The sequence below is a fragment of the Undibacterium sp. TJN25 genome (assembly GCF_049339885.1).
Taxonomy (GTDB): domain Bacteria; phylum Pseudomonadota; class Gammaproteobacteria; order Burkholderiales; family Burkholderiaceae_D; genus Undibacterium.
On the sequence record NZ_JBMPPM010000004.1, the window covers coordinates 287,298 to 402,640 of the forward strand.

Here is a 115,343-nt window from a genome sequence, read left to right on the forward strand (position 1 = left end):
CTAAAGCTGCGTGCCATTCTATCAAGCTTTGCAGCCGGACGAAAAACGCGTGTGTATATGCCTGCATGCTGCAAGCCGGTTCAAACGCTTAACGGCTTCCCGGCCCCTTTCCCCAGATCGTCTACTTCGCCGGCTTATTTTTCAAGGCAGCCAGTTGCTCCTGCATTTCCCCAGCAGCTTGCAGCATTTTTTGCTGCATAGGCGCCATCTGTTTCGGCATCTGGCTAAGGATGGATTGTGCGATCTGCGGCATCTTGGTGACAAATACCTGGCCGGTGGGGCTTTCATAGAAAGCGATCAGGCCGTCCACGTCTTCCTGCGTCAGGCTGGCGCTGTATATCTCCAGGTACATGGGCTTCATCTTTTCCATGCTCAGTTCTTCATTGATGATGGCAACGGCTTTTGCCCTGAAGTCGTCCAGGATCTTCTGCTCTGCAGGTGTTATGTCCGTTCCCTGCATGGCCTGGGCCATTACCTGCTTGGTCATTGCCTGCACTTGCGGGCGCATGGCATCCAGCACCTGTTCGGCGTGGGCGACGGTCATCAGTTTTTCTATCGACTCCTTGGTGGGTGCAGCTGCGTGGGCATTGAAGGAAAGCAGCGCCGCGGCGCAGAAAGAAGAGATCAGTGAGAAGCGGTATTTCATGGTAGTTCCTTATCAGGTGAAGAATGCCCCGGCAGCGTTGCCGATAATCGGATTAACGGGCAGCAGTATGCCTAGAATAGACAAATATTGGGCATTTAATTGGTAGTTATTTAACAACTAGCTAAAAATAAAGCGTATTGCATTAAAGAAATCTATCCGCTTGTTGCTAGGGAGTACAAACTGCGCTAGTGTTTAGGACTTCGCTATATACCGCAATCTGCCTCTTCCCGGCTGAGAATACTTCAGGAGCTGTCTTATATGTCCACCCACACCCCGCTTGAACCCGCAGAGACGGAAGAAGCCAGTAACCAGGAATTGCTGGATGCATTCCTGCGCGGGGCCGGCCTGGGGAACAATACGATAGGCCTGGGGGCAGGCTCCAAACTGACGCCGGAACTGATGGAAATGCTGGGCAAGCTGCTGGCGGCATCCGTGCACGGCGCCCACGGCTTGCTGGCGCGGCGCACGCAGGTCAAACGCGAAGTGAACGCCGACATGACGATGGTCGTACGCCGCAATAACAACCCGCTCAAGTTTTTACAGGACTCCGACACCATCATGCTGCAGATGCTGCGCAAGAAAATGCCGGGCTTCATGGACCCGGTATCGGCGATGCAGGAAGCCTTTCTGGACATGCACGCTCACCAGAGCGCGCTGGTTGCGGGCATGCAGGCCGCCTTGCTGGACATGATGGAGCGCTACAACCCCGAACACGTGATCCAGCAGACGCCGCCCGAAGGCACACTGGAGAACATGTTCCCGGCCAAGCGCAAGGCCAGGATGTGGGACAAACAAGTGGAAAGGTTCCAGATCGTGCGGCGCGAGGTGCTGCAGGAGTCGCAAGCGCCTTTCGGCAATGCGTTTTTGAGTGGCTATGAGGCAGAGATCACCCGTTGTGAAGACGAGGCTGATGGAGACAAGTGAAACAGCCGTTATCGGACTGCAGTTGCGGTCCGCGCAGATCTGCGACGCAGGCGGCAGAACAAGCAACCAGGACGCGCTGCTCAGCGCGCGGCAGGGCGATCTTGCCTGCTATGTGGTGGCCGACGGCGCCGGCGGCCATGCCGGCGGCGAGGTAGCCTGCAAGCTGGCGACCGAAGGCCTGATCGCCGCCTTTGCGGCGGAGCCGGAATTCAGTGGCCAGGCGCTGCGTTATTATGCCGACCGCGCCAATATCGAGATAGGCAATGCCCAGCTGGAGCAACCGGCCCGGCATGAAATGAGCAGCACCGTGGCGGCACTGCTGATAGACACGCGGCGCGGGGCAGCGCTGTGGGCGCACCTGGGCGACACGCGAATCTACCTGTTCCGCCAGAAAAAAATCGTCTTTGCGAGCAAGGACCATAGCCTGGTGCAGCAGTTCGTGGACGCGGGATATAGCACCGGCGAACAGATCCGCACCCATCCGCAACGCAATATCCTGTATGCCGCGCTGGGCGCGGCGGACGATACGCCGGTGGAAGTGACCGAATACGGCATGCCGCTGCAGGCTGGAGATGTTTTTTTGCTATGTACGGACGGCTTGTGGGAATGGGTGCTGGAGAACGAGATGGAAGCGGAACTGGCCAGGGCCACATCGCCGGAGGACTGGCTGGAAGGCATGCAGACGCTTGCTGGCCGCAGATTTGCCCAATCCGGTGCGATTCGCGACAATACAACAGCTTTTGCGGTCTGGATCAGCGCTTCTACGGTGTAATGCCACGGAAATTTCATAGACACGCTGTATGATAGCAACAATATTACGCCAAACAGATCAATGAATACACCCGCCCCCGAACAAGACGATGACCTGACGCGCCTTGATACCCGGCAGATCAACCCCGCCACCGCTGTTCATGCGGGCTCGGAGAATTGTCTGCCCATAGGGTCGCGCCTGGGGGATTTTGAGATCACCGGCATCGTCGGCGAAGGTGGTTTCGGCATTGTCTACCTGGCGTTTGACCATAGCCTGCGCCGTACCGTGGCCATCAAGGAATACATGCCGGTGGCACTGGCCGGGCGCGGTGTAGACGACAGCGTGCTGATACGCTCCGTCAAGCATACGGACGCCTTCGGCGCCGGTCTGGAAAGCTATATCAACGAGGCTCGCCTGCTGGCCCAGTTCGACCACCCTTCTCTGGTCAAGGTGTACCGTTTCTGGAAGCAGAACAAGACTGCGTACATGGCGATGCAGTATTACGAAGGCCACACACTGAAGCACATTGCGGAATTCAATCCCGAGATCATCAATGAAGCCTGGCTGACCAATATGCTGCGCGCCATCATCGGCGCGCTGGAAACCCTGTACAGCGCGCAGATCCTGCACCGCGATATTTCTCCTGAAAACATCATGATCCAGCATAACGGCGTGCCCGTGCTGCTGGATTTCGGCGCTGCGCGCCAGGTCATCGGCGGTACTCCGCAAGACCTGACGGTGATCCTGAAGCCCAGCTTTGCGCCGGTGGAGCAGTACGCAGACGATTCCAACCTGATCCAGGGCCAGTGGACCGACATCTATGCGCTGTGTGCCGTAGCCTACAGCGTCATCGCCAGAAAAACGCCGCCGGGCTCGGTCACGCGCATGATCAAGGACCCGATGCAGCGCCTGCAAGACCTGGCGCCGCCGGGCTACAGCCATGCATTCCTGGCTGCCATCGACCAGGGCCTGAGCGTGCTGCCGGAGTTTCGCCCGCAATCCACCGCGGAATTCCGCGCACTGCTGAGCCTGGAAGCCGCACCCAAGCTGGCGCCGCAAGTCCATGCAAAGGTGCCGCCGCAGTTTACCGCTCGCGTGACACCCGCCAGCCCGCTGCCCCCTGGGGCAATACCAAATGCCCACACATCGCCTGTTTCCGGAGAAGCCGGCGAACCGGACGATGACGACAAAACCATGTTGGCGGTGCCTGTTGCGGACAAACCCGCAGCAGCCTCAGCATCCAAGCCAGCGGGAAAAACCGCCAAAGATGCTGCGCCAGGTGCGACAACGGCAATGGCAGCGAAAACCCAAGGCTGGCACTGGCGCTGGGACCATACGCTGTCTGCTGCAGTGCTGGTTATTGCGGCAGCCGGCATCTGGCTATGGACCAGCGGCGGCAAGCCAGCCACTCCGGCTACGGCCGATACCGCCGGCAGCCCTGCCAGCAGCGTCGCGGCCACGCCGGCGCCTGCCAGCAATGCCGCTGCGACCACGGCATCGGCCGCCGACAGCGTCGCACACCTGAATCCCGTTTTCGATGCCGCACCTACTGTTGCCAGCACTCCGGCAGCGGCTGCCGCCAGTACCGCATCTCAACTGGCCGTTACGCTGGACAAGAATGAAACCATAGTGACGGATGTTGCCGCCGCCGATGCCAGCAAAGCAGCCGAAGTGCTCCCCACGGGCACTGTATCGCTGAACATCAAGCCTTGGGGTACGCTGTATATCAACGGTACGAATAAGGGCGTCAGCCCGCCGCTGAAAAAACTACAGTTACCTCCCGGCAAGTATCAGGTTAAAATTGTCAATCCGAATTTCCCGGACTACCAGACGGATGTGCAGCTGGCAAACAAAAAAACCGTCGCCGTGGCGCACGATTTCACCGCGCAGGGCAGCACTCCCTGAACACTTCTCGCTCAGCCAAGAGGATGCGGGTGAAGTCTTGCTGCCGCCTGCCGCCATTCGCTGCCGGATCCGGACCTAACCAAGGGCTATCGCAATGAAACCAATTTTTTTACGCTTTTCCACGCTGAGTGCTGCTGTTAGCGTTGTCATCGGCGCCGCCATTCTGGCGGGCTGTGCCATCCCTGAACAAGGCAAACCGGCTTCGCCGGCGACACCCAAACCAACTGCCAGCAGCCCGGCGCCAAGCGCACCGGCGCCGGCACCTGTCGTGGTTCCGCCCTCTGCCGCGCAGCAAGCGCTGACGGACGGGATGGACCTGTACGACAAAGGGGACTTTAATGGCGCAATCAAGAAATTGTCCGGCTCGCCCGACATCTGGACCGCTGACAAGAGCGTGCAGCTGTCCGCCCTGAAAACCATGGCCTTCTCGTATTGCGTCAGCTCGCGCCAGACACTGTGCCGCCAGCAGTTTGAAAAAGCGCTGAGGCTGGACCCGGCATTCGACCTGGAACCAGGCGAAAAGCAGCACCCGCTGTGGGCGCCGGTATTCGAGCAAGCCAAGAAAAGGGTCGCTGCGGCGGAACGCAAGGCAGCGGCGCCTGCGCGCAAACCTGCCGCCAAGCCGGCTGCCACGCCGCAATAAATTACCGCATCATAGGCTCAGCCCCTGCCCTTCGGCATCGGCCGCATCAAGGAAATCGCGCATCAGCGTCAAACGTTGCTGGGCGATTTTTTTGGATGTCTCCAGTGCCAGCTTTCCCGGCAATTCCTCCAGGTTTTTTCTCAGCACACGCAAGGCATCCTGATGCTGGATAAAGCGTGTGTCGCGCCCGGTCTTGCTGACGGTGCGCAAGATGCCGACCGCCCCCAACTGCTCCAGGATATCGGCGTCGCGCAGTAGCTTCCCCTCCATGCTGTGCGGGCTCCCTGACGGCAGGTGTTCACGGATTGCCTGCACAACGAGAGGGATTTTATTTGCGGGAAAATCCCATCGCTGAAGTAGCACGGGAACCTGTTCCACCGCGTATTTGACGTTGTCCCAAACGGCCAGCGCGGCCGGCTCCGTGGGCCTGTGTCCGATAAAAACACCCATGTCATGCAGCCAGGCGGCCGCATGCAGCACATCGTCGTCGTAGTCTTGCGCCGGCGCCAGGCTGCAGGCCAGCGTATAGAGCCGGGGCTGGTGGCTGAATTTGTCGGGAGGCAGGGCTGCCTCCCGGATAAAGTTTTCTATCTCGGTACGGTAAGTCATCGTGCTGTGTTTTCACGCTATCTACTGTGGAAACACCATCTTACCGCATGGAGACGGGCCTTTTAAGCTGTCAGCGCTTCTTCGACAAAATCCAGCCTGTCCTGGCCCCAGAAAAACTCTTCGCCGACGAAAAAACTGGGCGCACCGAAAATCTTGCGCTGCACGGCCTGTTCGGTGTTTTTCTTTAGCAGGTCTTTGACTTCAGGGTTGCTGATCATCGCCATGAAGTCCGCCGCATCGAAGCCGGCGGCCGCTAGCACTGCGGCAAGCTGGGCGGGATCATTAAGGTTTTTCGGCTCTTCAAACATTGCGTGAAAAACAGCCGCATTATAGGTGTCGAATTCTTTTTTTCCGCGCAGCTGCATGCCGGTGGCGCCGCGCATCAGCGTCAGCGTGTTGATCGGAAAATACGGATTCATCGTGAAATTGACGCCATACCTTTTGGCCCAGCGTTCCAGATCCACCTGCGAATGCTCGGCTTTCAGTGGAATTTCGGCAGGGCTATGGTTGCCGGTGGCCTGGAAGATGCCGCCCAGCAGTACGGGTTTCCAGATGATCTCTGCGCCTTGCCTGGCGGCGATCACCGGCAGGTGGTGGTAGGCGAGATAGGTATAGGGGCTGCCGAAATCGTAGTAGAACTCTACCTGTTTGCTCATATTGCCTCCATTGATTTTGTCATTGAACGGACGGTGGTGGATGGCGGCCTGCCTGGCCGCTCTGCTCTTTGCCTCTTTTTTACCAGCGTTCCATCCACGGACGCAAGTCCAGCTCATGCGTCCACGCATCTTTGGGCTGGCTGTGCAGGTACCAGTAGTTTTCAGCAATGTGTTCCGGTTTCAGGATGCCGTCCTGCTCTTTCAGCGCATAGCGTTCGGGGAAATTGCTGCGGATGAATTCGGTGTCAATGGCGCCATCGACCACCACGTGGGCGACATGAATATTGCGCGGCCCCAGCTCTCGCGCCATGCTTTGCGCCAGCGCCCGCAAGGCGTGCTTGGCGCCAGCAAATGCGGCAAAATTGGCGGAGCCGCGCAAGCCGGCGGTGGCGCCGGTGAACAGGATAGTGCCCCTGCCGCGCGTGACCATGCGTTTTGCCACCTCGCGCCCAGCCAGGAAACCGCCCAGGCAAGCCATTTCCCATATCTTGAAATACTTGCGCGCAGTCTCATCCAGGATGCTGCACGGCACGTTGGCGCCGATGTTGAAGACCATCACTTCTATCGGTCCGATGTCACGTTCTATCTGCTCCACCAGCGCGATTACTTCTTCTTCCTTGCGCGCATCGGATGCAAAGCCGCGCGCCTGGCCGCCTTCGGCGATAATTTCATCGATCAGCGGCTGCAGCTTGTCGCTGTTGCGCCGGGTAGCGCAGGCGACCAGGCCTTCTTTCGCAAAACGTTTGGCGATGGCGCCGCCGGTTGCATCGCCGGCGCCAATGATCAGCGCCGCCCCTGTTCTTATTGCCGTTGCCTGATATGTCATGCTGTCTCCTCCGTTTTTTTGAACAAAAATCCTTTTAGATAACGAACGTTATGTTATGATTTGCGACATGTCAAGCACATTCTGTCCATTAAAACCATGCGATACAGCCCCGAACATAAAACCGCAATGAGGAAGCACCTGCTGGCAACAGCGGGCGCCGAAACCAAGAAAAAAGGCTTCGCCGCAGTCGGTGTAGATGGCCTGATGCATGCCGCCGGTGTCACCAGCGGCGCGTTCTATAGCCATTTTTCATCAAAAAATGAATTATTCAAGGCCGTCATCGAAACGGAGCTGCAAGACAGCATCAAGATGCTGGTCGGCAATCCGCATCAGGATCTGACAGCCTGGCTGGATCACGAATCCAGCCGCTACCTGACGATGAGCCATGTGCGTCACCCGGAAGCGGGTTGCGTGCTGCCTGCGCTGGGTGCAGAAATCGCCCGGGCAGACGATAGCGTCAAGGAATTGCACGAGCAGCAGATGCTGGAAGCGCGGAACATGCTGGCCGCGCGGCTGGGAGACGATACCGCTGCGTGGGGCTTCATTGCGCAATGCGTAGGCTCCCTGCTGCTGGCGCGGGCCATGGCCAGTGAAGATGTTCAGCGCGAAGTGATCAATGCCAGCAGGGAGTTTCTGCAACGCGCGATCACAAAGGAGACAGGTAATGAACGTGAGCAGGGCCCGGCGCCTGAATAATGTGTCCAGGCATCAACTTCTTCCTGTTGCTGCATTGTGCGGGGGTTTGCTAAGCTTATAATTGACTCAATTTCTCCACTCTGTTCCAGTCACAGGCTCAGCCTGCCTGTATTTATACTGTGGCAGACAATAAGCCCGAGATCCCGCCCAAAATTCTGCCCGGAAACATGCACATGCAACTTCGCCCCCTCCGCACCAAGCTCTCCACACTCCGTACCGGAACCGCCCTGTCTGCCGCTTGCCTGCTGCTATTGACAGCCTGCGGCGGCGGTGGCGGCGGCGATGCTGCCACTACGCCAACCACCCCCACGACCCCAACCACGCCAAGCATCACTACGCTGACCGTGACCGGCGTGGCTGCGACCAGCGCGCCGCTAGTCGGCGCCAATATCCGGGTAGTGGATGCCAAGGGCAGCGCTGTCAACATGGTGGACGCCAACGGTGTCAGCATTCCTTATGGCACCACCAATACGGCGGACGGCTCCTATCGCCTGAACCTGAGCGGCACCGGCATCACCATGCCTCTGCTTATCCAGGTCGTAGGACGCGACGTGACCGGCAACTCTGTCGTACTGCACAGCATGCTGCAAACAACGACCGCGCCGACCGTTGCCAATATCACGCCGCTGTCCAATGCCGTCGTGGCAGAAATACTGGGGGCCAATCCCAAAAGTATTTTCAGCAGCGCAGCCAGCAATGCCGCCAGCATAGCGCTGCTGGGCAATGCGACGATGCTCGCGGCCGCGACCACGCATATCAAGACCATCGTCGCCAATAACCTGACTGACGCCAAGATCACCAATACCAAGACGCTGGACTTCTTCCAGGACTCGACTTTTATCGCCAACAAGACCCTGCTGGATTCTGCACTGGAAGGGCTGAACATCCGCGTTGCCAAGGACACGTCCGGCAATGACCAGCTGCAGTTCAGCAACAAGTTTGCGCCGCCCGGCCTGCCGGATGTCACCGTGGATCTGGCCACGGCCAAGACCGAGCTTGCGAAGACGACGGGCACAACGCTCGCCAATGCCGTCAAGAGCACTGCCAAGGCCACCGTTGTCACCACGCCGCTGGCGATTGCATCCACAATGGATAACCTGACAGTCGGCCTGAACAAGGCGATTGCACAAGGTACGGCGGCGAGCGGCTTCAGCGCCTTCATCTCCACGACGCCAATGCCGGCGCCCGGCACCACTGCAGGCACGACAACCGCGTACACCTACAACGGCCGCAGCGCCACTGATTTGGCAAACCGTTTCGCCGGGTATGCCGCCAATAACTACCAGCTCAGCAAGCTGCAGATCATCGGCTGCACGGACGCCCCTACCACACCGCTGAAACCCTGCGCCTATTATCTCGCCGCAGCGACAGTATCGGATAACAGCGGCAAGCCGGTGGACATTTTTTATGATACGGTCAGCTACGTCAAAGCCAGCACCAGCTGGACGTTTGCAGGGAATGGCCGCAATACCAGCATCGACGTGTATCCGCTGGCCTATGCAAGCTACGGCATGGATGGTTCGCTTGCTTCCACGACGCCCAACCCCAGCGTGGGTGTGGAAATTGCCATCGTCAGCGAGAGCAGCCCCGGCGTAAAAACCATGGATAGCGCCATCGTGCAGCTGGTGAGCGGCTACAGCGTGCCCTTCGTCTATTGCGCCGGCACCTTCCTGTGCGCTTCCAGCTCGCCAAGCGTTCCTGCCGTCAGCACCGGCATGCTGGACGATCTGCTGCTGCAACAGCCTGCACTCGGCTGGATAGGCAGCCGCGACGGACAGATCGGCGCCAAATATGTCATTTCAACGACTGCCGCCGGCGCAGGCGCGACGCAAAATATTACCGCCTTCCTGCCGGCCTCGGTGCCCAGCAGCACGACAGCATCGCAGTTCCCTACGCTGGACGCCGTAGCGCCGTCCAACCCGATTGCGCCGGCAGCGATTATCGCCGGCACTTCGCTCAACTGGGCCAACTGGGGCGCGGCCAATCCGGATTCACATGTATTCATGCTGCGCTTTATCATTTCCAGCACCACGGCAGCTCCGGTGGTGAAGGACTTCAGCGTGCCGAATGACCTCGGCACCAGCTCTACCGTACCGGCAATTACCTTGCCGGACGGCTATGTGCCTTCCAATTACCAGTTGCTGATCGGTGCACAAGACAATATGGGCAGGCGTTTCTTCACGACCTACAAAAGCACCCCCTGAGATACCGGGACTGAAAAAATGAGGGGCATCGTGCTACGCGCATGATGCCCCTTTTAATTTGAAGAAGCCTGAAGGCAAGGCAAGATCGGCCCAAGCGCAGAATCGGCCGGCAGGCAAAAATCTACTCGCGTTTTTCGGGGACGTTCAGCGGCAGCTCGACGACAAAAGTACTGCCGGCGCCAAGCTCGCTATGCACAGTGATATCGCCCGCCATTATCGACGTGACGATGTTGTAGCAGATGTTCAGGCCTAGCCCGCTGCCGCCCTGCCCCAGCTTGGTGGTGAAGAAGGGATCAAAAATACGTTTCAGGTTTTCTTGCGGAATGCCGACACCATTGTCCCTGAATTCTATCCGTACGCGCTCATTGTCGGCCAATGCCGCCGTTACCTGCATGTGTCCCGGCTTGCTGCCGTCAAACGCATGCAGCAGCGCATTGTCGATCAGGTTGGTGATGACCTGGCCCAGCGAGCCGGGATAACTGTCCATGGCAATATGCGGCGGAATATCCAGCGATATGCTCTGGCCGGAATGGCCGATGCGCAGGTTCAGCGTGGCGACGATTTCCTGCATGACCTGGCGTAGGTCGAACACGCGCCGCTGCTCTGACGTACGGTCTACCGCCACCTGCTTGAAGCTGCTGACCAGCGTTGCGGCACTGGTCAGGCCACGCATCAGAATCGTCGATGAGGTCTGGGCATTGGCGCAATACGCATTCAGGTCCGAGCGCTTGAGCCCCTCTCCTTGCAGCTTGGACGTCAGCTGACGCGTGTTTTCCGCCAGCGTGCTGGCGACCAGCAGGCAGTTGCCGATTGGGGTATTCAGCTCATGCGCAACGCCGGCCACCAGTGAGCCCAGCGCCGCCAGTTTTTCCTGCGCCACCAGCTGCGCCTGCGTCTCTTTCAGCAACCGGTAGGCGTTGGCGTTGTCCACCGCAATTGCGCCATAAGCACACAGCGTGCGGAAGATCAGGCGCTCGCGCTCGCCATAAGCAAACTGCTCGGAAGACTGTATCGTCATCACGCCCAGCACGCGATCTGCAATTGTCAGCGGCGCAAACAGCAGGCTCAGCGTGGCCTCGGTGCCCGGCACCAGGTTGGGATTGGTCTGCCCGGGATCGATGTCGATCATGATCTCCTTCTGCTGACGCAAACAGCGGACGGAGTTGGATTCATCGTTGGACAACGATACGCTGTTCGGCGGCAGCCGGACACCATTCTCCACGCTGAATGCGGAGGTGATGGTCTGCCTGTCGGTATCCATCAGATAAATGACGAATGAGGTTACGTGCAACAGGCCGTGCACATGCCGGTTCAGCGCCTGGAACACTGCCGCCAGATCCAGGTTGGCGGTGATTTCCTGCCCTATCGCACCCAGCCTTTCCAGGCTGGCGCTGGTTTGCTGCAAGACTTCGGCGCGCTCCGCCTCGGCAATCGCCAGTTGGCGGTGATATTCGCCTTCCGCACGCATGCGCTCGGTCTGGTGGCTGACCTGCATCGCCGTGGCGCGGTTGCTGGCTTCCTGGTTGTGGGTTTTATCGCGCGCGGCGATTGCCAGCCTGCCGACAACGAAGGCTTCCTTGAAGTCGCCCAGCGCGGCATGCGCATCGGCAATGGCATCCAGCAGCGTGCCCGGTATCGTGTAGCCCTTGATGACAGCGGCGACGTCCAGCGCCTGTTGCAGGTAGTGCAGCGGTGCGCTGGCTTCGCTCATCTGCGCAGGCGCCGGCAACTGGTGGCGCGCGTGGATGGCGGCCAGTACCTTCAGCACATCGATCTGACGGAAATTATCCTTGCTGCGCTGTGCCAGCGTCAGCGCTTCCTGCGCGGTCTTCAGCGCTTCTTCGGCATGGTCCATTTCGGACAGCGCATGCGCGAGGCCGCGCCGCGAGCCGATCTGAAAATCCATCTGCGACGAAGCATCGGCGCGATGCTTCAATTGCTGGAAGCTGTTCAGCGCCAGCTCAAAATCGCCGCAGTCCAGCGCCAGGTCTCCCTGGTAGCGCAGCGCCATCAGGTAGTTGCGCGAACCTTTCAGAGGCGTTAGCAACAGCAGCGCCTCTTCCAGCAACTCCTGCGCAGGGGCAAGCCGCCCAAGCCGGCGCAGCGTTTCCGCCATCTGGGTCAGCGACAAACCTATGCTGGCGGGCCAGCCAGTGGGTCGCGCGAGGTCGTGGCTGCGCTGCATCCATACCAGGGCTTCCTGATGGTCGTTCAGGCTATTGAATGCGTCGCCGACATTGGCGGCTGTATGGATGGCACGGCGTATCTGGCCGGTCGCAAGCGCAGCCTCGTAGGCCTGCATGCCGTGCGTCAGCGCCTTGGCGAAGTCGCCGGACAGGCCTGCGATCTGGGAAAGGAATTCATGTACGCTGACTTGCAGCGCAAGATTCAGGCCCGGCCGGTCTGCATAGAAGCGGTTGCCCCAGCGCGCGGCCGCATCATGCACATCCTTGACGGCAGCGTTAAAGGCCAGCCCGCCTTCGGCGAGCTCCTCCCGCACGATATCGCCCGCCTGGCGGGCACAGGCTGCTGCGGCCTCCATCTCGCTGACGACGCGCGGCGGGTTGCCGCGGCTGAGGAGTATGGAGCCCAGTAAAAAATGGGCATCGGCACTGCCGACGACATCGCCGAGCACCTCAAATTCATGGACAGCCTGTTCGGCCAGGTTTTGCGCGTCTTCCAGTTCAGCAAACAGCCAGCGCGCTTCGCCATGTACCAGCGACAGCCGGGCGCTCATGCTGTGCCGCAAGTGCTCCGGCAAGCGGGACCGCGCCAGCAGTGCATCGCCCTCGGCTGCCAGCGCCAGCGCCTTGCGGGTATCGCGCTGGCGCAAGTGCCAGGCTAGCGTGACCAGCACAGGCAGGCGCTCTACCTCAGGTGAAGCGGCCAATGTCCCTTCCAACTGGATGACATCCTCATTGGTAATGAACATTTCCATTTATCGGAACACCTCAGCGGCTGTCGGTTCAGGGATCAATTGAAACACCGGTCTCTATCCAATAAGAGCGTGGAATTCATCTCACCAGAGGAACATTAACAGAGTGAGATGCATTATAGGCAAAATTGCATAGTACAACCAGTGCGACTGGCGGTCTATGGGTCGTTGCGCACGGGGTCTGCGCCGGTGCTTGCAGCGCAGAGGCTAAATAGCCAGCTCTACGCGATTGCGGCCTTTATCCTTGGCAATATAGAGTGCGGCGTCGGCAAGGTGGATCAGCGCATTGAAGCTGACTTGCTGACCCTGGGCGATGACCGCAACTCCCATGCTCAGCGAGGCCGGCACATCCCCAACGTCGGTAGCGACCGGTTTGCTGCAGACAACCAGCCTGACTCGCTCGGCGATTTCTATCGCCTCGTTGGCATCGCAACCCGGCAGCACGATCAGCACTTCTTCGCCGCCGTAGCGACCAAGGGAATCGTAAGGACGCAGTACTGAAGAAATCCTGCCTGCCGCTTCGCGCAGCACGGCATCGCCCGCCAGATGGCCAAATTCGTCATTGATGCGTTTGAAATGATCAAGATCACCGAAGATGATCGCAAATGAATGCTTGTTCCTTTGATGCCGCGTCAGTTCCTTTTGCAAAATCTCGATGATGGTGCCGCGATTGTAGAGGCCGGTTAGCGCATCGTGGCTGGCCTTCATGCGCAGCTTTTGCTCCAGCTCTGCAATACGGCGCCCCGCCCTGACGCGCACCTGCATCTCATCGATATTGAAAGGCTTGCTGATAAAGTCGTCGGCGCCGGCATTCATCGCTTCCACGATGAATTCGGTTTCACTTTTCCCGGTCAGCATGATCATATACACGTAGCGGTCCCTGACGCTTTCGCGCACGACGCGGCAAACGTCGATGCCGTCCATGCCCGGCATCATCCAGTCGATAATGGCCAGCATGGGCGCATCCGCCCCCAGCAGTATTTCGCATGCTTCGTTGCCGTTGGCTGCGGTGATGACTTCATAGCCCCATTCTTCCAGCGCGGCCTGCAAATACAGCAGCGAAAGAGGTTCGTCATCGGCGACAAGCACCTTCACGGCCGGTCTCCTGCAATCAGCGCCTGCAGCACGCCTTGCCATTGTAGCTGCAGGCATTCCCGCCAGGATTCAAGTTTCATCATCGATTCTGCCGTGCACAATCTTGCCTCCTGTGTAGTATGCAAACTGCAGCCCGGTGCCGTCATGCTGACCAGGTAGGGGCTTTTGCGCAAGCAGACCCTACTGGAATGCGGCGGCTGTATTCTTTACAGTAGCAGCAAATCCGGCAAACCGGGAGGAGTTTCCTCTATGGAACAAGATATTGCCCCAATACCATGCTACTTGCCAGCATTTTGCTCGACAAAATTGTTGCAAAATATTAGCGCCATCGCCTGACAGTACGTCATACATCTGCAGCCAAAGCAAAAAAATGGGGTAGCCATCGCTGGCTACCCCATTTTTATTTGTTTAAACCGTTTCAGGCAAAAGCCTGACGCAGCTTAGAACAGGTGACGCAGACCAAAGTTGAACAGTTTGTCTGTCGCGCCTTTTGCGCCGGCATTGTATGTTGCATTGCCGTCGTTCGCTGTACGCGAGTAGGAAGCGTACAGGTTAGTGCGCTTGGACAAAGCGTACAGGTAGCCCAGAGCGATCTGGTTAGCATCTGCATTGCCGACGTTTTCATCTTTCAGACGTGTGTAATCGATCAGGAAAGAGCTTGCGCCGAACGGTACAGTTGCACCGATCATCCAAACGCGCTGTTCGGATTCTGTCAGGTTAGTCAGGCTTGTTTCGCCTTTGATTGTTTCGTATGCTGCGTGTGCTTTTGCTACGCCGAAGTCATATACGCCGCCAACGAAAATCTTTTTACCAGTAACAGCAGTGTTGCCGCTTGGGTCGTTGACTTTTTCGTATGCTACAGCTGCATAGATAGGACCAGCAGCGTACACACCGGAAGCGCCGACTGTACGGTTAGCATTGTTGTCGCCAGCGACTTCGCCGAAAGCGTATTGAACGCTACCAGTGAAACCGTTCAGGTTAGGTGTGAAGTAGGTTGCAGCGTTATCGCGGCGTGTGCCTGTTTTGAACAGACGATCGATGTTACCGGCCAGACCCAGGCTGAATGGATCAACTGCTTCGCCGATGGAGTAAGTGATCGATTTTTGATGACCCAGGTTCACAGCACCGAAGTCGCCGGACAAGCCAACGTAGGCTTGACGACCAAACGGTGTACCGTTTTGATCGTAAGTACCTGTATCCAGTTTCAGGCCGCTTTCCAATACGAAGTTGGCTTTCAAACCGCCGCCCAGATCTTCAGTACCTTTGAAACCCAGACGGGAACCGTTTTGCAGACCGCTGTCCAGGCCTGTTTTTGCACCGGCTGGCGCGCCGTTGTCATCGCGGGAGATACCAGCATCCAGCAAGCCGTAGATAGTTACGGAAGATTGCGCAAAAGCCGCACCTGAGAAAGCGCCCAACAAGGCAACTGCGAGTAGTGATTTTTTCATTTATAGATTCCAAAAAAAATTGAAATTTGGTTCATGCCGAAAATAGTATTGCATAATCGACATCAGTAAGTTTGCAGGTCTCAAAAGCCTTGAATCCGGGATACAGACCCAACGACGACTTTCACTATACCTGCCGAAAGTGACAACTTGATGAATTGTCCAAGGCTTGCTTCGGTACTCTGACAGATGTCGTTAAAAAAACACACTAACGAAATCTCATTAACATATTACAAATTTGTCAGAGACTTTATTCAAACGGCTTCGCATTATAGTCAAAAATCAAAAATGGTGCAGAGCATTAAGAAAATGCAGCCGAGCAATTAAATTTCAAGTAGTTAAATTGAAATTTATTTCACCTTTGCCAATGACAGTGACTGGTTTGAGGATAAAAAGTTCCCCGTCACAAGAAAGTTTGCAACGCAACAATAAAGTGCATTGTCAAAAACAATGCGCTTTATTTTGGTGCAATTGGGAAATTATTGGTTTTACGAAAACGCATCCCGTGCGAAATGATAAACCCATTCCAGTTTGCGTGCAGGGAGCCTACTCGATGCTTTCCCAGGCGTTTTTACGGCCCGACAGCATGCGCGCATACGCGCGCGACATGTACCAGGTCGTCATGCCGGCAACGGCAAAAAACAGCTGGCCGAGCGCCAGCAGCAGCACCGAACGGTCGAGTATTGGTGCGACGACGCCGGCCACTACCGCACCCAGCACCGTCACCGAGAAAGACTGGCAGGAGGCGACGATGCCGCGTATCGTCGGAAAAAGATCCAGCACCAGCAAGGTGGCGCCAGGTGCCACGAGGGACATGCCGAAAGTATAAAAGAACAGCGTAATGACCGACCAGGGCAGCATCGCAGGCCAGAACACGTGGTAGATGAAATTGAACAGCGAGGCGCCGATCAGGAAGTAAAAACCGATATTCACCTGCCGCCATACGGTGATTTTCCCGGCCAGCCGGTTGGCTGTCAGCGCGCCGAAAAAAATGCCTCCGACGGAAGGCACGAACTGCCAGCCGAACTGGTCCGGCCCGAGTTTAAGATGCTGGGTGATGAAGACCGGTGCTGCGGCAACATACAGGAAAAGGCCGGCAAAATTGAATGCAATAGTCCCCGCTTTCAGGTGGAACAGCGGCGACTTGAACACCATTTTATAGCTTTGCCACAGGAACTCCGCGCTGAACGGCTGGCGCTTTTCTACCGGGAGCGATTCCGGCAGGCGCTTGTAGCATACCCATAGCAGTATGACGGTGTAGCCGAACAACAGCAGAAAGATGGTCCGCCAGCCCGAGAACGTGACTACCCAGCCGCCCAGTATCGGCGCGATGGCCGGCGCAATTGAAAATATCATTGTTACCAGGGAGAGCAAGCGCTCCGCGGGTGCCCCGGAATACATATCGCGGATGATTGCGCGGCCCACCACCACGCCCGCCCCTGCAGATACCCCCTGCAGGATGCGGAAGCCCCACAGGTAATGGATGCTGTGCGCCGATGCGCAGCCGAATGACGCGACCGCGAATACCGCCAGCGACACCAGGATAATGTTGCGGCGGCCAAAGGCGTCCGACAATGCGCCGTGCCACAGGATCATGACTGCAAACGCCAGCATGTAGGCTGTCAGCGTCTGCTGGACTTCGATGGGGCTGGCGCTGAGCGTGGACTGTATCGTGGGAAATGCCGGCAGATAGGTATCTATCGAAAACGGCCCCAGCATTGCCAGGGCTGCCAGCAAGGTGGCCAGCGCGTTCTTGCCGCTCAGCCGGAACTTGGAGGATGAAGCCGGTTCAGGATTGGAAGACATAAGTAGAATGAAAAATGTGTTCAACGGTGCACCGCGCCCGTCGATTTTTTATATATGCGTCCAAACCTGCCGTTACGCTAAATACCGGTATGCCGGCCAAGTACAGCACGACACAGCACACCGCTACCGCATAGGATACACCAGAGCTCCCTGACTCAATACCAGCGATAGTCGGCTGATTAACAGCTGACTATCAGCTGATGCCGCCCATGCACAGGTATTTGATTTCCAGATATTCGTCGATGCCGTATTTCGACCCTTCTCGCCCCAGGCCGGACTGCTTGACGCCGCCGAAAGGCGCGACCTCGTTCGAGATCAGCCCGGTGTTGATGCCAACCATGCCGTATTCCAGTTTTTCCGCCACGCGCCACACGCGGCCGATATCGCGCGAATAGAAATACGAGGCAAGGCCGAAATCGGTATTGTTGGCGGCAGCAACCGCTTCTTCCTCTGTACGGAACTTGACTACTGCAGCGACCGGGCCAAAGGTTTCCTCAACCATGATCTGCATGCCGTCATGCACGTTGGACAGTACGGTAGGTTCATAAAACAAAGAGCCCAGTGGATTCTTTTTGCCTCCGGCCAATACGCTGGCACCCTTGGCAATCGCATCCGCAACGTGCTCCTCCACTTTGGCGACGGCCTGCTCGTCAATCAGCGGCCCCTGGCTGACACCCTGGTCGAAACCATCGCCTACCTTGATGTTCTTGGCGCCTGCGGCCAGCTTTTCAACGAAGGCATCGTAGATCGATTCATGTGCATAGAAACGGTTGGTGCAGACGCAGGTCTGGCCTGCATTACGGAACTTGGATTGCAGGGCCCCTTCCACGGCTGCGTCCAGGTCGGCATCCTCGAACACGATGAAAGGCGCGTGGCCGCCCAGCTCCAGCGCCAGCTTCTTGATGGTCGGTGCACACTGCCGCATCAGGATGCGGCCCACCGGTGTTGAACCGGTAAAGGACAGGTGACGCACCACCGGGCTGTCGCACAATACCTTGCCTGCTTCTATCGATTTATCTGAATCGGCGGTGATGATGTTCATCACGCCGGCTGGCAATCCGGCCCTGTGCGCAAGTTCTGCAATCGCCAGCGCGCTCAATGGCGTTTGCTCTGCCGGCTTGATGACGATGGAGCAGCCCGCAGCGATTGCCGGCGCCACCTTGCGGGTGATCATCGCTATCGGGAAATTCCATGGCGTGATGGAAGCGCATACGCCGATGGGCTGCTTCAGCACCACCATGCGCTTGTCACTCCATGTGGAGGCCATGACATCGCCGGAAACGCGCTTGGCTTCCTCTGCAAACCATTCGATGAAACTGGCGCCATACATGACCTCGCCCTTGGCTTCCGCCAGCGGCTTGCCCTGCTCGGCTGTCATCAGCGCGGCCAGGTCATCGGCGTTAGCGATCATCAGGTCGAACCATTTGCGCATGACGGCGGCCCTCTCCTTGCCGGTCTTGGCCGCCCAGCCAGGGAAGGCAGCCTGTGCCGCATCAATGGCAGATTGAGTCTCTTTGCCGCCCATATTGGGCACGGTGCCTACCAGTTTATGGGTGGAAGGATTAGTGACGTCGAAACTGCCGGCAGCATCCACCCATAATCCATTGATATAGGCTTGGTTGCGCAACAGCGAAGGGTCTTTGAGTGTGAATGCGTGGGACATCGATATCTCCGGCTGAACAGGTATGAACAAGTGAGCTGACCAGCATAGCGCAAAGTGCATCCCAGCGCTGAAGAAGCGGAATGAATCTTTTTCACGCCAGAAAAAGTCTTTGCGGTACAGCTGCACCGCCGCGCTAAGGCAGGCGGCGCAAACCTCGACTTGACAGGCTCCAAGCTCAGCTGGCCGTTTTTGGCTTGGCTTCTTCGCGGCGGTTGAAACCGGCCACCATGTCGAAACGGAACAGCCTGCATTCGAGCGCACCGTTGAAGAAAGGCGTCTTGCGCGATTCTTTCAGGCGCAGCATTTTCGGCAAACCCAAGTCTGCAGTGAACAGGAACACGCTCCAGCCGGCAAATCGCTGTTTCAGCGTGGTGCTGAACGCGCTGAAGAAATCCTTGGCCATGTCGTCTGCTTCCACGGTGCTGTCGCCACGCACGCCTATCCGTTCGCCGTACGGCGGATTGGTCAACAGGACGCCAGGCGTGTCGGTCGGTGCCTTGATCTCTTGCGCCTCGATCTGCTTCAGCGGTACGTCGAACCTGATGCCAGCTTTATTCAGGTTATTGCGCGTCATGGTGATCATGTCGCCGGAAATATCGCTACCAAAAATGCTGGGCTCCGCAGGCAGCGGATTGGCCCTGACAGCATTCTTGATCGCCAGCCATTCGGCCTCATTAAAGCTACCGAATTTCTCAAAAGCAAACTCGCGGCGTATGCCGGGCGGGATGCCCGCCACCATTTGCGCCGCTTCGATCAGGATGGTGCCGGAGCCGCACATGGGGTCGAACAAGGGCACGCCGGGCTTCCAGCCGGATGTGCGCAGCAGGCCCGCCGCCAGGTTTTCGCGCAACGGCGCGTCACCGGTTTCCATGCGCCAGCCGCGCTTGAACAGGGCCTCGCCGGAAGTATCCAGGTACACCGTGAAATTATGCGCATCAAGGAAACCGACGATACGCATATCGGGGCTCTTGGTATCGACTGAAGGCCTTTGCGTGAACTGGTCACGGAAGCGGTCGCAAATGGCGTCCTTAATCTTCAGCGTGATGAATTCCAGGCTCTTGACCGGAGATTTCACGGCGGTAACGTCCACCCGTATCGTATGGTGGTAGCCGAACCAGTCTTCCCATGCCTGCTCCAGAGTCAGATCGTAGATATCATTTTCATTGACGTAGCCGGCATGGGCCATGCGCAACAGCACGCGCGACGCAATGCGCGAATGCAGGTTGATACGGTAAGCGTCCTGTAAAACGCCGGAACAGTGCACACCGCCGGGCACCTGCGTATGCACTTTCAGGGTTTTGTCGGCTTGCGCGATTTCGTCCAGCTCTTCCGCCAGGGCAGCTTCCAGGCCGCGGGGGCATGGGCAAAAATAGGAATAACGTGTCATGGGGGTACCTTTTATCCGTTGTGATTCAAGTGTGGCAGGAAGGGCACCATTGCCCTGCCTGGGCATTACACCCTGGTTTTATAAATCAGGGTTTGCTCCTGTGTTGCGTTTTTGCTTCTGTTTCTAAGCTTAACTCTTACTCTATTTCAAACTCTGCTTTTAACTCTGTCACTCACTTACTTCTGGAACGCGCGCTCCAGGAAATCCAGCCTGTCCTGCCCCCAGTAGCTTTCGCCCTGGTAAACGAACCAAGGCGCACCGAACACATTGCCGGCAGTCGCTTCATTGGTGAACCTGTCGTATTCCGCCTGTACGCTGGCAGTCTCCGAGGATTTCAGCAGTGCTTTCCCATCCAGCTCGCATTCCAGCGCCAGTGCGACCAGCGTATCCGGATCGGCGATATTTTTCTGGTTTTCCCACACGGCGGACATGATCGCCTGGGTCAGGCTCATCGCCGCATCGGTGCCATTAGTTAGCTGGGCGGCGATAATCAGCAGCGCCGCGGGATCGGCCGCCACCGGAAAAAACGTCGGCTGCAGGTTCATCGGCAAACCCAGGTACTCGCTCCAGCGCTGCATTTCCACCAGCCTGTAAGCCTGGCGCTGCGGCGCCCGCTTGGCCAGCGGCAAGCCGCCGGATACGCCGAAAATTTTTCCGAGGTCAAACGGCCGGGCATCTATCTTGACGTCGTACTTCTTGGCCAGTTCGACAAAGCGCTTGTGCCCGAGGTAGGACCACGGCGACTGGGGCGCAAAATAGTATTCGCAAATCTTGGACATACATTACTCCTGAATTACACAAGGCAACACAATAGGGAAAGCAGACAGATTTAAAACGGTTTGACCACGACCATGATCACAATGCCCAGCAGCAAAAGCACCGGCACTTCGTTGAACCAGCGGAACCAGGTATGGCTGCGCTTGTTGCGGCCCTGCTCGAATTTCTTCAGCAGCGAACCGCAGGCATGGTGATAGCCCAGCACCAGCACAACCAGGCCCAGCTTGGCGTGCATCCAGCCATTGCCCGGTCCCTTGCCTATGCCATAGCCCAGGTACATCCACAGGCCGAAAATAATCGCAGGCACCGCCAGCATGGTCGTAAAACGGTACAGCTTGCGCGCCATCAGCAGCAGGCGCTCGGTCGTCACCGTTTCATTTTCCATAGCCAGGTTCACGAAAATACGCGGCAGGTAAAACAGGCCTGCAAACCAGGAGATGACGAAGACAACGTGCAAAGCTTTGATCCACAGCATATTTATCCTTTATTAAACCTTCATTGCAACCGTTCTGTATGCGGCGCAGAATCTTATTGCCTGACTTCGCCGTGACCGAATACCACATATTTGAGCGACGTCAATCCTTCCAGCCCGACCGGGCCGCGCGCATGCAACTTGTCGTTGGAAATACCTATTTCCGCCCCCAGTCCGTATTCAAAACCGTCGGCAAAGCGGGTGGACGCATTGACTAGCACCGAGGCAGAATCCACTTCGCGCAGGAAACGCATGGCACGGCTGTAGTCTTCGGTAACGATGGCGTCGGTATGCTGGGATGAGTAGGTATTGATATGCTCGATTGCCTCATCCATGCCGTCGACGACCTTGATTGCCAGGACGGGAGCCAGGTATTCCGTGCTCCAGTCTTCTTCGGTCGCCGCAGCCAGGTGCGGGTAGCCTGCCAGTATCTGTGCCGCTTCGGTATCGCATCGCAGTTCGACCTCCTTGCCTGCATAGAGTTCCGCCAACCCAGGCAGCACTTGTGCAGCGACAGCACGCGCGACCAGCAGCGTTTCCATGGTATTGCAGGTGCCATAGCGGTGGCACTTGGCGTTGAAGCCAATGGCAAGCGCCTTGGCGACATCGGCGCCGCCATCGATATACACATGGCAGATGCCGTCCAGGTGCTTGATCATCGGCACCTTGGATTCTCGCATCAGCCGCTCTATCAACCCCTTGCCGCCGCGCGGCACGATGACGTCCACATACTGCGGCATCGTGATCAGTTCGCCGACAGCAGCCCGGTCAGTGGTTTCCACGATCTGCACGGCATCCGCCGGCAGGCCTGCGCCTGCCAGGCCTTCCTTGACCAGCGCTGCGAGTGCCTGGTTACAGTGGATTGCTTCCGAGCCGCCGCGCAGTATCGTGGCATTGCCGCTCTTGATGCACAGGCCGGCAGCATCCACGGTCACGTTGGGGCGGGCTTCATAAATGATGCCGATAACGCCCAGCGGCACACGCATCTGCCCTACCTGTATGCCGGTGGGGCGGTACTTCATGTTGGAAATTTCGCCAATAGGATCGGCCAGCGCAGCGATCTGCTCCAGGCCTTCGGCCATCGTCGCAATGGTCTTGTCGGACAGCGCCAACCGGTCCAGCAGTGCCGGCACCATGCCACTCGCGCGGGCGGCATCCATATCTTTTTCATTGGCGGCGCGCAGCGCAGGCGCCTCGCGACGAATTGCGGCGGCAATCAGCGACAGCGCGCGGTTCTTGGCGGCGGTATCGGCCTTGGCCATCGCCCGGGACGCCCTGCGTGCCCGCATGCCGACGTCGGTCATGTATTGCTTGATATCCATCTGCTTGCTTTGAAATAAATGTCTGTAAGAGCCAATCTTATTGGCGAACCTGATACTGTGTGCTTGCCGTCTACCGCTGCGCTGGATAAGAACGCGTAGCCGGCGCACCATGCCGTCCGGTTGCACGGCACAGCGCCTCGTGGGCACTCCCGCACAGTGAACCAATCATTCAAAATGTGTCGACCGGTATTCCTTGCCTGCACAACTCGCCGGCTTCTGCCACCGTATCAGCCTCTGGCGATACGCAGACCCAGCTGCAGCAATGCATCCCAGGCATCGCCGGCGAAATCCTTGGCACGCAAACCCTTGACCATCTTATCGACTTGCGCCGCATCCTGCAGCGCGGCTTCCAGTGTTGTCTGGCTGACACGATTAAGCGCGGGCGCCATCAGTTTTTCGCGCGGGCCCCAGATGCGGTATTCTTTCAGCAGCATGCCGAGAGGACGACCCTGGTTCATGCCGGATTTCAGTTTCAGCAGGCTGCGGATTTCTTCCGCCACTGCCCACAGCACCAGCGGCAGTGCCTCGCCCTCGCCTTTCAGGCCTTCCAGCATGCGCACCAGCCGCGGCACGTCGCCGGCCAGCATTGCCTCGTTGAGCTTGAACACATCGTAGCGGGCAACGTTCAGCACCGCATCGTGGATCTGTTCAAAACTCAATTTACCCTGCGGATGCAGCAAGGCCAGCTTCTGTATTTCCTGATGCGCGGCCAGCAGGTTGCCCTCTACGCGGTCGGCAATAAAATCCAGGCTTTGCCGGTCGGCACTCTGGCCCTGCAGCGACAAACGCATTGAGATCCACGACGGCAATTGCGCCCGCTCCACCAGCGGGATATCGATGTACACCGCTGCCTGCTGCAGGCTGCCTACCCAGGCCGCCTTTTGCGTCGCCCAGTCCAGCTTGGGTAGCGTGACCAGCGTCAGGTTGTCCGGCGACAGGTGGGCGACGTAATCCTGCAGGGCCTGCCCGCCATCCTTGCCGGGCTTGCCGGTGGGTATGCGCAAATCGATCAGCTTCTTGTCGCCGAACAGCGACTGTGACTGGTTGGCCGCCAACAGAGCGCCCCATTTGAAACTGCGCTCCACCGTCAGGATATCGCGTTCCAGGAAACCCTGGCTGCGCGCAGCGCGGCGTATCTTGTCTGCCGTTTCCAGCGCCAGCAGGTGCTCATCGCTGGTGATGACATACAGCGGCGCCAGCGACTTTGCCAGATGGGCGTCTACCGCATCAAAACGCAATTGCATCGGTCATTCCTGTTTGCTCATGTTCAGCACGGCCAGCCTGCGCATGATCTGCTGCACCAGGTCGGTCTGCATATCGCGGTACAACACAACCTCTTCCGCCTCTTTCGCCAGCACCTGGGTTTCATTGAAGGTGATATTGCGCTTCAGGCTGATTTCGGTCGGCTCCAGGAATTCCCTGCCGGCTTTGTCCCGAACGCGAAAACGCAGCGTATACAGCAGGTTATATTCGCGCACACGGCCCTGGCTGTTCAGCGACAGGATGACCTTCTCGCGGGATTCAGACAACACGTCCAGTATCACTTCCGCGTCGTCCTGTTTGGAGACGATAGCTGTCTCGCCATTGGCGCGGATATTGCGCTTCAGCTCGCCGCCCAGCGGCGACGAATCAGAAAAGCCCAGGTAGATGCTCTTGAACGGAAAAGAAACCGCGCCGCGCATGGCAAAGCCGCAGGCGGATAACATCAGCACCAGCACAAACAGGCTGGCGAACTGGATGGACTTGGACAGGTTGACACGCATGCTCGGTTTCCTTGTGATAGACATCAGGCGACGATATTGACCAGCTTGCCGGGAACGACGATGATCTTCTTCGGCGTACCTTCCACGTAGCGCTGGACGTTTTCGTTCGCCAGCGCGGCGGCTTCTATGCTGGCCTTGTCGGCATCCTTGGCGACCGTGATGCTGCCGCGCAATTTACCGTTCACCTGTATCATCATTTCGATTTCGGTCTGCACCAGTGCAGCCTCATCCACCTGCGGCCACGCCGCATCCAGCAAATCGCCAAACTCCGCCGCGTAACCCAGTTCCTGCCACAGGCCATGGGTAAGGTGCGGACATACCGGATACAGGCTACGCAACAGGATGCCGAACGCCTCGCGCGCCGCCGCCGCATTGCCTTCGCCTTCCAGCTTGAAGGACTCTATGGTATTCAGCAGTTTCATTCCGCCGGACACCACTGTGTTGTACTGCATGCGTTCATAGTCGTAGCTGATCTGGCGCAATACCGTGTGCACTTCGCGGCGCAGCGTCTTGCCTTCTGCGCTCAATGCCGCCGGCACAGCACTGGCCTTGGCCAGTACCTGCTCATTTTTGGCGCCGTAAGCCCATACGCGGCGCAGGAAGCGGTGCGCGCCTTCCACGCCGGAGTCATTCCACTCCAATGTCTGTTCCGGCGGAGATGCAAACATGACGAACAGCCGTGCCGTATCCGCGCCGTACTGGTTGATCAGCTCTTGCGGATCGACGCCGTTGCTCTTGGACTTGGACATCGTCGTCATCTCGTATTCCAGCGGCGAGCCGTCGGATTTGAGACGGCCGCCAACCACCACGCCCTGCTCGTTGTGGATGACGTCGACTTCGTGTTCCCAATAATAGTTCTTGCCTGCGCCTTCCAGCTTCTGGAAGAACGCGCCTTTCAATACCATGCCCTGCGTCAGCAGGCGGGAGAAAGGCTCGCTGGCATCGATCAGCTTCAGGTCGCGCATGACCTTGGTCCAGAAGCGCGCGTACAGCAAATGCAGGATCGCATGCTCGATGCCGCCTATGTACTGATCCATCGGCATCCAGTATTTGGTGCCTTCGCCTACCATTGCCTGGTCATTGCCTGCGTCGCAGTAGCGCATGAAATACCATGAGCTGTCGACGAAGGTATCCATCGTATCGGTTTCGCGTTTGGCCGGCTTGCCGCAGCTGGGGCAGGCAACATGCAGGAAATCTGCGCGCTTGTTCAGCGGATTTCCGGAGCCGTCCGGGATACAGTCTTCCGGCAGCACTACCGGCAAATCTTTTTCCGGCACCGGCACGGAACCGCAATCATCGCAGTGAATGATAGGGATAGGCGTGCCCCAGTAGCGCTGGCGGCTGACGCCCCAGTCGCGCAGGCGCCACGTGGTTTTTTTCTCGCCCAGTCCTTTGGCGCCAACCAGATCGGCAACCTTGCCCACCGCCTGCTTGTACGTCAGGCCATCCAGCGCGCCGCTGTTGATGGTCACGCCGCGCTGCTTGTCGCCATACCACTCGGCCCAGGCGTCGGTGGAATAGGTTTCACCTTCCACACCCACCACCTGCTTGACCGGCAGTTTGTATTTTTTGGCGAAGATGAAATCGCGTTCATCATGCGCCGGCACACCCATCACGGCGCCATCGCCGTAAGACATCAGCACATAGTTACCGACCCAGACTTCCACCTTGTCGCCGGTCAGCGGATGCGTGACGAACAGACCGGTAGGCCTGCCCTCTTTTTCACGTAGCGCCAGTTCGGCCTCGGTCGTGCCGCCTTTTTTGCATTCTTCAATAAAGGCCGCCAGCGCCGGATTGGATTCGGCAGCATAGCTCGCCAGCGGATGCTCAGGCGCCACTGCGCAGAAGGTCACACCCATGACGGTGTCGGCACGCGTGGTGAACACGTACATCTTGCCATCCTGGATCAACTGGCCGGCACTGTCGCGAATGTCGTGCGTGAACGCAAAACGCACACCTTCGGATTTGCCTATCCAGTTTTCCTGCATCAGGCGCACGCGTTCCGGCCAGCCGCTCAGGTAATTCGGATCTTCCGGATTGGCGACGGCGGACAACAACTCATCCGCATATTTGGTGATGTTCAGGTAGTAGCCGGGAATTTCGCGTTTTTCGATGACGGCGCCGGAGCGCCAGCCGCGGCCGTCTATCACCTGTTCATTGGCGAGCACGGTCTGGTCGATCGGGTCCCAGTTGACAACCTGTGTGCGGCGCTCGCAGATGCCGGCTTCCAGCATTTTCAGGAACAGCCACTGGTTCCATTTATAGTATTCGGGCGAGCAGGTCGCCACTTCGCGCGACCAGTCGATGGCCAGGCCCATCGCCTGCATCTGGGTCTTCATGTAGGCGATGTTATCGTAGGTCCATTTGGCCGGCGGCACCTTGTTCTTGATCGCCGCGTTCTCCGCCGGCAGGCCGAAAGCATCCCAGCCCATCGGCATCAGTACGTTGTAGCCGTTCATGCGCAACTGGCGTGCGAGCATGTCGTTGATCGTGTAGTTGCGCACGTGGCCCATGTGCAGTTTGCCGGACGGATAAGGCAGCATCGAGCAGGCGTAGTACTTGCCTTTCGGGAAGCGCGGATCGTTTTCCACTGCTTTATAAGCGTCGATTTTTTCCCAGTGGCTTTGCGCCGATTGTTCGACTTCGGATGGGCTGTATTTTTCTTGCATGACGGCTCGGTTGGATAAATTCGGTTTATTGCGGGGAACAACTCTGAACCTTTGATTATAACTTGTTCAGGCTGATTTTCAGAGAAACGCCCCAGAGGGGAGCTTTTCTATTTTTTGGCGGGAATGTTTGCCGGCGGTTCGGTGACAAAGCCGATTTTTGCCAGGCCTTGGTTTTGTGCAGAAGACATCACTTGTGCAATGATTTCATAGCGCGTGGACTTGTCGGCACGCAGTTGCAGCTCAGGCTGAGGACGGCTTTGGGCCGCCTGCTGCAGCTTGCCGTCCAGGGTTGCAATGTCGATTTTGTCTTGATTCCAATACAACTGCCCCTGCGCATCAAAGGACACGGTGACGGTCTGCGGTTTTTCCGGCGCGGCGCCGGCTTGTGCTTTTGGCAAATCCAGTTTGATTGTGTGCGTCAGCAAAGGGGCAGTGATGATAAAAATCACCAGCAGCACCAGCATCACGTCCACCATCGGCGTCACATTGATATCGGCCATGGGCAGCAGGTGCTTGCCGCCCTTGCCGTTGCCATCGCTGCTGAACTGGCCGAATCCCATCGCGCCGGCCTATTTCCTGGCGCCGGCATCACTACCGTGCGCCTTGCTCAGATGAGCATGCAGGTCGTAAGCAAACGCATCCAGTTCCGCCATCGTGACGCGGTTCACGCGGTTTAGCGCGTTATAGGACAATACCGCAGGAATCGCGACCATCAACCCCAGCGCGGTCATGATCAGCGCCTCGCCGACCGGCCCCGCCACCTTGTCGATCTGCACAATGCCGGAAGCCGACACCTCGGTCAGCGCATGATAGATGCCCCATACAGTGCCCAGCAGGCCGACGAAAGGCGCAGTCGATCCTATCGACGCCAGCAAGGTGAGGCCAGTCTCCAGTTTTACGGTAATGCGGTTCATTTCTTGCCGCAGGCTGCGCGTGATCAGGTCCGTGGCCGCAGTGCCTGCACTCAGCGATCCCGCCTGGCTGGACGGATCGGCAGCGTGCAAAGCCTTGCTGGCCAGAGGCGCGTAGATATTGTCGCCGTCGGCCGCATTGGCCATCGCAATGGCATCGCCCATGGTGGGCGCTTTCCAGAAAGTATCCAGCAAGCCGGCACTGCGGCGCACGCGCCATGCCGCCCAGGCTTTGGACAGGATGGTAAACCAGCTTGCCAGCGACATCGCCAGCAGCAGGTAGGCAACCATGTGGCTGATTGCATCGCCCTGTGCCCAGTACGACGAGATGGAGAAATTCATCTTGTGGCCGATATGTCCCGTCGTGCAGGTTTAACGCAGGTTCAGTACGTCGAACATGTCATACAGGCCGGTCTGCTTGCCGGCCAGGAAGCGCGCCGCGCGCAGGCTGCCATGCGCATAGGTGACGCGGCTGGAGGATTTGTGCGTGATTTCCACTCGCTCACCGATGCCGGCAAACAGCACCGTATGGTCGCCGACGATGTCGCCGCCGCGGATGGTTGCAAAACCGATGGAGGACGGATCGCGCTCGCCGGTCACGCCTTCGCGCGCATAGACGGCGACGTCATTGAGGTCACGCCCCACTGCGTCTGCGATCACTTCGCCCATCTTCAGCGCAGTGCCGGAAGGCGCGTCCACTTTGTGCCGGTGATGTGCTTCGATGATTTCTATATCGTAGCCGTGGGAAAAACTCTTGGCAGCCATTTCCAGCAGCTTTAGCGTCACGTTGACGCCGACGCTCATGTTGGGCGCAAACATGATGGCGGTCTTTTGCGCAGCTGCCGCAATGGCCGCCTTGCCTTCATCGTCAAAGCCGGTAGTACCGATGATCATCTTGATGCCGTGCTCCGCGCAATAAGCGAGGTGCTGCAGCGTGCCTTCGGGGCGGGTGAAGTCGATCAGAAAATCCGCATCCGCCAGGCCTTGCGCCAAGTCTGAGACGATGGGCACGCCGGCAGGCGTCCCCAGGAAAGCCGCCGCATCACTGCCCAGATGGGGGGAACCGGCAATATCCAGCGCTCCGGCCAGGACGGTGTCGTCGGCATTGGCGATCGCTTCCACCAGCATTTTTCCCATGCGGCCGGACGCCCCTGCCACGGCTATTTTCAACGCTGCCATGCCTTACTCCCCGCTGCTCTCTTTTTTCTTCTCGACCGTCGGCGCCAACTCGGTCCGCTCACCGATCTTGGCGTTGGTGATATGCGCCAGATAGTCTTTTTCGGTAGGCAGGTTGCCGCCGTCGAAACGGCTTACCGCGTTATTCTTGAAGAACACGCTGACCTGGCTGGTGATGACTTCGCCATTCGGCTTCTGGATGCGGAACGGATAATCCCAGCGGTCTTCGTGGAACATATCGGTCAGCAACGCGGTGCCCAGCAAAAAGCGGACTTGCTCGCGCGTCATTCCCTCTTTCAGTTGGGCGATCATTTCCTGCGAAACGAAGTTACCCTGCTGAATCGTAATACGGTACGGCGACACGTAATTCAGGACCTTGTAGATGCCGGTAGGCGCAGTCACCTGGGCGCCGCTGGCGATGCCCTTCTCGGAAGCCGCCGTCAGCGGCTGCATCGAAGTGATAGAATCGGGTTTGGCAGCATTGCCCTGGGTTGCAGAAGCACCGTTCAGCGGCGTGGTCTCTATCTCTACCGGCTTTTTGGATGCACACGCAGCCAGGGACAGCAGTACAGGAGCGAGAGCAATAAGCAGCCCTGCTCGCAACGCCTTGCTTCGGGATGTTTCTGAGAACAACAATCGCATGGATAACCTCAATTTATTGAGCAATAGTGCTAAAACCCTATATCATAAAGCAGATAGTACTTTTTTGACCGAAAACATGACGAATAGCACTCCAAACCTGAAAGCCAGCGGACTCAAGGCAACCCTGCCACGTCTGAAAATCCTGGAAATTTTTCAAAACAGCGCGGTACGCCACCTGACAGCCGAGGATGTCTATAAGATATTGCTCAGTGAAAACATGGATGTCGGTTTAGCAACAGTCTACCGTGTGCTGACGCAATTTGAACAGGCAGGCTTGCTCAGCCGCAACCATTTTGAATCCGGCAAAGCCATCTTCGAACTGAACGAAGGCTCACACCATGACCATCTGGTGTGCCTGGAATGCGGCCGCGTGGAAGAGTTCTATGACGAAGAAATAGAAAAAAGACAACAGGCAATTGCGAAGGAACGCGGATTCACGATCTCCGAACATGCGCTCGCGCTGTACGGATACTGTTCCAAGCCGGGATGCGGCGACAAGATACGCAAATAATCAAATACTCAATACTCCCCAGCAGCTTCCAGCCGCTGCAAGGAAATAAAAAAAATGGCCTGCAATTTTTGCAGGCCATTTTTATTGCAGGCTGAAATCAGCGGCGGGCGATCTTGCCGTCATCTTCAGACAACACGATTTCCACGCGGCGGTTCAACTGGCGGTTGCCGGCAGTATCGTTACTGGCAACCGGATACTTCATGCCGTAGCCTTGAGTGCCAACCCTGTCGCGGCTGATGCCCATGCCCATCAATGCCACCATGACGGAATTGGCGCGCCTTTCGGACAGATACTGGTTATGCGCTGCGGTACCTGTGCTGTCGGTATGGCCTTCTACGAGCACAACCCTTTGCGGATTCTGCTGCAGGATCAGAGCCAGCTTTTGCACGGTCATCATGCCGTCCGGCGTCAGCTCAGCCTTGTCCACCGCGAACAGCACGTCGCCCAGCGTAATGATCAGGCCGCGTTCAGTCTTCTTGGCGGACAGGTCATCCAGTTCAGCCTGCAACTGGCGGGCACGTTCTTCCGCATTCATCTGCTGGCGCTGCGCATTGGCGGCATCGCTTTGTGCGAGGGCTGCCTGACTCTTCGCAGCATCTGCCTCTGCCTTAGCCTTGTCGGCTTCCATCGTCCTTTGCTGCAAGCGAATCCGGTCTTGCTGCAATTTGGAGTCGGTTATGGATTCTTCAGCCGACTTCTGTTTTGCTACTTCACGCGCATTGGCGGTCTTCTGTTTGGCAACGTAGGCGAGGTTATCTACCTTTTGCAGGCTTTCCTTTTGCGCCCATGCCGTATTGGCCTGGTCCAGCGCATCGCTGGCCATTTTCAATTCTGCAGAAGCGAGACGGGCTACCGTCGGATTGCTTTGCGTCGTCGCAAAATCCCGGCGCGCGTCTTCCAGTGCGCTATTAGTCTGAGGAACGGAACTGCAGGCGGATACCAGTGCGCCGGCGGCCAGCATAAGAGCGGGTAAAAATTTGAAACTTCGCATGATGATTCCCTTTCGATTTTAAGGATGAAAACGCGAGGGCGCCAGCATCCATTTTTTAGTAACGCCGGCTGTATGCCGGCATTCAATTACTTATTGCTGGCGCTGCGGTCAAGTTCTTCGCGCATGACACGAATATTGTCCTGCAGGGCATTTGCTGCAGCCTGGGCTTTGGCGGAACTGGCTTTGCTTTGTGCCAGTTGCGCATCGGCCTGCGCCTGGTTGGCGAGTTCACGCGCAGTAGCGTAATCCTTGGCGGCCAGCGCGCTGTTGGCGCGGTTCAGTTTGTCCTGCGCCGAAGCAACCTCTACCGGGGCATACTCGGCAGCGCCGGACACAGTCGCATCACTGACTGCTGCCTTGCTGACTGCCACGTCGGAAGTGGCTGGCACTTTTTCCTTGCTGGCGCAGCCGACCAGGCTCATCGCCACCAGGCCGGCACAGCATGCCGTTTTCAGCCAGGTGCTGTTGGCCGTCTTCATTTCCATCATTTCTGTTTTAAGCGTTTTCATCATCAAACTCCGTGGATTAAGTTGTTTTTGTATTGCATCGATAATCACCACAATCACCGTACTTTTTTTAAATCCGTAGCGATGTCACTTTATAAAGCGAAAGGCAGCAAGCCTCAGTACGCCAACGCACATAAAAATCACTTGTCCTGCTGTATTCTTTCTTCCATGTTGCAGCATCCTGCCCCTTGCGCCTTGCCCTGGCAGCGCAACTCACTCTATTAAAAATCACGCTATTAAATTTCCACCTGAAGGGAGTTTCCACATGAATTTCAACGTCTTGCTCACACCAATGGTTTCACTGATAGCCGGCATATTGATTCTGGTTGTGCCGCGCCTGTTAAACTTCATTGTGGCGATCTACCTGATCATCATTGGCCTGATAGGCCTGTTCGGCACCGGACACCTGCTTCACTAACGAAAAGAAACGACGGGTTCAATCCCATGACAAGAACAACGAAAATAATAAGCGGGACTGTGCTCGCCCTGGTGGCACTGGTCGCCATCGCCATCATCCTGTTTCTGAACTACGACTGGAACCGTGCCAGGCCTTGGCTGAACACGCGTGTATCGGATGCCATCGGCCGGCCGTTCAGCATCAACGGCAATCTGGCGCTGACCTGGGAAAAACCGCCCACCCGCCTGCCCGGCTGGCGCAACTACATTCCCTGGCCTCATCTGTCGGGGGAAGATATCCGCATCGCCAATCCGGACTGGGCAAAATCTGCACCTTACATGACGCAGATACAGCGCGTGCATTTCTCGCTGAACCCGCTTCCACTGCTGGACAAAAAAATATCCATTCCCGCACTGGAGCTGGAAGCTCCCAGCGTCGCGCTGGAGCGCCTGTCGGCAACCCAAAACAACTGGACCTTCAAGACCAGCGACACGCCGTCGGAATGGAAGCTCGCACTGGATGAAATCGTCTTCGCCAAAGGCGTTGTCAAACTGAAGGACGCCGTCAAGCATGCGGACATTACCGCCAACATCGATACGCTGGACGACAAGCAGGCTGCGGCATCCGGCAATCTCTACGGCATAGGCTGGACGCTGAGCGGCAGCCTCAACCAGGAAAAAGTCGGCGGCAACGGCAAGGCCGGCGGCGTACTGTCGCTACAAAAATTGAACTCGCCGTTTCCGCTCGAAGCGGACATGCAAATCGGCAAATCCGTCAAGGTGCAGATCAAAGGCACACTGACCAATCCCAGCGACCTGGCTGCGGTTGACATGCGGCTGCACCTGGCGGGTAGCAGCATGGCCAAGCTCTACGCCCTGACCGGCGTCGTGCTGCCGGAAACTCCGCCGTTTTCTACCGAAGGCCATCTGACCGGCCGCCCAAACCGCAGCGGCGGCAACTGGGTCTACGATAAATTTACCGGCAAGGTGGGTTCCAGCGACCTGGCGGGAACACTGGAATATACATCGCAGCAAAACGGTGCTCCGTTGGCGAGACCCCTGCTGAGCGGTGCGCTAGTATCCAGGCTGTTGCAGTTCGATGACTTGGGACCGCTGATCGGCGCGGACTCCAACGCCAGCAAGCAGAATCGGGGCGCGGCGCCGGTGCAGCCCTCTGACAAGGTGTTGCCGGTGGAGCAGTTCAATACCGAGCGCTGGGGCAGCATGGATGCCGACATCAAGTTCACCGGCAACAAGATCATTCGCAGCAAGGATCTGCCGATCGATAACCTGGTCACCAATGTCCACCTGAAAGACAGCGTCATCAGTCTGACGCCGCTGAATTTCGGCGCCGCAGGCGGCAATTTCAGCTCCAATATCAAGCTGGACGGACGCAACCAGCTGATCAAGGCGGAAATGAAGGTCAGCGCCCGTCATCTGAAACTGAAAAATCTGTTCCCGTCATTTGAAGCGATGAAGGCCAGCCTGGGTGAAATCAACGGCGATGCATCGCTGTCAGCGACCGGCAGTTCCATTGCGAGCCTGCTGGGTAATTCCAACGGTGAAGTCAAGGCGCTGATCAATCAGGGCTCCATCAGCAAGCTGCTGCTGGAGGAGATGGGGCTGAACATCGGCAATATCGTGCTGACCCAGCTGTCCGGCGACAAGCAGATCGAGATCAATTGCCTGGCCAGCGATTTTGCGGTCACCAACGGTGTAATGCAGACGCGCACCTTCGTTGTCGATACGCAGGAATCCATCACGAATGTTGACGGCCAAGTCAATCTGTCCAAGGAACAATTGGACCTGAAGATCAACCCGCATAGCAAAGGCTTGCGGTTGATCTCGCTACGCACGCCGCTATATGTGACAGGCAGTTTCAAGAATCCCAAACTGAGCCTGGACAAGGGTGTGCTGGCAATGAAGGCCGGTGGCGCGGTCGCGCTGGCAGTGCTGGCGCCGATTGCCGCGCTGGTGCCGCTGGTGACAGTAGGCCCGGGCCGCGACAGCCCCTGCGCCAGCCTGTTGGCGGAAGCCGGCAGCAAACCGGTAGCGCCACCGCCCGGTAAAACCAGGACCGACAAGCCTACCAGGAAATGAAGGGCTTTTACTGTTGTTCGGGCGCCAGTTCGTGGATGACCACCGCGGTTTCTTCCGATACATTGGCAAGCCAGCCGGCCTGCTTGATGGCACGGGTGCCGTCGCGGTAGCCTTGCTCCCAGCGCCATTCTATCGAACCGCGGGAGAAGTTGATATCCTTGGCCGCCATGTGCCAGTCCTGCCCGGCATACGGGATCCTGACGATATGCAGTGTAGTGTCACAGCCTAGCGCCGATAACAGCTGCTTGTCGGAGGCATTTTTTTGCTTGGCGGGCAGCCGCTTATACAGGTCGCGCAACGCCCGCTGCAGCTTGTGGGTTTCCAGGTAGGCATCGATATGCCGCATCGAACGCGACGCGAACATCACATCTTTTTGCCGCGTCTGCACTTCATCCAGCGTGCGCGGCTCCTCACCTTGCGCACTCCACAGGTCTACCATGAAGCACAGCGCATTTGCATGCGGCTGGCCGTTCAGCACGGTTTCCAACGGTGTATTCGAATACAGGCCGCCATCCCAGTACAACTCGCCGTCTATGCGCACCGGAGGGAACCCCGGCGGTAAGGCACCGCTGGCCAGGATATGCTCGGCGCCAAGGTCGCGCTCGCGGTTGTCGAAGCTGGCAAGTTCGCCGCACGTGACCTTCAGCGCGTTGACAGTAAGACGCATGCCGCCCTCCGCGTTCAGGTAGTCAAAATCCACCAGCTCCTTGAGTGTGCCGGCAAGTTCCTGGGTTTCGTAAAAACTGGCGGCATCCGGTTCCACCGGAAAACCGGCGGCAAACGGGCTGAACAAACGCGGAGAAAAGAAGCCCGGCACGCCGCGCATCATCGTTCCCAGTGTTGCCACCGAAATATTCGCCTTCCTGGCCTGGTCCGGGATGCTGCTGAGATCGATGCCGTCGCCATGGGATACGCGTTGCCAGAATTCTTTCAGGCGCTGCAGCCTGGTTTCCTGCGGGTTACCGGCGATCAGCGCAGCATTGATGGCGCCGATCGATGTGCCCACGACCCAGTCCGGCACCAGGTCGTTTTCATGCAGCGCCTCAAATACGCCTGCCTGATAGGCTCCCAGCGCACCGCCGCCCTGCAGCACCAGCACGATGGGATTATTGTCGGGGTTCAGCCGGTTGGCGGCGGAGGCTTTGCTTGCAAGGGATGGTTTCATCGATATCCACAATGAGAATGAGAACAGCAGCGTTCAGCCAGGGCCATGCCAAGGACCTACGCCTACTTGCCGGCCTTGGCGATCGCCAGTTGCAAGGCGTCCATGACAGTGCCGGCATTGAAAGGCTTGATGATATAGCCGCTGACGCCGTTTTGCAGCGCCGCCGTAAAAGTATCCCTGTCCTTGTTGGACGTCACCATCAGGATGATGGTCTTGGGCAGGGCTTCCTTGATTTTTTTCAGCACGTCCAGGCCGCTCACCGTGGGCATGACCACATCCAGCAGGATGATATTGGGCTGCAGCCGCAAGGCCATTTCCACGCCGCTGTCACCGTCGGTCGCTTCGCCGACGACGATATAGCCTTCGTGCCTCAGGATCACACGCAACACCTCGCGCGTCATGTCATTGTCATCCACAATCAGGACCGACATCGTTTTCTGACCTGCCATCGTAGAACCTCTCAATGTAAGGAAACCTGGTCGCGCCAACAGCGATTGAAAACATGTGCTTGCGCCGTAATACACTATGCGCACTGAATCTGCCGAGTCTGCTGAGCGAGTTAGTGGCTCAACGCATTGGACAGCAGCTTCGCCGTAATGTCGACGATAGGGATGACCCTTTCATAGGCCATCCGCGTCGGGCCTATGACGCCCAGCGTGCCAACGATCTTGCCGTTGACGCCGTAGGGCGCCGTGACGATGCTCATTTCGTCCATCGGCACCAGTTGCGATTCGCCGCCGATAAAAATCTGCACGCCAGTCGCCTTGCTGGACACGTCCAGCAACTGCATCAGGCTGGTTTTTTGCTCGAACATGTCGAACAGCTTGCGCAGCGATGTCATGTTGGACGACAGGTCGGCCACGTTAAGCAGGTTGCGCTCTCCGGAAATCACCATGTCGTCGCTATGGTCGGCCATGGCGTCGCTGCCTGCTTCCACCGCCGCCTGCATCAGCCGCGTCATGTCGTTTTGCAACTGGCGAAGTTCACCGTTGATGCGCGTGCGTGCATCCTCAAAGCTGAGACCGCCGAAATTCTGGTTCAGGTAATTGGCTGCCTGTATCAGTTGCGGAGGCGTGTAATCGGCGTCGGTCAGCAGCAGGCGGTTTTGCACTTCGCCGTTGGGCGCGACAATGACCAGCAGGATGCGCTTTTCGGACAGGCGCAGAAATTCTATCTGCCTGAATGTCGATTCATTGCGCGGCGTCATGACCACCCCGGCAAATTGCGACAGCGAAGATAATATTTGCGCCGCATTGGCGATGATCTTTTGCGGCGGATTGGACAGCAGTTTGGGCTGCAGCCGCGATTCCAGCGCGGCTTCATCGATTTCCTGCACGGTCAGCAAGGTGTCTACAAATACCCGGTAGCCGCGCGGCGTCGGCACCCGGCCGGCGGACGTGTGCGGACTGGCAACGAAGCCCATTTCTTCCAGATCGGCCATGACATTGCGTATCGTCGCCGGCGACAGTTCCAACCCGGAGATTTTTGACAAGGCGCGCGAGCCCACCGGCTGACCATCGGCTATATACCGTTCAACCAGGGCTTTTAGTAGTGTTTGGGCGCGAATATCGAGTTGCATGCAAGTATTCTATGCGAGATAAGCACATTCCCCGTAATTATAATAAATCCATCCAGCAATACCGGCACTTGCCTGCTACCAATGGATAATATACGGGCAACTATTACATGGTTAAAACGAGGTTAAAACAAAAATATCTATTATAGCCATTCAAGCAAGGCGTTTAATTCATTGATCACCGCATGCGGCCTTACGTGCGAATGAGGCACTTCATGCGGCTGTAAATGCTTGCGGTCCACCCAGACCGCCTGCATCCCCGCTCTTTGGGCTCCTTCTACGTCCAGCAACAGGTCGTCACCCACAAACACGATCTCCTCGGGCGGCAACTGCAGTGCTTCGCAGGCGGCGGCAAAGATACGCGGGTCCGGCTTGGCGCAGCCGAAGGTGTGCGCAGCAATGGACACCTTGAAATATGGCGCCAGGCCTATCGCTTTCAAGTCGGCAAAGCCGTTGGACACCGATCCCAGCACCACGCGGTCGCGCAAGCTGTCCAGCGCTGGCAGCACATCCGGGAATAGCTCCACCTTGTTGCGCGCATCGGCAAACACCGCCATTGCAAGGTCGGCCTTGGCAACATCTTCGCCATGCTCTTCGAACAGCTTCGTCAGCATCGCATGCCGTAGCGCCCACAGGTCATACTGGAAGCGCGGATTGGTGGAGATCATCGCCTTGCGATGACCGCGCATCCGCTCTATTGAATAATTACGCGCCACTTCCGGCGTATTGACACTCATCCATTGGAACAGCGTGGATTCTGCATGCTGCAGCACCGGCCCGACCGGCCATAAAGTCTCATCCAGGTCGAACAGCACGGCCTTGGCCCCCTTAATACTCATACCGACTCACTTTTCGTGACTAAATTAGCTCTAATTATGTTCTAATCTGCATCATCCATGCCATCAGTACTCGTTAATTTATGACTTCGTCGCCAAAAACCATTGCGCTGGTCGGCAAATACAATGCCGCCGGGGTCACTCATTCAATTACAGAATTGGCCAGTTTCCTGGACGAAGTCGGGCATACCGTGGTGTTTGAGGCGGAAACCGCGCAAAACATGCAACTCGAGGACGGCTTTACCATCATGTCGGCGGCAGAAATCGGCAAAAATGCCGATGCGGCCATCGTATTGGGCGGAGACGGCACCATGCTGGGCATTGCCCGCCAGCTTGCGCCCTACAATGTACCGCTGATAGGGATCAACCAGGGCCGCCTGGGCTTCATTACCGATATTCCACTGGACCGCACAATTCCCGTCATTACTGAAATGCTGGAAGGCAAATATGTGTCGGAAAAACGCAGTCTGCTGCAAGGCATCGTGATTCGCGACGGCGACCAGATTTTCAGCGGCATGGCGTTCAACGATATCGTAGTGTCGCGCGGCGCCGGCACCGGCATGGTGGAATTGCGCGTGGACGTGGATAACCACTTCATGTACAACCAGCGCTCGGACGGGCTGATCGTGTCCACGCCGACCGGCTCCACCGCCTATGCCCTGTCAGCCGGAGGCCCCCTGCTGCACCCGAGCCTGGCGGGCATCGTACTGGTGCCGATTGCGCCGCATGCGTTGTCCAACCGCCCCATCGTGCTACCAGACACCAGCGAAATTGTCATCGAGATTGCCGCCGGCCGCGATATCACCGTCAATTTCGACATGCAGTCCTTCGCCAGCCTGATGTACAAGGACAGGATCATCATCCAGCGCTCCGAGCACACGATCACTTTCCTGCATCCGCAAGGCTGGAATTATTACGATACCCTGCGCCAAAAACTGCACTGGAACGAGTATCCCTCCGTTGTCGGTCAGTAGGCTAAAATACAGGCCGCTTTCCCTTATTCCTTGTCTGACATCTTATGCTGCGCACGCTCGCCATCCGTGACTTTGTTATTGTTGACGCCATAGAGCTGGAATTCTCAGCCGGCTTTACCGTTTTCACCGGTGAAACCGGTGCAGGCAAATCCATCCTGATCGATGCACTGGCATTGGCGCTGGGCGGCCGCGGCGACGCCAGCATGGTGCGTGAAGGTGCAGGCAAGGCCGACATTTCAGCTGAGTTCTCCCAGGATGAGAACACAGCCGCCTGGCTGGCCGGCAACGATTTTGCCAGTGAAGACAATCAGCTTCTGCTGCGCCGTGTGATCGACAATGCCGGACGCTCCAAGGCCTACATCAACGGCATCACCGCCACTGCCGCGCAACTGCGCGAACTGGGCGACCTGCTGGTGGACATCCACGGCCAGCACGCGCACCAGTCGCTGCTCAAAACGGAAGCCCAGCGCGCGCTGCTGGATATGCAGGGCGGTTTCCAGGCAGATGTGCAGAAACTGGGTGCATTGCACAAGAACTGGCGCAACCTGGCGAAGCAGCGTGAGGAATTTGAGACCAATGCCAAAAACGTGCTGCTGGAAAGGGAGCGCCTGGAATGGCAAGTGCAGGAACTGGACAAGCTGCAGATACAGCCCGGCGAATGGGAAAGCATCAGCCATGAACACAGCAGGCTGGCACACGCCGCCAGCCTGCTGGAAGGCGCGCAGGAAGCGGCCGAACTGATTTCCGAGTCGGATCACCCGATGCTGTCGCAACTGTCTTCGCTGCATCAGAAACTGCTGAAACTGGTGGAGTACGATGCTGCGCTGAAACCGGTGACGGATGCACTGGATTCGGCCCGCATCAACCTGCAGGAAACCACCTATGCGCTGAATGATTACCTGGGCCGCGTGGACCTGGATCCGGCGCGCCTGCGCAGCGTGGAAAACCGGGTAGAAGCGATACACTCGACCGCACGCCGTTTCCATGTGGCGCCGGACGCGCTGCACCAGGAATTTGCCAGCCTGTCTGAACAGTTGCAGCAACTGTCGAATGCATCCGACATGGATGCATTAAAAGCGCAGGAAGAAAGTGCGCGGCAACTTTATCTGAAAGCAGCACAAAAACTCAGCAAGGCGCGCGGCACGGTCGCAAAAGACCTGGGCAAGGCGGTTACCGTCGCGATGCAGGACCTGAGCATGTCCGGCGGCAGCTTTTCCATCGCGCTGCATCCGTGCGAACCGGCCGCATCCGGCCTGGAGCAGGTAGAGTTCCTGGTCGCCGGACATGCCGGCGTGCAGGCAAGGCCGCTGGGCAAGGTCGCGTCCGGCGGTGAACTGGCCAGGATATCGCTGGCGATTTCCGTCATTACGTCCTGCGCGACAGCGACGCCTACGCTGATCTTCGATGAAGTGGACAGCGGCATAGGCGGCGGCGTTGCCGAAGTCGTCGGCCGCCTGTTGAAGCGGCTGGGACAGGACAGGCAGGTCTTGTGCGTGACCCATCTGCCGCAAGTGGCCAGCAAGGCCAACCAGCATTTCCAGGTCAGCAAGGCCAGCAGCGCCGGCAAGACCGTATCGCAGATAGATGGACTGGACAACAAGCAGCGTGTGGAAGAAATTGCCCGCATGCTGGGCGGCATAGAAATCACCGCCACCACCCGCAAGCACGCGCGGGAATTGCTGGCGTCCTAAGGCCTGTTAATAGTCCCTGGCGCCGGCAGTCCCCTGTAACACCAGCGCAGCCGGACTTCTTTGGCTGTCTGCAAACAATTGACAATAAAGAATTGCATCCATGTCCTTTCTGAAAGAACCCGAATATTCGCATGGCAGGATCGCCAAAACGGCGGTGGTGCTGATCAATCTCGGCACGCCCGATGCGCCGACCACGGCCGCTGTCAGGCGCTACCTGAAAGAGTTTCTATGGGATCCGCGCGTGGTGGAAATACCGCGCGCGCTATGGTGGCTGATCCTGAATTGCATCATCCTTCCTTTCCGTTCCAGCAAATCGGCTGCCAAATATGCATCGATATGGGCGCGTGAAGGTTCGCCGCTGAAAATCCATACCGAAAAGCAGGCGCTGCTGCTGAAAGGCTATCTGGGAGAACGCGGCCATGAAGTGCATGTCGCCTATGCGATGCGGTACGGCTCCCCTTCCATCCCGTCGGTGCTTGCAAAGCTGAAGGCAGACGGCTATGAACGCATCATGGTCTTGCCGGCCTACCCGCAATATTCCGGCTCTACGACTGCGTCCAATTTCGACACCGTTTTCCGTTACTACCAGCAGGTCAGGAACGTCCCGGAGCTGCGCCTGGTCAGGGGCTACCACGACCACGAGGCCTATATCGATGCGCTGAAAACCTCGATACTGGACTACTGGCAATCCAACGGCAGGCCGGAAAAACTGGTTATGAGCTTCCACGGCCTGCCCAAGGCTTTCCTGATGCGCGGCGATCCCTATCATTGCGAATGCTATAAAACCGCGCGCCTGCTGGCGGAACAACTGGGCCTGAACAAAGACCAGTACATCGTCAGCTTCCAGTCCCGCCTGGGTCGCGCGGAATGGCTGCAGCCCTATACTGCGCCTACCGTGAAGGCGCTGGCCAAACAGGGCGTGAAACGCGTGGACGTGGTCTGCCCCGGCTTCATCGCCGACTGCCTGGAAACACTGGAAGAAATCGCAATGGAAGTACGCCAGGACTTCCTGGTCGCGGGCGGCAAGGAATTCCACTACATTCCCTGCCTGAATGAAAACCCGGCATGGATGCGCGGCATGGCGGAAATCGCCGAACAGCACCTGATAGGCTGGCCGACCATGATGACCGGCAGCCTGCGCGAAAAACAAAAGCAGGACGCGCTGATCAGCCGTTCGGAATCCAAACGCATTGGGGCCGAGCAGTGACAACGGCACAGAAGACCTTCGTGGTCGGCGACATCCAGGGCTGCTGCGACCAGCTGGACCAGCTGCACCGGGAGATCACGTCTAGGCATCCCGATGCCAGGCTGCTGTTTGCCGGGGACCTCGTCAACCGAGGTCCCCGTTCGCTGGCCACGCTGCGTTTCGTACACCGGCTGGCGCAGCACCAACAAGCCGATACCGTACTCGGCAACCACGACCTGCACCTACTGGCAATCGCCAACGGCTTGCGCAAGATACACCGCAGCGACACGCTCAACGACATCCTGCAGGCGCCGGACAAGGACACCCTGCTGGATTGGCTACGGCACCGCCCGCTGGCATTGCATACGGAAGGACATTTGCTGGTGCACGCCGGTGTGTTTCCGCAATGGACGCTGGCACAGGCACTCGATCTGGCGCAGGAAGTGCAAGACATATTGCGAGGTCCCAACTGGCTGGATCTGCTGCAGCAGATGTACGGCAACACGCCCGCCCAATGGAGCAACAGCCTGCGCGGCCCCGACCGCTGGCGCTGCATCATCAATGCGTTTACCCGCATGCGCTTTTGCAATGCGGATGGCGTCATGGATTTCGACAGCAAGGACGGCATCGCCGACATCCCGAAAGGTTTCCTGCCGTGGTTCGATGTACCGGGCCGGCAGACCGCCACAACGCCGATCGCGTTTGGCCACTGGTCTACCTTAGGCCTGATCATGCGGCCCAATCTGCTGAGCCTGGATACAGGCTGCATCTGGGGAGGCCAACTGACTGCGGTTGCACTGGATGACAGGGAACTCGTACAGGTAGAGTGTCCGCAACAGATGCGGCCGGGGGAATGAGCTTATCCTCGCAGCGTCTACCAAGCTTTTGACTGCTTCAGCTTCTGCACAATAAACATCATATTTCAAGATTGTTGGCCGAGCGAGTAGCTTGACGGCTTTTATCGGTTTTGCTCCATCTCCAACATTTGAAGAAATACATCCCTTAAAGCAAAACCAGCCTGATGTGGCTGTCGAGCTTGTTTTTGAAGTTAAATCCGCTGGGGATACTGCATTTTGTTGTGCACAAAATGTGATGACGCCAGGCTAGCGTCATCACCCGTAGAGCAAGTCTGCGGTCGCCTTTCTTTGCTTACCTTCTTTGGCGAAGCAAAGAAAGCTAAGTAGCTACCAGGCTACCCCCGGCCAGCAATCTGGAAGTCAAGCCGCCCGTCATCGGGGCCGCAAAGCGAAGTACTGATGCGAAGATCAGTCAATCGCCATCCCCAAACCTCGTGCCACAGCAGCCCGCGCCACCAAGGCTACATCCCGGCGGTGTGCGCCATCCGTGGCAATCTGCGGCATCCGCACCAGCTCCGCGTGCATGCCGCCTGCCCTCAATATTACCGCCATGCTTTCCACGAAAGTCATGTCTCCAATGAAGTCGGCTGCCGGATGCAGTGCGCCACTGCCATCTACATAGCGTACTGCAAACGGCTGTATCGGCACCTGTGCCTGTATTGCGGCTTCAAACAGGTTCGCATGGAAAGGCAGCAGGCTGCCTTGCGGCGCGGTCGTGCCTTCCGGGAAAAATGCCACGCGCTCGCCGGCCTTGATCTGGTGTACCAGACCTTCATAGATCTTGCGGACTTCACGCTGCTTGCCGCGCGCGATAAAGATCGTGCCGGATTTTTCGCACAGCCAGCCTATCAGCGGCCATTGGCGGATGTCGGATTTAGCAACGAAATGGCAAGGCTGGATGGAGTTCATCACAAAGATGTCCAGCCACGACACATGGTTGGCTACGATCAGCGCGCGGCCGGCAACGGCGCCCTCGGTCTGGTCGCGGAAGCTTGCATCGACTTTGACGATCTGCAGCAGCTTGCGCGACCAGCGGCGTATCAGGCGCTCATGGAAGGCCGCGCCGGTCCATGGGAATACCAGTGCGCAGGTCAGCAGTCCTGCAAACAAATGCACGGTTACGCGTGCGAAGCGCCAAGCTATCATGCCTACCTTTTTTGATTATTCTTATTGACGGAAGCTTGTTCAATGCATCGCATCGAACGCCAGATGACCGGCAACGATGGTTGCCTTTACCACGCCCGGCAATTCATAGCCGAGGAAAGGCGTATGCTTGCCCTGGCTGATCAGCTTCTTCGCTTCCACGGTCCAGCGCTCAGCGGGGTCAAACAGGCAGACGTCGGCTACCCGGCCGACACCGAGCTGGCCGCAAGGCAGACCGGTAACCCTCGCCGCATCCGCAGTAATGCGGGATACAGCCTGGCCCAGCGAGACCTCGCCGCGGCTTTCTTCCGCCCATTTCAGTGCCAGCGACAGCAGCAGTTCCAGCCCGGTGGCGCCAGGCGAGGCTTCAGCGAACGGCAGCAGCTTCTCGTCGTCGTCAACCGGCGTATGGTCGGAGCAGATTGCATCGATCGTGCCGTCCTGCAAGGCAATCCGGATGGCATCGCGGTCGCGTTGCGAGCGTAAAGGCGGGGTCAGGCGGGCGTTGGAATCGAAGAAGCCGATATCGGCGTCCGTGAGGTGCACGTGATGGGCGCCGACATCGCAAGTCAGGGATAAACCCTGCTTCTTGGCCTGGCGCACCAATTCCAGCCCGGCGGCGGACGAGATGCGGCACAAATGGACCTTGGCGTCTGTCGCGCGCATCAGTTCGAATAGCGTATGCAGGGCAATGGTTTCGGCCATTACCGGCACGCCGGACAAGCCCAGGCGCGACGCCAGCGGGCCGCTATGGGCGACACCGCCCTTGCCAATGAAGGCGTCCTGCGCACGCAGCCAAACGGTGTACCCAAAGGTACCCGCATATTGCAGCGCACGCTGCAGCACATTGGTATCCTGGATCACGGTTTCCGCCTGCGAGAAGCCGATGCAGCCGGCTTCGGTCAGTGCGGCCATCTCGGTCAGCGCTTCGCCCTTCAGGCCCACCGTCAGTGCGCCCAGCGGATAAACGTGCGCCTTGTTCTGGGTCCTGGCGCGTTGTTTCAGCATTTCCACCAGGCCGGACTCATCCAGAACCGGATCGGTGTCCGGCGGGCATACCAGGCTGGTGACGCCGCCGCGCATGGCGGCCTGCAGTTCGGACTCCAGCGTGGCCTTGTATTCGAAACCGGGCTCGCGCAGCCTGGCGCTCAGATCCACCAGGCCGGGCGCTACGACAAGGCCGGTGGCGTCTATGGTTTTATTTGCGATAAAGTCGGCGGGCGCCTGGCCCAGCGCAACAATTTTTCCGGCAGCGATGAACATATCCTGCACAGCGTCCATGCCGTTGGCAGGGTCTACGATGCGGCCGTTCTTGATATGGATTTTCATATTGTTTTGTTTCCTGCTTAGTTTCCGGCGACGATGCTCATCACCGCCATGCGCACCGCGATACCGAAGGTAACCTGAGGCAAGATGACTGCCTGCGGACCATCTGCCACTGCAGAATCGATTTCCACGCCGCGGTTCATCGGCCCCGGGTGCATGACGATTGCATCCGGCCTGGCCAACGCCAGGCGCTCCGGCGTCAGTCCATAATTCTTGAAATATTCCTGCGCCGACGGCAACAGCGCGCCACTCATGCGTTCATTCTGCAGGCGCAGCATGATGATCACGTCCACGCCTTTAAGACCTTCGTTCATGTCGCTGAAGACCCGCACACCCATCTGCTCCAGGCCGGACGGCATCAGTGTGCGCGGCCCTATCACCCTCACCTCCGGCACGCCCAGCGTGGTCAGCGCATGGATGTCCGAACGTGCCACGCGGCTGTGCAGCACGTCGCCGACAATCGCTACCGTCAGCTTGCTGAAGTCTTTCTTGTAGTGCCGTATGGTGTACATGTCCAGCAAGCCCTGCGTGGGATGCGCATGACGGCCGTCGCCGGCATTGACCACATGCACATGCTGCTGGTTGGTATCGTTGAGATGCTTGGCGATCAGGTAGGGTGCGCCTGAAGAAGAATGGCGCACGACGAACATGTCGGCATGCATCGCCGCCAGGTTGTCTATCGTATCCAGCAGCGATTCGCCCTTGCTGGTGCTGGAGGCGGCGATGTTCAGGTTGATGACGTCGGCCGACAGGCGCTTGGACGCGATCTCGAACGTGGTGCGGGTGCGCGTGGAATTTTCAAAGAACAGGTTGAACACGCTTTTGCCGCGCATCAGCGGCACTTTTTTCACTTCGCGGTCACTGACGCTGACAAAGGACGAGGCCGTGTCCAAAATATGGGTGACGATCGACTTGGGCAAGCCTTCTATGGTCAGCAGGTGCTGCAGTTCGCCGTGCTTGTTGAGTTGGGGATTATGCATGGTCTATGCTCAGGCTGAATGTGCCGTCATCTGCGCGCTGCAGGTTGATGGAACAGATTGTGTCGTAAGCGGCTGCGTCGGCGGTATGCGCGACAAAATCAGCGGCAATGGGCAACTCCCTGCCGCCGCGGTCCACCAGCGTGGCCAGCATGATCTTGGCAGGCCGGCCGTAGTCGAACAGCTCATTGATTGCCGCACGGGTCGTGCGGCCGGTGTACAGTACGTCATCCACCAGGATGATGCTGGCGCCATTGACATCGAAAGGAATTTGCGTGGGCTTGACCTCAGCATGCAGGCCTTTTTGCGCATAGTCGTCGCGGTAAAAAGAGACGTCGATGAATCCCGGCTTGCTGTGCAGCGCGAGGTCGCGAACGAGGCGCTCCGCCAGCCAGGCTCCGCCGGAATAGATACCGACGATCGCCAGTTTTTGCGTATCCGGCGAAGCGGAACCAGCCGTCAGGGGAGACTTCAGATACGACTGAATCTGGGCCAGCAGATCCCGGTACAGGGCTTCTGCATCAAGGCTGGAGGTGGACGTGGTCATGGGAGTGGGGTCTGGTCAAAATATTGTTGCAGGATAAGGGCTGCCGCTTGCGCATCGATGCGCTCGCCGCGTTTTGCAGAAATCACCGCGGACGAATACCGCTCGTCCACCAGTTCCACCGCCACGCCATAACGGCCGTGCAGCTGGTTGGCGAAACGCCGGCAGCGCTGGGTCATTTCATTGGCTTCGCCATCCTGGTGCATCGGCAGGCCGACGACACACAGTGCGGGTTGCCAGGTGTTGATGACTGCGGTAATTTCAGCGAACTTGCCGTCGTTGGTGGCGGCGCTGATGATGCATAGCGGCTGTGCCTGGCGCAATACGGTATTTCCTACCGCAACGCCGGTGCGCTTGAGGCCGAAATCGAAGGCCAGTACGGTGCCATTTACAGCGGACCCGACGGATTCAGCGGTTCCAAGGCGGGAAGCTGCAGTTTCCACTGCAGCCATCAGGCGTGCCCGGCTTCGGAGGCCAGCATCATCGGATCTATGCCCAGCAGCTTGATGGCGGCCAGGAAACGCTCTTCTATCGGCAAATCAAACATGATGCTGGCATCGGCGGCAACTGTCAGCCAGCCGTTTGCCAAGATCTCCTGCTCCAGTTGCCCGGCACTCCAGCCGGCATAGCCGACGCTGATCAGCACCTTGTCCGGTCCATCGCCTGCGGCCACCGCCTCCAGTACGTCGCGCGACGTCGTGAAGGCAATGTCATCGGTCACCTGCAGCGAAGAAGAAAATTTGCCGACCGGCGCATGCAGCACAAATCCGCGATCATCCTGCACCGGGCCGCCAAACATGACCGGCTGCTGGCGCATGGGGTGGGAATTGGGAATGATTTCCAGTTTCAGATCGATGCGGTCGAACAGGCCGGAAATCGTCATGTCGGTCGGCTTGTTAATGACCAGGCCCATCGCTCCGCGCTGATTATGCTCGCACAGGTAAATGACAGAGCCGCCGAACATAGGATCCATCATCGAAGGCATTGCGATCAGGAAATGATTGGATAGATTCAGCCCGTTGTTGTCTGCAGCATCCGCAGAATCGGATAAAACAGAAGGCTGGGACGGAGTGTTGGGCTCCGACTTTGAACTTTCTCCAAATAGGCTGGAGAGATGAGGTTTGATTTGCTTCGCCATGGACGACATTTTAGCATTTTTGCTGCTTTATAGTCCGATATAGGCCGATTCCCGGCAAAACCGCCGCTACCGTCGCAAGCCATGAAGCCACAAGAGGCAGAAACAAAAATAAGATGCCCATGAAATTGCTTTTTAAACAAATTTCATCGAAGCAATCCCATGTTTCAGTCCTGGCTGCTGTTTGAGTGCTGTTATCGTTACAATAGACACTTGTCAGTTTCTCGGTACTTCCATGCCTTCTACACTCCCCTGCTCGCTGGTCTGGTTTCGGCGAGACTTGCGCTGCTTTGACCATGCGGCCCTTTACCATGCGCTGAAACACAGCAAGCAGGTGTATTGCGTTTTCATATTCGACAAGGCCATCCTGCAAGACCTGCCGTCAGCAGACAGGCGGATCGCCTTCATCCACGACAGCATTACGGAGCTGGCGCGGGAACTGGAAAAATACGGCGGTTCGCTGATTGTGCGGCATGGCCTTACGGAACAGGAAATCCCCAGGCTGGCGGCGGAACTGGGGGCGAAGGCCGTATTTGCCAATCATGACTATGAGCCGCAAGCAGTGCAGAGGGATGATGCGGTGCGAAAAAACCTGGCGGCTTTCGACTGTACGCTGAATACGTACAAAGACCAGGTCATTTTTGAGAAGGATGAAGTGCTGTCACTGGCCGGCACGCCCTTTTCCGTTTTTACGCCATACAAGAATGCGTGGCTGAAAAAGATGTACGCGGAAGGCGGTGATTTCTATTGCACATCCTACCCCGTTGAACGATATACGGCGCGGCTGGCAGCGCATGGCGACCGTACCGTCCCTTCGCTGCAGCAGCTGGGCTTTGGCGACAGCGAAGGCACTCGCATGGTGACGCCGCCCGGAATGTCGGGCGGCGCCAGCCTGCTGGAGGATTTCCTGTTCCGCATCCACCAGTATGACGTGACACGCGATTTTCCCGCCGTCAAGGGACCATCCTACCTGTCGGTGCATCTGCGCTTCGGCACCGTATCGATACGCCACCTGGTGCGGGAAGCGCTGAACTGCATACGCACGGAGACCGTCAATCCAGGCGCCCAGGTATGGCTGTCGGAATTGATATGGCGCGATTTTTATTTCATGATCCTGCACCACCATCCGCACGTAGCAGAACGTGCATTCAAGCTCGACTATGACGCCATCCGATGGGAATCCGGCACCCATGCGGAAAGACTGTTTGACACATGGTGCCAGGGCAAGACCGGCTATCCGCTGGTGGATGCCGCGATGTGCCAGCTGAACCAGACCGGCTACATGCACAACCGGTTGCGGATGGTGACTGCCTGCTTCCTGATCAAGGACCTAGGCATAGACTGGCGCTGGGGCGAACGCTATTTTGCATTGCAGCTCAATGACTTCGACCTGTCCGCCAACAACGGTGGCTGGCAGTGGGCGGCCTCTTCCGGCTGCGATGCACAGCCCTACTTCCGGATTTTTAACCCTGTCACACAATCGGAGAAATTCGATGCCGATGGCAAATTCATCCGCCGCTACCTGCCGCAACTCGGCAAGCTGGACGCGCGCCAGATCCATGCGCCGTGGAAACTGACGCCGCAGGCGCTGAAAGCCGCAGGCATCACCCTGGGCGCAGAGTATCCGCCGCCTATCGTGGAACATGATGCGGCCCGCAAGGAAACGCTGGCCCGCTATGCGGTAGTGAAGAAGGTTCAGGAATCCCAATAAAAAACGCCCGGAACAGGTCCGGGCGTTTCCGATGCTCAATGTGGCAAGGCGTTTAGTTCACTGCTTTCTCGCCGACGAAACGGATAATCGCCTCCAGCAAATCATCCTCGCGGTAAGGCTTGCCGAAGTACTCGTTGACACCCAGTTCATACGCATAGTTCTTGTGCTTATCGGCAGTACGCGACGTGATCATGATGATTGGAATACCGGCAGTACGCGCATCGCTACGCACATTGCGTGTCAAGTCAAACCCGTCCATGCGCGGCATTTCAATATCGACCAGCATCACGTCCGGCGTAACCGACTGCAACTGCTCCAGTGCGTCAATTCCGTCTTTTGCCAGCACGACCTGATAGCCTTCGCGCGACAGCAGGCGCTGCGTCACACGGCGCACCGTCAGCGAATCATCGACCACCATGACGATATGCTGCGTGCGCAGACCCTGCACCGGTTTTACCTGCGTTCGGTTCAATTCAGGATTATGCGCAATATCGGCGACGGCACCCATTTCCGGCAGGCCGGATTCGGTTTGCGCCAGCGGATGGCGTACCTGTTCATGCTCCATTTTCGCGGCAAGCGGCACCGGATTCAGGATCAGTACGATTTCGCCGGAACCGAGCACCGTGGCGCCTGCAATACCTATCATGCGGGACAACTGCGGGCCGATGTTCTTCACAACGACCTCGCGATTGCCGATCACGTCGTCGACGTGCACGGCAACACGCTCGCTACCGCTCTTCATGATCAGCACAGGCGAATATTGCTGCGATACCGGAGCGGTATCATGCTCGCCCAGCATCGCCGACAGGTAGTGCAGTGCAACGCGGCTGCCCTGCCACATGATGGCGCCGTCGTTATACGCGGCCGCCAGTACCGGCGCCTTCAGCTGCTGCACCTGCTCCACCAGCACGGATGGCAAGGCGTAAGTCCTGCCGCCGGAAGTCAGGATGACCACCTGGGTTACCGCCAGCGTCAATGGCAGATGGATCGTGAAATGCGCGCCCTGGCCGTCTACCGATGTCACAGATACCCTGCCGCCCAGCGATGCCGCCTCCGAGCGCACCACGTCCATGCCCACACCACGTCCAGCCAGCTCGGTAATTTCACTGGCAGTGGAGAAGCCCGGTTCAAAGATCATGTTGACTGCTTCGGCATCCGTGGCCTCGTCGTCATAGCCCAGCAGGCCGACCGACTTGGCTTTTTCGCGGATGCGGCCCAGATTCAGGCCCTGGCCGTCATCGGTGAAATGGATCACCACTTCATTACCTTCCTGGCGCACTTCCACCAGCAATTCGCCGACTTCGTTCTTGCCTGCCGCACTGCGGCGGTCGCGGGTTTCTATGCCGTGCACGATCGCATTACGCAGCAGATGCTCAAATGGCCCGGCCATTTTTTCCAGCACGCTGCGGTCCATCTCAACCGACGCGCCGCGTATATCCAGGTTGACGCGCTTGTCCAGTTCCTTGGACGCCTGCCGCGTAACGCGGTACAGCCGCTCTGAAATACTGGCGAAAGGCACCATGCGCACGCGCATCAGGTCCTGTTGCAATTCGCGGGTAAGGCGGGCCTGTGCATGCAAGCCGTCCGAAGCGCCATCGATGGTGCGGGTCAGATTGGTCTGCACTGTTGCGACGTCGCTGACGCTTTCGGCCATCATCCGCGTCAACTCTTGCAGGCGGGTAAACCGGTCGAATTCCAGCGGGTCGAATTCACGGTCGCCGGACAGCGACATGCGGGAACTGATCTGCGTTTCGGCCTGGATTTCCACTTCGCGCAACTGGTCGCGCAGGCGGTTGACGTTTTCAGTCAATTCCACCATTGAAGACCTGAGCGTGCCGACTTCATTTTCCAGCTTGGAACGCGAGATTGATACCTCACCGGCCTGGTTGACCAGGCGATCCAGGATATCGGCGCGCACCCGCACCAGCGGAGACGCAGCGGCAACCGCCCTCGGCGCCGCCGTTGCCGCATGCGCAGGCTGGGGCCTGGCTGCGGACGCGGTACCCTGTACTACAGGCAGTTTTGCCCCAGTATCCTGCTCAACCCCGGTTGCAGCTTCTTCCGACTGGCCGCGATCAAACTCGCCGACGGCCTGCATAGGCTCGTCGTCTGCACCTGCCGCTGCTCCGGAGGACGGCACGGGAATTTCGGCAGCAGCCGGATTTTGCAGACGCTCAAACAGGTGCATCGAATGATCATGCCGCATCAGCAAGTCGTCCAGCAAAGGCTGGCGCACCGCTCCACCGGCATGCATCAGGTTTTCTATGCGGGCTTCCATATCATGCGTATGCTGGCCCAATTGCATGGCGCCGGCCATCCGCGCACTACCCTTGATAGTGTGCATCAGACGCAGAATGGATTGCGGTATGGCGCCGTCGTCGGGATGCTGCTGCCATGAGCGCAGCAACTGGCCCACCATTGGCAGCAAATCGTTGCCCTCTTCAATAAAGACCGGCAGCAAATCGGCATCCAGGTCGTCCTTGATCCGCAGTTCGGGATCCAGTGCTGCTGTTGCTGCTTCAAACGCCGGCACCACCGCGACGCTGGCAGGCGTTTCCACGAGCGGCTCGACCAACTCGACAGGCACGTCGGTGATGTCGATCACTTCGGCAGCAGCGGTAAATTGCGCCGGATCGGCGTCCGAATCGGCGCGCGCACTTAGCGCCTGCAACAGTATCTCTAGGTTATGCACTTCATCCGGCGCGCGGTCAGCCATTTCGGACAATGCAAATTTTTGCAGCATGCGCTTCACGCATTCCACGCAATTATCCAGAACATCGAATTCGGCGGAATCCAGTACAACCGGATGTTTTTCTATTCTTTGCAATACCAGTTCCAAGGCATGCGCGAGCTCCTGTGCGGCCTTCAGGCCTACCGTGGCAGAGCTTCCCGCCAGCGAATGCGCAGCGTGCACTGCGTGCAATGACACCGGCCGGTGCGATTCATGCCGCCACTCGGCAAAATCCTGCGCCAGGTAGCGGACAATTTCATCGGTCTCGGCCATGTAGATCGTATGCAGCGGCAGGCTGATTTCTATATCGCCGATACGCTTGATGTTGTCGTCCTGCACGGGCATGGCCTGGGACATATCCGGAAAGTCCAGCACTTGCGCCATCACGCTGTCATGGGTATCCGCACTGCTGACCAGATGCAGGTTTTCCGGATGGGCGTGCGCGGGCTCCAACTGGAAGACATTGTCATGGTGAACGGCTTGATGATCGGGATGGTGGTGCTCATCTCCATGCTCTTCCGGTTGCACCGCTTCAGGCAATTCCACCGGTTCCGCCGGTGCTTCCGTAATCAAATGCAGCGGTTCGATCGACGCAACAGGTTCGGCCTCCCTGACGATTTCCTGCGGCGCCTCTACCGGCATCTCCGGCGAAACCTCGGGAAAAACGTCAGGAATGGAATGCTCAGCAGCTGGCTCGGTAAACTCCGCCATAGTGCCGCCGTGTTCGGCCGGCATGGCAAATTCGGTCGCAATTGCTGCTTCAGGCAGCAAATCCAGTTCCGGGATTCCTGGACTGGCAGCAGGTTCTTCTGCAGGATGAACAGGGACAACAGCCTCTACCTCAGCAGGCAGGTCTTCCACGTGCAAGGCTTCCAGCAAAATTTCGGGTTCCGATGCAAGGCCGGCTGCCCAGTCGGGAATCGCCTCGGCTGCCGGCGCTGCGGACAGCTCGGAAATCTCGAATGCAGGGATGTCGGCTGGCGTATCCGGAACATGGGAAAGTTCCGGCAATAAAGGCGTGCCGAAATCCAGAGGCGCAATATCCAGCGATTCGATATCATCTGCTTGCGGCAGAGTCGCATCGATGGAAGGCAGTTCATGCGGTGCAAACGCATCAACAACAACATGCTCGATTGCCGGTTCCGCTTCGACGGCCAGCGGTGGCAACAGAGGCGCAGCCTGCTCCAGCTCAGGCACCGGCGCACTCAAAGGTTCGGCAGCTACGGCGTCAACCACAGCCGCTGCGGCAGCGGGAGTAACGATAACGGGAGTAACGACAACAGGCTCTTCATACGCGAAACTTTGCCCCGCCTTGACTCTTTCCGCCGCAGCGATGATCGCAGCGCCGGTACGCGGAGAATGGCCGCGTTGCTTCAGGTCTTCCACCCACAGGAATAATTCCTGTGCAGCCTTGTCCAGCAGCGAATACAGGTTTTCGTTACCAATACGCGAATCGGACAGCCACAGGTTCATCACCTGCTCTATGCTCCATGCGGCTTCGCCGAAAGTATTCAGGCCGACCATGCGGCCGCTGCCTTTGAGCGTATGGAAAGAACGGCGCAGGCTGGTCAGGTATTCCTGGTTGCCCGTATCGTGCCGGGACAAAGGTATGGTTTTCTGGACAAACTCCAGCACCTCATCCGCTTCCATCAGGAAAATTTCCAGCAACTCGGCATCAATCGCTTCATCGCTACCCGGTATTTCCAGGTCGGCGGCAGGCGCGGCGACCTGTTCCGTATTGGTCGCGGCAACGATCTCGTGCAGCGAGCCTGCATCCGGCGATGCGCTGAAATCGGTATTGTCCAGCAGGTCGATCGCGTTACGTGCGCGATCGGACGCCGCAGGGTCGTCCAGCAGGCTGGCAACCGAACGCTCCTGCTCCAGAGAGTCCTTCAATTGCGCGTGCAGTTCGGAACTGCCGGGATGATCCGCCAGCGATGCCGCCAGCTTGGCCGATTGCTGCTGTTGCAGCACCAGTTCCTGCTCGGCAGTGACGACCGTTTGCGCTTCCTGGTGCTTACTTTCCTGCGGCGTCGTGTTTGCGTAGCTCGCCGGCAGTAACTCCTTTTCGGCGGGTTTCTCCAGCATGTTGGAGCGGAACAAGCCCTGCTCCGCATCGAAGCTGAATTTTTTCTTCGCCGCTTCCGGCTGGTTCTGCAGTGTCTCAATAAAGAAAGACAGTGCGCCTATGTTTTGCGCCACGTTCTGGTAAACCGCCGCGTTGGCGTCTACCTGCTCGGCTCCGGATACTTCGGGGAACTGGGCAATCATGTTGCGTGTGTGTTCCACGGCCAGCATCGCATCGTCCTGGTCCAGGATGGCAAGCGCGCCGCCCACCTGATGCAGCACGCCGTCGATAGGCGTAAGGCTGTCTTTGCTGACGGGGTCGCGGAAATATTCATCCAGCGTTTTTTCCGCCTGGCGCAGGCTGTTCTGCATTTCGCCGACCAGCACGGCCATGGTCTGGCGCTGCTGTGCTTCCTTGGAAATTTCACCTATCCAGGCAGCCTGGGTTTCGGGTATATCGCCGGACACGATGGACAGCAGGCGCGCGGTAATTTCATCGGCCCGTTCCGAGAAATTCGCGGGCAGGCGCATGATATGGTCCAGCGCATTTTCGACGAACAGCAGACTGGTGGCCAGTTCCAGCCCGATGTTGTTGCTCTCAGGCGCATGCGCCGCATGCCGGGCCAGGCCGTTGAGCTCCCGCAGCAACTTGGTCAGCGGGGCCGAACCCAGGCCGGTGCCGGCATCCGCCAGCTCCTTCATCTTGCCGGCAAATTTATCTGCCAGGCCTGCTTCGCCATTGGCGATGCGGCCCCACAGGTTCTTGACGTGCGACAGGTGTTCTTTGGCGCTGGCCAGCACATTGGCGGCGACCTGGCCATAATTTTTCTGCTCGTAATCCAGCGGCACCTGGTTTTCCAGCTGGTACGCCTTGCGGATCTGCGCAACGAAGGGCGACGGCTGCTTGACCTGTGCGATAAAAAATAACGCATCCCGCAGCAGGCGTTCGGGAATATTGGTGACGCCTTCGACCAGACGCCTGATCTGCAGGTTGATGCGCCCAAAAATCTGTTTGACGTATTGCGTATTTTCGATGGAGCCTTGCGCCACCGATTCGATAAACCCGCGCATGACAACCCAGAAGGCCTTGGCCTGCGGGCTGGTCTGCCCCTGCTCCACTTCCTTGATCAGTTCGTGCATGGCCTGGGCGCCGGCCCTTTGCTGCGCAGCATCCTTGCTGGTCAGTACAGGCAGCAGCAGTTTTTCAAAACGCTGCCTCAGCTCTACATAATTGACCGGCAATATATTCGGACTAAGCGTCAGTTCCGGTATCTGCTCCTGCACCGACAGCGCCGGGAAAAACAGGTCTGCAGGGTGGATGCGGTCCGCTCCGCGCAATTCCAGCAGGCTGCGGTAGTAGGGAAACAGGCGCACCGGCTGGTGCGGACTGCCGGACAACAGGTCTTCCAGGTAGCTGAGGACGGCGTGGAAGGCATCGCTGATGACTTCCACATGCGCGCCGTTCAGCTCCAACTGGCCGGCGTGCAGGCGGTCTATCAGGTCTTCTATGGTTTCGGTGACGATGGATACGCCGTCTATATCGACGATCTGCAAGGCGCCGTGCGCCTGGTGCAGGTAGCTTTTGGCATGGCGCAGCATGGTTGCCTGCGTCTCGCTGTCCTGGCCTATCGCGTCCGACAGCTGTTTGCCGGCGCTGGTGATCGCCTCGCGCACTTCACCCATGACCCAGGACAAGGGGCCGATATCAAACTGCTCTTCTGACGACACTGAAAAATCGGATGTCATGCGTGCTCCGCAAACTCAAAGGGCAACAACGGCAAACTGCCCGTCACTATTACCGCATATTTATGATCACACCAGGGCCGGCCGGCATGTGCAGCACTCAGGCTGCGCATACCGCGTGCCGGCAAAAAAATCGGCACAAATCGACAAACCCCGGCGAAGGCCCTGGCCGTAACAAGCGACGCAAAAATCAGGCGGCAACGCGGAAACGCGACACCGAGTTCCTGAGTTCTTCCGCCAGCATCGACAACTCGCGAATCGAGTAGGCGGTCTGCTGGGTACCGGTTTGCGTCTGTTCGGTGATGGTCAGAATATGCTGGATGTTTTGCGCAACGCCGTTCGCGGAGGTTGCCTGTTGTTCCGTCGCCAGCGAGATGCCCTGAATCAGCTCCGCAAGACGGTTGGAAACCCGGCTGATCTCGGACAACGCAGCACCCGCCGCATCCGACAGCCTGGCACCCTCAACCACACCCTGCGTGGACTTTTCCATCGCGGCTACCGCATCATGGGTATCCGTTTGAATCGTACGCACCAGCGCACCGATCTGTTTGGTCGCCTCAGCGGAACGTTCCGCCAGGCGCTGCACCTCTTCCGCAACCACCGAGAAACCCCGGCCTGCTTCACCCGCAGACGCGGCCTGGATCGCCGCATTCAGCGCCAGCACGTTGGTCTGTTCGGTAATGTCGGAAATCAGTTCGGTGATCTCGCCAATCTCTTGCGAGGATTCGCCCAGCCGTTTAATCCGTTTCGATGTTTCCTGGATCTGTTCGCGGATCTCATGCATACCCTTGATCGCGTTTTCCACCGCATGCGCACCCTGCTCTGCCGCCGCCACCGACTGGCGCGCCACTTCAGCGGATTCATTCGCCGAACGGGATACATCGGTAATCTCTTCGGCCATCGTCAATACCACCTGGCCGGCATCGGTAATTTCGCGCGACTGCTGCTGCGAGGCTTCCAGCAAGTCGGTCGATATGCTCTGTGCCTGATTGGATGCAGAGGTAACCTGTGCCGCGGTCGCCGTTACCCGGCCTACCAGGCCGCGCAACTCTTCCACCGTGTAGTTAACCGAGTCGGCAATCGCGCCGGTAATGTCTTCCGACACTGTTGCCTGCACAGTCAAGTCACCATCCGCCACTTCCTGCAATTCATTCATCAGGCGCAAAATCGCGGCCTGATTCTGGTCATTCGCGGCCTTCGCTTCTTCTTCCTGCCTTTGCGCCTGCATCATCTGCGCATCGGCCTCGACCCGGCGTTCATTCGCTTCCTTGGCGCGGTTACGGCTGTCTTGCAGTAGCACGGCGGCAATACCGGCCGCAGCCAGCAGCGCGACGAGCGCGCTGGCCAGCAGGAGCCAGAACGGCCAGGCTATCGAATCCTGCTCGGCCGCATAAGTTTTCTGCAATTTGGTCAGGCGCTGTTTCAGATCTTCGTTTTCATTAAAGATCAGCTGTTCGGATTGTTTCGCCGCAATAAAGTTTTGCAGGTTGCCCAGAATGCTCGATACCGAAGTCTGGTATTCGCCGAAAGTCTTTTGCAGCTCAGTCAGCTTGTCGCGGGTATCCTGATCCTTGGTCGCAGTCAGGCGCAGTACGTCGCTACCGTTCAGGAAACCTTCGACCAGATCGCGGAAAGTATTCGTATCCTTGCCCAGCAGGAAAGCCGTTTCAGGATTGACACCCTCGGAAGTCAGGAATTCATTGGCGCTACGGGCCAGACGCTGGGTCAGCATCACCAGCTGGCCGGATGCGGAAATTTCACGGGCAGAGCCGCCGCCTTGCACCTTCAGTGTGGATATCTGCTCAGTCAGTTCCAGCAGCGCAGGCGAAAGGTTGTTCAGTTTTTGCAGTGTCTGGCCGAAACCGGTCAGCTCATTGCGCAGTTTGGAAATCGTCTCGGCAGCCTTGTCGGAGTTTTTCCAGGATTTTTGCGTGTCTTTCAGAATCGCTTCCAGCGATGAATCCGGCTGGTCCACCTTGCGGCCCTGATAAGTGCCTCCGTTCAACAGCGTGTTCAAATCCGTATTCAGCTCGGTGCGGCTTTCCTGCAGCTGCGTAAACGCAGCGGGGTTGCCCTGAATCGCATTCGGCGCCGCTTTACCGATACGCTGCGAGTGCATCAGCGCTTCGCCGGCGATCTGCGCCTGCGTGGAAATCTGTGTGGACTGGGTGGAGTTCAAATACACAAACACCGCTACCAGCAGCAGTGCCGCAATCATCGTGGCCAGCAGCACGCGGATCTGCCTTTGCAAGGGCAGGTGCCCGATCAGCGGCAGCCGGATATCGCCGCCTTTTTCCAGCGCGTCACCGATGAAGGTCGCATCGGCGTGGTCTTCAACGGACTTCCTGTTCAGCATCTTGACGTTGCTCGCATCTTCGACTGAGTGAACGGCATTCGCCAACTCCCGCGCACCCGCAGCTTCTCCGTCAAGCTCTTGCTCTTGTTTTGCCTTCGACAGGAACGGTAGTTTAAATGCCGCCATTACAAAGTCTCCTAAACTGATTGATACTGACTAGAACTCAATGAAACCCGATTTGCAACGTGTGGCTTGTGTGTTTCCTGCCATGCATACGATTGCCCGCATCCGACTATTACTTACAAACCTACATGCAAAAATTCCTGATCCTGGACCAGCAGCGACAGGCTGAGCGCCATCCAGATATTGCCGTCCTTGTCCTTGTACTTCTTGACCATCCAGGACTTGCGCACGCCATCGTCCGGATCATCCAGCGGCTCCATGTCCGTCAGGTTGCGCAAGCCAAATACCTGCGACACAAGCAGACCGCTGTTGAAAGCCAGCGCAGGTGCAAAGGCCACCACCCTGGAGCCGGCGTCAATTGACGTGACGTCCTTGCCCTGGAAACGCGCCAGGTCCACCACGCTGGTCAGGTTGCCGCGAATATTGGACAGGCCGCGATACCAGTCGCGCGTCAACGGTACCTTCGTCATTGCCGCCACGGTGACAATCTCGCCGGCTTCCTTCAGCTCCAGCAGATAGCGCGTGTGGCCGACCATGATACCCAGCTGGCTGGCGCTGACAGCCGTGCCGCTCTGTGCCGCCTGCATGCGCTGCACGAGCTGGGCCTGGAATTCCCTCAGCCGCGTGCGACGGACGCTTTTGTCCGGCCTTGCCGTATCCGGCGCGGGGCTGGCTTGTTCCAGCGAAGTGGGGTCCGGGGAGTGGTCCATTATCCTAAGGCTGCAATCTTTGCCAGCAATTCCTGCGGATCGATTGGTTTGACCAGATAGTCGCGCGCGCCCTGGCGCAGACCCCAGATGCGGTCGGTTTCCTGGTTTTTGCTGGTGCAGATGATGACGGGCACGTCCTGGGTGTCAGGATCGCGCGCAATCGCGCGGGTGATCTGAAAGCCGTTTTGTCCCGGCATCACCACGTCCATCAATATCAGCTGCGGCTTGTCGGCCTTGATCTTGGTCAGCGCCTCTTCGCCGTTTTCGGCGGTGGATACCGAAAAGCCGTTCTTGACCAGGATGTCGGTCAGAAAATAGCGTTCGGTAGGAGAATCGTCAACGATCAGAATTTTTTGTATAGCCATTTTGGTATTCACCTTAATTACTTGGATGGATCAGGCGTCGTGTTCGTCGTGTAGTTACGTACGGTCTTCAACAAGCTGTCTTTGGTAAAGGGCTTGGTCAGGTATTCGTCGGAGCCAACCATTGCACCGCGCGCGCGATCGAACAGGCCGTCTTTGGAGGACAGCATGATCACTGGCGTATCGCGGAATTTTGCACTCTTCTTGATCAGCGCGCAGGTCTGGTAACCGTCCAGCCTGGGCATCAGGATGTCGCAAAAAATCAAATCGGGATGGGAATCGTTGATTTTGGATAAGGCGTCGAAGCCGTCCTCTGCAAGCACCACCTTGTACCCTACCTGCCCCAGGAAAATCTCGGCGGAACGGCGAATTGTGCTGCTATCGTCGATCACCATGATTTTCAAGTTTTCATTACCAGTCGGCGTGGACATAACATCATCTCTAGAGTAGGTGGATAAGTCACTTAGAACTGTAGCAAAATTTAAGTGCCTTGCGCCGCTTTTCATGGAATAAGGTAGTTTCCACGACGCAACAACAACGCAATATCGCACAAAAGCCCGATATCAGCTAGTGTGCGCGCATTCTTTTGTTGTTTGCGTAGGTTTTTTCTAGCCTGGAATGGCGTATTTGGTTTCCCAAATACCAATCACGCTCAGATTGCCACCATTTCAAAGTCTTCCTTGCGGGCGCCGCATTCCGGACAGGTCCAGTTCATCGGTACGTCGGCCCACAAGGTGCCGGCAGGAATGCCTTCGTCCGGCAAACCCTGTTCTTCGTCATATACCCATCCGCAGATCAGGCACATCCAGGTTTTGAATTCCACAGTTGTTGTTTCCTTATCACTCACGACTAAAGCCCTTAATAAAGTAAAATACGGGGTGCTCTGCAAACTCTTCTTGCTGCATATCAGAACGGACGAATGCCGCAGCCGTTTTGCAAGTCCACCACAAAGGCAGCTATATTAATCTACCCAACGTGCAAAACCAAATTTCTCCACTCATCTTGTCTTTCGGGGCCTCGGATCCGGTTGCATCCATAGGCATACAGGCCGATCTTGCCTCTTTTACAGCGATGGGCTGCCATGGCTTACCGGTCGTCACCTGCATCCTCGTGGGCGATACCTCGCAGGTGGACGATGTGCACGCGCTGGAGGCCGACCTGGTCGTCGAACAGGCTCGCACCATCCTGGAAGACATGCCCGTGGTCGCTTTCAAGATAGGACAAATTGCCAGCGTCGAAAACGCCACGGCCATCGCCGAAATCGTGTCCGACTATCCGGACCTGCCGCTGGTGCTGGATCCTTTCAGTTCCTCCATCCCCGACCAGGGGCCGGATGCGGAAGATATCCTGCTGGCGATACGCGAACTGCTGATCCCGCAAACCACCCTGCTGCTGCTTTCCGCCGTGGAGCTGTCGCGCCTGGCCGAGACCTGGAAAGAAGGCCCGAACGAAGAAGATATTGTCGCCGACGTGATGTACCTGATCGATTCCGGTTGCGAATACGTACTGGTTACCGGCACGCCGGCAGAAGGCAATGACGTTGCCAATACTTTATTCAACGAGTCCGGCGTAGTACGCAACGACCATTGGCAGCGCATACCCGGCCTGCATGTAGGTTCCGGCAATACGATGTCCGCGAGCATTGCCGCATTGCTCGCCAACGGCCTGGAAATCCCTGAAGCCGTGCTCGAAGCGCAGGAGTTCACAGTGGCCGCCATCAACCATGCGCAAAGGCTGGGCATGGGCAAACTGATCCCCGACCGTAATTTCTGGGCCAAGGAAGCCGAATAGGCAGATTGGCCCGCCAAATAAAGCAGTTACCTGGACGGCCCTTGCCGCCGTCTTCCTACAAGACATTTCACGACGATACCCGCCATGACAGACCGCAACGACATCCTCTTCCAACGCGCCCAGAAAACCACGCCCGGCGGCGTTAACTCGCCGGTGCGCGCCTTCCGTTCGGTGGGCGGCACGCCCCGCTTCATCCGCCGCGCCGAAGGCCCTTATTTCTGGGATGCCGAAGACCGCCGCTATATCGACTATATCGGCTCCTGGGGCCCAGCCATCGTCGGCCATGCGCACCCCGTCGTCGTCAAGGCGGTGCAGGAAGCGGCCGCGCGCGGTCTGAGCTTCGGCGCGCCGACGGAAGGCGAGATCGAGATGGCGGAAGAACTGTGCCGCCTGGTGCCATCGATGGAACAGGTGCGCCTGGTATCCAGCGGCACCGAGGCAACAATGAGCGCGCTGCGCCTGGCGCGCGGCGCCACCGGCCGCGACAAGATCGTCAAGTTCGAAGGCTGCTATCACGGCCATGCCGACTCATTGCTGGTCAAGGCCGGCAGCGGCTTGCTGACCTTCGGCAACCCGACTTCCGCCGGCGTGCCGGAAGATTTCACCAAGCATACGCTGGTGCTGGACTATAACAACACCCAGCAACTGGAAGACGCGTTCAAGGCCATGGGCAGCGAAATCGCCTGCGTGATCGTGGAGCCGGTCGCCGGCAATATGAACCTGATCAAGCCCACGCAGGAATTCCTGCAAACCATGCGCCGCCTGTGCACCGAGCACGGCAGCGTACTGATTTTCGATGAAGTGATGTGCGGCTTCCGCGTCGGCCTTGGCGGTGCACAGGCGCTGTACGGCATACAGGCCGACATCACCGCGCTGGGCAAGGTCATCGGTGGCGGCCTGCCGGTCGCTGCCTTCGGCGGCCGCGCCGACCTGATGAAACACATGGCGCCGCTGGGCGGCGTCTACCAGGCAGGCACACTATCCGGCAACCCGGTCGCCGTCGCCGCCGGCCTGAGCACGCTGAAACTGATCCAGCAGCCAGGCTTCTATGAAAACCTCAGCGCACAAACCCGCAAGCTGGTGCAAGGCCTGAGCGCCGCGGCAGCCGCGGCCGGCGTCACCTTCTGCGCCGATTCGCAGGGCGGCATGTTCGGCCTGTATTTCGCTGCGGAAGTTCCCGGCAGCTATGCGGCTGTCATGCAGTCCGACAAGGAAAAATTCAACCGCTTCTTCCACCTGATGCTGGATGCGGGCGTGTACCTGGCACCTTCCGCTTTTGAGGCAGGATTTGTATCGGCGCAGCATGACGATGCAGTGATTGAGGCTACGCTGGAGGCAGCGCGCGGGGCGTTTGGGCAGCTGGCTTAAGCTGGGGGTAACTTTCTTGAAGGGCAGCTAAGCTGCCCTTCATGTCTTGCGGCCCTGTTTCTATCCACGATCAATGTAAGCTGCAATTGCTGGCCGGGGGTAGCCCGGCATGCTACCTACTTTCTTTGCTTCGTCAAAGAAAGTAGGCAAAGAAAGACGACCGCAAGCCTCGCCCCTTCGGGGTGCCCGATTATGCGGCACAAAAATTGGGAAACGGGCGAAACTCGCCTTCGGCTCAAACACACCCGTTTCTGATCCATTTTCTGTACCGCACAATCGGCGAGGCTCCGAGCGGTTTAAAGTCAAAACCAAATTCAACAGCAAATTCAAAAACAACGGCAACCAGATTTTCTAATTTTTTGCAGAGAATGAATCTACAAAATTTCAGCAGCCTGATTTTGATGTTGGGGTTGTTTTTGAAGTACCCCCGCTGGGGACGCAGCATTTTGTGCGTGACAGAAAATGGATCAGAAACAGACGTTGTTTGAGCCGCAGGCGAGTTTCGTCTGTTTCCCATTTTTTGCCATGCACAAAATGTGATGGCGCTTGCCGCCATCACCCGAAGAGCAAGTCTGCGGTCGCCTTCTTTTTGCTTACTTTTTCTTGGCGAAGCAAGAAAAAGTAAGCAGCCGCCGGGCTACCCCCGGCCAGCAATCTTAAAAAATTCAGCTACAAGCAGAAACACCGACTAATAGGGCCAGTAAAGCGCGCCAAAGGTACCTATCTACTTCAACCACCCTCTCCGCCGAAAATACCAAAACGGCGTAACCGCCGAAGCCAGCATCAACACCAGTGCAAACGGATACCCCAAATCCCACTGCAACTCAGGCAGTATGCGGAAATTCATGCCATAGATACTGGCAATCAGCGTAGGCGGCAAGAACGCGACCGAGGCCACCGAGAAGATTTTGATGATCTTGTTCTGGTTGATGTTGATGAAGCCGACGGTGGCGTCCATCAGGAAGTTGATTTTGTCGAATAAAAACGACGTGTGCCCATCCAGCGATTCGATGTCGCGCAGGATCTGGCGTGCTTCTTCGAACTGGTCCGCGTTCAGCAGGCGGCCGCGCATCAGGAAGCTGACGGCGCGGCGGGTGTCCATCATGTTGCGGCGTATGCGGCCGTTCAGATCCTCTTCCTGCGCAATCGAGTTCAGCGCCGCCGCCGCATCCTGATCGGAAAAATCTTTTTTCAATACGCTGCGGCTGACATCTTCCAGGTTCTGGTAGATGCCTTCCAGCGCATCGGCCGAATATTCGGCGTCGGTGGCGTACAGGTCCAGCAGCACATCCTTGTAATCGACAATGGAGCCGGGACGCGAGCGGGCGCGCATGCGCACCAGGCGAAATACCGGCAGGTCCAGCGTATGAACGGAAAACAGGATGTCGCGTGCAAGGATAAACGCGACGGTGACAATGCTCGCCGGTTCGTCATCGTCGTCGATCAGGAAATCGGTGCGCAGGTGCAGGTCGCCGTTGTCCGCTTCGTAATAGCGGGCAGAGGCTTCGATGTCCTTGACTTCGTCCTCGCCAGGCAGCGTGACACCGTAAATGCTTTTGACCCAGTCGCGCTCGTCTTCATTGGGGTCGGTCAGATCTACCCATACAGGCGCGATATTTTCGAGATCGGCCCGGTTCTCGATGTTGATCTGGCTCAGGCGCCCATTTTGCAAGACAAATACGTTGATCATGTGTCTAGCCTGTCATTTACGGCAACTCCGCCGCATTCATGCGCCGTACGATAATTTCCGTGCGCCTTTGCAGGTAGGCGGAGCCGGTATTCTTGTCGAAGAACCTGGGTTTGGGCAGCATCACGGCCAGCCTGGCGGCCTGAGCGGGGCCCAGCGCCGCGGCGCTGATACCATAATAGTGCTGCGACGCAGCCTCGGCACCGAAGATGCCGACACCCCACTCGACCACGTTCAGGTAGATCTCCAGTATCCTTTCCTTGTCCATGCACATTTCCAGCATATAGGTGATGATCAGTTCCTCACCCTTGCGCACATAGCTGCGTTCGCCGGACAGGAACAGGTTTTTCGCCAGCTGCTGCGTGATGGTGGAACCGCCGGACACGACCTTGCCCTTCTTCAGGTTCTTTTGATAGGCCTTCTCCATCGCGTCCCAGTCCACGCCGTCATGCTCGGAAAAAGTATCATCCTCCGAAGCGATGACCGCGCGTTTCAGGTTGTTGGAAATGCGCGCGTACGGCACCCATTTTTGCTGCAATTTCACATTCGGATTTTTTTCCTGCAATACTTCCAGCTGATGCCGCATGAAGCTGGTGGACGAAGGATTATGGTTTATCCACCAGCAGATCTGCGTAAAGAAATACGCCTGCACCAGGATAAAAATCAGCAGCGGCGTGAAGACCAGCCAGAATAGCAGACGGCGAAAAATCTTCATGCCTGCTGCTCCATTGCGCGGCGCAACTCCGCAAATACAGCCTGCGTATCGGGCCGCACGCCACGCCACAGGTGAAACGCCTCCGCCGCCTGCTCCACCAGCATGCCAAGGCCGTCCCTGGTCTGCGCGCCGTGCTGCGCGGCAAAATGTAGAAAAACCGTCGGCCGGCTGCCGTACATCATGTCGTAGGCCAGGCTGCCACCGGCGAACACCCCTGCCGGTATGGGAGGCACTTCATCATTGATGCTGGCCGAGGTCGCATTGATCACGAGGTCAAAACGGCCATCCAGCAGAGAGAATTCGCATGCCGATACATGGCCGTGCCGGCGCGCCTGTGCGGCCAGCTCTTCTGCCCTGGCCAGCGTACGGTTGGCAATCACCAGCTGCGCCGGCGATTCCATCAGCAGCGGCAGCAATACGCCCCGCGCCGCGCCGCCGGCCCCTAGCAGCAGCACTCTCTTGCCGGCCAGGCTGCAGCTGGCATTGCGCATGATATCTGCCACCAGGCCGACGCCGTCGGTGTTATCGCCCAGCATGCGGCTGCCATCGAATTTCAATGTGTTGACGGCGCCCGCCGCCTGCGCACGCGGCGTCAGTTCGGTCGCCAGTGCAAACGCTTCCAGCTTGAACGGCACCGTAACGTTGGCGCCCTTGCCGCCGGCCTCGCGGAAGGCGTGCACCGCATCGGCAAACCCATCCAGCGGCGCCAGCAGGTGCCGGTAGTCTATATGCTGCGCGGTTTCGCGGGCAAAGCTGCCGTGTATAAAAGGAGACTTGCTGTGGGCGACAGGATTGCCTATGACCACATAACGTTCAGGCACGGCAGGGAAAGAAGATGCCGTATTCAATTTCCGCCTCCCCTGATCTCGGTTTGCAGCAGTTCTTCACGCGTAAACTTGAACTTGGTCGAGAATATCCACACATGTTCCTTGTCGTCACTCAGCAGGTCACGCGGAAATACGCCGAAAGGCGCCGAACGCTCGATGATACGCAAGGTTGCGGCATCGAGCGCAGGATTGCCGGAGGACTTGGCAATGCTGGGGCCGCCTTCTTTCTTGTATATCTGGCCGTCGCGCGAGATCGGTATGTACACGATCAGTTCGCCATACAGTTTCTTGCCGTTATGCACGGGAAAATTCAGCGTCCCGATATTTTCTATACGCTTCTGCATCTCTTTGTAATAGATCGCATAGCCGACGCCCTGGGTGCTCGGGCCCAGATAGGTCTTGCGCGGCCGCTTGTTCTGGTCTTCTATCGTTTCGGAAATTTCAGCTACCCGCCTGGCCAGCGCCTTGCTGCTTTCCACCAGGTCGCGCGCAACAGGGTCCGGCTTGTTTTCGTCGGTCCTGGTCTTGTCGCTCAGTTGCGGCGATGTCAGGTCGCTCTTGTGGGCAGCCTGGTCCAGCAGCTTCTGCTGCCTTTCTTCTAGTTCCTCTATCCGTTTCTTGGTCACCAGCAAGGTGTCGCCGTTCTGGATATTTTTCATATCCGGCAGCGGCGACTTGGAGCGCCCTTCATCGTTGGCGCCGCCGCCATCCAGGTTGGCCTGCGCCAGCGCCTGCGCTTTCAGCGGCTTGGTGTCGTGCTTGGCATTGACCAGGATGATTTCCAGGCCTGGGTCGTCCGGCAGCGATTTTTCCGGCGCGGGCTGCGTGAAATGCAATAGCAGAGCCACGCCGTGTACCACCAGCGAGATCACAATGGCCGTCGTCAGGACCAGGTTTTTAAGTAGGGAGTCCACAAATAGTTTGGCTGAAATTTTGACAGGCTTCCGTTAGACAGTCTTCGTTACCCGGCGACCGGCGTATCCGCGCCAGCGGCGCTTTCCCCGGCATCAGAGTCCGCTACCGCAGCAGGCTGTTCGGCGGTTTCTTCTTCTACGTCCGCAGCTTCCTCGCTCGCAACCGGGCCAACGGCCCCATCGGCCGCATCCTCTTCCACATCGCCAAGGTCTTCTTCCGCAACGGTGGACAGCATTTCCAGCAAACGCGCTTCCACGCTCAGGTCCAGCTCATCCCAGCGCAGCAAATCCAGTTTCACCTGGGCGCCCCGTGCCATCTGCGGCATGCCGGGCAGGCGTATGATCAATGGAATGTCCACCAAACGCAAGACTTCGTCCTTCAATACAACAGCATCGACCTGGCGCGCGTTTTCCTGGCCCAGCCAGCGCAGGCACCAGTAGCGCTCCATATTGCTCTGGAAATCGCCATAGGCCGAATAAGCGGCGTCAAAACCGGACACGATCGCAAACAGGTCGGCATCCTTGGGTTTGAAGGTGGCGACCAGCGGCGCGGTCACGCCATGTTCGACGCAGGCGATAATCTGCCATTGGTTGACGAGATCGGTGTAGCGGCGCAACGGAGACGTGCTCCATGCATACTGGTCTACGCCCAGGCCCTGGTGGGGCGCGGCATGGGTGACCATCCTCACCTGCATCTTGGCGGCCCAGCCGCCGCTGCCGGCGCCCTGGCTGCGGTAAATGCCGGGGATGCCATGCTCATGCATCAGCTTGCCCCAGCTGCTGTTGGCAAAGATCATCAGTTCGGCGACGATCTTGTCCAGCGGTGCGCCGCGCTTGCGGCGCACGATGGAGACAACGTCGTCTTCCACGTAAAAATTGAAATCGACGCGGTTGGTCTGCTCGGGTTTCAGGCCGAAACCTTCGCGTTTGAGCATGCGGCCTTTTTCCAGCACCTGCGCCCATTGCCACAGCACGGCAATTTCGGCCTTATGCGGGTATTCGCCGGCATCGTTGGCCAGGTTGTCTTCGGTGACCAGCGCATCCAGGTCGTTATGCCGCAGGTTGGACGCCATCGGAATCGCTTCCACCCTGGTCTCGGTAGAGACTACTGACCATTCCTGCGTATCCAGCGTCACGTACAGCGACAGCGCCGGCCTGGTCTGTCCCGCGCCCAGTGTATAGGTTTCCACCAGTTCGTCCGGCAGCATGGTGATCTTGTCGCCCGGCATATACACGGTGGACATGCGCGACCTGGCAATATGGTCCAGCGCATCGTCGCGCTTGATGCCCAGCGCCGGCGCGGCAATATGGATGCCGACCCTTATCTTGCCGTCTGCCAGCGTGACCACGGAAAACGCGTCGTCGATCTCGGTTGTCGTGACATCATCGATAGAGAATGCCTGCACGTCCGCCACCGGCAGGTTGTCAGGCAGCGAAGGGATAGGCGCGGCGGGAAAAGCCGTGCCCTTGGGGAAGCTGTCGAACAGGAATTTGGACAGGTGATAGTCCTTCGCCGACGCCAGGCCGCCATTTTCCAGCATCAGCCGCGGCGGCGGGGTCTGCAGCGCGTCGCAGGCTTCGGCCATGGCCTTGTATTCGATACTGTTCTTATCCGGCTTGAATAGCAATTGCAGGACCAGCGGCTTCAATGCAGCCGGCAGGCGTTGCTGCTTCAGTTCATCGACATAGGCAGCTTGCATCAGGGCTTGCTGCTTTTTCTTTTCTATGCCCGCCAACGCTGCTTTCAGCGAGGCTTCCGGCGCGGCCTTATAACGGCCGCGGCCTTTTTTGTAAAAATAGATAGGGGAGGTATGCAGCGCCAGGATCAGGCCGGCGGCCTCCTCAGGTTTCGGCGCATGGCCGAAGTATTCTGCGCCCAGTTCCGCAAAACCGAATTCCTCTTCACCGGCGACTTCCCACAGGAATTCCAGGTCGATATCGGCTGCGGACAATTTGGCCTGCGCCATCAGGCTGACCGGATCGGGCGATGTAAATTGCAGCAGCACATCCTTGGCCTTGACCTTGCTGCGCTTGCCGCTGGCCAATTCTACCTGGTAAGCCTCGCCCGCTTGTGATAATACCGATCCCGCCTTGAAATCGCCCGACTCTTCAAAAAATAAATTCATTCAACACATCTTTTCTCAACAAACCTGGCCGGCTGGCGCCTGTATTTGCCGCCACACCGCCAGATTCCGGCCTATTAATCTCTCAATTTTTGGAGTATATCCAAAAACTCTCTTTATTCTATTTTTCCGTACCGGGCCGTTGCAGCCTTAAGGCCGTCACTACGGGTAAAAACACTTCGGTCACCAGCAGGCAAGACCCCTTGCGCCGAAAAACCGAGCGCCGGGCAAGCAAACCCTGCACTGCTTCGCCTTGCCCTAACTCCAGCTGCAGCGCCTGCACCCTGCGCACCAGCGGATGCGATGCGCGCAGGCGGGCGTAAGTCAATGCACCCCTGTGCACCAGAGGGTCGTTGAACAGCGTCGTGCCCAGCGACTTTTCTCCCAGGTTGTGAAACAAGGGCCATGCCGACGCCGTCGCCGTCAGCGGTACTGCCGTATGCGCATACACGACTGGCCGGCCGTCACAGCATAGCAAGACCTGCCGTTCATGCACCCGCTGGCGCCTCGCCAGTCCCAGTTCCGCATATTCGTCCGCCAGGCATATCGCCTGCCGCTGGCTGAGCTGCTGCACGCGGAACTGCCCGCAACGCGCCACCAGCCTGGCAGTAAGCGATCCCCTGTCACTAAGCCAGCCTTGCATGTTCCCAGGGGCCTGTACCGCGTTGATATCGGCATGCCAGCGCGCGAGGCTGGTCCTACTATGCTGCGCTATCCGTGGTGCCACACCCATGTTCCCTGATACCGTCTGCCGCACTACTTCATCTGCCATCGCAAAAAGCCATTACCCGGTCGAGGTAGTGCTCGAAATCCGAAATCCCGTGGTCGCTGCCGTCTATCACCAGTTGCTGCGCGGCGGGATAATGTTCAGCCATCTCGCGCCAGTCGAGCACCTCGTCGCCGGTTGCCGCCAGCAGAAAATAGCGTTCCGGCCTTGTGATTGCCGGCACCTCGTAAGAGCGCAATTCGGCCACATATTCCTGCTTGAATTCAAACACCTCGTCGCTATGGTAAGCAGTAGTTACTCCCACATATTTTTCCAGCTCGCGCGGCGGCCTGACAGCAGGGTTCAACAAGGCAGCCTTGCACCCGTATTTCTCCGCCAGCCAGGTTGCATAATATCCGCCCAGCGAAGAACCGATCAGCACCACGTTTTCCGCTCCATGCAAGCTGAGCAACTGCTCAGCCTGGCCTATCGCCTGCAGCGGCGATGCGGACAGCTGCGGGCACAGGTATTCATTGCCGCGGCCATGCTGCTCCAGATATTGCCCTATCATGCGGGCCTTGAAGGACAGCGGTGACGAGCGAAAGCCGTGCAGGTACAGTATCATTTACTGCACAGCCGCCAGTGCATCCAGCAGTTTCTGGTGCACGCCACCGAAGCCGCCGTTGCTCATCACGAGGATATGGTCGCCCGGCTGTGCCGCCTTGACGATGGACTCCACCAGTGTGGCAATGTCAGTGTAGGCGCTGGCCTTGTTGCCCAGCGGGCCGAGAGCCTCACCCAGGTCCCACCCCAGCGCATCCTTGCCTGCGCTGGCGCCATACCCAAACACCAGGTCGGCCTGCGCCAGGCTGCCCGGCAGCGCCTGCTTCATCGTACCCAGCTTCATCGTGTTGGAGCGCGGTTCCAGCACGGCCAGTATTCGCGCATGCCCGACTTTCCTGCGCAGGCCTTCCACCGTCGTTGCCACCGCCGTAGGATGATGGGCAAAGTCGTCCACCACGGTAATATTGTTCACCACGCCGCGCACTTCCATGCGGCGCTTTACATTGACGAATTGCGCCAGTGCTTCTATTGCCAGTGCCGGCGCTACGCCTACGTGCCTTGCCGCCGCTATGGCCGCCAGCGCATTCATGCGGTTATGGGCGCCGTTCAGTTGCCACTGCACCGTGCCCTGCAGGACATCGTTGAAATACACGTCGAAATCTTCGCCATCCCGCAATTTCAGGCTCCAGCCTTGCTCCACATCGCTGCCGAAAAACTCTTTCTCACTCCAGCAGCCTCGCTGCAGTACGTTCTGCAGCGACGGCTCCTGTGCGTTGACGATCAGCCGGCCAACGCCCGGCACCGTCCGGACCAGATGATGAAACTGGGTTTCAATGGCCTTCACATCGGCAAAGATGTCGGCATGATCGAACTCCAGGTTGTTCAGTACCGCAGTTTTTGCGTGGTAATGGACGAACTTGCTGCGCTTATCGAAGAAAGCGGTGTCATATTCATCCGCTTCTATGACGAAGAAGTCGGATTGCTGGCCGGGACCGCTGAGGCGCGCGGAAATGCCGAAATTCAGCGGCACGCCACCGATCAGGAAACCTGGCGCATACCCTGCTGCCTCCAGTATCCATGCCAGCATTGCAGAGGTTGTTGTCTTGCCGTGCGTGCCTGCCACCGCGAGCACCCAGCGGTCCCTCAATAGCTGGTCGCCCATCCACAGCGGGCCGGATATATAAGGCAGCCCCCGGTTCAATATTTCTTCCATCAGCGGATTGCCGCGCGAAATCACATTACCGATCACAAACAGATCGGGCTGCAGATGGATTTGCTCGGGGCCATAACCCTCAGTCAGTTCTATTCCCTGCGCCTGCAATTGCGTACTCATCGGCGGATATACGTTGGCGTCGCAACCTGTCACCTTATGGCCGGCTTCCTTTGCCAATACCGCCAGACCGCCCATGAAAGTCCCGCAAATACCTAGTATGTGAATATGCATATTTAATTGATAAGGAAATCTTTAGTCGTCGCGCATCTGAACCGAATCTGAAACTTTTAGGCGTATTACCTCTCAAAAGACAGGCAATAAATTTGAGAATCCCGCAATTCTACCTGAGCGGCATAAGCAGAGGCAGACTTTAGAAGTCTGGGCTATTATCTAGGGCAAGCGGCCTGCCGATCATTAACGATCACTAACGGATGGACGGCGGGCCGCTTGTCCGATCAAGACCTATGAATATTCAAGCAATGCTTAACTACCCTAGTGATGCCGAAATGCTGCGTAGCGAAATCGCTATGCTGGCAGCCCGCATGATCGCGGAAGACGGCGCCGACTACGGGTCCGCCAAGCGCAAAGCCGCCAAGCAGATCCTCGGCAACAAGAAGCCCAAAGGCGACGTATTGCCGGACAATAGCCAGATAGAGCAGGAAGTCCGGGAATACAATGCGCTGTTTTTCGGCGATACGCAGCCGCAGCGTCTGCTGCTGCTGAGGCAGATTGCGCTCGGCCTGATGCTGGAACTGGAAAAATTCAATCCCTACCTGACCGGCGCGGTGCTGAACGGCACTGCCGGGCAGCATAGCGATATCCACCTGCAGCTGTTTGCCGACAATACCAAGGAAGTAGCGATCTTCCTTCTGAACAAGGATGTGCGCTTTGAAGTGTCTGAAACCTCCGGCAACCGCAACGAAACCGTCGAAACCCTGAGCTTCCTGCACCAGCAGGAAGGAGTGCATCTGGCTTTGTATAACCTGGATGACCTGCGGGCCGGCGGCCGCACAGAACGCAGCAATATTACCGCAGTACGTAATTTAATAGAAGAAAGCACAACAGAATGAAAAAGAGTTTTATTGCCAGCGCCGCTATCGTCGCCGTTATTTTTGCCGGCGCGGGTATCTACTTCGGCACCCAGCACGCGGCGCCGGCCAAACAGCCGTCGCCGGTCGTCGGACAATTAATGAAGATGACGCTGGCGGACAGTAAAGGCCAGCAGCAAAAATTATCGCAATGGCAGGGAAAGTTCCTGGTCGTTAATTTTTGGGCAACCTGGTGCGGCCCCTGCGTGCAGGAAATGCCGGAATTGTCTGCGTTGCAAGGTGAACTCGCATCCAAGAATATCCAGCTGTTGGGCCTGGGCATAGACAGTCCCAGCAATATTGCCGAATTTGCCGATAAATATAAAATTACCTACCCGGTCTTTGCCGCCGGCATGGACGGCACCGAACTGTCGCGCCAGATGGGCAATCAGGCAGGCGGACTGCCATTTACCGTGCTGATCGCGCCGGACGGAAGCTTGGTAAAAAGCTATCTAGGACGCCTGAACATGAATGAGTTACGTGCCGATATAACAAAACTGACTATGTAAGCTATCGAGTTTTCCTTGCCAATGTGGGGTAATTGGCGGCAAAATGCGCCTATCGTCGATAAACCAATTGGTATTATGGCAAGTAACATCCTGCTGCTGAACGGACCCAACCTGAACCTGCTCGGAACCAGAGAGCCTGCGGTATATGGTCACACCACTTTGGCGGATGTGGAGTCTGCAGCACGGCAACAGGCAGAAGCTGCCAATGCCAGGCTGCATGCTTTTCAAAGTAATCACGAGGGTGCTTTGATAGACCGCATCCATGCAGCGCGTGATGAAAAGATCGATGCCATTGTCATCAATCCGGGCGGTCTGACCCATACCAGCGTCGCATTAAGAGATGCACTTGCCGGCGTGGGCATTCCTTTTATCGAAGTGCACATTTCCAATGTGCACCAGAGAGAGGCTTTCCGCCACCACTCTTTTCTGTCTTCCATTGCAACAGGCGTCATCTGCGGCCTTGGTACCGACGGTTACAGACTGGCGATTGACTTTGCATTAAAAAGTCTTTAAATTCGTCCATCTTCACGCAATTAGCCGATATTGGCATATAATCGCGCCCTACGATTCCAGTCGCAGCGATTTGCCTGAGTATCGATTTGTGTATCCAATAATTTAAAAACCATTATTCCCAGGGGAATTCCACATGGATTTAAGAAAACTAAAAACCTTGATCGACCTCGTTGCCGAGTCTGATATTGCAGAACTCGAAGTCACGGAAGGCGAAGGCAAGGTTCGCATTGTTAAAACTTCCGCGATACCCCAGAACCAGGTAGTCATGATGCAGCCGCAGGCAATGCAGCAGCCCATGCAGGCAGCCCCTGTTGCCGCGGCGCCGGTTGCGCCGGCCGCTCCTGCAGTTCCTGAAGGCCATATCGTCAAGTCGCCTATGGTCGGCACTTTCTACCGCTCGTCCGCTCCGGGCGCAGCCGCTTTTGTTGAAATTGGCGCCAGCGTCAAGGCCGGCGCTACGCTGTGCATTATTGAAGCAATGAAGCTGCTCAATGAAATCGAAAGCGACACTACCGGCGTGGTCAAACAGATCCTGGTCGAAAACGGCCAGCCGGTCGAATATGGTCAACCTTTGTTTGTGATTGGCTAAACGCCGGCACCCGCTTTCCGCGGCCTAAGTCCAGCGTTGTTCAGCAGCATTATCACTGCACCGCAATCAAGCGCTGCAATCACTACAGACTACTACTATGTTTGAAAAAATCCTTATCGCCAACCGTGGTGAAATCGCGCTACGCATCCAGCGCGCTTGCCGCGAGATGGGCATTAAAACCGTGGTCGTGCACTCCGAGGCCGACCGCGAAGCCAAATACGTCAAGCTGGCGGATGAATCCGTCTGCATAGGACCGGCACCCTCCGCGCTGAGCTACCTGAGCATGCCGGCCATCATCAGCGCGGCGGAAGTCACCGATGCGCAGGCGATCCATCCGGGCTACGGCTTCCTGTCTGAAAACGCCGATTTCGCGGAGCGCGTAGAGCAATCCGGCTTCGTCTTCATTGGACCGCGCGCGGAATCGATACGGATGATGGGCGACAAGGTCTCCGCCAAGCACGCAATGATCAAGGCCGGCGTACCCTGCGTGCCTGGTTCTGAAGGCGCCTTGCCGGATGACCCCAAGACCATCGTGCAGATCGCCCGCAAAGTAGGCTATCCGGTCATTATCAAGGCTGCCGGCGGCGGCGGCGGACGCGGCATGCGCGTTGTGCATACCGAAGCGGCATTGCTGAACGCCGTGACGATGACCAAGGCGGAAGCCGGCGCAGCCTTCGGCAATCCCGAAGTGTATATGGAAAAATTCCTGGAAAATCCGCGCCACGTGGAAATCCAGATTCTGGCCGACGAGCATAAAAACGCCATCTGGCTCGGCGAACGCGATTGCTCCATGCAGCGCCGCCACCAGAAAGTAATAGAAGAAGCACCGGCACCCGGCATTCCACGCAAGATCATCGAAAAAATCGGCAACCGTTGCGCTGAAGCCTGTCGCAAGCTGGGCTATCGCGGTGCCGGCACGTTTGAATTCCTGTACGAAAACGAAGAGTTTTATTTCATTGAAATGAATACCCGCGTGCAGGTGGAACATCCGGTGACGGAAATGATTACCGGCGTCGATATCGTGCAGGAGCAGATCCGCATTGCTTTTGGTGAAAAGCTGCGCTACCGCCAGACCGACATCGAACTGAAAGGCCACTCGATAGAGTGCCGCATCAACGCGGAAGACCCATTCAAGTTTACGCCGTCTCCCGGACGCATCGTTTCCTGGCACGCGCCGGGCGGCCCCGGCATACGTGTGGATTCGCATGCTTACGCCGGCTATTTCGTGCCGCCGAATTACGATTCGATGATAGGCAAGGTCATTTCCTACGGCGCCACCCGCGAACAGGCAATCAAGCGCATGCAGATCGCGCTGTCTGAAATGGTGGTCGAAGGCATACAGACCAATATCCCGCTACACCGCGAACTGATGATTGATGCCCGCTTTATCGAAGGCGGCACCAATATCCATTACCTGGAACAAAAGCTCGCCGACAAGCCGGATTTGCCGAAAGACGCAAAAGCAGGCAAGAAATAAGAGGGTATTACCGTAATGGCCTGGATAGAAATTGTTATTGAAGTTGCACGCGAGCACGCGGAACCGCTTTCCGATGCATTGATGGAAGCGGGCGCGCTGTCGGTATCGGTGGAAGATGCCGACGAAGGCACCGATGCGGAAAATCCCCTGTTCGGCGAACCCGGCATGGAGCCGGATGAAACCGCATGGGACCGCAGCCGCGTAGTGGCACTGGCTGAAGTCGACAGCGACCACGCTGCGATCGTGGCCGAAGCTGCTGCCGCCATTTCCCTGACAACTTTGCCGGCCTATACCACCCGCCCGGTGGAAGAGCAGGACTGGGTGCGTTTGACGCAATCCCAGTTCGAGCCTATCCACATCGGCAAAAACATCTGGGTTGTTCCCAGCTGGCATGATGCGCCCGATGCGAATGCGCTGATCCTGGAGCTAGATCCGGGACTGGCCTTCGGTACCGGCAGCCACCCCACGACGCGGCTGTGCATGGAATGGCTGGAAGCCCATGCACCGAAGGACCTGACAGTGCTCGATTACGGCTGCGGTTCCGGCATCCTGGCAATGGTCGCCAAAAAGCTGGGCGCGCAAGATGTGGTCGGCGTTGATATCGATCCGCAGGCAATCGAATCCGCACGCTACAACGCGGAGCGCAATCATTGCGACATCCACTATGCATTGCCCGAAGATTTTTCGGTCACCCATCCGGCCAGTCACAAATTCGGCGTGGTGGTTGCCAACATCCTTTCCAGTCCGCTGAAACTGATGGCGCCGATGCTGTCCGGCCGGGTTATTCCGGGCGGCTCGCTGGTGCTGTCCGGCGTACTGTCCCGGCAGGCAGATGAGGTAGCGGCAGCTTACGCTCCCTATATCACCTTGTCGGTATGGGCCGAGCACGAGGGCTGGGTCGCCCTGGCCGGCAAACTTCCCGCCTAGCGCGACGGCACGCGGACGACAGCGATGGCCCTCGCCACCCAATGTCCTCACTGTCATACGACATTCCGTGTCGCCAATGACCAGCTGAAGCTGCACGCGGGCATCGTCCGCTGCGGCTCCTGCCAGCAGATTTTTAACGGCATAGAACACCTGGTGGCGCCCGGCGCCGCTCCCTCACATCCTTCAGCCCCTTCGGTAGTTCCTGCTGCCGCGCCGGAAGCCGCTGCCCCGGCAGCGCAGCAACAAGCGCCTGCCATCGCTGAAACGTCCAGCACGCTTCATGCAGCACCTGTCCATGCAACTTCCACCGAAACAGCAACGCTGGAAGAAGCAAAGGCTGTTCCTATACAGGAAGCCGCTCAGGCGCCCGCTCAGCAAGCTGCTCCGTTTTCCGCTGACATGCTGGACTTTGAAGAAGAGCTGTTCACCGAGCCCCTTCCCTTCGCCAGCGGCAAGCCCGCTTCAGATCCGGTTCACGCGGTGCCGCCGGAACCGGCCATTGACGTGGCGGATGAAGAGGATGAGGAGGAAGCCGAGCACCGGCACCGCATGGCGCTGCTGGTAGAAGCGGAGGCGGACTGGTCCATCGCCGATAGCCCGGTTGATGCAAACAAGCTGGCGCGCGATGCATTGCTTGCCACTGACACCAAGGTATTCCTGCCTGCCGCAGATGCGCTGCTCGCGGACGAGTCGCAGCAGCCGGCGGCCGGTGAAGGAAACGAAACGGAAGCAGAGTCGGAAACAGTATCACACTTCGATTCCGAGGCTGAATTCCATCCCGAATTGCTTTCTGAATTTGAAGCGGCATACGAATCCGGGTTCGACGCCGCCGCCGCAGACGACGGCCAGGCAATATCGCTGGCCGAACCGGAGGCCGAACCGGAACAAGCCGAACAGGCACCTGCCGCTGAAACATCACACGCTGCCGACGCCGACGCCATTGCAGAGGATGCGGCAGATAATGCACATGCGCTGGAAGAAGTTGCAGAAACCCCAGAAGCCCTAGAAGCCGCGACACCGCATACCGAGGCGACAGTAGAAACCGTAGCGGAGATAGCCGATGCCGACGAAGAGCCGCTGGTACCGGAAACAACGGACACCTATGTGGGCAGCGATGCCGAACAGGCATTGGAAGCGGCATCCATACGCGCCGAACATATAGGCGACAATATTTCAGATGTACTGGAGTCGGATGCGCCGGATTTTGTAGTCCAGGCAGAGCGCAAAAAAGCGCGCAGCAAAACAGTGCGCATTGCGATGATGCTGATGTCGGTATTGCTGTTCCTTGCATTGCTGGCGCAGGCCGCCTATACGATGCGCAACCAGCTTGCCGCCTGGTTTCCGCAATATAAGCCTATGCTGGCCGATGCATGCAAGCCCTTGAATTGCCAGATCAGCCTGCTGGCGCAGATCGATATGGTCTCGATAGAATCCAATGAATTGCAGAGGCTGTCGCCGGACAAGAATGTATTTTCACTGACGCTGCTATTGCGCAACAAGGGCAGCAGCGTCCAGGCCTGGCCAATGCTGGAGCTGACGCTGGACAGCGACAAGGGCCAGCCGGTCCTGCGCAAGGTCTTTACCCCCGCCGAATATCTGGCTAACAAGTCCGACCTGGTCAAGGGCTTCCCCGGCACATCCGAACAGCCGGCCAGCCTGTTTTTTGAGCTGGAAACCATCAAGGCAGCCGGCTATCACGTGATGCTGTTTTATCCCTGATCTGCCTCTGTTTTACTCCTGCTTATGCCTGACAAGGCGGGATTGAAGCAAGCATTTATTTGAGGATTTCAACCGCGCAGGGCTATCGCCAGTTGCGCCCCCACCCTCGCATTGTTTTTCACCAGCGCGATATTGGTCGCCAGGCTGCGGCCGCCGGTCAGCTGTTTGATGCGGTTCAACAGGAAAGGCGTGACTGCCTTGCCGGCCACTCCCTGGCTATCCGCCTCTTGCAAGGCTTGCTGGGTGATGGCGTCGATTTCCGTTTTCGGCATTGCATCGGTTTCCGGCACAGGATTGGCGACCAGCACACCGCCGCGCAGGCCCAGCTGCCACTTGGTGCGGATGAAGCCGGCCTGCTGCTGCGCGCTGTCCAGTTGAAAATCGGCGTTGAAGCCGCTATCGCGTGTGAAGAAAGCCGGAAACTGCCGCTGCCCTACGCTGATGACCGGCACGCCATGCGTCTCCAGATATTCCAGCGTCAGGCCAAGGTCCAGTATTGACTTCGCACCCGCACAAACCACGGCCACCGAGGTTTGCGCAAGTTCCTGCAAATCAGCCGAGATATCGAAGCTGGTTTCAGCGCCCCGATGTACGCCGCCTATGCCGCCGGTGACGAATACTTCGATGCCCGCCAGCTCTGCGCAGATCATCGTGGCCGCTACCGTGGTGGCGCCCATCTTGCCGCTGGCCAGCACATAAGGCAGGTCGCGCCGGCTGACTTTCATGACGTCCGGCGTTGTGCCCAGCAGTTCCAGCTCCGCCGCCGACAGGCCAACGCGGATTTTGCTGCCGATAACGGCAATCGTGGCGGGCACGGCGCCGGCGTCGCGGATGATCTGTTCCACTTCGCGCGCGGTCTGCACGTTTTGCGGGTAAGGCATGCCGTGCGCAATGATCGTCGATTCCAGTGCTACGACGGGCTTGCCTGTGGCACGCGCATGCGCGACTTCTTCCGAATACACCAGGTAATTTTGCATTTGTTTTTTCCTTTTGTTGATACCTTGATTTTTCAGCCGGCTTTAGACCAGGTTAAGTGCCTGCGACACCGGCTTTCATGATTTCTTGCGGCTCAGGCCAGCAATGTTTCCAGGCTATCCGGCGCCAGGTCGGTACAGACGGTAGCGCTGCTTTGTATGGTCAACGCAGCCAATGTCAGGCCGCGGCGGCAGGCCAGTTCCAGGTCATCCGGCGCACTACACAGCGACCAGCATACGGCAGCGGCAAATGCATCGCCGGCGCCAGTGACGTCGCGCACCGGCACCGGCGGCGCAGCCAGCCGGCGAACGCCGCTGCCCGATGTATACAGCACGCCCTGGTTGCCCAGCGTCACCACCAGATCCTGCACGCCCTGCCGCTGAACAACCTCGCAGGCCGATGCAATCTCGTCATCGCCGGCCAGCGCATGGCCCAACCGGGTTTCCAGTTCCCCGCGGTTCAGGATCAGCAGGCGCACACCGTGCAGGTGGGCCGGCAAGCGCGCCATCTTGGGCTGGGAAACCGCCACCAGCACCAGCGGCAGACCGTCGCGCACGGCATCCTGCAGCAGCAGGCTGATGCTTTCTGCCGGCAGGTTCAAATCTGCCACCGTCATTGCAGCAGCGGCGCGCTGCGGCTGCCGCGATGCCAGGAACTCCGGCGTCAGCTGGTCGCATAGCTGCATGTGTGACAAGGCCAGCAGCATTTCGCCCTTGTCATCCAGCACTGCGGTATAGCTGCCGCTGGCCGTGGCGGCAAGCCTCAGGCTGCCGCGCATATCCAGGCCCACGGTATCTGCGTGCGCCAGCATTGCGCCGGCAGCGGCATCGTCGCCCAAGGCCGTCAGCAGGCTGACCTGAGCGCCCAGCCTGGCCAGGTTTTCCGCAATATTGCGGGCGACGCCGCCCAGGCTTTCATGCTGGGACACCGGATTGGAGGTTCCCATCTGCAATGATGCCAGCGTGCGCACCTTGCGGTCCACGTTGGCGCCGCCTATGCAGACGACAGGCCGGTTGTCCGGCAGCACATAGGCACGGCCCAGCAGCCTGCGTTCGCGGATCAGCCCGGCAATATGGCCGGCCACTGCAGACCGCGACAGCTGAAGTTGCGCTGCCAGCTCCTGTTGCGAAATGAACGGATTGGCCTGTATCAACTGATAGAGCTGGTCTTTCTTGGAAATCTCTGCGGAGGCCATTGGTTTGGTTAATCGTCAAACAGGCCTTTACGGCCAAAAACAAACATTTGTTTATATTATTAAACAAATGTTCAAATACTGTCAAACAATCGCCGCCAAACCTCACTATATTGATGCATATAACGTAATCTTTTGGTGAATGCGCGCAAAAACCAAAAGCCCCGGGAATTAATTCTTGACTTGCTTTACACCGCCATAGTTAAATAGAGAACCGGCTACGCAAACGATTGCGCGGCCTATTTTTTTGCCTTTTAGCGAAATTGAGAAGCGGCCATCCAAGGGCAGAACAGCTTGAATTTCTGCTAAACTTGCAGGATTTTTACCCGTTTTGCCAGTTCCCTGGCTTTGCCTTTTGCGAGAAATATAAATGAAGCCACGCATCGCTGTTGTCGGCAGCGTCAACATGGATCTGGTGTTTCGTACACCGCGCATGCCTGCAGTTGGTGAGACCCTGAGCGGCCATGAGTTCCGCCAGATACCTGGCGGCAAAGGCGCCAACCAGGCTGTTGCCGCGGCGCGCCAGGGAGCCGATGTCGCCTTTATCGGACGCGTAGGCGATGACGGTTTCGGCCAGTATTCCATCCGCTGCCTGTCCGAAGACGGCATCGACGTCAGCTACCTGTCTGCCGTGCCCGATATTGCCACCGGCGTTGCCGGCATCATCGTCACCGATGCCGGCGACAACAGCATCGTGCTGGCGGCGGGCGCCAATGCCGCGCTGTCGGCAGAAAACGTCGACGCCGCGCAAACGGCAATTTCTTCCGCACAATTGCTGGTCTGCCAGCTGGAAACTCCGCTCAGCACCGTTACCCGCGCCATCCAGCTCGCCAAGCAACACAACGTCAAAGTCATCCTGAACCCGGCGCCTGTGCAGGCACTGGCCGATGAGTTGCTGCAGCAGGTCGATTACCTCGTCATCAACGAAACCGAAGCATCGCAGCTGAGCGGCATTCCCGTCACTAGCCAGGAAAGCGCGCACCTGGCGTCGGAAAAGCTGCTGCAGCGCGGCGTCTCCGCCGTATTGCTGACCATGGGTGAGCAAGGCCTGTGCATTACCGAGCCGGGCAAGCGTCAGTATATTGCTGCCATCAGGGTGGACGCCGTCGATACCACGGCTGCCGGCGATACCTTCGTGGGTGCATTTGCGGTTGGTATAGGCCGTGGCCTGGATATCCACGCTGCCAGCGTGGAGGCGCAGTACGCCGCTGCACTGACAGTGACCAAGCTGGGGGCGCAAACATCAATTCCCAGCCGCAGCGAAGTGGAAGAATTTATGCAAAGCCGGGCGGCTGGCTAACGCGGATTGCCGGTTGATACAAGGATATGCGGCAGGCCTGGCGTCGCCGACGGTAAACATCGCTGAATTCACGCGATATTCCCGGCTTTCTGGCAGACTTCGTGCTAGCTTACTGGTGGTTTGATACCGCCGCCGCAGGCATAAAAAAGCAGTCCGGCAGCGAATGACGGCTGCCGTGGACTTTTGACAGATATAGTGCTTCCAGGCCGGGCTTGAGCAGCACTCTCACATTCACACCTCTATCGAGATTAGGATTGCACATGAAATTGAATCGCGTGAAACTCAATCGCCTCTGTTTCGCCATCGCCGCGCTCTGCAGCGCAGGCGGCACCGTCACCGCCTATGCGGCTGATCCCAAGCTGGCCGTGGTTTATGATGCCGGCGGCAAGTTCGACAAGTCATTCAACCAGTCCGCTGCCGAAGGCGCGAACCGCTTCAAGCAGGAAACCAAAATCAATTTCCTGGAAGTCCAGGTCAGCAGCGATACGCAGACCGAGCAGGTGCTGCGCAATCTTGCCCGTAAAAACATGGATCTGATCGCTGCCATCGGCTTTGCGCAGGGCCAGGCGGTACAGACCGTTGCCAAGGAATTCCCCAAGGTTAAATTCGTCGTCATCGACAGCGTGGCTGCCGGCCCCAATGTGAACTCAGTGCTGTTCAAGGAACAGGAAGGCTCCTATTTGGTCGGTGTAGCCGCTGCTCTGGCCAGCAAGACCAAGAAGGTCGGTTTTGTCGGCGGCATGGATATCCCGCTGATCCGCTCGTTTGAATGCGGCTATGCACAAGGTGCAAAGTCGGTGGACGCCAAGATCGACGTGACGCAGAACATGGTCGGCACGACCCCCACCGCCTGGAACGATCCTGCCAAGGGCGGCGAACTGGCGCGCGCACAGTTTGAACGCGGCGTGGATGTCGTCTTCGCAGCGGCTGGCGGCAGCGGCATGGGTACATTGCAGGCCGCCAAGGAAAAAGGCAAGCTGGCCATCGGTGTTGATTCAAACCAGAATTACCTGCATCCGGGCACGATGCTGACATCGATGATGAAACGCGTCGACAATGCGGTCTATGACAGCTTCATGCAGGTCAAGAACGGCACCTGGAAAGCGGGCACCACCAACAAGGGCCTGAAAGAAGGCGGCGTGGACTGGGCATTGGACAAGGACAACCGCAGCCTGATCAGCGCTGATATCGAAAAGAAAGTCAACACAGCCAAGCAGGACATTATCAGCGGCAAGGTCAAGGTCATCGACTACCGCGAAAACAACAAGTGCCCGGTCTGATAGCGAATTGACGGAGACAAGCGGCAAGGCGGCAGCGCCTTGCCGGATCCGCCGGCCCTCCCCCGAACCTACTTAGTGATCAGCATGCAGCCAGCAGTAGAATTTCGACATATTTCCAAACGCTTCGGAGCAGTGCAAGCGAATGCCGATGTGAGTTTTTCCATCGCGCAGGGAGCGATACATGGCGTGATCGGCGAGAACGGTGCGGGCAAATCGACGCTGATGAGCATCCTGTACGGCTACTACAAGGCCGACAGTGGACAGATACTGCTGAACGGCGAAGAGCGTCACATCCGCAGCAGCCAGGAAGCGATACGCCTGGGCATAGGCATGGTGCACCAGCATTTCATGCTGGTGGAAAACATGACGGTACTGGACAACGTGATGCTGGGCGCTGAAGGCGGCATGCGGCTGAAAGCGCACCGCGCCGACATTGAAGCCAAGCTGCGCGACATCTGCAAGCGCTATTCGCTGGATGTGGATCCTCTGGCTAAAATACAAGACCTGTCGGTAGGCGCGCAACAAAGGGTAGAGATCCTGAAGCAGGTCTACCGCAGCGCCAATATCCTGATCCTGGACGAACCCACCGCTGTGCTGACCGTACAGGAAACCGAATCCCTGTTCCAGGTGCTGCGCCTGTTCAAGGAACAGGGCAAAACCATCGTACTGATCACGCACAAGCTGCAGGAGATCCTGGCAATCACCGACAGCGTGACCGTGATGCGCGCTGGCCGCGTGGTCGGCGCCGTGCAGACAGCCAATACCAACAAGGAAGAGCTGGCCAACATGATGGTGGGCCGCCCGATAGAAACGCAGTTGCCGCGCGGGCCGTACAAACCCGGCGCCACCGTGTTGAAGGTGGAAGGCCTGAACCTGCACAACGATCAGAATGTCACGCTGCTGGACAATATCAATTTTGAACTGCGTGCCGGCGAGATCGTCGCCATTGCGGGCGTGTCCGGCAACGGCCAGAGCGAGCTGCTGGAAATCCTCAGTGGCATGCGCCTGCCGAGCAAGGGCAGCGTCAGTTTCCTGGACAAGCTGCTGCCTTTCGGCCGCCGCCGCGATGCAGACGGCCTGCCGGCAGAATTCCGCCAGCTCGGCATTTCGCACATACCGGAAGACCGGCTGCGCGATGGCGTCGTCAAGGATTTCTCGGTGATGATGAACCTGATGCTAGGCTACCAGCGCAAGGCCAGCAAGGCGCTGGGCATGATCGACTTCAAGTCGGTGATGCAGCGCTGCGCCGAACTGCTGAAAATGTTCGATGTGCGCCCCGCCAATCCCAACCTGAGGATTGCACTGCTGTCCGGCGGCAACCAGCAAAAGGTCGTCATCGCACGCGAAATGGAAGCAGCACCTAAACTGATGCTGGTCGGCCAGCCCACGCGCGGCGTGGACATCGGCACGATAGAAAGCATCCATGCACAATTGCTGAAGATGCGCGACGCCGGCGTCGCCATCCTGCTGGTATCGGTGGAACTGGAAGAAGTACGCGCACTGGCAGACCGCATCCTGGTCATGTCGGGCGGCCGCATTACCGGCCAGCTGAACGCCAGCGAATTTGATACGACCAAAATAGGCTTGATGATGGGGGGCCTGCACAAATGAGTACCAACGAGCTCCCACGCTGGGCCACCGCTGTCGTCCTGCCGCTGCTGAACCTGCTGTCCGCCCTGCTGGTGGCGGCACTGGTGATTTACCTGCTGGGCGAAAATCCGCTGGAATCGCTGGGTATCCTGGTCAACAGCGCGGTGATGAACCCTGAAGGCCTGGGCTACACGCTGTTCTACGCGAGCACCTTCATATTCACCGGCCTGTCGGTATCGATCGCGATGCAGGCCGGCCTGTTCAATATCGGCTCCGAAGGTCAGATGTACCTGGGTGGCCTGGGGCTGACCGCCGTCATCCTGGCGCTGGATTCCAGCCTGCCATCCTGGCTGCTGATCCCGTTGGCCTTACTGGGCAGCGCATTGTTCGGCGCCGCCTGGGCGTGGCTGCCGGCCTATCTGCAGGCCAAGCGCGGCAGCCATATCGTGGTGACGACGATCATGTTCAATTTCATCGCTGCCAGCCTGATGAATTTCATCATCGTGACCTACCTGATCCCTGCGGGGCAGCAAAACCCTGCCAGCCGCCTGTTTGCCGAATCCGCGTGGCTGCCGAAGATGAATGCCTGGTTTCCGATACTCGGCGATACACCACTCAACATCAGCTTCCTGCTGGCACTGCTGGCGCTGGTCATATACGGCGCCGCCGTGTGGCGCTCTTCGTGGGGCTACCAGTTGCGCGCAACGGGCCTGAACAAGCATGCGGCGCACTATGCGGGTGTTTCGATTACCAAGATGATCGTCGTCGCGATGCTGATTTCCGGCGCGCTGGCAGGCCTGGGATCGGTGAATTCGCTGATGGGCTCCACCCATTACCTGGCGCTGAACTTCCCGGCCGGCGCCGGCTTCATTGGTATTGCAATTGCGCTGATGGGCAGACAGCACCCGATCGGCATCCTGCTGTCCTCCGTGCTGTTCGGCGCGCTGATACAGGGCGGCTTCGACCTGTCGCTGGAAAAATCCAATATCCCTCCGGAAACCTTTATTTTCATCCAGGGCCTGATCATCCTGTTTTGCGGCGCCATGGAAAACTTCTATGCGCCGGCAATCCTTGCCCTGATTAATCGGCTACCTGGCCGACTACCCAATCGACCAACTTCCCGGACCAAGTGACCGCCATGTTCGAAGATTTTCATTTAGCCAGCATCCTGGTATCCACGATCCGCAATGCGCCCGTGCTGATTTTCGCGGCAATGGCCGGCCTGTTTGCAGAACGCAGCGGCGTGGTGGATCTGGCGCTGGAAGGCAAGATGCTCGCCAGCGCCTTTGTTTCGGCATCGGTCGCCTACGTCACGCAAAGTCCGTGGCTGGGCATTGCTGCGGGCATCGGCATTTCGGCGGCAATCGCCTTGCTGCAGGGTTATGTCAGCATCACGCAAAAAGGCAACCAGCTGGTCGCCGGCATCGCCATCAATATCGCTGTCAGCGGCCTCAGTTTTGTGCTGGCGCAATTTTTCTTCGGCCAGGGCGGCCGCACGCCGGACCTGGGCCAGGCACGCTTGTTTGACATCGTATTGCCCGGCACCGACCTGGTCGCCAATATCCCCTTCCTTGGCTGGTTCTACGGAAAACTGATCGGCGGCCATAGCGCGCTGGTGTACCTGGCGTTTGCGCTGGTGCCCATGGTGCACTGGGTTATCTACCATAGCCGCTTCGGCCTGCGTCTGCGCGCTGTCGGCGAGAATCCGCATGCGGCCGACGCCGCCGGTATCCATGTCGAGCGTACCCGCTTCATGGCGATGATGACAGCCGGCGTGCTGTGCTCTTTCTCCGGCGCCTACCTTGCCATCGTGCAGAGCGGTTTTTTCCTGCGCGACATGTCGGCCGGTAACGGTTTCCTGGCGCTGACAGCGCTGGTATTCGGCAACTGGCGTCCGCTATACACGGCGATGGGTTGCCTGATGTTCGGTTTTTTTGCCGCGCTGCAGATCCAGATGGAAGGCGTGGAATTGCCCGGCATAGGCAAGATTCCAGGTTCCCTGATCCAGATGATTCCCTACGTCGTCACCGTGATCGTGCTGGCCGGCTTCATGGCCAAGTCGGTGGCGCCGAAGGCGATCGGCATACCTTTCGTGAAATCGCGCTGAGCGCTTGCCCTTAAAGGTAAACGCGGCAGTAATAACAGAATTCCTACGGCCTCCTTGAACCGGGTCCATGTAAAACAATCGCTGGTATTAGGTTCAGTAACATGGCTAATACCAGAATAGTTTGGAGAATAGTATGCAAAACGCACAAGCAAAACATAAGGTCATCTTTGATACCGATCCAGGTGTCGATGACGCAATGGCGCTGTACTTTGCACTGGCCCACCCGGATATCGACCTGGTCGGCATCACCACTACTTTCGGTAATGTTACCGTAGAGCAGGCAACGATCAACGCCATCTACCTGACCCGTATCGCAGGCCGTCAGATTCCTGTGGCACGCGGCGTGCCCGTGCCGTTTGCCAAGGCTCCCGGCGAACCGCCGGCCTTCATCCACGGTGCCGACGGCCTGGGCAACCTGCACAGCCGCGTCAACGTCGAGGGCGCGCCGGAAGAGCGCAGCGCCGCCGAGTTCATCGTTGACATGGCACGCAAGCACCCCGGCGAAATCACGCTGGTGGCGGTTGGCCCGCTGGGCAATCTTGGCCTGGCATTGAAACTGGAACCGAAGCTGCCTACACTGCTGAAGCAGGTCGTGCTGATGGCAGGCACCGTGGACGAGCCGGGCAATGTATCGCCGGTTGCCGAAGCCAACGTCTGGAACGATCCGGACGCGGCCGACCTGGTATTCACCGCCGGCTGGGACCTGACCATGGTCGGCCTGGATGTGACGCACCGCGTGGTATTGATGTCCAGCTTCTTCAAGCGCCTGGCAGAGCAACATAAACACATCGCGATGGAAACGCTGTCGCATGCCGTCAATTTCTACAGCGACTTCTACAGCAGCATTCGCCCCAATATGGGCCACGGCTGCTTCGGTCACGACGTGCTGGCCTTTGTATGGCTGGTGGCGCCGGAACTGTTCGAGACCAAATCCGGTCGCGTGCGGGTGGCGATGGACGGCATCGGCAACGGCCAGACCATGATGGACAAGATAGGCATCCCTTACCCGCAAACGGGCTGGGAAAAGGAAAAGCCGGAAACCCGCGTCTGCATGAAGGTGGATGCGCCAGCCTGTGAAAAACTGATCGACCAGATCCTCAGCAGCGACTGGCTGCTGCCGGCCCTGACCAAATAAGCCACGGAGGTTTATCATGCATATAGAACCTGTTGATTATCTCGCCCCCGATGCGGCGCAAAAGTTTACGGAAAGCCTGCACCGCACCGGTTTCGGCGTATTGAAGAACCATCCGCTGTCGCAAGAAGTGCTGGAAACCATCTATAAGGAATGGTACGACTTCTTCCAGAGCGATGCGAAGACCCACTACAGCTTCGATCCGGAAAAGCAGGACGGCTACTTCTCGCCCAAGGTGTCGGAAACCGCAAAAGGCAATACCAAGCGCGACCTGAAGGAGTTTTATCATATCTTCCCGTGGGGCCGTTATCCGGCGGAAGTGTCGGATGCTGCGCGCAAATATTATGACCAGGGAGCCGGCCTCGCAGCAGAATTGCTGCAGTGGGTGGAAGAACATACTCCTGCCGAGATCAAGGCCAAGTATTCGATGCCGCTGTCCGACATGATCACCGGCAGCGAACAAACCCTGTTGCGCGTGCTGCATTATCCACCGCTGACAGGCGACGAAGAAACGGGCTCGGTACGTGCCGCCGCACATGAAGACATCAACCTGCTGACCATCCTGCCGGCCGCCACGCAGGCCGGCCTGCAGGTGCAAGGCAAGGACGACAAGTGGTTTGATGTACCGTGCGACTTCGGCATGCTGATCGTCAACATCGGCGACATGCTGGATGAAGCATCGGAAGGCTACTATCCGTCCACCAGCCACCGCGTGATGAATCCAAGCGGTGACGAAGCGAAAAAATCGCGTGTGTCGCTGCCACTGTTCCTGCATCCACGACTGGATGTGAAGCTGTCGGACCGCTACACGGCGGGCGAGTACCTGGAAGAACGCCTGATTGAACTGGGCGCGAAGAAACCCAAGCAGTAGTTGAGTTTCAAGCAAATGCGGCCGATAGGGCCGCATTTCATTTCCCGGCTCCGTACTCCGTTATTGAACATCGTCAACCCATCCGAAAGAACCCCATGAACCAAGAACAACTGATCCAGGAAGCCGTCGCTGCGCGCCTGAAAGCTTACACGCCCTATTCCAAATTCAAGGTAGGCGCAGCGCTGCTGGGCAAGGACGGCAAGGTTTTCCATGGCTGTAATGTAGAGAATGCCTCTTACGGCCTGTGCAATTGCGCCGAGCGTACCGCCTTCTTCAGCGCAGTGGCATCCGGCTACAAGCCGGGCGACTTCAGCAAAATCGCCGTAGTAGGCGACACCGAAGACCCAATCGCCCCCTGCGGCGCCTGCCGCCAGGTCATCATCGAACTGGGCGGCCCGGAACTGGAAGTGATACTGACCAATCTGAAAGGCGACATCAAGCTGACCACCGCAGCAAAACAGCTGCCGGATGCATTTTATCTGAAACCGGAAGCTTGAAAAGTTTTACGAAATCGATAGATACTGTCGTACATTCGAAGCTATTGGAGTGCTTTCAATCGCCGACAAGCTGATTTTGTAGGTTGGGCTGAAGCTTTACCAGCCCAACATCTTCGCAAAACAGCGGCACGTTTTTATACGGTCCCGTAGGGTGCGTTCCTAACGCACCATCTCAGCAGAGAGCTGAAAGACGTTATTGCGTAATCGCAGCAGAAGCGAAAAGACGACACTAGTCCTCCACCGCCCTGCGCAGCCTTTCCAGCGCATCATCCCACTGCCGCGCAATCATCTCCAGCGAACGCCGTGCCTCATCCAGCTGCGCAGGTTCAAACTCCCACAGGCGCTCCCGCCCCGCCTTGACGTCGCGCACCAGCCCCGCTCCCGCCAGCACCTGCAGATGCTTGGTCACTGCCTGCCGCGTGATGTCGGTACCGGCCGTCAGTTGTGCAATGGAAAATGCACCGCCGACGCACAGCACCGCGACCAGCCTCAATCGGGTTTCGTCACCCAGCGCTGCAAACAGCGCGGCCGAGCGTGGCAGTACGGTTTGCAGAGGCGATACTATTGATTTTACAGATTCAGGTGACAACATATTTTTCGATATTCCTCAACTGCCCTTCCCAGCCGCCGCTGTTCATGCGGTAGGCTTCGGAACGGCGCGATACCGGTATCTGGTCAAAGCCAGATTCGACCACCCGCAGCAGCGTGCCGGTATCGGTTTCCTTCAGCTCAAACACCACCAGCGTAGTCGGCTCGGCAGCATAGTCGATAGCCGGATCCATCGGGTAAGGGTGCCAGCGGAAAGAAAAGTGGTGCTGCGGCTCCATGCTGACCACGAGCGCATCAAATACGATGTGTTCGAAACCGCGGATAATGATATTCCCTTTAACGCTTTTGCCGGCCACAAAGGATTGCCCCTTGAGCGCCGCGCCAAACCAGTTGCCGAACTCCTCGGCATTTGACAGCGCCTTCCAGACTGTAGGCAAAGGCGCCTTCAACTGAATTTCTTTTTCGATACGATCTGTAGATGTCATAATATGCTACCTCCTGGTTGCATTATATGTCGCATCCAAATTAATGCAACCATTTTGTTGCATTAATTTTTAATTTCTTTTTTGATCGCTGCGCTTATTGGCCAAGGCGAAAGTCAACATCAACTGGCCTGCCGGGTAAATCCAATTGCGCATGCGGCGCCGGCGTGCGGCTGACGATCTTGCCACGCCGGATCACGAACAGCCTGGCCGCACGCAGCCTTATCGCTTCTATTGCATCCTGCGCGTCCAGCAGCACCATGTCGGCATTGCAGCCGACTTCCAGGCCATAACCCTGCAAACCCAGTATCTGCGCGGGCGTCTCGGTGACAGCTTTGAAGCAGGCGCGCATTGCGTCCTGCCCTGTCATTTGCGCGACATGCAGGCCCATGTGCGCCACTTCCAGCATGTCGCTGGAACCCAGGCTGTACCACGGGTCCATTGCGCAGTCCTGGCCGAAGGCGACCGGGATGCCGGCGGCCAGCATTTCCGGTACGCGTGTCATGCCGCGCCGCTTTGGATAGCTGTCGTGCCGGCCTTGCAGCGTGATATTGATTAGCGGATTCGCGATGGCGGCAACGCCGGATTCATGCATCAGCGGCAGCAATTTACTGACGTAATAGTTGTCCATGGAATGCATGGACGTCAGGTGCGAACCTGTCACCCTGCCCTGCATGCCCAGCCTGTGTGTATGGTAGGCCAGCGTTTCTATATGGCGCGACAGCGGGTCATCCGATTCGTCGCAGTGCATGTCCACACGCAGGCCCTGCTCCGCCGCGTATTCGCACAACAGTCTGACCGACTCGGCGCCGTCTGCCATGGTCCGCTCAAAATGCGGGATGCCGCCGACGACATCGACTCCCATCGTTATCGCACGCTTCAGGTTGGCGAACGCTGTCGCGCTGCGCAGGATGCCATCCTGCGGGAAAGCGACCAGTTGCAGATCAAGATAAGGGGCGACCTGCTTCTTCACGTGCAGCAGTGCTTCCACAGCCAGCAGACTGTCGTCGCAAATATCTACATGTGAGCGCACCGCCAGCAAGCCGCGCGCAACGGCCCAGTCGCAGTACTGCATTGCCCTTTGCACCAGCGCTTCCTGCGTCAGCAGCGGCTTCAGTTCACCCCACAGCGCTATGCCTTCCAGCAAGGTGCCGGACTGGTTGACGCGCGGCAGGCCGTAGCTGAGCGTGGCGTCCATGTGGAAATGGGCATCGACAAAAGGCGGCGTCACCAGGTTGCCGGCAGCGTCTATTTCTTGCGCGGCAGCCAGCGGCAGGCGGGGGCCGACGGCAGTGATCAGTCCGCCGCTTATGGCGATATCGATGGATTTCCTGCCGTCCGGCAGCGTGGCGTTACGGAGAATAAGGTCGGTCAATGCAATTCCTTGGCAAATACATCCGGTGATCAGGAAACGATTTTTGCTCTCTCCAGCATGGCATGCAACAGCACATTGCAGCCGGCCTCCAGGTGCTCCGATTTCGCATCCTCGATTTCATTGTGGCTGATACCGTCCTTGCAGGGCACGAAGATCATGCCGGCGGGGGCGAGGCGTGCTGCATAGATCGCATCATGCCCAGCACCGGAGACCACATCCATCGTCGAATAACCGAGCTTGGCGGTAGCGTTCCTGACCGCATCGACGCATTCCGGGTGGAAGGGACAAGGTGGGTAGTAGGACACGCGCTCCACCGTCACGCCGAGGCCGGTGGCTTTGCTGGTCTGGTCGACGAAGGCCAGGATTTCTTCATGCATCTTGTTCAGCAGTTCGTCGTTGACATTGCGTAAATCGATACTGAATTTGACCTCGCCGGGGATCACGTTGCGGCTGTTGGGGAATACCTGCACCATACCCACCGTGCCGCGGCCATAGGGCGGGTAGCGGTTGCCGATGTTGACGACTTCCTGCATGATTTTGGTGGCGACCTGCAGCGCGTCCTTGCGCAGGTGCATGGGCGTGGGGCCGGCGTGCGCCTCCATGCCTGTCACCACGCAGTCGTACCAGGACAGGCCCATGACGGCCGGCACGACGCCGATGACCTTGTCGGCATCTTCCAGTACCGGGCCTTGTTCTATATGCGTTTCAAAATAGGCGCCGATGGGATGGTCGCCGGGCACCTGGTCGCCGAGGTAGCCTATGCGGGCCAGTTCATCCCTGACCGATTTGCCTTCCACGTCCTTGGCGGCATACGCATGCTCCAGCGTAAAGGCGCCGCAGAAAACGCCGGAGCCCATCATCACCGGCACGAAGCGCGAGCCTTCTTCATTGGTCCAGAAGGCGACTTCTATCGGCGCTTCGGTCTGTATGTTGCGGTCGTTCAGCGTGCGCACTACTTCCAGCGCAGCCAGCACGCCGTAGTTGCCATCGAACTTGCCGCCGGTGGGCTGGGTGTCGATGTGGCTGCCGGACATGATGGGGGGCAGCGCATTGTTCTTGCCGTCGCGGCGCATGAAGACGTTGCCGATCTGGTCCACGGTGACGGACATGCCGGCCTCTCTGGCCCAGCCGGTGACGAGGTCGCGGCCTTGTTTGTCGAGGTCGGTCAGCGCCAGGCGTTTGACGCCCCCTTTCTGGGTGGCGCCTATCTGGGCTAGCTCCATCAGGGATTTCCAGAGGCGGTCGCCGTTGATTTTGAGGGTGTCTTGGGTCATGGTTTGCTTCCTATGCGCTCGCTGTATTTCGTGTACGCTTGCGCTTCGTGGATACAGGCCGGGGGTGGCCCGGCGGCCACTCACTTTTTCTTGCTTCGCCAAGAAAAAGTAAGCAAAAAGAAGGCGACCGCAGACTTGCCCTACGGGTGATGAAGCAAAGCTCCATCACATTTTGCGCATTGCCAAAAATGGGAAATAGACGAAACTCGCCTGCGGCTCAAACAACGTCTATTTCTGATCCATTTTCGGCAAAGCACAAAATGCAGCGTCCCCAGCGGTTTTGAGTCAAAAACAACAGAAAACCCCACATTCAAAACCAGGTTATTGCACACGCAATTCCCGTAACCAACTTGGCATTTATTTACCGCTCCACGGCAACCGGCTCCGCCAGTTTTGCCGATCTTCCCAGCGCATCGAACATCGGCGAAAACGCCGGGCGGTCTACGTGGCGGCCTGCGCCTGGTACTGCGAGCAGTTCGCCTTGTTTGAAGACCAGTTTGCCGCCGCTGACGGTATGGCTGGGGATGCCTTTGACGGTGCGGCCTTCGAAGACGTTGAAGCCGCCTTTGGCGAACTGGGTCTTGGCCGAGATGGTTCTTGTGCCTTGGGGGTCCCAGATCACCAGGTCGGCGTCGGCGCCTACTGCTACCGTACCTTTGCGCGGGTAGATGTTGAATATCTGTGCGGCGTTGGTGGAGGTGACCTTGACGAATTCCGATGGCGTCAGTCTGCCGGTGTTGACGCCGGCATCCCAGATCACGGCCATGCGGTCTTCCACGCCGCCGCAGCCGTTGGGGATCTTGGTGAAGTCGTTGCGGCCTGCGCCTTTTTGCTCTGCGCAGAAAGTGCAGTGGTCGGTGGCGGTGGTGTGGAGGTTGCCGCCTTGCAGGCCCTGCCATAATGCAGCCTGGTGTTCCTTGGAGCGGAACGGCGGGCTCATCACATGGCCGGAGGCGACGTCGAAATCGGGGTGGCGGTACACGCTTTCATCTATTGTCAGGTGGCCGGCCAGCACTTCGCCGAATACGCGCTGGCCCTTGCTGCGGGCACGGACGATGGCTTCCAGCGACTCCGCGCAGGATACGTGCACTATATAAAGAGGCGTGTTCAGCACATTGGCGATGGAAATGGCGCGGTTGGCCGCTTCCGCCTCCACCATCGGGGGGCGAGATAACGGGTGGGCTTCGGGGCCGGTGATGCCTTTTTTCAGCAGCGCCTGCTGCAACTGGAATACCAGTTCGCCGTTTTCTGCGTGCACGGTAGGCATGGCGCCGAGCTCCAGCGCGCGACTGAAGCTTTTGACCAGGATTTCGTCATCCGCCATGATGGCGTTTTTATACGCCATGAAATGCTTGAAGCTGTTCACGCCGTAGTCACGTACCAGCGTGCCCATGTCGTCATGCACGCTGTCGTCCCACCAGGTGACGGCAACGTGGAAGCTGTAGTCGCCTGCGGATTTTTCCGCCCAGCCGCGCCAAGTTTTGTAGGCATCCATCAAGCGCTGCTTCGGGTCCGGGATCACGAAATCGATGATCATCGTGGTGCCGCCGGCCAGGCCGGCTGCAGTGCCGGTATAAAAGTCATCTGCCGTCACCGTTCCCATGAAGGGCAGGTTCATGTGGGTATGCGGGTCTATGCCGCCCGGCATCACATACTGGCCGCCGGCGTCGATGACTTCAGTGGCATTGGCCGCCTGCAGGTTATTGCCGATGGCGACGATCTTGCCGCCTTCGCACAGGACGTCGGCGCTGAACTCGCGGTCTGCATTGACCACGGTGCCGCCACGAATCAGGATACTCATACTGCCTCCTTGCTGTCTTTTATAGCCGGCTGCGCTTACGACGCATTGGCAACTGCCGGTAAAGTCTCTTTCTTGCCGCTCATCATCACGCCGTACACAACGGCCGAAATGGCCATGCCGATGAACCACGCATACGTGTAAATGGTTTTGAACACCTCCGCAGTGCCGGGAAAAGACGCCGGGAAAGCGGCGCTCAGGAAACCCGGCATGTTCGGCGCCACACCCAGCACAAAGGCGATGATTGCCGCCATGTTCCAGCCATTGCCGTATGAATACTTGCCGTCTTCCTTATACAGCTGCTCCACATCCAGCTGTGTATGGCGGATGAAGTAATAGTCGATGATCAGGATGCCGGCGATGGGGCCCAGCAAGGCGGAATAGCCTATCAGCCAGGTAAAGATATAGCCTTGCGTGGACTCCAGTATCTTCCACGGCATCATCGCAATGGCAATAAAGGCAGTGATGTAGCCGCCGGTTTTATACGAGATCAGCTTGGGGCTCAGGGCGGAAAAATCGTAAGCCGGGCCCACCAGGTTGGCCGCCAGGTTCACGCTGACGGTATCGATCAGCAGGATCAGCAGCGCCACCAGGACCGCAATGCCGGTCATGCGGCTGGACAGGTCCACCGGATCCCAGATGGCCTTGCCGTACAGGACGACGGTTGCCGAAGTCACGATCACCGCCAGCATCGCCAGCAGACCCATGGGAACCGGCAGGCCTATGCTCTGGCCTAGCACCTGATCGCGCTGCGATTTGGCAAAACGGGTAAAGTCGGGGATATTCAATGCCAGCGTAGCCCAGAAACCGACCATCGCCGTCAGCGAAGGCCAGAACGTGGACCAGAACTGGCCGGCCTTCTTGCCGCCCTCGATAAATTGCGAGGGCTGGTCCAGGATGGGGCCGAAGCCGCCGGCCTTGTTATAGACCCAGCCCAGCAGCACGAAGCAGATGATAATTTTCAGCGGCGCGGTATAGGTTTCCAGCTTGCGGATGGAATCCATGCCGTGGAAGATGTACCAGAACTGTATCGCCCAGAATACCAGGAAGCAGACCAGCTGCGCGGCATTGATGCCAAGGCCGGCGATCTTGTCGCCTTCCAATGAATGCCCCATCAGCACGCCAAGCAGCGTGTAGATCATCGAGCCGCCGAACCAGGTCTGTATGCCATACCAGCCGCAGGCGACGATCGCGCGCATCAGCGCCGGCAGACGTGCGCCGGCGGTGCCGAACGAAGACCTTGCCAGCACCGCATAGGGAATGCCGTACTTGGTGCCGGCATGGCCGATCAGCAGCATCGGCAGCAGCACTATGGCGTTGGCGAGGAATACCGTGATCACCGCCTGCCAGGCCGACATGCCGCCTTCCACCAAGCTGGCTGCCAGCGTATACGCCGGTATGCACATGACCATGCCCACCCACAGCGATGCAAAATGGTACCAGCGCCAAGTCCGCTGGCTCTCGGTCGTCGGCGCCAGGTCTTCATTCCACAAGCCATTATTGCCGGATAGATCTTTGTTCACGGTTCGCATCTCCCTAGGTGGATTTTTAAAGCGTGCAGCAGCCCCTGATTTTTATGGACGCACAAGAACAACGGCGCCGGGCTGAAACAAATATACAGCACCGTTGCGCAGTTTGAAACTGCGGACAATGCTGCACGTCAGCATGCAAAGCCCATGCCACCATCTTGTTCCCGGCAAACACGGCGATCCCGTTTTCTTCCTTGCGAGCTCAGACAGCCACTGCCCTCGGGTTGCGCGGGTCCTGCGTCCAGTTCATATAGGGTTTATCGCCGGCTTGCGGCACCATCGTAATGCAATTTTCCACCGGACAAGTGATCTCGCACAGGTTGCAGCCTACGCACTCCTCCTTGATCACTTCGTATTTTCTGGCGCCGTTGTCAGCGATCAGCTGCGAGATCGACTGGTGAGAGGTATCTTCGCAAGCGATGTAGCAGCGGCCACATTGTATGCACTTGTCCTGGTCTATCTGCGCAATGACCTGGTAATTCATGTCCAGGTATTTCCAGTCCGTCGTATTGGCGACGGCCTTGCCGCGGAAATCTTCTATGGTCGCGTAGCCCTTCTCATCCATCCAGCGGGACAGCCCGTCTTTCATCTGCTCCACGATACGGAAGCCGTGCAGCATCGCTGCTGTGCACACCTGCACCGAGCCGGAGCCCAGCGCGATGAATTCCGCTGCATCACGCCAGTTGGAAATACCGCCTATGCCGGAAATGGGCAAGCCATAGGTAGCGGGATCGCGCGCGATCTCGGCAACCATGTTCAGCGCAATCGGCTTCACGGCCGAACCGCAATAACCGCCATGCGTGCTGCGCCCGCCAACAATGGGTCGCGCCACCATATTGTCGAGGTCCAGCGAGGTAATGGAGTTGATGGTGTTGATCAGCGACACCGCGTCGGCGCCACCGTTCAGTGCTGCCCGCGCTGGCAGGCGCACATCGGTGATATTCGGCGTCAGCTTGACGATCACCGGCAGCGAACAGTATTTCTTGCACCAGCGGGTGACCATTTCCACGTATTCCGGCACCTGGCCCACGGCAGCGCCCATGCCGCGCTCCGGCATGCCGTGCGGGCAGCCGAAATTGAGTTCTATCGCATCGGCGCAGGTGGCCTCCACCAGAGGCAGCACCTTGGCCCAGCTTTCTTCTTCGCACGGATACATCATGGAGACGATCATTGCGCGGTCTGGCCAGTCTTTCTTGACCTGGGTGATTTCGCGCAGGTTGATTTCCAGGCTGCGGTCGGTAATCAGCTCTATATTATTAAAGCCCAGCACTTCGCGGTTCTTGCCGTAGTGCGCTGAATAGCGCGACGATACATTGACCGGCGCCGGGTCTTCGCCCAGCGTTTTCCACACCACGCCGCCCCAGCCCGCCTCGAAGGCGCGCACGACGTTATAGGCCTTGTCGGTAGGCGGAGCGGAAGCTAGCCAGAAAGGATTGGGCGCCTTGATGCCGGCGAAATTAATGCTCAGATCGGCCATTATGCTGCCTCCTTGCTGACGGAATTCAATGAAGTCAAATGCTGGTGCATGGCAACAGCAGCCAGTTTGCCATGCTGTACTGCCTGCACGGTCAAGTCCTGGCCAGCCTGTACGCAATCGCCGCCGGCATAAATGCCCGGCACGCAGGTCTGGAAGTGTTCGTCCACCCGGATCTTGTCGCCGGCCAATGCGATCTCGCGGCCTACTTCGTCGCTGTCCAAATCGCCGTCCAGCGTCTGGCCTATGGCCTTGAAGATCGCATCGGCTGCCAGTTCAAATGTTTCTCCCGTGCCTTTCAGCTTGCCGTCCGCCATCTGCGTTTTTTCAAAGCGCATGCCGCGCACGCGGCCGGCCTCGTCCAGCAGCACCTGTTGCGGCTGCGCCCAAGTCCTGAGCCTGACCTGGTGCGCCTTGGCGATATCCTGTTCATGGCCGGTGGCAGACATGGCGTCGGCGCCGCGCCTGTATACAATAGACACCTCTTCCGCGCCCAGCCTTGCCATCTGCACCGCCATGTCGATGGCGGTATTGCCGGCGCCTATTACCAGGCAACGCGTGGCCAGCGGCAGGTTCGTCAGATCTTCCGCCTGGCGCAGCACCGAAATATAGTCCACCGCCGCCATCAGGCCGGGTGCGTCTTCTCCGGTCAGCCCCAGCTTGCGGCTGGCGCCCAGGCCCAGGCCGAGAAACACTGCATCGTAGTCCTGCGCCAGCTGCTTCAAGCTCAGGTTATCGCCCAGCGTTTGCTCGTGGCGCAGCTGTATGCCGCCTATCTGCAGCAGAAAATCGACTTCCTTCTGCGCATAATCGTCGGTGAGCTTGTACTTGGCGATGCCGTATTCGTTCAGGCCGCCCGGCTTGGGCAGGGACTCAAAAATGATCACTTCATTGCCCAGCATTGCCAGCCGGTGCGCGCAGACAAGGCCGGCAGGTCCGGCACCGACAACGGCGATGGTGCGCCCTGTGGCTGCTGCCCGCTGGAAAGGGTGCTGCTGAAAATGCATATGGTCTATGGCGTGCCTTTGCAGCAGGCCTATCTTGACTGGTTGCGCTTCAGCATCGTGGTTGCGCACGCAGGCCTGCTCGCACAAGATTTCGGTAGGACATACGCGCGAGCAGCTGCCGCCGAGGATATTTTCACGCAAGATGACCTGGGCAGCGCCGTTGATATTGCCCTGGGCAATATTGCCGATGAAGTTGGCGACGTCGATGTCCGAAGGGCAGACGCGGGTGCAAGGCGCATCGTAGCAATACAGGCAGCGCTGGCTTTCTATCAGCGCCTGCCGCAGGGTCAGCGGCGGCGCCAGGTCGGTGAACTGTGCAGCCAATGCATCATTGGTGGACCCGGCCCTGGCCAGGTATTGGAGAGACTCGATCATGGTGATATTCCTGGCTAGTGAATGGCATTCGTACTCATCGCTACCGAAATGAACTGCTGAAACCTGACTCTACGCTGCTATGTGCTGCCACGTGGTGCTATGGATCGCTATGTATTGCCATAGCGCTTGTCTTCAGCGCACCTTACAACAAGCAAATCCTGTACCAACTTTTACCAAGTGGTAAAAACTAATATTGCACCAAACGATGGCACAATGGGTAAAAATCCCGTTGCCGCTCGCCAGAATGTGGCGCTTTTGCCGCACCAGATTGCTCCTCGTCACCTATCCGTTGGCGCGACAACAGAGGCCAGGGGGGATTTTTTATTGGCTGCCTCCCTGTCCAGCGAGTTTGGCTTTACTATTGCCTACGCTGGCATCGTGGGAGCTTTTGACTGCGAGTCTGCATCTGCTACGCCACGCAAACATCCGGCGCCAAATACAAAAATGAGCACCAATGAGCTTATCCGAACAGAATAAACCGACACGCGCACCGGCAGCCGCCGGCACCCGCCGCATGCTGAACCGCGACAAGCTGGAGGCGGACATCCTGGAGCAGGCAGTGAGGCTGTTTGCCGAATGCGGCTATGAAGGCAGCTCGGTCGCGGCCATTGCCGAGCAGGCTGGCCTGTCCAAGCAAAACCTGCTGTATTACTTTCCGACCAAGCAGGCGCTATACAACAGGGTGCTGGACGACGTGCTGGATCAATGGCTGGAGCGTATGGACCTGCTGGCCGACGACAGTAAAGAGCCGCAGGAAGTCTTGCACAGTTATATACAGGCCAAGCTGCGCTTTTCCCGTGAGCAACCATGGGGTTCGCGCTTGTATGCGATGGAAGTGATAGGCGGCGCGCCGATGTACGGCCAGGAAATCAAAAAAAAGCTGGTTCCTTTGCTGCGCAAGGACATCGCCGTGTTCGAAAAATGGATAAGCGAAGGGAAGATTGCCCCGGTCAACGCCACCCATCTGTTGTTCACGATCTGGGCGATGACGCAGTCCTATGCCGACTTCTCCACACAGATGTGTCTGGTGCTGAACCGCAAGCAGCTGACACGCACCGATTTTGCCGACGCTGAAAAACTGATCACCGACATGGTGCTGGCAGCGATCAGCATCACTCCCTCGCCGGTTCCGCAGGGCTGAGCGGCCAGGGCCCTGGCGGGCTGAAAGCGGCGGATATTCGCCGCCAAATACGCTGGTGGTGCGGCTTTCACGCAAAAGATTGCGCCTGCGGCGGATTTACATTTCAAAAACTTTGGTTTACCTGATTTCCTGAGTCATAATCTTGTCGAGAAAGGCAGGATATTTATGGCAACAATGAAGCAGGTGGCTGAGAAAGCGAGAGTGTCCACCACGACGGTGTCGCACGTGATCAACAATACGCGGGTCGTCAGCAGCGATGTCCGCGAACGCGTGCTGACCGTCATCCAGGAGTTGCGCTATATCCCCAGCGCGGTGGCGCGCAGCCTGAAGAACGACCGTACCCACACAATAGGGATGATGATCCCGAACAATTCCAACCCTTATTTTGCCGAACTGATCCAGGGCATAGAGGACGAATCCTTCAAGCTGGGCTACAACATCATCCTGTGCAATTCCTATGACGACCCGAAGAAGCAGGTCGCCTACATCCGTGTGCTGATGGAAAAAAGGATAGACGGCCTGATCCTGGTGTCATCCGGCTCGGACGACGAATTAAGCCAGCTGCTGGACGACGAAAGCATACCGAAGGTACTGGTGGATCGCGAGCTGACCGGTGTAGCGGCCGACTTCATCGAGGCCAATCACGAGCAGGGAGGCTACCTCGCCACCAGCTATCTGCTGGGGCTGGGCCATAGGAAGATTGCCTGCGTCTCCGGTCCACGCGCGCTGCTACCCAGTCGTGACCGCGTCAGCGGCTATATGAAAGCGCTGGCGGAAACCGGCGTGGCCTTCCGCGAAGACTGGCTGCTACATAGCGACTTTACCAGCCAGGGCGGCTTTGCCGCCTTCCAGCAACTGCTGGCGCTGGCAGACCCGCCGACCGCGATTTTTGCCAGCAACGACCTGATGGCGATAGGCGGCATCTGCGCCGCCACGCAGGCCGGCATACGGATACCGGAAGAATTATCGGTGATAGGCTATGACGATATCGCACTGGCCTCGTTCAGTAACCCGCCGCTGACGACGGTGGTGCAGCCTAAATACGACATCGGCGTGCTGACGGCACGGGTGCTGGTGGACAGGATCAATAATGCCGAGCTGCCGTTCCGCCGCGAACTGCTGGCCACGAGCCTGACGGCGCGCCAGTCTACCGCACCTCTGAAGCCGCGCTAGAGCCGGGCAGGCAGCCGGCATTTACATCATCAGGATGGCGGGAAGCATCTCGTTCAGGATGCGGTTCAGCACCTGCAGCAGGATCAGCGCGACCAGAGGTGAAAAATCCAGTCCGCCCAGCGGCGGCAGCAGCCTGCGCAAAGGCGACAGCAGCGGCTCGTTCAATGCACGGATAAACGGCGCGAACGGCGCATGCGGATTCACCCAGCTGAACACCGCCTCAATCACCAGCAGGGCCATCAAGCCATACAGTATCCATTGCACCAGCCTGAATACGGCGAGCAGGGCAAGGCTATAAAAAGAAAACTGCGGGCTTAACCAGATATTGATCACGATGGAAAGCAGAGCAACCAGGAAAGCGGCGATCAGGCTGGCCCAGTCGTAGCCGGCAAACCCGGGAATCAGCCTGCGGATAGGATGCACCAGCCAGTCGGTCAGCTGATAGATGGACTGCGCCAGGCCCATGGGCGGACGCACCCGCTGTACCTGCATCCAGAACCTGAGCAGCAGGAAGCCTGCAAACAACCCGGCAATGGTATCAACGACAAAGGTAAAAATTCCGTACAGCACAGCTTGCTCCTAAAAAAAACCCACTGGGTGATAAACATCACACAGTGGGTATTGTGCCTGAATAAGATCAGGCCTCCAAGCATGCTAAATTATGCTGGACGGGCACCTGTCGGGAAAGGCCATGCTGCTGTTGGGCTTACCACGGTTTTTGCGTCAGGTGTTGCTGGCTTGGCTGCTGCAACTGCAGCTGGTTTCGCCGCTGGCTTGGCCGCTGCTTTTTTAGCTGCTGGCTTGGCCGCTGGCTTAGCTGCAGGTTTTGCTGCTGCTTTAGCCGCTGGCTTGGCTGCTGCTTTTGCTGCTGGTTTGGCCGCAGGTTTAGCTGCTGCTTTTTTAGCTGCTGGCTTGGCCGCTGCTTTCGCTGCTGGTTTAGCTACTGCTTTTTTAGCTGCTGGCTTGGCCGCTGCTTTTGCTGCTGGTTTAGCTACTGCTTTTTTAGCTGCTGGCTTGGCCGCTGCTTTTTTAGCTGCAGGTTTAGCTGCCGCTTTTTTAGCTGCTGGCTTAGCTGCTGCTTTTTTAGCTGCTGGCTTGGCTGCAGGTTTAGCTGCCGCTTTTTTAGCTACTGGCTTAGCTGCTGCTTTTTTAGCTGCTGGCTTGGCTGCAGGTTTAGCCGCCGCTTTTTTAGCTACTGGCTTAGCCGCTGCTTTTTTAGCTGCTGGCTTGGCTGCAGGTTTAGCTGCCGCTTTTTTGGCTACTGGCTTGGCTGCTGCTTTCGCTGCTGGCTTTGCTGCCGCTTTTTTAGCTACTGGCTTGGCTGCTGCTTTCGCTGCTGGCTTTGCTACCGCTTTTTTAGCTGCTGGCTTGGCTGCTGCTTTCGCTGCTGGCTTTGCTGCCGCTTTTTTGGCTGCTGGCTTGGCTGCAGGTTTCGCTGCTGCTTTTTTAGCTACCGGCTTTGCTGCTGCCTTTTTCGCTGCAGGCTTCTTCGCCGCAGTTTTCTTTGCTTCTGGTGGGGTTGGTGCTGTTGCCATTTTGTTTCTCCTTCAAAAGATGGAAAAAATCAATTAAAAAATTAAAATCCGATCAGTAAACGAACGAGCGGATTATTCATCGGCACAAACAGAATGTTGTTTGCGCTAATGAATTCGGCACCAGCTGAACTGCTGCATCCCCTCTATTGATGCAGCGCTTCAGCCATATTGGCTCATTTCCATCCGTTAAATGCAAGGCTACTGCATCAAGGGTTAAAGCTTTAACAGACGGCTATTCAATCAGCCAAAAAAAACGCCTGCACATCGGTGCGGGCGTCGGTATTCTGTGCAGCAAGAGGATTTTGCAACGCCAAAACCGCAACACCCGGCTTTGCCAGGTATTGCGGCGAATTCAGAGCAGCGCTATTCGGTCTAGGACTGTCCATTCAGTTTGGTGAGGCCTCTCGCGTTTGGAGCCCGAAGTATTCGGTCAGGCCCGAAGGTGTGCAAAGGGAGGGCAAACTTGAGTGTCGATCTGAACTTTGGATATCGGCCAAAATTATTCCCAGTTCAGTGCTCCACCAGTTTGATACTCGATCACACGTGTTTCAAAAAAGTTGCGCTCTTTTTTCAGGTCTATCATTTCGCTCATCCACGGGAACGGATTTTCTTCCTGCGGGAATAATGCGTCAAGACCGATTTGCTGTGCGCGGCGATTTGCAATGAATCTCAAATATCCTTTGAACATCGGCGCATTCAAGCCAAGCACTCCACGCGGCATTGTATCCTCTGCGTAACGATATTCCAACTCTACTGCACGTAAAAACAACGATTTAATTTCGTCGCGAAATTCGGCGGTCCACAAATGCGGATTTTCCATCTTGATTGTGTTGATCAGATCGATCCCGAAATTGCAATGCATCGACTCATCACGCAAGATGTACTGGTACTGTTCTGCCGCGCCCATCATTTTATTTTGACGGCCGAGCGCGAGGATTTGCGTGAAGCCGACATAGAAGAACAGGCCCTCCATCAGACAGGCGAAAACGATCAGAGACTTAAGCAGCGTCTGGTCCGCTTCGGTAGTACCGGTCTTGAACTGAGGGTCGGTCAGCACGTCGATGAACGGGATCAGGAACTGATCTTTGTCGCGAATCGACGCCACTTCGTTGTAGGCGTTGAAGATCTCCGCCTCGTCCAGGCCCAGCGATTCGACAATGTACTGATAGGCGTGCGTATGGATCGCTTCTTCAAACGCCTGGCGCAGCAAATACTGGCGGCATTCCGGTGCGGTGATGTGGCGATAGGTGCCCAGCACGATATTATTGGCGGCCAGTGAATCGGCGGTGACAAAGAAACCGAGGTTGCGTTTGACCAGGCGGCGTTCGTCTTCGGTCAGCCCGTTCGGGTTCTTCCACAGCTCGATGTCGCGCTGCATGTTGATCTCTTGCGGCATCCAGTGGTTGGCGCAGCCGGCCAGATACTTGTCCCACGCCCATTTATATTTGAACGGCACCAGCTGGTTGACATCGGTCTTGCCGTTGATGATACGTTTGTCGGCGGCGTTGACGCGGCGGGCCAGTTCTTCTGGCGCGGCGGCAACCTGCTTGACGACCAGCGACGGGTTCAGCGCCACATCCTGCGTCTGCAAACGTGCCTGGTAAGCCGTGTCCGGCTGGCTTGCGGGCCGCTGTGGTGCTGCCGGCGCTACTTCATCATCCCAAGAAAGCATCTTTTATTCCTCTTCATTGCCGGCCGGACTGCTGTATTCCCGCATTCCGGCCTTGCATTTGTATCTGCCTTGAAACAACCGGCAATGCATCTGCCGGCCGCTCCTGCTTTTATTGCTGCGGCGCCCGTCTCTGCAACAAGGCACCGCTGATTCACTTACAGCCGCTGCTTACTGGCAGGCTTCGCACTCTTCAAAGCCGGCATCGCCTGGGCGCAGCACGCATGCCGGACCGTCGAGCTCTTGTTCCGGCGCTGCTGCCAGTGTGCTGGCCATCATGCCGCCACTGCCGCCATCGACTGCCACCGCATTCAGAGCACCGGTCTTGCTGGTCGATTTCTCTGTATGTGTTGCGCCTATGGTACGCAGGTAGTAGGTGGTTTTCAGGCCACGCAGCCATGCCAGCTTATAGGTTTCGTCCAGTTTCTTGCCGGACGCGCCTGCCATATAGATATTCAGCGATTGCGCCTGATCGATCCATTTCTGACGGCGGGAAGCTGCTTCCACCAGCCATGATGGGCTGATTTCAAACGCCGTTGCATACAGTTCGCGCAGATCTTCGGGGATGCGGTCGATTTTTGCCAGGCTGCCGTCAAAATACTTCAGGTCGGCAATCATGACTTCATCCCACAAGCCGCGCTCTTTCAGATCACGCACCAGGTGTTCATTGATTTCTGTAAACTCGCCGGACAGGTTCGACTTTACATACAGGTTCTGGTAAGTCGGTTCGATACAGGCAGCAACACCGATAATGTTGGAAATCGTTGCCGTAGGCGCAATCGCCACGCAGTTCGAATTACGCATGCCGTACTGTTTGATGCGGTCGCGCACCAGTGTCCAGTCCATGCTTTCCGACATATCCGCTTCCAGATAGCCGCCGCGTTCTTCGGCCAGCAGCTTCATCGAATCCTGCGGCAGGATGCCTCTGTCCCACAAGGAACCGCGGTATGAGCTGTAACGGCCACGCTCTTCCGCCAGTTCGGTCGATGCCAGATAAGCGTAATAGCAGACCGCTTCCATCGATGTATCGGCAAACTGCACTGCTTCGTTGGAAGCATACGGCACGCGCATCATATGCAGGCAATCCTGGAAACCCATGATGCCGAGGCCGACCGGACGGTGGCGCAAGTTGGAATCGCGTGCCTTCTTCACTGCATAATAGTTGATGTCGATCACGTTATCCAGCATGCGCATCGCTGTGCTTACAGTTTTTTTCAATTTAACGTGATCCAGCTTGCCGTCTTTCATGTGCGCCGGCATGTTGACCGAGCCCAGATTGCAGACTGCGATCTCGCTGTCGTTGGTGTTCAGTGTGATTTCCGTGCACAGGTTGGACGAATGCACGACACCGACGTGCTGCTGCGGCGAACGGATATTGCAAGGATCCTTGAATGTGATCCATGGGTGACCGGTTTCAAACAGCATCGACAGCATCTTGCGCCACAGGTCCAGCGCAGCGACTTTCTTCGCCAGTTTCAGCTCGCCGCTGGCGGCCTTCGCTTCGTAGCCGGTATAGGCCAACTCAAACGCCTTGCCGTATTTATCATGCAGGTCAGGCACATCGGATGGGGAGAACAGGGTCCAGTCGCCTTTTTCCATCACGCGTTTCATGAACAGGTCGGGAATCCAGTTGGAGGTGTTCATGTCGTGCGTGCGGCGACGGTCATCGCCGGTGTTTTTACGCAGGTCCAGGAATTCCTCGATGTCCATGTGCCAGGTTTCCAGGTAGGCGCAGACCGCACCCTTGCGTTTACCGCCCTGGTTGACGGCCACAGCAGTGTCGTTGACCACTTTCAGGAACGGTACAACGCCTTGCGATTTACCATTGGTCCCTTTGATATGGGCACCCAGCGAGCGCACCGGAGTCCAGTCATTGCCCAGGCCGCCGGCATATTTGGCCAGCAAGGCGTTTTCCTTGATTGCTTCGTAGATACCATCCAGATCGTCGGCGACCGTGGTCAGGTAGCAGGAAGACAGCTGGGAACGCAGCGTGCCGGAGTTGAACAGGGTCGGGGTGGAGCTCATGAAGTCGAATGACGACAACAGGTTGTAGAACTCGATCGCGCGGGCTTCGCGGTTGATTTCGTTCAGCGACAGACCCATCGCTACGCGCATATAGAAAGCCTGGGGCATTTCTATGCGGGTATCGCGGACGTGCAGGAAGTAACGGTCGTACAAAGTTTGCAGGCCGATGTAGCCGAACTGCAAGTCGCGGTCGGCAACCAGCGCATCCGCCAGTTTTTTCAGGTCGAACTGGGCCAGCTTGGAATCCAGCAGCTCGGCTTCTATACCCTTCTTGATGAATTTAGGGAAATAGTCGATGTACTCGGCGGCGGCGTCCTGCTGTGCGACTTCCTTGCCGAACACTTCCTTGCGAACTGTATGCAACAGCAGGCGGGCGGTGACCTGACTATAGGCCGGTTCTTTTTCCATCAGTGCACGCGCTGCCAGGATGGCCGATTTGTACAATTCTTCGACAGGCACGCCGTCGTACAGGTTTTTCAATGTCTCTGCCAGGATCGCTTCGGCATCTGCCAGGTTTTCCAGTCCTACGCAGGCGGCACTGATCAGCGCGCGCACCTGGGCCACGTCCAGCGGCTGGCGCTGGCCGTCAACGATCATATACAAAGGGGATGCCGCAGTGTCCGTTGCGGCAGGGGCGACCTGCGAACGGCGCTCTTCCATGCGCTTGGCGCGGTACAGCACATAGGCGCGGGCAACGTCATGCTCGCCGGAACGCATCAGTGCCAGTTCCACCTGGTCCTGCACATCTTCAATATGGAAAGTGCCGCCGGTAGGCTGGCGGCGCACCAGCGCCGACACGACATTGGAAGACAATTGTTCCACCAGCTCGCGCACGCGCGCCGACGCTGCACCCTGGCCGCCATTCACCGCCAGGAAAGCCTTGGTCACGGCGATAGAAATCTTGGACGGTTCGAAACCGACCACGGCGCCGTTACGGCGAATGATGCGGTATTCGCTGTAACCGGAACCTTGCGCGGCGGCGCTATTTGCATTGTGCGCGGCTTGCGATGCTACCGATGCCAGGTCAGGTGTCGAAGGGGTGGATATTTCAATTGAAGAGTGCATTTCGCCTCCAGGGTCAGCATTATTAAGTACGAGTCGGCAGCGCCACGCAGCAGTACTACAAGCTAGTTGCGGGCATTGTCGGATTAATCAATATAAACAAGGTGTTGCGGTGTATTGCAAAGCCGGATCGCTTCTTTTCCGGTCGTTTTTCAGCATAAACAGCGTCATTTTTTACTTCAGACCGAAAACAAAAGCAAGGTAGGGAAACAAATAAAAACCACTAGATATAGTGTACAAGCCTTGATTTGCACTAATTCTAGTGCCGCTATGCGGGCAATGCAACCGCTTTCTTTGCTAAAAAGAGAATTATTTAATCGATATAAAAGTCGTTGCGCCGATTGACTTTTTCAAACGTCGAATACAAAGGTCGGTATCGCGTGAGTGAGTGCTAACCTTGACGCTGTTGCGAAATTTTCCTGTACCTGCCGGCGGTAAAATTTCCAGTCGAAATGGGGGCCGGGATCGGTCTTGCGGCCGGGTGCGATATGCGAATGCCCGGTGACATGCGTCAGCGGATACGCTGTTATTAAGGCGGCACTGAGATCGGCCAGCATGCGGTATTGGCTGGCTTCGAACGGCAGCGCGTCGCTGCCTTCCAGTTCTATGCCGATGGAAAAATCATTACAGCCGCTGCGACCGCCAAACGACGAGGCGCCGGCATGCCAGGCACGCCTGGCGGCGGAAACAAACTGCAGCAGGCTGCCATCGCGCCGGATCAGGAAGTGGGATGACACCTGCACGCCGCGCAGCGATTCAAAGCTGGGGTCGGCAGCGGAATCCAGCCGGTTCAGGAACAGCTCACTAATATAAGGACCGCCGAAGCGGCCGGCAGGCAGGCTGATGTTGTGAATCACCAACAGCGAAATGGCCGTGCCGTCCGGCCGTTCGTTCGCATTCGGAGATTCCAGCCGGTCGGCGCCGCTGCACCAGCCGTCTTCGCCGATCAGCAGGCCGGAACCTGCAACGGATGCGCTCATGGGCGGGGATCTCCTTATTCCTCGTCGCCGATCTTCAGCTTCTGTATCTGATAGCGTAGCTGGCGGAAACTCACGCCCAGCAGCTCGGCCGCCTGCGTGCGATTATTGCGTGTCCTGGCCAGTGCCCGCCGTATGACCTCCCGCTCTATCCTCTCCAGGTAGTCGGGCAGGCTGCAGGGCAAATCGGGCGCGGCAAATATGTCATCGCCTCTAGGCTCCTGTACCGGCTGGCTTGCCGGTTCTCCAGCCCCGCCTTCAGCAATAGTAGCGGCCGAAGATACCGATACAGGCAGGACTTCAGCCCCGGTAGGGGCTTCACTCGCGCTGCGGTCGCTTTTGCCATTCCGTCCGTTGCGCAGCGCCAGGTCTTCCTGCTCTATATGGCCGTTGTCGGCAAAGGCGACCGCCCTCTCCAGGATATTTTCCAGCTCGCGCACATTGCCGGGAAATTCATATTCCTTCAGTGCCTGCAGCGCGTCCGCAGACAGGCTGATGGCCTCGCCAGGGGGGCTAAGCCGCTGCAGGATTGCGGCAGACAGTTCAGCGATGTCTTCCAGCCTCTCGCGCAGCGGCGGCAAGCCCAGCTCGATCACATTCAGCCGGTAATAAAGATCTTGCCGGAACTTGCCTGCCGTCACGCAGTCTGCCAGGTTCTGGTGGGTGGCGCTGATGATCCTGACGTCCACCGGCTCTTCCACGGTAGCCCCCACCTTGCGCACGCGGCGCTCCTGAATCGCGCGCAGCAGCTTGACCTGCATCGCCAGCGGCAGGTCGGCCACCTCGTCCAGCATCAGCGTACCGCCGCCGGCGGCCTGGAAAAAGCCCTCCCTGTCATCCTGGGCGCCGGTGAACGCGCCTTTACGATAGCCGAAAAATTCCGCCTCCATCAGCGTCTCGGGGATGGCGCCGCAGTTGACGGCAATAAACGGTTTGCCCGCGCGCGCGCTATGGGTATGGATTTCGCGCGCGGCCAGTTCCTTGCCGCTACCCGATTCGCCGGTAATGATCACCGGCGCCATACTGCGAGCGAGACGGCTGATCTGGCCCCGCACACCCTGCATGCCGGCCGACTTTCCTATCAGCACGGAGACTACCGGCGTGCCGCCCTCACCGTCCCCTATCCCCACGCTGGCGGGACCGGACTGCGCATTATCCGGGTAAGCCGGAGCTTCATTCATCTGCAATGCGGACCGGACCAGTTTGCGCAGCTGGTCCAGTGCCACCGGCTTGGATACGTAGTCGAAAGCACCGGCCTTCAACGCCACCACTGCATTGTCTGCGCTGCCGAAGGCGGTGATCACCGCAATCGGCGTCGTCTTGTAATGCGCGCCGACTTCAAACACGAGCTCCATGCCGGAACCGTCCGGCAGCCGCATGTCGGTCAGCACCAGCGCATAGCTGGCCTTAGCCAGGCAGGCCCGCGCTGCCGCCAGCGACTCGGCACTGTCCACGTCCAGGCCCATCTTAATCAGTGTAATTTCCAGCAGCTCGCGCAAGTGCGCCTCATCGTCAACGACGAGGATGCGCGGCACACTCTGGATTTCTTTGGCGCTCATGGCTTGTCCACGGAAAAATTGATGACAAAACGGCCTGCCAGCGACTGTGGCGCGGTATGCGGCGCCTGGGTCTCTTCCAGCCGGTATTCATAATCCAGCAAAGCATGATTATTCAGGCAAAGTTCGCGCGCCATATACAATCCCAATCCGGTTCCCTTGCTGGAGGTGGTATAAAAAGGCTCGAATAAATGGGAGCGCACCTCAGGACTGATGCCTGGGCCATCGTCCTGAATATGCAGTTCCTGCCTGTCCGGCTGCCCCGCATAGGCCCATATCCGGATGCTGGCCGGCTTGCCGCTGGCATAGCGTATCGCATTGGACAAGAGGTTGATCACAATTTCACGCAGGTGCATGGGGTCGAACTGTACCTTGAAATTGACGCTGTGATCGACATAGATCAGGCTGGACGCCAGTCCGCGGGTTTCATTCAGGTCCAGCACTATCTCCTGGATAACCGGTATCAGCAGGAAGGGCTCCAGGTCCGTCTGCGCCTTGCGCGACAATTTGAGGATGTCCTCGATCAGCTGGTTCAGCCGCAGCACATTGTCATCGACGATCTTCAGCAGGCGGCGGGCCTGGGTATCGTGCGGAATATCCTCACCCAACAGCGATGCAGCATACGAAATGGACGACAGCGGATTTCTTACCTCATGCGCAATACTCGCTGTCAGGCGCCCCATCGATGCCAGCTTGAGCTGCTGTGCCTGATTCTCGATTTCGGACACATCTTGAATGAAAATGATGGTGTAATCGCCGCGGTCCTGGTCGATGACGGCAATGTCGCTGCTGTCCACCGCGACAAACCTGAGCTTCAGGTGGGCAACGAACTCGCGCCGGCTATCGGCACCGGCGTCGTCGTTGCGGCTGTCGTCCAGCAGCCGCACGGCGACCAGCGCAGTGTCGGGATCGGCTGGTTCGGCCCTCGGAGCCGATTTTTGCTGCCAGGCGACCAGCGCCTCCGAAATCGGTCTCAGGCTTGCAAAATCCTGCAGCCGGGAATGGATTTCATTGCTGCCTAGCAGGCCGCCCAGCATGCGCCCGGCAGCAGGATTGATCTCAAACAAGCGCCCCCCCTGGTCCACGACCAGCAAGCCATCGCCCATGTCGGCAATCACCAGCCGGTTGATAGCCTGCTGGGTGGCCAGCTCCTTGCCACGCCGCGCCGCCAGTTCTTCCTGCCAGATCAGCTTGCGCGCCAGCCGGTTGAGCACATATACAACGGCAAAAAACGCGGCGCCATACAAGCCCGCCTGGGAAATCGGGATGCCGTCATCCAGCTGCAATGCCTGGTATCCGCTTTCCAGCAGCAGGAACAATGCCACGATCGATGTGAAAAACAGTGCCCATACCAGCGGCGCCAGCACGCCTGCTCCGGCCAGCGGGAACAGGTACAGGATAGCCAGCCCATTCTTGGCGCCGCTGGTGCCCACATACAGGATGGAAATAATCGTGATATCGACCGCGGTCTGCGCGGCCAGCTGCAGCATGAAGCGCCGCGGCCAGTATATTTTCAGCAAGACAAAACCGACCGTCAGCATCAGATAGACCATGCAGGTCTGCCGGAACAGCATTTGCGCCGGTGACCAGAACTGCCCGCTCTTCAGGCTGAGATAGCCTAGCAGCACTATCGCCACTACGACCCGCGACACGTTCAGCGTTTGCAGTGAACGCCCAAAGGTATTGTAGTTAGGCCGGAAGGTAGGCGCGGCGGGCATCGGTATCAGCGGGCACCTGCCTGCTCTGCATGCTCTGTGCTGCAATAGACCTGTTGCCCCTTGTATACCGCCTCGGATGCAGGAATATAGACCTGGCATGCTGCACAGCACACCATGGCCTCTGCATCGCGGGCAGGCTTGCCGGCTGATGGCGGAGGCGCCTGCTGTTCACGCGCGGGGGAAGCGACGGTTTGCACTTTCTTTTTCAGCGCCAGGATCACGACGACAAACAGCGCCAGCCAGAACAGGATTCTCATGCCAGACTCCTGTGCAGCAGCACTTCCAGCACAAAACGGCTGCCGACATACGCCAGCAGCAGCGTCAGGAAACCGGTCAGCGTGAAGTTCAGCACGGTCTTGCCGCGCCATCCGCGCCACTTGCGGCCCGCCAACAAAATGCCGAACAGCAGCCAGGACAGCAACGACAGGATGGTCTTATGGTCCCATTTGAACGCCACCCCCAGCACCTGCTCGGAAAAAATCACGCCGGACAGCACCGTCAGGCTCAGCAGCAGGAAGCCTATCAGCACCAGCCGGAACAGGATTTTTTCCATCGTCAGCAAGGCGGGGAGCCGCTCCACAGCGGTAGCCAGACGGGCACTCAGCCACTTTGCGGGCTTATTGCGGCGGCGCATGTGCAGGTGCGCATCCTGCAAAGTCATGACAACGGCGTGGAAGGCGGCAATGGTCAGTGTGCTGTAGGCCAGCAGTGCAATTGCGATATGCCATGGAAACATGACAGTCTGGCCGGCCAGCGTAATCACGCTGCCGGGGAAAAATACCGGCAGGATCGCCATCAGCGCCGCGCTGGGCAGCAATAGCACACGCAAGCCATCTAGTGAAAAATTACGGCTTTCCAGCCAGTACACCAGCACCGATATCCACAGCGCCGACGACAGCATGACCGCAAACCCTACCCTGACAGCATCGGGAGAAAAGGTGGTTTGCCAGAGCGCAAAGCCGTGCACCAGCCAGCCAGCCGCAGTAACCAGCGATACAGACAGCCGTTTTTGCGCGGGAATGAACACGCAGCCGATATACAGGGCGGCCGCCAGGAATGATAGATAGTTTTGCATGGCACAAGTTTACACTATGTCAGCGTTGAAATTCCATTCCACGCTGATTCGGTGCCGCGGCAGCTTCCGGGGTTCTTTCATAAAAGCCTCCCGCCGCTTGCCTAATCGGCATTGCGCGCTTCCAGCAGCCTGTATTTCTTGAGCTTGTCGTACAGGGTTTTCTTTGGTATTCCCAGGCTTTCGGCAGTGGCGGCAACATTGCCGCCATGGGCTTTCAGCGCGGCGGCGATCAGGCCGGCCTCGTAGGCATCCATTTTTTTCGGCAAGGTGTCGCCATCCTGCGCGGCGCCGGCAATGCCCGACTGCAATGCCCCTGGCTCGTCATCGAGCACACCCAGCACCAGCTTGTCTGCAAAATTGCGCAATTCACGCACGTTGCCGGGCCAGTCGCGCTGCCTCCACATCTCCAGCCGGGCGACGTCCCAGCCGGGTACGGATTTCCGATAGCGCAGTGCGGCTTTTTGCACGAAATGGGCGAGCAGCAGTGGAATATCCTGGCGCCGCTCGTTCAGCCGCGGCAGGGCCAGGCTGACTACGCTCAGCCGGTAATACAAATCCTCGCGGAATCTACCCTCCGCGCTCAAGGCCAGCAAATCCATTTTGCTGGCGGCAATCACGCGGCAATCTAGGTCAATCAGCGTATTGCCGCCCAGCCTTTCCAGCCTGCGCTCCTGCAATACCCGCAACAGCTTTACCTGCAGCGCCAGCGGCATGCTTTCTATTTCATCCAGGAAAATGGTGCCCCCATGCGCATATTCCAGCTTGCCGATGCGGCGCTTCTGGGCGCTGGTGAAGGCACCTGCCTCATGGCCGAAAATCTCGCTTTCAAACATGGATTCGGGCAGGGCCCCGCAATTGATGGCGACAAACTCGCCCTTGCGGCCCGAACTGGCGTGCAGCAGCCTGGCGACAACCTCCTTGCCGGTGCCGGTAGCGCCGTTGATCAGTACGTCGGCCTGCGTGGGTCCGATATTCTGGATAAACTTGCGCACTTTTTCTATCGGCGCCGACTGGCCTATCAGGTCCGGCGTATCGGGATGCGCCGCCAGGGTCTGCTTCAGCACACGGTTTTCCAGTACCAGCCGGCGCTTTTCCTGCGCCCGCAGTGCCGTCTCCTGCAAGCGCTCGGCCGCGTACGGCTTCTCTATAAAGTCATAGGCGCCGGTACGCATGACATTGACCGCCATGCTGATGTCGCCGTGGCCGGTAATGACGATCACCGGCAAATCGGCATCGGCCGCCATGACCTGCGCCAGCACATCCAGCCCTGACATGCCCGGCAGGCGCACGTCGGTAACAACGATGCCGGCGAAACCGGCGTTCAGGTAGTGCTGCGCCTGCTCGGCGCTGGCGCAGGCATGTACACTGAAACCTGCCAGCTCCAGCGTCTGCGCCGTCGCCAAGCGTACGGCCTGTTCATCTTCTATTAGTATGGCTTCCATTGCGGCGTCCATTGCGACATCCTTATCCTGCTTCTTGTTTTGTATCAACGCGTTCTGCCTCACCGGCAGGTATTTCTATGACAAACTCGGCGCCGCCTCCGGCAGTGTTCCTTGCTCGCAGCACGCCATTCATCGCCTGAATGATGGAAGATGAAATGGCCAGTCCCAGACCCAGGCCCTTGCCGGAGGGCTTGGTAGTAAAGAAAGGTTCAAATAGGTGCTGCACGGCCTCGTCCTGCAAGCCGGGCCCGGTATCCAGTATACGTATACTGGCCCACCGGCCTTCCACGCTCAGGTGGACGGTCACCTTTCGGATCTCTGCGCTTTCCACCGCATCAATGGCGTTGCGCAGCAGGTTCAGCAGCACTTGCTCCAGCCGGACCGGATCGCCCTGCACGTACAGAGATTCGTCCAGTTGCAATTCAAGCTGCACTGCCTGCCGCTCAAATTCGCCATGCAGCAAGCGCGCCGCCGCGTGGATGGCGGTGGCCACATTCATTGCCGACACCGCTTGCGGGCTTTTGCGCGCAAATCCTTTTAACTGGCCGACAATCTGGCCCATGCGCGCGCTGGCATGGCTGATGTGGCTGAGATTTTCCGTCGCCTGCGCGACCTTCCCCTGCGACAGGAAGGTGCCGGCATTATCGGCAAAGGCCCGGATCGCGGTCAGCGGCTGGTTCAGCTCATGCGTTATGCCGGCCGCCATCTGGCCCAGCATCGCCAGCTTGCCGGCCTGCACCAGCTCGTTCTGCGTTGAGCGCAGTAGCAGTTCCGTTTCTTTCAGTTTGGCGTA

The 115,343-nt window shown here is 58.0% G+C and carries 103 protein-coding genes (1 of these 103 only partly in view); 34 read left to right on the plus strand and 69 right to left on the minus strand.

Annotation, left to right across the window (positions count from 1 at the left end):
* Positions 1-121: 121 nt before the first annotated feature.
* A complete protein-coding gene (locus ACO0LO_RS11475) occupies positions 122-646 on the minus strand; it encodes a DUF2059 domain-containing protein (protein WP_422964363.1) in 525 nt (174 codons plus the stop codon).
* Between the two features lie 258 nt (positions 647-904).
* On the opposite strand from ACO0LO_RS11475, the gene tagH reads away from it, so the two are divergent.
* From tagH to ACO0LO_RS11495, 4 genes are all read left to right on the plus strand, one after another.
* Positions 905-1,570 carry a type VI secretion system-associated FHA domain protein TagH gene (gene tagH, locus ACO0LO_RS11480; RefSeq protein WP_422964364.1) on the plus strand — a complete coding sequence of 222 codons (666 nt, stop codon included), beginning with the start codon at positions 905-907 and terminating at the stop codon, positions 1,568-1,570.
* The gene (locus tag ACO0LO_RS11485) at positions 1,557-2,342 is read left to right on the plus strand and encodes a PP2C family protein-serine/threonine phosphatase (RefSeq protein WP_422964365.1); all 786 of its coding nucleotides are present in this window, start codon (positions 1,557-1,559) and stop codon (positions 2,340-2,342) included. Before tagH ends, ACO0LO_RS11485 begins: the two co-directional genes overlap by 14 nt.
* Before the next feature lie 60 nt (positions 2,343-2,402).
* Complete coding sequence (locus tag ACO0LO_RS11490) at positions 2,403-4,226, plus strand: protein kinase domain-containing protein (protein WP_422964366.1); 1,824 nt, start codon at positions 2,403-2,405, stop codon at positions 4,224-4,226.
* Positions 4,227-4,320: 94 nt separating this feature from the next.
* On the plus strand, positions 4,321-4,869 hold the full coding sequence (locus ACO0LO_RS11495) for a TssQ family T6SS-associated lipoprotein (protein WP_422964367.1): 549 nt from the start codon (positions 4,321-4,323) through the stop codon (positions 4,867-4,869).
* Positions 4,870-4,878: 9 nt separating this feature from the next.
* Here the strand turns inward: ACO0LO_RS11495 and ACO0LO_RS11500 are convergent, their stop codons facing one another.
* The 3 genes from ACO0LO_RS11500 to ACO0LO_RS11510 form a co-directional block, all read right to left on the minus strand.
* Complete coding sequence (locus ACO0LO_RS11500) at positions 4,879-5,478, minus strand: HD domain-containing protein (RefSeq protein WP_422964368.1); 600 nt, start codon at positions 5,476-5,478, stop codon at positions 4,879-4,881.
* 62 nt (positions 5,479-5,540) lie between these two features.
* The gene (locus ACO0LO_RS11505) at positions 5,541-6,134 is read right to left on the minus strand and encodes a 2-hydroxychromene-2-carboxylate isomerase (RefSeq protein ID WP_422964369.1); all 594 of its coding nucleotides are present in this window, start codon (positions 6,132-6,134) and stop codon (positions 5,541-5,543) included.
* A gap of 79 nt (positions 6,135-6,213) precedes the next feature.
* Positions 6,214-6,960, minus strand: a complete 747-nt coding sequence (locus ACO0LO_RS11510; RefSeq protein WP_422964370.1) for an SDR family oxidoreductase — start codon at positions 6,958-6,960, stop codon at positions 6,214-6,216.
* A 126-nt stretch (positions 6,961-7,086) separates the two neighbouring features.
* On the opposite strand from ACO0LO_RS11510, the gene ACO0LO_RS11515 reads away from it, so the two are divergent.
* Complete coding sequence (locus ACO0LO_RS11515; protein WP_422964371.1) at positions 7,087-7,656, plus strand: TetR/AcrR family transcriptional regulator; 570 nt, start codon at positions 7,087-7,089, stop codon at positions 7,654-7,656.
* A gap of 173 nt (positions 7,657-7,829) precedes the next feature.
* Positions 7,830-9,860, plus strand: coding sequence for a hypothetical protein (locus tag ACO0LO_RS11520; protein ID WP_422964372.1), 2,031 nt, complete (start codon positions 7,830-7,832; stop codon positions 9,858-9,860).
* 121 nt (positions 9,861-9,981) lie between these two features.
* Here the strand turns inward: ACO0LO_RS11520 and ACO0LO_RS11525 are convergent, their stop codons facing one another.
* From ACO0LO_RS11525 to ACO0LO_RS11600, 16 genes are all read right to left on the minus strand, one after another.
* Complete coding sequence (locus tag ACO0LO_RS11525; RefSeq protein WP_422964373.1) at positions 9,982-12,798, minus strand: ATP-binding protein; 2,817 nt, start codon at positions 12,796-12,798, stop codon at positions 9,982-9,984.
* Between the two features lie 204 nt (positions 12,799-13,002).
* A complete protein-coding gene (locus tag ACO0LO_RS11530) occupies positions 13,003-13,890 on the minus strand; it encodes a GGDEF domain-containing protein (protein ID WP_422964374.1) in 888 nt (295 codons plus the stop codon).
* Between the two features lie 440 nt (positions 13,891-14,330).
* Positions 14,331-15,338, minus strand: coding sequence for a porin (locus ACO0LO_RS11535; RefSeq protein WP_422964375.1), 1,008 nt, complete (start codon positions 15,336-15,338; stop codon positions 14,331-14,333).
* Positions 15,339-15,881: 543 nt separating this feature from the next.
* Positions 15,882-17,141, minus strand: coding sequence for a multidrug effflux MFS transporter (locus tag ACO0LO_RS11540; RefSeq protein WP_422964376.1), 1,260 nt, complete (start codon positions 17,139-17,141; stop codon positions 15,882-15,884).
* A gap of 193 nt (positions 17,142-17,334) precedes the next feature.
* Positions 17,335-18,804: an NAD-dependent succinate-semialdehyde dehydrogenase gene (locus ACO0LO_RS11545; RefSeq protein ID WP_422964377.1), complete on the minus strand. Its 1,470-nt coding sequence runs from the start codon at positions 18,802-18,804 to the stop codon at positions 17,335-17,337.
* A gap of 175 nt (positions 18,805-18,979) precedes the next feature.
* Entirely contained in the window at positions 18,980-20,191 is a 1,212-nt protein-coding gene (locus tag ACO0LO_RS11550; RefSeq protein WP_422964378.1) for a THUMP domain-containing class I SAM-dependent RNA methyltransferase, read from the minus strand.
* Positions 20,192-20,367: 176 nt separating this feature from the next.
* Positions 20,368-20,970 carry a 2-hydroxychromene-2-carboxylate isomerase gene (locus tag ACO0LO_RS11555; RefSeq protein ID WP_422964379.1) on the minus strand — a complete coding sequence of 201 codons (603 nt, stop codon included), beginning with the start codon at positions 20,968-20,970 and terminating at the stop codon, positions 20,368-20,370.
* 50 nt (positions 20,971-21,020) lie between these two features.
* On the minus strand, positions 21,021-21,443 hold the full coding sequence (locus tag ACO0LO_RS11560) for a CopD family protein (protein WP_422964380.1): 423 nt from the start codon (positions 21,441-21,443) through the stop codon (positions 21,021-21,023).
* A gap of 53 nt (positions 21,444-21,496) precedes the next feature.
* Positions 21,497-22,762 (minus strand): glutamate-5-semialdehyde dehydrogenase, encoded by a 1,266-nt coding sequence (locus ACO0LO_RS11565; protein WP_422964381.1) that lies wholly within the window; start codon positions 22,760-22,762, stop codon positions 21,497-21,499.
* A gap of 227 nt (positions 22,763-22,989) precedes the next feature.
* Positions 22,990-24,006 (minus strand): DNA polymerase III subunit delta, encoded by a 1,017-nt coding sequence (holA, locus tag ACO0LO_RS11570; protein WP_422964382.1) that lies wholly within the window; start codon positions 24,004-24,006, stop codon positions 22,990-22,992.
* A gap of 3 nt (positions 24,007-24,009) precedes the next feature.
* Positions 24,010-24,525, minus strand: a complete 516-nt coding sequence (lptE, locus tag ACO0LO_RS11575; protein WP_422964383.1) for an LPS assembly lipoprotein LptE — start codon at positions 24,523-24,525, stop codon at positions 24,010-24,012.
* 23 nt (positions 24,526-24,548) lie between these two features.
* Positions 24,549-27,194: a leucine--tRNA ligase gene (gene leuS / locus ACO0LO_RS11580; protein ID WP_422964384.1), complete on the minus strand. Its 2,646-nt coding sequence runs from the start codon at positions 27,192-27,194 to the stop codon at positions 24,549-24,551.
* 107 nt (positions 27,195-27,301) lie between these two features.
* Positions 27,302-27,754, minus strand: coding sequence for an ExbD/TolR family protein (locus ACO0LO_RS11585; protein WP_422964385.1), 453 nt, complete (start codon positions 27,752-27,754; stop codon positions 27,302-27,304).
* Between the two features lie 9 nt (positions 27,755-27,763).
* The gene (locus tag ACO0LO_RS11590; RefSeq protein WP_422964386.1) at positions 27,764-28,447 is read right to left on the minus strand and encodes a MotA/TolQ/ExbB proton channel family protein; all 684 of its coding nucleotides are present in this window, start codon (positions 28,445-28,447) and stop codon (positions 27,764-27,766) included.
* Positions 28,448-28,477: 30 nt separating this feature from the next.
* Positions 28,478-29,284 carry a 4-hydroxy-tetrahydrodipicolinate reductase gene (gene dapB / locus ACO0LO_RS11595; protein ID WP_422964387.1) on the minus strand — a complete coding sequence of 269 codons (807 nt, stop codon included), beginning with the start codon at positions 29,282-29,284 and terminating at the stop codon, positions 28,478-28,480.
* A 3-nt stretch (positions 29,285-29,287) separates the two neighbouring features.
* Positions 29,288-29,923: an outer membrane protein assembly factor BamE gene (locus tag ACO0LO_RS11600; RefSeq protein WP_422964388.1), complete on the minus strand. Its 636-nt coding sequence runs from the start codon at positions 29,921-29,923 to the stop codon at positions 29,288-29,290.
* A gap of 76 nt (positions 29,924-29,999) precedes the next feature.
* Here ACO0LO_RS11600 and fur point away from each other — a divergent pair, with 76 nt between their 5' ends.
* Positions 30,000-30,434, plus strand: a complete 435-nt coding sequence (gene fur, locus ACO0LO_RS11605) for a ferric iron uptake transcriptional regulator (RefSeq protein ID WP_422964389.1) — start codon at positions 30,000-30,002, stop codon at positions 30,432-30,434.
* Positions 30,435-30,531: 97 nt separating this feature from the next.
* On the opposite strand, the gene ACO0LO_RS11610 is transcribed toward fur, so the two are convergent.
* Together ACO0LO_RS11610 and ACO0LO_RS11615 are read right to left on the minus strand one after the other, a co-directional pair.
* Positions 30,532-31,425: an OmpA family protein gene (locus tag ACO0LO_RS11610; protein WP_422964390.1), complete on the minus strand. Its 894-nt coding sequence runs from the start codon at positions 31,423-31,425 to the stop codon at positions 30,532-30,534.
* 86 nt (positions 31,426-31,511) lie between these two features.
* Positions 31,512-31,937, minus strand: a complete 426-nt coding sequence (locus ACO0LO_RS11615; protein ID WP_422964391.1) for a DUF4398 domain-containing protein — start codon at positions 31,935-31,937, stop codon at positions 31,512-31,514.
* A 259-nt stretch (positions 31,938-32,196) separates the two neighbouring features.
* Here ACO0LO_RS11615 and ACO0LO_RS11620 point away from each other — a divergent pair, with 259 nt between their 5' ends.
* Complete coding sequence (locus tag ACO0LO_RS11620; protein WP_422964392.1) at positions 32,197-32,349, plus strand: DUF3096 domain-containing protein; 153 nt, start codon at positions 32,197-32,199, stop codon at positions 32,347-32,349.
* Between the two features lie 26 nt (positions 32,350-32,375).
* Entirely contained in the window at positions 32,376-34,427 is a 2,052-nt protein-coding gene (locus ACO0LO_RS11625) for an AsmA family protein (protein WP_422964393.1), read from the plus strand.
* A 7-nt stretch (positions 34,428-34,434) separates the two neighbouring features.
* Here the strand turns inward: ACO0LO_RS11625 and ACO0LO_RS11630 are convergent, their stop codons facing one another.
* The 4 genes from ACO0LO_RS11630 to ACO0LO_RS11645 all read right to left on the minus strand — a co-directional run bounded on the left by ACO0LO_RS11630 (position 34,435) and on the right by ACO0LO_RS11645 (position 38,007).
* Positions 34,435-35,592 carry a patatin-like phospholipase family protein gene (locus tag ACO0LO_RS11630; protein WP_422964394.1) on the minus strand — a complete coding sequence of 386 codons (1,158 nt, stop codon included), beginning with the start codon at positions 35,590-35,592 and terminating at the stop codon, positions 34,435-34,437.
* A 62-nt stretch (positions 35,593-35,654) separates the two neighbouring features.
* Positions 35,655-36,041 carry a response regulator gene (locus ACO0LO_RS11635; protein ID WP_422964395.1) on the minus strand — a complete coding sequence of 129 codons (387 nt, stop codon included), beginning with the start codon at positions 36,039-36,041 and terminating at the stop codon, positions 35,655-35,657.
* A 110-nt stretch (positions 36,042-36,151) separates the two neighbouring features.
* Positions 36,152-37,171: a heat-inducible transcriptional repressor HrcA gene (gene hrcA / locus ACO0LO_RS11640; RefSeq protein ID WP_422964396.1), complete on the minus strand. Its 1,020-nt coding sequence runs from the start codon at positions 37,169-37,171 to the stop codon at positions 36,152-36,154.
* Positions 37,172-37,311: 140 nt separating this feature from the next.
* Positions 37,312-38,007, minus strand: a complete 696-nt coding sequence (locus tag ACO0LO_RS11645) for an HAD family hydrolase (protein WP_422964397.1) — start codon at positions 38,005-38,007, stop codon at positions 37,312-37,314.
* Positions 38,008-38,087: 80 nt separating this feature from the next.
* Between ACO0LO_RS11645 and ACO0LO_RS11650 the strand changes: the two genes are divergently transcribed.
* The 4 genes from ACO0LO_RS11650 (at position 38,088) to ACO0LO_RS11665 (ending at position 42,712) form a co-directional block, all read left to right on the plus strand.
* Positions 38,088-38,978 carry an NAD kinase gene (locus ACO0LO_RS11650; RefSeq protein WP_422964398.1) on the plus strand — a complete coding sequence of 297 codons (891 nt, stop codon included), beginning with the start codon at positions 38,088-38,090 and terminating at the stop codon, positions 38,976-38,978.
* Between the two features lie 44 nt (positions 38,979-39,022).
* Positions 39,023-40,669 carry a DNA repair protein RecN gene (gene recN / locus ACO0LO_RS11655; RefSeq protein WP_422964399.1) on the plus strand — a complete coding sequence of 549 codons (1,647 nt, stop codon included), beginning with the start codon at positions 39,023-39,025 and terminating at the stop codon, positions 40,667-40,669.
* A 100-nt stretch (positions 40,670-40,769) separates the two neighbouring features.
* The gene (hemH, locus tag ACO0LO_RS11660) at positions 40,770-41,876 is read left to right on the plus strand and encodes a ferrochelatase (RefSeq protein ID WP_422964400.1); all 1,107 of its coding nucleotides are present in this window, start codon (positions 40,770-40,772) and stop codon (positions 41,874-41,876) included.
* Positions 41,873-42,712, plus strand: a complete 840-nt coding sequence (locus tag ACO0LO_RS11665) for a symmetrical bis(5'-nucleosyl)-tetraphosphatase (RefSeq protein ID WP_422964401.1) — start codon at positions 41,873-41,875, stop codon at positions 42,710-42,712. Before hemH ends, ACO0LO_RS11665 begins: the two co-directional genes overlap by 4 nt.
* A gap of 408 nt (positions 42,713-43,120) precedes the next feature.
* On the opposite strand, the gene ACO0LO_RS11670 is transcribed toward ACO0LO_RS11665, so the two are convergent.
* From ACO0LO_RS11670 to ACO0LO_RS11695, 6 genes are read right to left on the minus strand one after another with little or no spacing between them, the layout of a single operon-like run.
* Positions 43,121-43,858 (minus strand): lysophospholipid acyltransferase family protein, encoded by a 738-nt coding sequence (locus ACO0LO_RS11670; protein WP_422964402.1) that lies wholly within the window; start codon positions 43,856-43,858, stop codon positions 43,121-43,123.
* A gap of 39 nt (positions 43,859-43,897) precedes the next feature.
* A complete protein-coding gene (locus ACO0LO_RS11675) occupies positions 43,898-45,184 on the minus strand; it encodes a dihydroorotase (RefSeq protein WP_422964403.1) in 1,287 nt (428 codons plus the stop codon).
* 17 nt (positions 45,185-45,201) lie between these two features.
* Entirely contained in the window at positions 45,202-46,161 is a 960-nt protein-coding gene (locus ACO0LO_RS11680; RefSeq protein ID WP_422964404.1) for an aspartate carbamoyltransferase catalytic subunit, read from the minus strand.
* The gene (pyrR, locus tag ACO0LO_RS11685; RefSeq protein WP_422964405.1) at positions 46,154-46,705 is read right to left on the minus strand and encodes a bifunctional pyr operon transcriptional regulator/uracil phosphoribosyltransferase PyrR; all 552 of its coding nucleotides are present in this window, start codon (positions 46,703-46,705) and stop codon (positions 46,154-46,156) included. Before pyrR ends, ACO0LO_RS11680 begins: the two co-directional genes overlap by 8 nt.
* Complete coding sequence (ruvX, locus tag ACO0LO_RS11690) at positions 46,702-47,154, minus strand: Holliday junction resolvase RuvX (protein ID WP_422964406.1); 453 nt, start codon at positions 47,152-47,154, stop codon at positions 46,702-46,704. Before ruvX ends, pyrR begins: the two co-directional genes overlap by 4 nt.
* Positions 47,154-47,840 carry a YqgE/AlgH family protein gene (locus ACO0LO_RS11695; protein ID WP_422964407.1) on the minus strand — a complete coding sequence of 229 codons (687 nt, stop codon included), beginning with the start codon at positions 47,838-47,840 and terminating at the stop codon, positions 47,154-47,156. The genes ruvX and ACO0LO_RS11695 overlap by 1 nt, the downstream gene beginning before the upstream one ends.
* Before the next feature lie 232 nt (positions 47,841-48,072).
* Here ACO0LO_RS11695 and ACO0LO_RS11700 point away from each other — a divergent pair, with 232 nt between their 5' ends.
* Positions 48,073-49,548: a cryptochrome/photolyase family protein gene (locus ACO0LO_RS11700; RefSeq protein ID WP_422964408.1), complete on the plus strand. Its 1,476-nt coding sequence runs from the start codon at positions 48,073-48,075 to the stop codon at positions 49,546-49,548.
* Between the two features lie 52 nt (positions 49,549-49,600).
* Here ACO0LO_RS11700 and ACO0LO_RS11705 read toward each other — a convergent pair whose 3' ends face one another.
* The 6 genes from ACO0LO_RS11705 to ACO0LO_RS11730 all read right to left on the minus strand — a co-directional run bounded on the left by ACO0LO_RS11705 (position 49,601) and on the right by ACO0LO_RS11730 (position 60,463).
* Positions 49,601-56,092, minus strand: a complete 6,492-nt coding sequence (locus ACO0LO_RS11705) for an Hpt domain-containing protein (protein WP_422964409.1) — start codon at positions 56,090-56,092, stop codon at positions 49,601-49,603.
* 187 nt (positions 56,093-56,279) lie between these two features.
* The gene (locus tag ACO0LO_RS11710) at positions 56,280-58,445 is read right to left on the minus strand and encodes a methyl-accepting chemotaxis protein (protein ID WP_422964701.1); all 2,166 of its coding nucleotides are present in this window, start codon (positions 58,443-58,445) and stop codon (positions 56,280-56,282) included.
* A 239-nt stretch (positions 58,446-58,684) separates the two neighbouring features.
* Positions 58,685-59,278 carry a chemotaxis protein CheW gene (locus ACO0LO_RS11715; RefSeq protein ID WP_422964410.1) on the minus strand — a complete coding sequence of 198 codons (594 nt, stop codon included), beginning with the start codon at positions 59,276-59,278 and terminating at the stop codon, positions 58,685-58,687.
* On the minus strand, positions 59,278-59,643 hold the full coding sequence (locus ACO0LO_RS11720) for a response regulator transcription factor (RefSeq protein ID WP_188567120.1): 366 nt from the start codon (positions 59,641-59,643) through the stop codon (positions 59,278-59,280). Before ACO0LO_RS11720 ends, ACO0LO_RS11715 begins: the two co-directional genes overlap by 1 nt.
* A 17-nt stretch (positions 59,644-59,660) precedes the next feature.
* A complete protein-coding gene (locus tag ACO0LO_RS11725) occupies positions 59,661-60,071 on the minus strand; it encodes a response regulator (RefSeq protein WP_394777417.1) in 411 nt (136 codons plus the stop codon).
* Between the two features lie 221 nt (positions 60,072-60,292).
* Positions 60,293-60,463: a rubredoxin gene (locus ACO0LO_RS11730; protein WP_325395539.1), complete on the minus strand. Its 171-nt coding sequence runs from the start codon at positions 60,461-60,463 to the stop codon at positions 60,293-60,295.
* A 152-nt stretch (positions 60,464-60,615) separates the two neighbouring features.
* Here ACO0LO_RS11730 and thiD point away from each other — a divergent pair, with 152 nt between their 5' ends.
* Together thiD and hemL are read left to right on the plus strand one after the other, a co-directional pair.
* Positions 60,616-61,431 (plus strand): bifunctional hydroxymethylpyrimidine kinase/phosphomethylpyrimidine kinase, encoded by an 816-nt coding sequence (gene thiD, locus ACO0LO_RS11735; protein WP_422964411.1) that lies wholly within the window; start codon positions 60,616-60,618, stop codon positions 61,429-61,431.
* Between the two features lie 84 nt (positions 61,432-61,515).
* Positions 61,516-62,799 (plus strand): glutamate-1-semialdehyde 2,1-aminomutase, encoded by a 1,284-nt coding sequence (gene hemL, locus ACO0LO_RS11740; protein WP_422964412.1) that lies wholly within the window; start codon positions 61,516-61,518, stop codon positions 62,797-62,799.
* Between the two features lie 235 nt (positions 62,800-63,034).
* Here hemL and ACO0LO_RS11745 read toward each other — a convergent pair whose 3' ends face one another.
* The 9 genes from ACO0LO_RS11745 to mpl all read right to left on the minus strand — a co-directional run bounded on the left by ACO0LO_RS11745 (position 63,035) and on the right by mpl (position 71,779).
* Complete coding sequence (locus ACO0LO_RS11745) at positions 63,035-63,316, minus strand: hypothetical protein (RefSeq protein WP_422964413.1); 282 nt, start codon at positions 63,314-63,316, stop codon at positions 63,035-63,037.
* 207 nt (positions 63,317-63,523) lie between these two features.
* Positions 63,524-64,489, minus strand: a complete 966-nt coding sequence (corA, locus tag ACO0LO_RS11750) for a magnesium/cobalt transporter CorA (RefSeq protein ID WP_422964414.1) — start codon at positions 64,487-64,489, stop codon at positions 63,524-63,526.
* Positions 64,490-64,505: 16 nt separating this feature from the next.
* Positions 64,506-65,201 carry a monofunctional biosynthetic peptidoglycan transglycosylase gene (mtgA, locus tag ACO0LO_RS11755; RefSeq protein WP_422964415.1) on the minus strand — a complete coding sequence of 232 codons (696 nt, stop codon included), beginning with the start codon at positions 65,199-65,201 and terminating at the stop codon, positions 64,506-64,508.
* The gene (gene aroE, locus ACO0LO_RS11760) at positions 65,198-66,049 is read right to left on the minus strand and encodes a shikimate dehydrogenase (RefSeq protein ID WP_422964416.1); all 852 of its coding nucleotides are present in this window, start codon (positions 66,047-66,049) and stop codon (positions 65,198-65,200) included. Before aroE ends, mtgA begins: the two co-directional genes overlap by 4 nt.
* Positions 66,046-66,942, minus strand: a complete 897-nt coding sequence (locus ACO0LO_RS11765; RefSeq protein ID WP_422964417.1) for a TonB C-terminal domain-containing protein — start codon at positions 66,940-66,942, stop codon at positions 66,046-66,048. Before ACO0LO_RS11765 ends, aroE begins: the two co-directional genes overlap by 4 nt.
* Before the next feature lie 47 nt (positions 66,943-66,989).
* The gene (locus ACO0LO_RS11770) at positions 66,990-69,068 is read right to left on the minus strand and encodes a ribonuclease catalytic domain-containing protein (RefSeq protein WP_422964418.1); all 2,079 of its coding nucleotides are present in this window, start codon (positions 69,066-69,068) and stop codon (positions 66,990-66,992) included.
* A 118-nt stretch (positions 69,069-69,186) separates the two neighbouring features.
* On the minus strand, positions 69,187-69,798 hold the full coding sequence (locus tag ACO0LO_RS11775) for a chorismate--pyruvate lyase family protein (RefSeq protein ID WP_422964702.1): 612 nt from the start codon (positions 69,796-69,798) through the stop codon (positions 69,187-69,189).
* A gap of 28 nt (positions 69,799-69,826) precedes the next feature.
* On the minus strand, positions 69,827-70,396 hold the full coding sequence (locus tag ACO0LO_RS11780; RefSeq protein WP_422964419.1) for a YqiA/YcfP family alpha/beta fold hydrolase: 570 nt from the start codon (positions 70,394-70,396) through the stop codon (positions 69,827-69,829).
* Positions 70,397-71,779 carry a UDP-N-acetylmuramate:L-alanyl-gamma-D-glutamyl-meso-diaminopimelate ligase gene (mpl, locus tag ACO0LO_RS11785; RefSeq protein ID WP_422964420.1) on the minus strand — a complete coding sequence of 461 codons (1,383 nt, stop codon included), beginning with the start codon at positions 71,777-71,779 and terminating at the stop codon, positions 70,397-70,399.
* 233 nt (positions 71,780-72,012) lie between these two features.
* On the opposite strand from mpl, the gene ACO0LO_RS11790 reads away from it, so the two are divergent.
* The 7 genes from ACO0LO_RS11790 (at position 72,013) to ACO0LO_RS11820 (ending at position 78,370) form a co-directional block, all read left to right on the plus strand.
* Positions 72,013-72,618: a hypothetical protein gene (locus ACO0LO_RS11790; protein WP_422964421.1), complete on the plus strand. Its 606-nt coding sequence runs from the start codon at positions 72,013-72,015 to the stop codon at positions 72,616-72,618.
* Entirely contained in the window at positions 72,615-73,145 is a 531-nt protein-coding gene (locus ACO0LO_RS11795) for a TlpA disulfide reductase family protein (protein WP_422964422.1), read from the plus strand. The genes ACO0LO_RS11790 and ACO0LO_RS11795 overlap by 4 nt, the downstream gene beginning before the upstream one ends.
* Positions 73,146-73,220: 75 nt before the next feature.
* Positions 73,221-73,658 carry a type II 3-dehydroquinate dehydratase gene (aroQ, locus tag ACO0LO_RS11800; protein WP_422964703.1) on the plus strand — a complete coding sequence of 146 codons (438 nt, stop codon included), beginning with the start codon at positions 73,221-73,223 and terminating at the stop codon, positions 73,656-73,658.
* Positions 73,659-73,791: 133 nt separating this feature from the next.
* Positions 73,792-74,247: an acetyl-CoA carboxylase biotin carboxyl carrier protein gene (gene accB, locus ACO0LO_RS11805; protein WP_422964423.1), complete on the plus strand. Its 456-nt coding sequence runs from the start codon at positions 73,792-73,794 to the stop codon at positions 74,245-74,247.
* A 97-nt stretch (positions 74,248-74,344) separates the two neighbouring features.
* Entirely contained in the window at positions 74,345-75,724 is a 1,380-nt protein-coding gene (gene accC / locus ACO0LO_RS11810; RefSeq protein ID WP_422964424.1) for an acetyl-CoA carboxylase biotin carboxylase subunit, read from the plus strand.
* Between the two features lie 15 nt (positions 75,725-75,739).
* On the plus strand, positions 75,740-76,651 hold the full coding sequence (prmA, locus tag ACO0LO_RS11815) for a 50S ribosomal protein L11 methyltransferase (protein WP_422964425.1): 912 nt from the start codon (positions 75,740-75,742) through the stop codon (positions 76,649-76,651).
* Between the two features lie 24 nt (positions 76,652-76,675).
* Positions 76,676-78,370 carry a DUF3426 domain-containing protein gene (locus tag ACO0LO_RS11820; protein WP_422964426.1) on the plus strand — a complete coding sequence of 565 codons (1,695 nt, stop codon included), beginning with the start codon at positions 76,676-76,678 and terminating at the stop codon, positions 78,368-78,370.
* A 68-nt stretch (positions 78,371-78,438) separates the two neighbouring features.
* On the opposite strand, the gene ACO0LO_RS11825 is transcribed toward ACO0LO_RS11820, so the two are convergent.
* From ACO0LO_RS11825 to ACO0LO_RS11835, 3 genes are all read right to left on the minus strand, one after another.
* Complete coding sequence (locus ACO0LO_RS11825) at positions 78,439-79,347, minus strand: pseudouridine-5'-phosphate glycosidase (RefSeq protein WP_422964427.1); 909 nt, start codon at positions 79,345-79,347, stop codon at positions 78,439-78,441.
* 92 nt (positions 79,348-79,439) lie between these two features.
* Positions 79,440-80,540 carry a carbohydrate kinase gene (locus ACO0LO_RS11830; RefSeq protein WP_422964428.1) on the minus strand — a complete coding sequence of 367 codons (1,101 nt, stop codon included), beginning with the start codon at positions 80,538-80,540 and terminating at the stop codon, positions 79,440-79,442.
* A gap of 168 nt (positions 80,541-80,708) precedes the next feature.
* Positions 80,709-80,921, minus strand: coding sequence for a hypothetical protein (locus tag ACO0LO_RS11835; protein ID WP_422964429.1), 213 nt, complete (start codon positions 80,919-80,921; stop codon positions 80,709-80,711).
* On the opposite strand from ACO0LO_RS11835, the gene rbsK reads away from it, so the two are divergent.
* The 8 genes from rbsK to ACO0LO_RS11875 all read left to right on the plus strand — a co-directional run bounded on the left by rbsK (position 80,908) and on the right by ACO0LO_RS11875 (position 89,314).
* Positions 80,908-81,837: a ribokinase gene (rbsK, locus tag ACO0LO_RS11840; protein ID WP_422964430.1), complete on the plus strand. Its 930-nt coding sequence runs from the start codon at positions 80,908-80,910 to the stop codon at positions 81,835-81,837. The two genes, ACO0LO_RS11835 and rbsK, sit on opposite strands and share 14 nt — an antisense overlap.
* A 260-nt stretch (positions 81,838-82,097) precedes the next feature.
* Positions 82,098-83,117 carry a BMP family lipoprotein gene (locus ACO0LO_RS11845; protein WP_422964431.1) on the plus strand — a complete coding sequence of 340 codons (1,020 nt, stop codon included), beginning with the start codon at positions 82,098-82,100 and terminating at the stop codon, positions 83,115-83,117.
* Positions 83,118-83,201: 84 nt separating this feature from the next.
* On the plus strand, positions 83,202-84,728 hold the full coding sequence (locus tag ACO0LO_RS11850) for an ABC transporter ATP-binding protein (protein ID WP_422964432.1): 1,527 nt from the start codon (positions 83,202-83,204) through the stop codon (positions 84,726-84,728).
* Positions 84,725-85,840, plus strand: coding sequence for an ABC transporter permease (locus ACO0LO_RS11855; protein ID WP_422964433.1), 1,116 nt, complete (start codon positions 84,725-84,727; stop codon positions 85,838-85,840). The genes ACO0LO_RS11850 and ACO0LO_RS11855 overlap by 4 nt, the downstream gene beginning before the upstream one ends.
* A gap of 5 nt (positions 85,841-85,845) precedes the next feature.
* Positions 85,846-86,814, plus strand: coding sequence for an ABC transporter permease (locus ACO0LO_RS11860; RefSeq protein WP_422964434.1), 969 nt, complete (start codon positions 85,846-85,848; stop codon positions 86,812-86,814).
* 133 nt (positions 86,815-86,947) lie between these two features.
* Positions 86,948-87,949: a nucleoside hydrolase gene (locus tag ACO0LO_RS11865; protein ID WP_422964435.1), complete on the plus strand. Its 1,002-nt coding sequence runs from the start codon at positions 86,948-86,950 to the stop codon at positions 87,947-87,949.
* A gap of 16 nt (positions 87,950-87,965) precedes the next feature.
* Positions 87,966-88,817 carry a 2OG-Fe(II) oxygenase family protein gene (locus tag ACO0LO_RS11870; protein ID WP_422964436.1) on the plus strand — a complete coding sequence of 284 codons (852 nt, stop codon included), beginning with the start codon at positions 87,966-87,968 and terminating at the stop codon, positions 88,815-88,817.
* A gap of 95 nt (positions 88,818-88,912) precedes the next feature.
* Positions 88,913-89,314, plus strand: a complete 402-nt coding sequence (locus tag ACO0LO_RS11875) for a cytidine deaminase (RefSeq protein WP_188567093.1) — start codon at positions 88,913-88,915, stop codon at positions 89,312-89,314.
* Positions 89,315-89,543: 229 nt separating this feature from the next.
* Here the strand turns inward: ACO0LO_RS11875 and ACO0LO_RS11880 are convergent, their stop codons facing one another.
* The 8 genes from ACO0LO_RS11880 to ACO0LO_RS11915 form a co-directional block, all read right to left on the minus strand.
* Positions 89,544-89,906, minus strand: coding sequence for an ArsR/SmtB family transcription factor (locus ACO0LO_RS11880; RefSeq protein ID WP_422964437.1), 363 nt, complete (start codon positions 89,904-89,906; stop codon positions 89,544-89,546).
* A complete protein-coding gene (locus ACO0LO_RS11885; RefSeq protein ID WP_422964704.1) occupies positions 89,893-90,351 on the minus strand; it encodes an SRPBCC family protein in 459 nt (152 codons plus the stop codon). The genes ACO0LO_RS11880 and ACO0LO_RS11885 overlap by 14 nt, the downstream gene beginning before the upstream one ends.
* Positions 90,352-90,442: 91 nt before the next feature.
* Positions 90,443-91,720, minus strand: coding sequence for an amidohydrolase family protein (locus ACO0LO_RS11890; protein ID WP_422964438.1), 1,278 nt, complete (start codon positions 91,718-91,720; stop codon positions 90,443-90,445).
* 29 nt (positions 91,721-91,749) lie between these two features.
* Entirely contained in the window at positions 91,750-92,994 is a 1,245-nt protein-coding gene (locus ACO0LO_RS11895) for a Zn-dependent hydrolase (RefSeq protein ID WP_422964439.1), read from the minus strand.
* 361 nt (positions 92,995-93,355) lie between these two features.
* On the minus strand, positions 93,356-94,795 hold the full coding sequence (gene hydA / locus ACO0LO_RS11900; RefSeq protein ID WP_422964440.1) for a dihydropyrimidinase: 1,440 nt from the start codon (positions 94,793-94,795) through the stop codon (positions 93,356-93,358).
* Between the two features lie 35 nt (positions 94,796-94,830).
* Positions 94,831-96,324 carry an NCS1 family nucleobase:cation symporter-1 gene (locus tag ACO0LO_RS11905; protein ID WP_422964441.1) on the minus strand — a complete coding sequence of 498 codons (1,494 nt, stop codon included), beginning with the start codon at positions 96,322-96,324 and terminating at the stop codon, positions 94,831-94,833.
* A gap of 199 nt (positions 96,325-96,523) precedes the next feature.
* A complete protein-coding gene (gene preA / locus ACO0LO_RS11910; RefSeq protein ID WP_422964442.1) occupies positions 96,524-97,798 on the minus strand; it encodes an NAD-dependent dihydropyrimidine dehydrogenase subunit PreA in 1,275 nt (424 codons plus the stop codon).
* Positions 97,798-99,177, minus strand: a complete 1,380-nt coding sequence (locus tag ACO0LO_RS11915; RefSeq protein WP_422964443.1) for an NAD(P)-dependent oxidoreductase — start codon at positions 99,175-99,177, stop codon at positions 97,798-97,800. The genes preA and ACO0LO_RS11915 overlap by 1 nt, the downstream gene beginning before the upstream one ends.
* Positions 99,178-99,390: 213 nt before the next feature.
* Between ACO0LO_RS11915 and ACO0LO_RS11920 the strand changes: the two genes are divergently transcribed.
* From ACO0LO_RS11920 to ACO0LO_RS11930, 3 genes are all read left to right on the plus strand, one after another.
* Positions 99,391-99,654 (plus strand): hypothetical protein, encoded by a 264-nt coding sequence (locus ACO0LO_RS11920; protein WP_422964444.1) that lies wholly within the window; start codon positions 99,391-99,393, stop codon positions 99,652-99,654.
* The gene (locus ACO0LO_RS11925; RefSeq protein ID WP_422964445.1) at positions 99,632-100,318 is read left to right on the plus strand and encodes a TetR/AcrR family transcriptional regulator; all 687 of its coding nucleotides are present in this window, start codon (positions 99,632-99,634) and stop codon (positions 100,316-100,318) included. The genes ACO0LO_RS11920 and ACO0LO_RS11925 overlap by 23 nt, the downstream gene beginning before the upstream one ends.
* Before the next feature lie 165 nt (positions 100,319-100,483).
* Positions 100,484-101,491 carry a LacI family DNA-binding transcriptional regulator gene (locus ACO0LO_RS11930; protein ID WP_422964446.1) on the plus strand — a complete coding sequence of 336 codons (1,008 nt, stop codon included), beginning with the start codon at positions 100,484-100,486 and terminating at the stop codon, positions 101,489-101,491.
* Positions 101,492-101,512: 21 nt separating this feature from the next.
* Here ACO0LO_RS11930 and ACO0LO_RS11935 read toward each other — a convergent pair whose 3' ends face one another.
* From ACO0LO_RS11935 to ACO0LO_RS11985, 11 genes are all read right to left on the minus strand, one after another.
* Positions 101,513-102,061 (minus strand): YggT family protein, encoded by a 549-nt coding sequence (locus tag ACO0LO_RS11935; RefSeq protein WP_422964447.1) that lies wholly within the window; start codon positions 102,059-102,061, stop codon positions 101,513-101,515.
* An 89-nt stretch (positions 102,062-102,150) separates the two neighbouring features.
* Positions 102,151-103,026 (minus strand): hypothetical protein, encoded by an 876-nt coding sequence (locus tag ACO0LO_RS11940; protein ID WP_422964448.1) that lies wholly within the window; start codon positions 103,024-103,026, stop codon positions 102,151-102,153.
* 499 nt (positions 103,027-103,525) lie between these two features.
* Positions 103,526-104,698 (minus strand): ribonucleotide-diphosphate reductase subunit beta, encoded by a 1,173-nt coding sequence (locus tag ACO0LO_RS11945; RefSeq protein ID WP_422964449.1) that lies wholly within the window; start codon positions 104,696-104,698, stop codon positions 103,526-103,528.
* A gap of 168 nt (positions 104,699-104,866) precedes the next feature.
* Complete coding sequence (locus ACO0LO_RS11950; RefSeq protein ID WP_422964450.1) at positions 104,867-107,785, minus strand: ribonucleoside-diphosphate reductase subunit alpha; 2,919 nt, start codon at positions 107,783-107,785, stop codon at positions 104,867-104,869.
* 347 nt (positions 107,786-108,132) lie between these two features.
* Positions 108,133-108,762, minus strand: a complete 630-nt coding sequence (gene ampD / locus ACO0LO_RS11955; RefSeq protein WP_422964451.1) for a 1,6-anhydro-N-acetylmuramyl-L-alanine amidase AmpD — start codon at positions 108,760-108,762, stop codon at positions 108,133-108,135.
* A 14-nt stretch (positions 108,763-108,776) separates the two neighbouring features.
* Positions 108,777-110,318 (minus strand): sigma-54-dependent transcriptional regulator, encoded by a 1,542-nt coding sequence (locus ACO0LO_RS11960; RefSeq protein ID WP_422964452.1) that lies wholly within the window; start codon positions 110,316-110,318, stop codon positions 108,777-108,779.
* Positions 110,315-112,033, minus strand: coding sequence for a two-component system sensor histidine kinase NtrB (locus tag ACO0LO_RS11965; protein WP_422964453.1), 1,719 nt, complete (start codon positions 112,031-112,033; stop codon positions 110,315-110,317). The genes ACO0LO_RS11960 and ACO0LO_RS11965 overlap by 4 nt, the downstream gene beginning before the upstream one ends.
* Before the next feature lie 5 nt (positions 112,034-112,038).
* Positions 112,039-112,290: a PP0621 family protein gene (locus ACO0LO_RS11970; RefSeq protein WP_422964454.1), complete on the minus strand. Its 252-nt coding sequence runs from the start codon at positions 112,288-112,290 to the stop codon at positions 112,039-112,041.
* Positions 112,287-113,108: a cytochrome C assembly family protein gene (locus ACO0LO_RS11975; RefSeq protein ID WP_422964455.1), complete on the minus strand. Its 822-nt coding sequence runs from the start codon at positions 113,106-113,108 to the stop codon at positions 112,287-112,289. Before ACO0LO_RS11975 ends, ACO0LO_RS11970 begins: the two co-directional genes overlap by 4 nt.
* 101 nt (positions 113,109-113,209) lie before the next feature.
* The gene (locus ACO0LO_RS11980) at positions 113,210-114,550 is read right to left on the minus strand and encodes a sigma-54-dependent transcriptional regulator (protein ID WP_422964456.1); all 1,341 of its coding nucleotides are present in this window, start codon (positions 114,548-114,550) and stop codon (positions 113,210-113,212) included.
* A 22-nt stretch (positions 114,551-114,572) separates the two neighbouring features.
* Positions 114,573-115,343: the 3' portion of a sensor histidine kinase gene (locus tag ACO0LO_RS11985; RefSeq protein WP_422964457.1), read on the minus strand. Its footprint extends 1,056 nt past the window's final position; only the last 771 of its 1,827 coding nucleotides appear in the window; its start codon lies off the right edge, out of view; it ends in the stop codon at positions 114,573-114,575.

Bases quoted from the DNA above. Each gene is read 5' to 3' on its own strand.
- ACO0LO_RS11475 (WP_422964363.1), bottom strand. From the start codon at position 646: ATGAAATACCGCTTCTCACTGATCTCTTCTTTCTGCGCCGCGGCGCTG.
- tagH (WP_422964364.1), top strand. From the start codon at position 905: ATGTCCACCCACACCCCGCTTGAACCCGCAGAGACGGAAGAAGCCAGT.
- ACO0LO_RS11485 (WP_422964365.1), top strand. From the start codon at position 1,557: ATGGAGACAAGTGAAACAGCCGTTATCGGACTGCAGTTGCGGTCCGCG.
- ACO0LO_RS11490 (WP_422964366.1), top strand. From the start codon at position 2,403: ATGAATACACCCGCCCCCGAACAAGACGATGACCTGACGCGCCTTGAT.
- ACO0LO_RS11495 (WP_422964367.1), top strand. From the start codon at position 4,321: ATGAAACCAATTTTTTTACGCTTTTCCACGCTGAGTGCTGCTGTTAGC.
- ACO0LO_RS11500 (WP_422964368.1), bottom strand. From the start codon at position 5,478: ATGACTTACCGTACCGAGATAGAAAACTTTATCCGGGAGGCAGCCCTG.
- ACO0LO_RS11505 (WP_422964369.1), bottom strand. From the start codon at position 6,134: ATGAGCAAACAGGTAGAGTTCTACTACGATTTCGGCAGCCCCTATACC.
- ACO0LO_RS11510 (WP_422964370.1), bottom strand. From the start codon at position 6,960: ATGACATATCAGGCAACGGCAATAAGAACAGGGGCGGCGCTGATCATT.
- ACO0LO_RS11515 (WP_422964371.1), top strand. From the start codon at position 7,087: ATGAGGAAGCACCTGCTGGCAACAGCGGGCGCCGAAACCAAGAAAAAA.
- ACO0LO_RS11520 (WP_422964372.1), top strand. From the start codon at position 7,830: ATGCAACTTCGCCCCCTCCGCACCAAGCTCTCCACACTCCGTACCGGA.
- ACO0LO_RS11525 (WP_422964373.1), bottom strand. From the start codon at position 12,798: ATGGAAATGTTCATTACCAATGAGGATGTCATCCAGTTGGAAGGGACA.
- ACO0LO_RS11535 (WP_422964375.1), bottom strand. From the start codon at position 15,338: ATGAAAAAATCACTACTCGCAGTTGCCTTGTTGGGCGCTTTCTCAGGT.
- ACO0LO_RS11540 (WP_422964376.1), bottom strand. From the start codon at position 17,141: ATGTCTTCCAATCCTGAACCGGCTTCATCCTCCAAGTTCCGGCTGAGC.
- ACO0LO_RS11545 (WP_422964377.1), bottom strand. From the start codon at position 18,804: ATGTCCCACGCATTCACACTCAAAGACCCTTCGCTGTTGCGCAACCAA.
- ACO0LO_RS11550 (WP_422964378.1), bottom strand. From the start codon at position 20,191: ATGACACGTTATTCCTATTTTTGCCCATGCCCCCGCGGCCTGGAAGCT.
- ACO0LO_RS11555 (WP_422964379.1), bottom strand. From the start codon at position 20,970: ATGTCCAAGATTTGCGAATACTATTTTGCGCCCCAGTCGCCGTGGTCC.
- ACO0LO_RS11560 (WP_422964380.1), bottom strand. From the start codon at position 21,443: ATGCTGTGGATCAAAGCTTTGCACGTTGTCTTCGTCATCTCCTGGTTT.
- ACO0LO_RS11565 (WP_422964381.1), bottom strand. From the start codon at position 22,762: ATGGATATCAAGCAATACATGACCGACGTCGGCATGCGGGCACGCAGG.
- holA (WP_422964382.1), bottom strand. From the start codon at position 24,006: ATGCAATTGCGTTTTGATGCGGTAGACGCCCATCTGGCAAAGTCGCTG.
- lptE (WP_422964383.1), bottom strand. From the start codon at position 24,525: ATGCGTGTCAACCTGTCCAAGTCCATCCAGTTCGCCAGCCTGTTTGTG.
- leuS (WP_422964384.1), bottom strand. From the start codon at position 27,194: ATGCAAGAAAAATACAGCCCATCCGAAGTCGAACAATCGGCGCAAAGC.
- ACO0LO_RS11585 (WP_422964385.1), bottom strand. From the start codon at position 27,754: ATGGGATTCGGCCAGTTCAGCAGCGATGGCAACGGCAAGGGCGGCAAG.
- ACO0LO_RS11590 (WP_422964386.1), bottom strand. From the start codon at position 28,447: ATGAATTTCTCCATCTCGTCGTACTGGGCACAGGGCGATGCAATCAGC.
- dapB (WP_422964387.1), bottom strand. From the start codon at position 29,284: ATGGCAGCGTTGAAAATAGCCGTGGCAGGGGCGTCCGGCCGCATGGGA.
- ACO0LO_RS11600 (WP_422964388.1), bottom strand. From the start codon at position 29,923: ATGCGATTGTTGTTCTCAGAAACATCCCGAAGCAAGGCGTTGCGAGCA.
- fur (WP_422964389.1), top strand. From the start codon at position 30,000: ATGACGAATAGCACTCCAAACCTGAAAGCCAGCGGACTCAAGGCAACC.
- ACO0LO_RS11610 (WP_422964390.1), bottom strand. From the start codon at position 31,425: ATGCGAAGTTTCAAATTTTTACCCGCTCTTATGCTGGCCGCCGGCGCA.
- ACO0LO_RS11615 (WP_422964391.1), bottom strand. From the start codon at position 31,937: ATGATGAAAACGCTTAAAACAGAAATGATGGAAATGAAGACGGCCAAC.
- ACO0LO_RS11620 (WP_422964392.1), top strand. From the start codon at position 32,197: ATGAATTTCAACGTCTTGCTCACACCAATGGTTTCACTGATAGCCGGC.
- ACO0LO_RS11625 (WP_422964393.1), top strand. From the start codon at position 32,376: ATGACAAGAACAACGAAAATAATAAGCGGGACTGTGCTCGCCCTGGTG.
- ACO0LO_RS11630 (WP_422964394.1), bottom strand. From the start codon at position 35,592: ATGAAACCATCCCTTGCAAGCAAAGCCTCCGCCGCCAACCGGCTGAAC.
- ACO0LO_RS11635 (WP_422964395.1), bottom strand. From the start codon at position 36,041: ATGGCAGGTCAGAAAACGATGTCGGTCCTGATTGTGGATGACAATGAC.
- hrcA (WP_422964396.1), bottom strand. From the start codon at position 37,171: ATGCAACTCGATATTCGCGCCCAAACACTACTAAAAGCCCTGGTTGAA.
- ACO0LO_RS11645 (WP_422964397.1), bottom strand. From the start codon at position 38,007: ATGAGTATTAAGGGGGCCAAGGCCGTGCTGTTCGACCTGGATGAGACT.
- ACO0LO_RS11650 (WP_422964398.1), top strand. From the start codon at position 38,088: ATGACTTCGTCGCCAAAAACCATTGCGCTGGTCGGCAAATACAATGCC.
- recN (WP_422964399.1), top strand. From the start codon at position 39,023: ATGCTGCGCACGCTCGCCATCCGTGACTTTGTTATTGTTGACGCCATA.
- hemH (WP_422964400.1), top strand. From the start codon at position 40,770: ATGTCCTTTCTGAAAGAACCCGAATATTCGCATGGCAGGATCGCCAAA.
- ACO0LO_RS11670 (WP_422964402.1), bottom strand. From the start codon at position 43,858: ATGATAGCTTGGCGCTTCGCACGCGTAACCGTGCATTTGTTTGCAGGA.
- ACO0LO_RS11675 (WP_422964403.1), bottom strand. From the start codon at position 45,184: ATGAAAATCCATATCAAGAACGGCCGCATCGTAGACCCTGCCAACGGC.
- ACO0LO_RS11680 (WP_422964404.1), bottom strand. From the start codon at position 46,161: ATGCATAATCCCCAACTCAACAAGCACGGCGAACTGCAGCACCTGCTG.
- pyrR (WP_422964405.1), bottom strand. From the start codon at position 46,705: ATGACCACGTCCACCTCCAGCCTTGATGCAGAAGCCCTGTACCGGGAT.
- ruvX (WP_422964406.1), bottom strand. From the start codon at position 47,154: ATGGCTGCAGTGGAAACTGCAGCTTCCCGCCTTGGAACCGCTGAATCC.
- ACO0LO_RS11695 (WP_422964407.1), bottom strand. From the start codon at position 47,840: ATGGCGAAGCAAATCAAACCTCATCTCTCCAGCCTATTTGGAGAAAGT.
- ACO0LO_RS11700 (WP_422964408.1), top strand. From the start codon at position 48,073: ATGCCTTCTACACTCCCCTGCTCGCTGGTCTGGTTTCGGCGAGACTTG.
- ACO0LO_RS11705 (WP_422964409.1), bottom strand. From the start codon at position 56,092: ATGACATCCGATTTTTCAGTGTCGTCAGAAGAGCAGTTTGATATCGGC.
- ACO0LO_RS11710 (WP_422964701.1), bottom strand. From the start codon at position 58,445: ATGCTGAACAGGAAGTCCGTTGAAGACCACGCCGATGCGACCTTCATC.
- ACO0LO_RS11715 (WP_422964410.1), bottom strand. From the start codon at position 59,278: ATGGACCACTCCCCGGACCCCACTTCGCTGGAACAAGCCAGCCCCGCG.
- ACO0LO_RS11720 (WP_188567120.1), bottom strand. From the start codon at position 59,643: ATGGCTATACAAAAAATTCTGATCGTTGACGATTCTCCTACCGAACGC.
- ACO0LO_RS11725 (WP_394777417.1), bottom strand. From the start codon at position 60,071: ATGTCCACGCCGACTGGTAATGAAAACTTGAAAATCATGGTGATCGAC.
- hemL (WP_422964412.1), top strand. From the start codon at position 61,516: ATGACAGACCGCAACGACATCCTCTTCCAACGCGCCCAGAAAACCACG.
- ACO0LO_RS11745 (WP_422964413.1), bottom strand. From the start codon at position 63,316: ATGGGAAACAGACGAAACTCGCCTGCGGCTCAAACAACGTCTGTTTCT.
- corA (WP_422964414.1), bottom strand. From the start codon at position 64,489: ATGATCAACGTATTTGTCTTGCAAAATGGGCGCCTGAGCCAGATCAAC.
- mtgA (WP_422964415.1), bottom strand. From the start codon at position 65,201: ATGAAGATTTTTCGCCGTCTGCTATTCTGGCTGGTCTTCACGCCGCTG.
- ACO0LO_RS11770 (WP_422964418.1), bottom strand. From the start codon at position 69,068: ATGAATTTATTTTTTGAAGAGTCGGGCGATTTCAAGGCGGGATCGGTA.
- ACO0LO_RS11775 (WP_422964702.1), bottom strand. From the start codon at position 69,798: ATGGGTGTGGCACCACGGATAGCGCAGCATAGTAGGACCAGCCTCGCG.
- ACO0LO_RS11780 (WP_422964419.1), bottom strand. From the start codon at position 70,396: ATGATACTGTACCTGCACGGCTTTCGCTCGTCACCGCTGTCCTTCAAG.
- mpl (WP_422964420.1), bottom strand. From the start codon at position 71,779: ATGCATATTCACATACTAGGTATTTGCGGGACTTTCATGGGCGGTCTG.
- ACO0LO_RS11790 (WP_422964421.1), top strand. From the start codon at position 72,013: ATGAATATTCAAGCAATGCTTAACTACCCTAGTGATGCCGAAATGCTG.
- ACO0LO_RS11795 (WP_422964422.1), top strand. From the start codon at position 72,615: ATGAAAAAGAGTTTTATTGCCAGCGCCGCTATCGTCGCCGTTATTTTT.
- aroQ (WP_422964703.1), top strand. From the start codon at position 73,221: ATGGCAAGTAACATCCTGCTGCTGAACGGACCCAACCTGAACCTGCTC.
- accB (WP_422964423.1), top strand. From the start codon at position 73,792: ATGGATTTAAGAAAACTAAAAACCTTGATCGACCTCGTTGCCGAGTCT.
- accC (WP_422964424.1), top strand. From the start codon at position 74,345: ATGTTTGAAAAAATCCTTATCGCCAACCGTGGTGAAATCGCGCTACGC.
- prmA (WP_422964425.1), top strand. From the start codon at position 75,740: ATGGCCTGGATAGAAATTGTTATTGAAGTTGCACGCGAGCACGCGGAA.
- ACO0LO_RS11820 (WP_422964426.1), top strand. From the start codon at position 76,676: ATGGCCCTCGCCACCCAATGTCCTCACTGTCATACGACATTCCGTGTC.
- ACO0LO_RS11825 (WP_422964427.1), bottom strand. From the start codon at position 79,347: ATGCAAAATTACCTGGTGTATTCGGAAGAAGTCGCGCATGCGCGTGCC.
- ACO0LO_RS11830 (WP_422964428.1), bottom strand. From the start codon at position 80,540: ATGGCCTCCGCAGAGATTTCCAAGAAAGACCAGCTCTATCAGTTGATA.
- rbsK (WP_422964430.1), top strand. From the start codon at position 80,908: ATGAAGCCACGCATCGCTGTTGTCGGCAGCGTCAACATGGATCTGGTG.
- ACO0LO_RS11835 (WP_422964429.1), bottom strand. From the start codon at position 80,921: ATGCGTGGCTTCATTTATATTTCTCGCAAAAGGCAAAGCCAGGGAACT.
- ACO0LO_RS11845 (WP_422964431.1), top strand. From the start codon at position 82,098: ATGAAATTGAATCGCGTGAAACTCAATCGCCTCTGTTTCGCCATCGCC.
- ACO0LO_RS11850 (WP_422964432.1), top strand. From the start codon at position 83,202: ATGCAGCCAGCAGTAGAATTTCGACATATTTCCAAACGCTTCGGAGCA.
- ACO0LO_RS11855 (WP_422964433.1), top strand. From the start codon at position 84,725: ATGAGTACCAACGAGCTCCCACGCTGGGCCACCGCTGTCGTCCTGCCG.
- ACO0LO_RS11860 (WP_422964434.1), top strand. From the start codon at position 85,846: ATGTTCGAAGATTTTCATTTAGCCAGCATCCTGGTATCCACGATCCGC.
- ACO0LO_RS11865 (WP_422964435.1), top strand. From the start codon at position 86,948: ATGCAAAACGCACAAGCAAAACATAAGGTCATCTTTGATACCGATCCA.
- ACO0LO_RS11870 (WP_422964436.1), top strand. From the start codon at position 87,966: ATGCATATAGAACCTGTTGATTATCTCGCCCCCGATGCGGCGCAAAAG.
- ACO0LO_RS11875 (WP_188567093.1), top strand. From the start codon at position 88,913: ATGAACCAAGAACAACTGATCCAGGAAGCCGTCGCTGCGCGCCTGAAA.
- ACO0LO_RS11880 (WP_422964437.1), bottom strand. From the start codon at position 89,906: ATGTTGTCACCTGAATCTGTAAAATCAATAGTATCGCCTCTGCAAACC.
- ACO0LO_RS11895 (WP_422964439.1), bottom strand. From the start codon at position 92,994: ATGACCCAAGACACCCTCAAAATCAACGGCGACCGCCTCTGGAAATCC.
- hydA (WP_422964440.1), bottom strand. From the start codon at position 94,795: ATGAGTATCCTGATTCGTGGCGGCACCGTGGTCAATGCAGACCGCGAG.
- ACO0LO_RS11905 (WP_422964441.1), bottom strand. From the start codon at position 96,324: ATGCGAACCGTGAACAAAGATCTATCCGGCAATAATGGCTTGTGGAAT.
- preA (WP_422964442.1), bottom strand. From the start codon at position 97,798: ATGGCCGATCTGAGCATTAATTTCGCCGGCATCAAGGCGCCCAATCCT.
- ACO0LO_RS11915 (WP_422964443.1), bottom strand. From the start codon at position 99,177: ATGATCGAGTCTCTCCAATACCTGGCCAGGGCCGGGTCCACCAATGAT.
- ACO0LO_RS11920 (WP_422964444.1), top strand. From the start codon at position 99,391: ATGGGTAAAAATCCCGTTGCCGCTCGCCAGAATGTGGCGCTTTTGCCG.
- ACO0LO_RS11925 (WP_422964445.1), top strand. From the start codon at position 99,632: ATGAGCTTATCCGAACAGAATAAACCGACACGCGCACCGGCAGCCGCC.
- ACO0LO_RS11930 (WP_422964446.1), top strand. From the start codon at position 100,484: ATGGCAACAATGAAGCAGGTGGCTGAGAAAGCGAGAGTGTCCACCACG.
- ACO0LO_RS11940 (WP_422964448.1), bottom strand. From the start codon at position 103,026: ATGGCAACAGCACCAACCCCACCAGAAGCAAAGAAAACTGCGGCGAAG.
- ACO0LO_RS11945 (WP_422964449.1), bottom strand. From the start codon at position 104,698: ATGCTTTCTTGGGATGATGAAGTAGCGCCGGCAGCACCACAGCGGCCC.
- ACO0LO_RS11950 (WP_422964450.1), bottom strand. From the start codon at position 107,785: ATGCACTCTTCAATTGAAATATCCACCCCTTCGACACCTGACCTGGCA.
- ampD (WP_422964451.1), bottom strand. From the start codon at position 108,762: ATGAGCGCATCCGTTGCAGGTTCCGGCCTGCTGATCGGCGAAGACGGC.
- ACO0LO_RS11960 (WP_422964452.1), bottom strand. From the start codon at position 110,318: ATGAGCGCCAAAGAAATCCAGAGTGTGCCGCGCATCCTCGTCGTTGAC.
- ACO0LO_RS11965 (WP_422964453.1), bottom strand. From the start codon at position 112,033: ATGCCCGCCGCGCCTACCTTCCGGCCTAACTACAATACCTTTGGGCGT.
- ACO0LO_RS11970 (WP_422964454.1), bottom strand. From the start codon at position 112,290: ATGAGAATCCTGTTCTGGCTGGCGCTGTTTGTCGTCGTGATCCTGGCG.
- ACO0LO_RS11975 (WP_422964455.1), bottom strand. From the start codon at position 113,108: ATGCAAAACTATCTATCATTCCTGGCGGCCGCCCTGTATATCGGCTGC.
- ACO0LO_RS11980 (WP_422964456.1), bottom strand. From the start codon at position 114,550: ATGGAAGCCATACTAATAGAAGATGAACAGGCCGTACGCTTGGCGACG.